The organism is Kitasatospora sp. NPDC051705 (assembly GCF_044453265.1).
Lineage (GTDB): Bacteria > Actinomycetota > Actinomycetes > Streptomycetales > Streptomycetaceae > Kitasatospora.
In genome coordinates this window covers 1-113,136 of sequence record NZ_JBITCO010000026.1, presented here as the reverse complement: position 1 = coordinate 113,136, position 113,136 = coordinate 1, and the positions used below count along the sequence as shown (strand labels likewise).

89 protein-coding genes, 2 tRNA genes, 1 rRNA gene and 1 pseudogene are annotated in these 113,136 nt (G+C 74.6%); 41 read left to right on the top strand and 52 right to left on the bottom strand.

Annotated features, from left to right (window positions below; genetic code table 11):
* Nucleotides 1-77, top strand: a 5S ribosomal RNA gene (rrf, locus tag ACIA8Q_RS27185); the annotation flags it as partial.
* Between the two features lie 79 nt (nt 78-156).
* Here rrf and ACIA8Q_RS27180 read toward each other — a convergent pair.
* Both ACIA8Q_RS27180 and ACIA8Q_RS27175 read right to left on the bottom strand, forming a co-directional pair.
* Nucleotides 157-609, bottom strand: a complete 453-nt coding sequence (locus tag ACIA8Q_RS27180; RefSeq protein WP_360223222.1) for a GNAT family N-acetyltransferase — start codon at nt 607-609, stop codon at nt 157-159.
* 90 nt (nt 610-699) lie between these two features.
* Entirely contained in the window at nt 700-1,491 is a 792-nt protein-coding gene (locus tag ACIA8Q_RS27175; RefSeq protein ID WP_360223219.1) for a VOC family protein, read from the bottom strand.
* A 199-nt stretch (nt 1,492-1,690) separates the two neighbouring features.
* Here ACIA8Q_RS27175 and ACIA8Q_RS27170 point away from each other — a divergent pair, with 199 nt between their 5' ends.
* The 3 genes from ACIA8Q_RS27170 (at nt 1,691) to ACIA8Q_RS27160 (ending at nt 6,669) form a co-directional block, all read left to right on the top strand.
* Nucleotides 1,691-3,925, top strand: coding sequence for an ATP-dependent RecD-like DNA helicase (locus tag ACIA8Q_RS27170; protein WP_387906065.1), 2,235 nt, complete (start codon nt 1,691-1,693; stop codon nt 3,923-3,925).
* Between the two features lie 225 nt (nt 3,926-4,150).
* Nucleotides 4,151-5,440 carry a citrate synthase gene (locus ACIA8Q_RS27165; RefSeq protein ID WP_360223213.1) on the top strand — a complete coding sequence of 430 codons (1,290 nt, stop codon included), beginning with the start codon at nt 4,151-4,153 and terminating at the stop codon, nt 5,438-5,440.
* Between the two features lie 509 nt (nt 5,441-5,949).
* Nucleotides 5,950-6,669 carry an SDR family oxidoreductase gene (locus ACIA8Q_RS27160; protein ID WP_360223210.1) on the top strand — a complete coding sequence of 240 codons (720 nt, stop codon included), beginning with the start codon at nt 5,950-5,952 and terminating at the stop codon, nt 6,667-6,669.
* A gap of 63 nt (nt 6,670-6,732) precedes the next feature.
* Here ACIA8Q_RS27160 and ACIA8Q_RS27155 read toward each other — a convergent pair whose 3' ends face one another.
* Together ACIA8Q_RS27155 and ACIA8Q_RS27150 are read right to left on the bottom strand one after the other, a co-directional pair.
* Nucleotides 6,733-9,015: a heavy metal translocating P-type ATPase gene (locus tag ACIA8Q_RS27155; protein WP_396317808.1), complete on the bottom strand. Its 2,283-nt coding sequence runs from the start codon at nt 9,013-9,015 to the stop codon at nt 6,733-6,735.
* A gap of 81 nt (nt 9,016-9,096) precedes the next feature.
* Entirely contained in the window at nt 9,097-9,315 is a 219-nt protein-coding gene (locus ACIA8Q_RS27150) for a heavy-metal-associated domain-containing protein (protein WP_360217051.1), read from the bottom strand.
* A gap of 97 nt (nt 9,316-9,412) precedes the next feature.
* On the opposite strand from ACIA8Q_RS27150, the gene ACIA8Q_RS27145 reads away from it, so the two are divergent.
* Nucleotides 9,413-10,618 carry a PP2C family protein-serine/threonine phosphatase gene (locus ACIA8Q_RS27145; RefSeq protein ID WP_363364982.1) on the top strand — a complete coding sequence of 402 codons (1,206 nt, stop codon included), beginning with the start codon at nt 9,413-9,415 and terminating at the stop codon, nt 10,616-10,618.
* A 121-nt stretch (nt 10,619-10,739) separates the two neighbouring features.
* On the opposite strand, the gene dhaL is transcribed toward ACIA8Q_RS27145, so the two are convergent.
* Both dhaL and dhaK read right to left on the bottom strand, forming a co-directional pair.
* On the bottom strand, nt 10,740-11,459 hold the full coding sequence (gene dhaL, locus ACIA8Q_RS27140; RefSeq protein ID WP_396317807.1) for a dihydroxyacetone kinase subunit DhaL: 720 nt from the start codon (nt 11,457-11,459) through the stop codon (nt 10,740-10,742).
* A 14-nt stretch (nt 11,460-11,473) separates the two neighbouring features.
* Complete coding sequence (dhaK, locus tag ACIA8Q_RS27135; protein ID WP_360217042.1) at nt 11,474-12,469, bottom strand: dihydroxyacetone kinase subunit DhaK; 996 nt, start codon at nt 12,467-12,469, stop codon at nt 11,474-11,476.
* Nucleotides 12,470-12,636: 167 nt separating this feature from the next.
* Between dhaK and dhaM the strand changes: the two genes are divergently transcribed.
* On the top strand, nt 12,637-13,029 hold the full coding sequence (dhaM, locus tag ACIA8Q_RS27130; protein WP_360217039.1) for a dihydroxyacetone kinase phosphoryl donor subunit DhaM: 393 nt from the start codon (nt 12,637-12,639) through the stop codon (nt 13,027-13,029).
* 72 nt (nt 13,030-13,101) lie between these two features.
* On the opposite strand, the gene ACIA8Q_RS27125 is transcribed toward dhaM, so the two are convergent.
* Nucleotides 13,102-14,814, bottom strand: coding sequence for a bifunctional 3'-5' exonuclease/DNA polymerase (locus ACIA8Q_RS27125; protein ID WP_360217036.1), 1,713 nt, complete (start codon nt 14,812-14,814; stop codon nt 13,102-13,104).
* Nucleotides 14,815-14,967: 153 nt separating this feature from the next.
* Between ACIA8Q_RS27125 and ACIA8Q_RS27120 the strand changes: the two genes are divergently transcribed.
* The gene (locus ACIA8Q_RS27120) at nt 14,968-16,992 is read left to right on the top strand and encodes a M3 family metallopeptidase (RefSeq protein WP_360217033.1); all 2,025 of its coding nucleotides are present in this window, start codon (nt 14,968-14,970) and stop codon (nt 16,990-16,992) included.
* A 27-nt stretch (nt 16,993-17,019) separates the two neighbouring features.
* Here the strand turns inward: ACIA8Q_RS27120 and ACIA8Q_RS27115 are convergent, their stop codons facing one another.
* Complete coding sequence (locus ACIA8Q_RS27115; protein ID WP_360217030.1) at nt 17,020-18,495, bottom strand: cellulase family glycosylhydrolase; 1,476 nt, start codon at nt 18,493-18,495, stop codon at nt 17,020-17,022.
* 118 nt (nt 18,496-18,613) lie between these two features.
* A complete protein-coding gene (locus tag ACIA8Q_RS27110) occupies nt 18,614-19,249 on the bottom strand; it encodes a TetR family transcriptional regulator (RefSeq protein ID WP_360217027.1) in 636 nt (211 codons plus the stop codon).
* Between the two features lie 125 nt (nt 19,250-19,374).
* Here ACIA8Q_RS27110 and ACIA8Q_RS27105 point away from each other — a divergent pair, with 125 nt between their 5' ends.
* The gene (locus tag ACIA8Q_RS27105; RefSeq protein ID WP_360217024.1) at nt 19,375-20,601 is read left to right on the top strand and encodes an acyl-CoA dehydrogenase family protein; all 1,227 of its coding nucleotides are present in this window, start codon (nt 19,375-19,377) and stop codon (nt 20,599-20,601) included.
* Nucleotides 20,602-20,647: 46 nt separating this feature from the next.
* Here ACIA8Q_RS27105 and ACIA8Q_RS27100 read toward each other — a convergent pair whose 3' ends face one another.
* The 3 genes from ACIA8Q_RS27100 to ACIA8Q_RS27090 form a co-directional block, all read right to left on the bottom strand.
* A complete protein-coding gene (locus ACIA8Q_RS27100; RefSeq protein WP_360217021.1) occupies nt 20,648-21,247 on the bottom strand; it encodes a hypothetical protein in 600 nt (199 codons plus the stop codon).
* A gap of 133 nt (nt 21,248-21,380) precedes the next feature.
* Nucleotides 21,381-22,190 carry an enoyl-CoA hydratase/isomerase family protein gene (locus ACIA8Q_RS27095; RefSeq protein ID WP_360217018.1) on the bottom strand — a complete coding sequence of 270 codons (810 nt, stop codon included), beginning with the start codon at nt 22,188-22,190 and terminating at the stop codon, nt 21,381-21,383.
* 35 nt (nt 22,191-22,225) lie between these two features.
* Nucleotides 22,226-22,915 (bottom strand): helix-turn-helix domain-containing protein, encoded by a 690-nt coding sequence (locus ACIA8Q_RS27090; protein WP_360217015.1) that lies wholly within the window; start codon nt 22,913-22,915, stop codon nt 22,226-22,228.
* Nucleotides 22,916-23,177: 262 nt separating this feature from the next.
* On the opposite strand from ACIA8Q_RS27090, the gene ACIA8Q_RS27085 reads away from it, so the two are divergent.
* A complete protein-coding gene (locus ACIA8Q_RS27085; RefSeq protein ID WP_360217060.1) occupies nt 23,178-24,662 on the top strand; it encodes an MFS transporter in 1,485 nt (494 codons plus the stop codon).
* Between the two features lie 172 nt (nt 24,663-24,834).
* Here ACIA8Q_RS27085 and ACIA8Q_RS27080 read toward each other — a convergent pair whose 3' ends face one another.
* The gene (locus ACIA8Q_RS27080; RefSeq protein WP_360217012.1) at nt 24,835-25,383 is read right to left on the bottom strand and encodes a GNAT family protein; all 549 of its coding nucleotides are present in this window, start codon (nt 25,381-25,383) and stop codon (nt 24,835-24,837) included.
* A gap of 75 nt (nt 25,384-25,458) precedes the next feature.
* Here ACIA8Q_RS27080 and ACIA8Q_RS27075 point away from each other — a divergent pair, with 75 nt between their 5' ends.
* A complete protein-coding gene (locus tag ACIA8Q_RS27075; protein ID WP_360217009.1) occupies nt 25,459-26,094 on the top strand; it encodes a TetR/AcrR family transcriptional regulator in 636 nt (211 codons plus the stop codon).
* 307 nt (nt 26,095-26,401) lie between these two features.
* Here ACIA8Q_RS27075 and ACIA8Q_RS27070 read toward each other — a convergent pair.
* Nucleotides 26,402-26,477: transfer RNA gene (locus ACIA8Q_RS27070), tRNA-Arg, on the bottom strand.
* A 634-nt stretch (nt 26,478-27,111) separates the two neighbouring features.
* On the opposite strand from ACIA8Q_RS27070, the gene ACIA8Q_RS27065 reads away from it, so the two are divergent.
* The 5 genes from ACIA8Q_RS27065 to ACIA8Q_RS27045 all read left to right on the top strand — a co-directional run bounded on the left by ACIA8Q_RS27065 (nt 27,112) and on the right by ACIA8Q_RS27045 (nt 32,710).
* Entirely contained in the window at nt 27,112-27,696 is a 585-nt protein-coding gene (locus tag ACIA8Q_RS27065) for a single-stranded DNA-binding protein (RefSeq protein ID WP_360217006.1), read from the top strand.
* A gap of 354 nt (nt 27,697-28,050) precedes the next feature.
* Nucleotides 28,051-29,526: a Cys-Gln thioester bond-forming surface protein gene (locus ACIA8Q_RS27060; protein ID WP_360217003.1), complete on the top strand. Its 1,476-nt coding sequence runs from the start codon at nt 28,051-28,053 to the stop codon at nt 29,524-29,526.
* Nucleotides 29,527-29,742: 216 nt separating this feature from the next.
* Nucleotides 29,743-31,407: an energy-dependent translational throttle protein EttA gene (gene ettA, locus ACIA8Q_RS27055; RefSeq protein WP_078881697.1), complete on the top strand. Its 1,665-nt coding sequence runs from the start codon at nt 29,743-29,745 to the stop codon at nt 31,405-31,407.
* A 112-nt stretch (nt 31,408-31,519) separates the two neighbouring features.
* Nucleotides 31,520-31,984: a thioesterase family protein gene (locus ACIA8Q_RS27050; protein WP_360217000.1), complete on the top strand. Its 465-nt coding sequence runs from the start codon at nt 31,520-31,522 to the stop codon at nt 31,982-31,984.
* 33 nt (nt 31,985-32,017) lie between these two features.
* Nucleotides 32,018-32,710, top strand: a complete 693-nt coding sequence (locus ACIA8Q_RS27045) for a hypothetical protein (protein WP_360216997.1) — start codon at nt 32,018-32,020, stop codon at nt 32,708-32,710.
* A gap of 73 nt (nt 32,711-32,783) precedes the next feature.
* Here ACIA8Q_RS27045 and ACIA8Q_RS27040 read toward each other — a convergent pair whose 3' ends face one another.
* The 10 genes from ACIA8Q_RS27040 to ACIA8Q_RS26995 form a co-directional block, all read right to left on the bottom strand.
* Nucleotides 32,784-33,233: a globin gene (locus tag ACIA8Q_RS27040; RefSeq protein WP_360216994.1), complete on the bottom strand. Its 450-nt coding sequence runs from the start codon at nt 33,231-33,233 to the stop codon at nt 32,784-32,786.
* A gap of 42 nt (nt 33,234-33,275) precedes the next feature.
* Nucleotides 33,276-34,424, bottom strand: a complete 1,149-nt coding sequence (locus ACIA8Q_RS27035) for an ABC transporter permease (protein ID WP_360216991.1) — start codon at nt 34,422-34,424, stop codon at nt 33,276-33,278.
* The gene (locus ACIA8Q_RS27030; RefSeq protein ID WP_360216988.1) at nt 34,421-35,338 is read right to left on the bottom strand and encodes an ABC transporter ATP-binding protein; all 918 of its coding nucleotides are present in this window, start codon (nt 35,336-35,338) and stop codon (nt 34,421-34,423) included. The genes ACIA8Q_RS27035 and ACIA8Q_RS27030 overlap by 4 nt, the downstream gene beginning before the upstream one ends.
* 135 nt (nt 35,339-35,473) lie before the next feature.
* On the bottom strand, nt 35,474-36,709 hold the full coding sequence (locus ACIA8Q_RS27025; protein WP_360216985.1) for an FHA domain-containing protein: 1,236 nt from the start codon (nt 36,707-36,709) through the stop codon (nt 35,474-35,476).
* Between the two features lie 73 nt (nt 36,710-36,782).
* Nucleotides 36,783-38,138, bottom strand: a complete 1,356-nt coding sequence (locus ACIA8Q_RS27020) for a VWA domain-containing protein (RefSeq protein WP_360216983.1) — start codon at nt 38,136-38,138, stop codon at nt 36,783-36,785.
* A 201-nt stretch (nt 38,139-38,339) separates the two neighbouring features.
* Nucleotides 38,340-39,668, bottom strand: a complete 1,329-nt coding sequence (locus ACIA8Q_RS27015; RefSeq protein WP_396317806.1) for a protein phosphatase 2C domain-containing protein — start codon at nt 39,666-39,668, stop codon at nt 38,340-38,342.
* A 3-nt stretch (nt 39,669-39,671) separates the two neighbouring features.
* Nucleotides 39,672-42,200 (bottom strand): tetratricopeptide repeat protein, encoded by a 2,529-nt coding sequence (locus ACIA8Q_RS27010; RefSeq protein WP_396317805.1) that lies wholly within the window; start codon nt 42,198-42,200, stop codon nt 39,672-39,674.
* A gap of 5 nt (nt 42,201-42,205) precedes the next feature.
* Nucleotides 42,206-43,561: a hypothetical protein gene (locus ACIA8Q_RS27005; protein WP_396317804.1), complete on the bottom strand. Its 1,356-nt coding sequence runs from the start codon at nt 43,559-43,561 to the stop codon at nt 42,206-42,208.
* 180 nt (nt 43,562-43,741) lie between these two features.
* Nucleotides 43,742-44,692: a glutamate ABC transporter substrate-binding protein gene (locus tag ACIA8Q_RS27000; RefSeq protein WP_360216972.1), complete on the bottom strand. Its 951-nt coding sequence runs from the start codon at nt 44,690-44,692 to the stop codon at nt 43,742-43,744.
* A 14-nt stretch (nt 44,693-44,706) separates the two neighbouring features.
* The gene (locus ACIA8Q_RS26995) at nt 44,707-45,957 is read right to left on the bottom strand and encodes a hypothetical protein (RefSeq protein ID WP_360216969.1); all 1,251 of its coding nucleotides are present in this window, start codon (nt 45,955-45,957) and stop codon (nt 44,707-44,709) included.
* Between the two features lie 492 nt (nt 45,958-46,449).
* Here ACIA8Q_RS26995 and ACIA8Q_RS26990 point away from each other — a divergent pair, with 492 nt between their 5' ends.
* Nucleotides 46,450-47,025 carry a nucleosidase gene (locus tag ACIA8Q_RS26990; protein ID WP_360216966.1) on the top strand — a complete coding sequence of 192 codons (576 nt, stop codon included), beginning with the start codon at nt 46,450-46,452 and terminating at the stop codon, nt 47,023-47,025.
* 376 nt (nt 47,026-47,401) lie between these two features.
* Here the strand turns inward: ACIA8Q_RS26990 and ACIA8Q_RS26985 are convergent, their stop codons facing one another.
* Nucleotides 47,402-47,974: an NADPH-dependent FMN reductase gene (locus ACIA8Q_RS26985; RefSeq protein WP_360216963.1), complete on the bottom strand. Its 573-nt coding sequence runs from the start codon at nt 47,972-47,974 to the stop codon at nt 47,402-47,404.
* 183 nt (nt 47,975-48,157) lie between these two features.
* Here ACIA8Q_RS26985 and ACIA8Q_RS26980 point away from each other — a divergent pair, with 183 nt between their 5' ends.
* From ACIA8Q_RS26980 to ACIA8Q_RS26970, 3 genes are all read left to right on the top strand, one after another.
* Nucleotides 48,158-49,051 carry a pirin family protein gene (locus tag ACIA8Q_RS26980; RefSeq protein WP_396317803.1) on the top strand — a complete coding sequence of 298 codons (894 nt, stop codon included), beginning with the start codon at nt 48,158-48,160 and terminating at the stop codon, nt 49,049-49,051.
* The gene (locus ACIA8Q_RS26975; protein WP_396317802.1) at nt 49,048-50,295 is read left to right on the top strand and encodes an MFS transporter; all 1,248 of its coding nucleotides are present in this window, start codon (nt 49,048-49,050) and stop codon (nt 50,293-50,295) included. Before ACIA8Q_RS26980 ends, ACIA8Q_RS26975 begins: the two co-directional genes overlap by 4 nt.
* A gap of 154 nt (nt 50,296-50,449) precedes the next feature.
* Nucleotides 50,450-51,124 (top strand): TetR/AcrR family transcriptional regulator, encoded by a 675-nt coding sequence (locus tag ACIA8Q_RS26970; protein ID WP_360216955.1) that lies wholly within the window; start codon nt 50,450-50,452, stop codon nt 51,122-51,124.
* On the opposite strand, the gene ACIA8Q_RS26965 is transcribed toward ACIA8Q_RS26970, so the two are convergent.
* Both ACIA8Q_RS26965 and ACIA8Q_RS26960 read right to left on the bottom strand, forming a co-directional pair.
* The gene (locus tag ACIA8Q_RS26965; RefSeq protein WP_396317801.1) at nt 51,075-52,691 is read right to left on the bottom strand and encodes an amino acid permease; all 1,617 of its coding nucleotides are present in this window, start codon (nt 52,689-52,691) and stop codon (nt 51,075-51,077) included. The genes ACIA8Q_RS26970 and ACIA8Q_RS26965 overlap by 50 nt on opposite strands.
* Nucleotides 52,692-52,877: 186 nt before the next feature.
* Nucleotides 52,878-53,795, bottom strand: a complete 918-nt coding sequence (locus ACIA8Q_RS26960; protein WP_360216949.1) for a sigma-70 family RNA polymerase sigma factor — start codon at nt 53,793-53,795, stop codon at nt 52,878-52,880.
* Nucleotides 53,796-53,993: 198 nt separating this feature from the next.
* On the opposite strand from ACIA8Q_RS26960, the gene ACIA8Q_RS26955 reads away from it, so the two are divergent.
* Both ACIA8Q_RS26955 and ACIA8Q_RS26950 read left to right on the top strand, forming a co-directional pair.
* The gene (locus ACIA8Q_RS26955) at nt 53,994-54,758 is read left to right on the top strand and encodes an SDR family oxidoreductase (protein WP_396317810.1); all 765 of its coding nucleotides are present in this window, start codon (nt 53,994-53,996) and stop codon (nt 54,756-54,758) included.
* Nucleotides 54,759-54,788: 30 nt separating this feature from the next.
* Nucleotides 54,789-55,322 carry a hypothetical protein gene (locus ACIA8Q_RS26950; RefSeq protein ID WP_396317800.1) on the top strand — a complete coding sequence of 178 codons (534 nt, stop codon included), beginning with the start codon at nt 54,789-54,791 and terminating at the stop codon, nt 55,320-55,322.
* A gap of 121 nt (nt 55,323-55,443) precedes the next feature.
* Here ACIA8Q_RS26950 and ACIA8Q_RS26945 read toward each other — a convergent pair whose 3' ends face one another.
* The gene (locus ACIA8Q_RS26945; RefSeq protein ID WP_387906010.1) at nt 55,444-56,040 is read right to left on the bottom strand and encodes a cysteine hydrolase family protein; all 597 of its coding nucleotides are present in this window, start codon (nt 56,038-56,040) and stop codon (nt 55,444-55,446) included.
* 71 nt (nt 56,041-56,111) lie between these two features.
* Here ACIA8Q_RS26945 and ACIA8Q_RS26940 point away from each other — a divergent pair, with 71 nt between their 5' ends.
* Nucleotides 56,112-57,080, top strand: a complete 969-nt coding sequence (locus ACIA8Q_RS26940; RefSeq protein WP_396317799.1) for a GlxA family transcriptional regulator — start codon at nt 56,112-56,114, stop codon at nt 57,078-57,080.
* Between the two features lie 80 nt (nt 57,081-57,160).
* Here ACIA8Q_RS26940 and ACIA8Q_RS26935 read toward each other — a convergent pair whose 3' ends face one another.
* From ACIA8Q_RS26935 to ACIA8Q_RS26920, 4 genes are all read right to left on the bottom strand, one after another.
* Entirely contained in the window at nt 57,161-57,601 is a 441-nt protein-coding gene (locus ACIA8Q_RS26935) for a DoxX family protein (protein WP_396317798.1), read from the bottom strand.
* A 193-nt stretch (nt 57,602-57,794) separates the two neighbouring features.
* Nucleotides 57,795-58,331, bottom strand: a complete 537-nt coding sequence (locus ACIA8Q_RS26930) for a hypothetical protein (protein ID WP_396317797.1) — start codon at nt 58,329-58,331, stop codon at nt 57,795-57,797.
* 37 nt (nt 58,332-58,368) lie between these two features.
* Entirely contained in the window at nt 58,369-58,941 is a 573-nt protein-coding gene (locus tag ACIA8Q_RS26925) for a hypothetical protein (RefSeq protein WP_396317796.1), read from the bottom strand.
* A gap of 15 nt (nt 58,942-58,956) precedes the next feature.
* Nucleotides 58,957-59,451, bottom strand: a complete 495-nt coding sequence (locus tag ACIA8Q_RS26920) for an ATP-binding protein (protein WP_396317795.1) — start codon at nt 59,449-59,451, stop codon at nt 58,957-58,959.
* A gap of 205 nt (nt 59,452-59,656) precedes the next feature.
* On the opposite strand from ACIA8Q_RS26920, the gene ACIA8Q_RS26915 reads away from it, so the two are divergent.
* The 5 genes from ACIA8Q_RS26915 to ACIA8Q_RS26895 all read left to right on the top strand — a co-directional run bounded on the left by ACIA8Q_RS26915 (nt 59,657) and on the right by ACIA8Q_RS26895 (nt 63,986).
* A complete protein-coding gene (locus ACIA8Q_RS26915) occupies nt 59,657-60,562 on the top strand; it encodes a helix-turn-helix domain-containing protein (protein WP_396317794.1) in 906 nt (301 codons plus the stop codon).
* A complete protein-coding gene (locus ACIA8Q_RS26910; protein WP_396317809.1) occupies nt 60,516-60,662 on the top strand; it encodes a DUF397 domain-containing protein in 147 nt (48 codons plus the stop codon). Before ACIA8Q_RS26915 ends, ACIA8Q_RS26910 begins: the two co-directional genes overlap by 47 nt.
* A 191-nt stretch (nt 60,663-60,853) precedes the next feature.
* Nucleotides 60,854-60,937 (top strand) — tRNA-Leu (locus ACIA8Q_RS26905).
* 155 nt (nt 60,938-61,092) lie between these two features.
* Nucleotides 61,093-63,288, top strand: a complete 2,196-nt coding sequence (locus ACIA8Q_RS26900) for a serine/threonine-protein kinase (RefSeq protein ID WP_396317793.1) — start codon at nt 61,093-61,095, stop codon at nt 63,286-63,288.
* Between the two features lie 155 nt (nt 63,289-63,443).
* Nucleotides 63,444-63,986, top strand: coding sequence for a hypothetical protein (locus ACIA8Q_RS26895; RefSeq protein WP_396317792.1), 543 nt, complete (start codon nt 63,444-63,446; stop codon nt 63,984-63,986).
* A gap of 102 nt (nt 63,987-64,088) precedes the next feature.
* On the opposite strand, the gene ACIA8Q_RS26890 is transcribed toward ACIA8Q_RS26895, so the two are convergent.
* Nucleotides 64,089-64,826 (bottom strand): ArsR/SmtB family transcription factor, encoded by a 738-nt coding sequence (locus ACIA8Q_RS26890; protein ID WP_396317791.1) that lies wholly within the window; start codon nt 64,824-64,826, stop codon nt 64,089-64,091.
* Nucleotides 64,827-64,924: 98 nt separating this feature from the next.
* Here ACIA8Q_RS26890 and ACIA8Q_RS26885 point away from each other — a divergent pair, with 98 nt between their 5' ends.
* The 4 genes and pseudogenes from ACIA8Q_RS26885 (at nt 64,925) to ACIA8Q_RS26870 (ending at nt 68,037) form a co-directional block, all read left to right on the top strand.
* A complete protein-coding gene (locus ACIA8Q_RS26885; RefSeq protein ID WP_396317790.1) occupies nt 64,925-65,485 on the top strand; it encodes a GNAT family N-acetyltransferase in 561 nt (186 codons plus the stop codon).
* Between the two features lie 238 nt (nt 65,486-65,723).
* Nucleotides 65,724-65,867: pseudogene (locus tag ACIA8Q_RS26880) on the top strand (IS5/IS1182 family transposase); the annotation flags it as partial.
* Nucleotides 65,868-66,379: 512 nt separating this feature from the next.
* Nucleotides 66,380-66,742, top strand: a complete 363-nt coding sequence (locus ACIA8Q_RS26875; RefSeq protein ID WP_360215927.1) for a YciI family protein — start codon at nt 66,380-66,382, stop codon at nt 66,740-66,742.
* Nucleotides 66,739-68,037, top strand: coding sequence for an RNA polymerase sigma factor (locus tag ACIA8Q_RS26870; protein ID WP_396317789.1), 1,299 nt, complete (start codon nt 66,739-66,741; stop codon nt 68,035-68,037). Before ACIA8Q_RS26875 ends, ACIA8Q_RS26870 begins: the two co-directional genes overlap by 4 nt.
* Before the next feature lie 568 nt (nt 68,038-68,605).
* Here the strand turns inward: ACIA8Q_RS26870 and ACIA8Q_RS26865 are convergent.
* Nucleotides 68,606-69,217 carry a TetR/AcrR family transcriptional regulator gene (locus tag ACIA8Q_RS26865; protein WP_396317788.1) on the bottom strand — a complete coding sequence of 204 codons (612 nt, stop codon included), beginning with the start codon at nt 69,215-69,217 and terminating at the stop codon, nt 68,606-68,608.
* Between the two features lie 97 nt (nt 69,218-69,314).
* Between ACIA8Q_RS26865 and ACIA8Q_RS26860 the strand changes: the two genes are divergently transcribed.
* The 5 genes from ACIA8Q_RS26860 (at nt 69,315) to ACIA8Q_RS26840 (ending at nt 75,839) form a co-directional block, all read left to right on the top strand.
* Entirely contained in the window at nt 69,315-70,136 is an 822-nt protein-coding gene (locus ACIA8Q_RS26860) for an SDR family oxidoreductase (RefSeq protein ID WP_396317787.1), read from the top strand.
* 942 nt (nt 70,137-71,078) lie between these two features.
* Nucleotides 71,079-72,140 (top strand): alpha/beta hydrolase, encoded by a 1,062-nt coding sequence (locus ACIA8Q_RS26855; protein ID WP_396317786.1) that lies wholly within the window; start codon nt 71,079-71,081, stop codon nt 72,138-72,140.
* Between the two features lie 273 nt (nt 72,141-72,413).
* Entirely contained in the window at nt 72,414-73,415 is a 1,002-nt protein-coding gene (locus ACIA8Q_RS26850; RefSeq protein WP_360215909.1) for a diiron oxygenase, read from the top strand.
* 70 nt (nt 73,416-73,485) lie between these two features.
* Complete coding sequence (locus tag ACIA8Q_RS26845) at nt 73,486-75,237, top strand: FAD-dependent oxidoreductase (RefSeq protein WP_360215906.1); 1,752 nt, start codon at nt 73,486-73,488, stop codon at nt 75,235-75,237.
* Nucleotides 75,238-75,650: 413 nt separating this feature from the next.
* Complete coding sequence (locus tag ACIA8Q_RS26840; RefSeq protein ID WP_360215903.1) at nt 75,651-75,839, top strand: hypothetical protein; 189 nt, start codon at nt 75,651-75,653, stop codon at nt 75,837-75,839.
* A 19-nt stretch (nt 75,840-75,858) separates the two neighbouring features.
* On the opposite strand, the gene ACIA8Q_RS26835 is transcribed toward ACIA8Q_RS26840, so the two are convergent.
* The 7 genes from ACIA8Q_RS26835 to ACIA8Q_RS26805 all read right to left on the bottom strand — a co-directional run bounded on the left by ACIA8Q_RS26835 (nt 75,859) and on the right by ACIA8Q_RS26805 (nt 89,614).
* Entirely contained in the window at nt 75,859-76,896 is a 1,038-nt protein-coding gene (locus ACIA8Q_RS26835; RefSeq protein WP_360215900.1) for a Rieske 2Fe-2S domain-containing protein, read from the bottom strand.
* Nucleotides 76,897-76,944: 48 nt separating this feature from the next.
* Nucleotides 76,945-77,898: a methyltransferase domain-containing protein gene (locus ACIA8Q_RS26830; protein ID WP_360215897.1), complete on the bottom strand. Its 954-nt coding sequence runs from the start codon at nt 77,896-77,898 to the stop codon at nt 76,945-76,947.
* Between the two features lie 1,040 nt (nt 77,899-78,938).
* A complete protein-coding gene (locus tag ACIA8Q_RS26825; RefSeq protein ID WP_396317785.1) occupies nt 78,939-83,948 on the bottom strand; it encodes a DNA repair ATPase in 5,010 nt (1,669 codons plus the stop codon).
* 182 nt (nt 83,949-84,130) lie between these two features.
* On the bottom strand, nt 84,131-86,149 hold the full coding sequence (locus tag ACIA8Q_RS26820; protein ID WP_396317784.1) for a flotillin family protein: 2,019 nt from the start codon (nt 86,147-86,149) through the stop codon (nt 84,131-84,133).
* A 199-nt stretch (nt 86,150-86,348) separates the two neighbouring features.
* A complete protein-coding gene (locus tag ACIA8Q_RS26815; protein WP_360215888.1) occupies nt 86,349-87,176 on the bottom strand; it encodes a hypothetical protein in 828 nt (275 codons plus the stop codon).
* A gap of 252 nt (nt 87,177-87,428) precedes the next feature.
* Nucleotides 87,429-88,544 carry a helix-turn-helix domain-containing protein gene (locus ACIA8Q_RS26810; protein ID WP_360215885.1) on the bottom strand — a complete coding sequence of 372 codons (1,116 nt, stop codon included), beginning with the start codon at nt 88,542-88,544 and terminating at the stop codon, nt 87,429-87,431.
* Between the two features lie 311 nt (nt 88,545-88,855).
* The gene (locus tag ACIA8Q_RS26805; protein ID WP_360215882.1) at nt 88,856-89,614 is read right to left on the bottom strand and encodes a GntR family transcriptional regulator; all 759 of its coding nucleotides are present in this window, start codon (nt 89,612-89,614) and stop codon (nt 88,856-88,858) included.
* Between the two features lie 172 nt (nt 89,615-89,786).
* Here ACIA8Q_RS26805 and ACIA8Q_RS26800 point away from each other — a divergent pair, with 172 nt between their 5' ends.
* Both ACIA8Q_RS26800 and ACIA8Q_RS26795 read left to right on the top strand, forming a co-directional pair.
* A complete protein-coding gene (locus ACIA8Q_RS26800) occupies nt 89,787-90,545 on the top strand; it encodes a tyrosine-protein phosphatase (RefSeq protein ID WP_360215879.1) in 759 nt (252 codons plus the stop codon).
* 257 nt (nt 90,546-90,802) lie between these two features.
* Nucleotides 90,803-91,366: a DUF4291 domain-containing protein gene (locus ACIA8Q_RS26795; RefSeq protein WP_360215876.1), complete on the top strand. Its 564-nt coding sequence runs from the start codon at nt 90,803-90,805 to the stop codon at nt 91,364-91,366.
* Nucleotides 91,367-91,426: 60 nt separating this feature from the next.
* On the opposite strand, the gene ACIA8Q_RS26790 is transcribed toward ACIA8Q_RS26795, so the two are convergent.
* The 9 genes from ACIA8Q_RS26790 to ACIA8Q_RS26750 form a co-directional block, all read right to left on the bottom strand.
* Nucleotides 91,427-92,623, bottom strand: coding sequence for an MFS transporter (locus ACIA8Q_RS26790; RefSeq protein WP_360215873.1), 1,197 nt, complete (start codon nt 92,621-92,623; stop codon nt 91,427-91,429).
* 230 nt (nt 92,624-92,853) lie between these two features.
* The gene (locus ACIA8Q_RS26785) at nt 92,854-93,432 is read right to left on the bottom strand and encodes a hypothetical protein (RefSeq protein WP_360215870.1); all 579 of its coding nucleotides are present in this window, start codon (nt 93,430-93,432) and stop codon (nt 92,854-92,856) included.
* Nucleotides 93,433-93,626: 194 nt separating this feature from the next.
* On the bottom strand, nt 93,627-94,655 hold the full coding sequence (locus ACIA8Q_RS26780) for an N-acetylglucosamine kinase (protein WP_396317783.1): 1,029 nt from the start codon (nt 94,653-94,655) through the stop codon (nt 93,627-93,629).
* 142 nt (nt 94,656-94,797) lie between these two features.
* Nucleotides 94,798-96,099 (bottom strand): 6-phospho-beta-glucosidase, encoded by a 1,302-nt coding sequence (locus ACIA8Q_RS26775; protein WP_387905949.1) that lies wholly within the window; start codon nt 96,097-96,099, stop codon nt 94,798-94,800.
* Nucleotides 96,099-97,010, bottom strand: a complete 912-nt coding sequence (locus ACIA8Q_RS26770; protein WP_360215862.1) for a carbohydrate ABC transporter permease — start codon at nt 97,008-97,010, stop codon at nt 96,099-96,101. Before ACIA8Q_RS26770 ends, ACIA8Q_RS26775 begins: the two co-directional genes overlap by 1 nt.
* A gap of 71 nt (nt 97,011-97,081) precedes the next feature.
* Nucleotides 97,082-98,080 carry a sugar ABC transporter permease gene (locus ACIA8Q_RS26765; RefSeq protein WP_360215859.1) on the bottom strand — a complete coding sequence of 333 codons (999 nt, stop codon included), beginning with the start codon at nt 98,078-98,080 and terminating at the stop codon, nt 97,082-97,084.
* A 22-nt stretch (nt 98,081-98,102) separates the two neighbouring features.
* Complete coding sequence (locus ACIA8Q_RS26760) at nt 98,103-99,458, bottom strand: ABC transporter substrate-binding protein (protein ID WP_396317782.1); 1,356 nt, start codon at nt 99,456-99,458, stop codon at nt 98,103-98,105.
* A gap of 154 nt (nt 99,459-99,612) precedes the next feature.
* Complete coding sequence (locus tag ACIA8Q_RS26755) at nt 99,613-100,803, bottom strand: ROK family transcriptional regulator (RefSeq protein ID WP_360215853.1); 1,191 nt, start codon at nt 100,801-100,803, stop codon at nt 99,613-99,615.
* Between the two features lie 259 nt (nt 100,804-101,062).
* Entirely contained in the window at nt 101,063-102,244 is a 1,182-nt protein-coding gene (locus ACIA8Q_RS26750; protein ID WP_360215850.1) for a mechanosensitive ion channel family protein, read from the bottom strand.
* A gap of 436 nt (nt 102,245-102,680) precedes the next feature.
* Between ACIA8Q_RS26750 and ACIA8Q_RS26745 the strand changes: the two genes are divergently transcribed.
* Entirely contained in the window at nt 102,681-103,325 is a 645-nt protein-coding gene (locus ACIA8Q_RS26745) for an HNH endonuclease (RefSeq protein WP_360215847.1), read from the top strand.
* Nucleotides 103,326-103,456: 131 nt separating this feature from the next.
* Here the strand turns inward: ACIA8Q_RS26745 and ACIA8Q_RS26740 are convergent, their stop codons facing one another.
* Nucleotides 103,457-107,446, bottom strand: a complete 3,990-nt coding sequence (locus ACIA8Q_RS26740) for a beta-N-acetylglucosaminidase domain-containing protein (RefSeq protein WP_396317781.1) — start codon at nt 107,444-107,446, stop codon at nt 103,457-103,459.
* A 290-nt stretch (nt 107,447-107,736) separates the two neighbouring features.
* On the opposite strand from ACIA8Q_RS26740, the gene malQ reads away from it, so the two are divergent.
* Nucleotides 107,737-109,821, top strand: a complete 2,085-nt coding sequence (malQ, locus tag ACIA8Q_RS26735; RefSeq protein ID WP_360215936.1) for a 4-alpha-glucanotransferase — start codon at nt 107,737-107,739, stop codon at nt 109,819-109,821.
* Between the two features lie 279 nt (nt 109,822-110,100).
* Complete coding sequence (locus tag ACIA8Q_RS26730; protein ID WP_360215841.1) at nt 110,101-110,274, top strand: hypothetical protein; 174 nt, start codon at nt 110,101-110,103, stop codon at nt 110,272-110,274.
* A gap of 88 nt (nt 110,275-110,362) precedes the next feature.
* Here the strand turns inward: ACIA8Q_RS26730 and pepN are convergent, their stop codons facing one another.
* Complete coding sequence (gene pepN / locus ACIA8Q_RS26725; protein WP_360215838.1) at nt 110,363-112,942, bottom strand: aminopeptidase N; 2,580 nt, start codon at nt 112,940-112,942, stop codon at nt 110,363-110,365.
* Between the last annotated feature and the right edge of the window lie 194 nt (nt 112,943-113,136).

Below are 113,136 nucleotides of genomic sequence, written 5' to 3'. Positions count from 1 at the left end.
CGAACCCGGAAGCTAAGCCTCACAGCGCCGATGGTACTGCAGGGGGGACCCTGTGGGAGAGTAGGACGCCGCCGAACAATTCTTCGAGAAAACCCCCGCCGGGCACCCGGCGGGGGTTTTCTGCTTTTCCGATGCTTTTCCGCGTCCCCGGGGCGCTCAGAGCGGCAGCTTGAAGCCGACGTGGGAGGCTGTGAAGCCGAGCCGTTCGTAGAAGCGGTGGGCGTCGGTGCGGGTGGCGTCGGAGGTGAGCTGGACGAGGTCGGCGCCGAGGTCGCGGGAGCGGTCGACGGCCCAGCGGATGAGGTCGGTGCCGAGGCCGCTGCCCCGCTCGTCGGCGTGGATGCGGACGCCCTCGATGATCGCGCGGGTGGAGCCCTTGCGGGAGAGGCCGGGGACCAGGGTCAGCTGGAGCGTGCCGACCGTGCGGCCGGCGCGTTCGGCGACGACCAGGTGCTGGTGCGGGTCGCCGTCGATGCGGGCGAGGGCGGCACGGTACGGGGTGAGGTCGTCGGGGCTCTCGCGGGTGGCGCCCAGGGGGTCGTCGGCGAGCATCGCCACCACCGCCGGCAGGTCGTCTTCGGTGGCCCGGCGGATCGTCAGATCGGTCATGACCAGAGGATAGGCCGCCCCCTCACCCGCACCCCCGGCCGGTAGCCCCCGCAGGACCCCCTCAGGGCCCTTCTCGGGGGTGATCTGCCGTCACTCCCCGGGCTTCGCGGTGGTGATGACGGCGAAGGCGGCTCCGTGCGGGTCGTCCAGCTGGGCGAGGCGGCCGACGCCGTGGACGTCGGACGCGGGGATCCGCACGGTGGCGCCGAGGGTGCCGGCGATGGCGAGGCTGGCGTCGACGTTGGGGACCTCGAAGTAGGGGAGCCAGTGGGAGGCGGTGCCGGCGGCGGTCCGCGCGGGGTCGAGTTGCACGATGCCGCCGTGGGCGTCCTCGGTGCCGCCGCCGGCCGGGGTGAGGACGGTGTAGACGAGGCCCTCGACCGGGACGTCCTGTTCCTGCCAGCCGAAGACGGCGCGGTAGAAGGCCTTGGCGCGTTCGGCGTCGACGCTGTGGCACTCGGTCCAGCAGAGGCTGCCCTCGTCGTCGACGGCCTCCAGGCCCCGGGTGTCGTGCGGCTGCCAGACCGAGAACTCGGCGCCGGTCGGGTCGGCGTAGCCGGCCATCCGGCCCGCGGTGAAGACGTCGAAGGGGGCGAACCGGACGCGGCCGCCGGCCTGTTCGACGAGTTCGGTGGTGCGGTCGGCGTCGGGGGTGGCGAAGTAGACCGTCCAGCCGGGCTGGTCGCTCTCCTCGGTGAGCGGGCCGAGCGCGGCGACCGTGCGGCCGTCGAGCCGGAAGAAGCCGTAGCCGCCGGCCTCGGGGCCGCCCGAGTCGAAGGTCCAGCCGAACAGGGCGGTGTAGAAGTCGACGGAGGCCCCGGTGTCGGGGCTGCCGAGGTCGAGCCAGTCGGGGGAGCCGGGGCGGAAGGCGGTGTTGAGCATGGCGGCACTGCTCCTCGGACGGGCCCGTGCGGGTGCGGGCGCGGTCGGCGCTCCCCCCGCCCCTCCCAGCCTGGCACCTGCGCGGGGGCGCTGCACGGCAGGGCCGCGGGGGCCGTCCGGCGCGGATTCGGGGGTGTCCGGGGCGGGCGGTACGGTGCGTAGCGGAAAGGTCCACCCGTACCGGTCGAAGGGGGTCCCGGTGGCCAGGCAGGCGCAGTCGGGGCAGGAGGTGCCGCGCCAGCTCGCACAGGTCGAGGGCGTGCTGGAGCGGATCACGTACGCCAACGAGGAGACCGGTTACACGGTGGCCCGGGTGGACACCGGCCGGGGGGCGAACGACCTGCTGACGGTGGTCGGGGCGCTGCTGGGGGCGCAGGTCGGCGAGTCGTTGCGGTTGCACGGGCGGTGGGGTTCGCACCCGCAGTACGGGCGGCAGTTCACGGTGGAGAACTACACCACGGTGCTGCCGGCGACGGTGCAGGGCATCCGGCGGTACCTGGGCTCGGGGCTGATCAAGGGGATCGGGCCGCGGTTCGCGGAGCGGATCGTGGAGCGGTTCGGGGTGGACACCCTGGAGGTCATCGAGAACGAGCCGGGGCGGCTGATCGAGGTGCCCGGGCTGGGCCCGAAGCGGACGAAGAAGATCGCGGCGGCCTGGGAGGAGCAGAAGGCCATCAAGGAGGTGATGGTCTTCCTGCAGGGGGTGGGGGTGTCGACCTCGCTGGCGGTGCGGATCTACAAGCAGTACGGCGACGCCTCGATCGGGGTGGTGCGCAACGAGCCGTACCGGCTGGCGTCGGACGTGTGGGGGATCGGGTTCCTGACGGCGGACCGGATCGCCCAGGCGGTGGGGATCCCGCACGACAGTCCGGAGCGGGTGAAGGCCGGGCTGCAGTACGCGCTGTCGCAGAGCAGCGACCAGGGGCACTGCTACCTGCCCGAGGAGCGTCTGATCGCGGACGGCGTGAAGCTGCTGCAGGTGGACGTCGGGCTGGTGATCGAGTGCCTGGCGGAGCTGGTGGCGGCGGAGGGGGTGGTGCGGGAGTCGGTGCCGGGGGACGCGGGCGAGCCGATCACCGCGGTGTACCTGGTGCCGTTCCACCGGGCGGAGATCTCGCTGGCCAACCAGTTGCTGCGGCTGCTGCGTTCGGACGCCGACCGGATGCCGTGGTTCGGTGCGGTGGACTGGCCGGTGGCGCTGGAGTGGCTGGCGAAGCGGACCGGGGCGGACCTCGCTCCGGAGCAGGAGCAGGCGGTGCGGCTGGCGCTGACCGAGAAGGTCGCGGTGCTGACGGGGGGTCCGGGCTGCGGCAAGTCGTTCACGGTGAAGTCGATCGTGGCGCTGGCGCTGGCGAAGCGGGCGAAGGTGGTGCTCGCGGCGCCGACGGGGCGCGCGGCGAAGCGGCTGGCGGAGCTGACCGGGGCGGAGGCCTCGACGGTGCACCGGCTGCTGGAGCTCAAGCCGGGCGGGGACGCCGCCTACGACCGGGACCGCCCGCTGGACGCGGACCTGGTGGTGGTGGACGAGGCCTCGATGCTGGACCTGATCCTGGCGAACAAGCTGGTCAAGGCGGTGCCGCCGGGTGCGCACCTGCTGTTCGTGGGGGACGTGGACCAGCTGCCGTCGGTGGGGGCCGGCGAGGTGCTGCGGGACCTGCTGGCGCAGGACGGCCCGATCCCGTCGGTGCGGCTGACCAGGATCTTCCGGCAGGCGCAGCAGTCGGGGGTGGTGACCAACGCGCACCGGATCAACGAGGGGAAGCCGCCGTTGACGGACGGTCTGGCGGACTTCTTCCTGTTCGTGGAGGAGGACGCGGAGCGGGCGGCCGGTCTGACGGTGGACGTGGTGGCGCGCCGGATCCCGCAGCGGTTCGGCTTCGACCCGCGCCGGGACGTCCAGGTGCTGGCGCCGATGCACCGGGGGCCGGCCGGGGCGGGGAACCTGAACACCCTGCTGCAGGCGGCGGTGACGCCGGCCCGGGAGGGGCTGGCGGAACGGCGTTTCGGCGGGCGGACGTTCCGGGTGGGGGACAAGGTCACCCAGATCCGCAACAACTACGACAAGGGGCGGAACGGCGTCTTCAACGGCACAGTGGGAGTGGTGACCGCCCTCAGCGCGGACGACCAGCGGCTGACGGTGCTGACCGACGAGGATGAGGAGGTGGGCTACGACTTCGACGAACTGGACGAGCTGGCCCACGCGTACGCGGTGACGATCCACCGCTCGCAGGGCAGCGAGTACCCGGTCGTGGTGATTCCGGTCACTATGTCCGCTTGGACGATGCTCCAGCGAAATCTGCTCTACACCGCCGTGACCAGGGCGCGGAAACTGGTGGTACTGGTCGGGTCACGGAAAGCGATCGCGCAGGCCGTGCGGGCCGTCAGTGCAGGTCGGCGGCATGCCGCGCTCGATCATCGGCTGGCAACTGGATGATTATCCAACGGGATGGTTGCCTCTAATGTTCTCTTGACGTGAAGAGATTTACGGCAGAGCCTAGGGTGGTGCCGATCTTGTCCGGTTCGTACCGGCTGCGGCGGCAGGTTTTGTAGGGGCGGGCCCTTTCGGGCCACCCCGGGTGCGCGGCTGTCCTCCAGATGGGGGATGGTGGAGACAGTCAGGGCACCTTGGAAGAGGATTCATTTCGTCGGTGAGGAAGACGTGAGCGACAACTCGGTAGTACTGCGGTACCAGGACGGCGAGTACGAGTACCCCGTCGTCGAGAGCACTGCGGGCAACGCCGGCTTCGACATCTCGAAGCTGCTCCCGCAGACCGGCCTGGTCACCCTGGACAACGGCTTCGGTAACACCGCCGCGTACAAGTCCGCGATCACCTTCGTGGACGGCGACAACGGCATCCTGCGGTACCGCGGCTACCCGATCGAGCAGCTCGCAGCACAGGGCGGCTTCATCGAGACCGCGTACCTCCTGATCAACGGTGAGCTCCCCAACGCCGGCCAGCTGGCGGACTTCAACCGCGAGATCACCCAGCACACCCTGCTGCACGAGGACGTCAAGCGCTTCTTCCAGGGCTTCCCGCGGGACGCCCACCCGATGGCCATGCTGTCCTCGGTCGTCGGCGCGCTGTCCACGTTCTACCCGGAGAGCCACAACCCGTTCGACGCGGACCAGCGCCACCTGTCGACCGTCCGCCTGCTCGCCAAGCTGCCGACGATCGCCGCGTACGCGTACAAGAAGGCGATGGGCCAGCCCTTCGTCTACCCGCGCAACGACCTGAGCTACGTCGAGAACTTCCTGCGGATGACCTTCGCGGTGCCCGCCGAGGACTACGAGCTCAACCCGGTCATCGTCAACGCCCTGGACAAGCTGCTCATCCTGCACGCGGACCACGAGCAGAACTGCTCGACCTCCACCGTGCGCCTGGTCGGCTCCAGCCACGCCAACCTGTTCGCCTCCATCTCGGCCGGCATCTCCGCCCTGTGGGGCCCGCTGCACGGCGGCGCCAACCAGGCCGTGCTGGAGATGCTGGAGAGCATCCAGAAGGACGGCGGCGACGTCGACGCCTTCATCACGAAGGTCAAGAACCGCGAGGCCGGCGTCAAGCTGATGGGCTTCGGCCACCGCGTCTACAAGGCCTTCGACCCGCGCGCCGCGCAGGTCAAGCTGCTCGCGCACGAGGTCCTCGCCCAGCTCGGCAAGAACGACGAGCTGCTGGAGATCGCGCTCAAGCTGGAGGAGCACGCCCTCAAGGACGACTTCTTCGTCTCGCGCAAGCTCTACCCGAACGTGGACTTCTACACCGGCCTGATCTACCGCGCCATGGGCTTCCCGACCAGCATGTTCACCGTGCTGTTCGCCCTCGGCCGGCTGCCGGGCTGGATCGCCCACTGGCACGAGATGATCAACGACCCGACCAGCCGGATCGGCCGCCCGCGCCAGATCTACACGGGCACCGAGATCCGCGACTACGTCGCCCTCGGCGAGCGCTGACGCAGAACCGGAAGGGCCCGGCCGCACCGTGGTGCGGCCGGGCCCTTCGGCGTCCCCGTGGGGACGGAACCGTACGGCGCACGACTCCGGGGCCGGGCCGTGACCGGGGACGGCCGCTCAAAGCGTCCCTGGCCCGTCACAACCCCGGCGCCGTGCGCGAGGTCGTCATGGTCGACGACCGTCCCGGGGCCCGCCGGAGCCCCGTCGGCGGCAGCCGGTGGCGGTGCGGGGACGCGTTGCCGTTCGTAGCGTCTCCACCCACCGGAAAACTGCCGCACTACCAACCTAAGACGTATCAGGGTGCGAGAAGTTACGCCCGGGGGGTGTGAGCTGCCTCTCGCCACGCTCCGTGTGCGCCTCGTGTCCGGCCCATACCACACGATCCCGCGCGGGCTACGTCACCCTCCCCGCAGTCACGGCAACCGAGCGTGATAGGAATCGTGGCATTCCGGTACGGACCGCCCCGCACCCTCGCAGCGTGGCGGCGGAACTGGGGAGGGAGTGCGCAGATGGCCAGGAACGTGGTTGTCACCGGCGGTGGCACGGGAATCGGGTACGAGGTCGCGCGGCGGTTCGCCGAGGCGGGCGATCGGGTCGTGATCGTGGGCCGCCGCCGCGAGGTGCTCGAGGCGGCCGCGGCCGACCTCGGGACGAACGTCACCCCCCTGGTGTGCGACCTCGCCGACCCCGACGCCGTCGAGGCCGTGCTGGGCGACCTGCCCGAGCGGATCGACGTCCTGGTCAACAACGCCGGGAGCCGGGAGACCGTGATCGGCGGCGGGCCGCACGCCCTGCTGGCGCGCTGGCGCGGCGACTTCGAGCGCAACGTGCTGACCGTGGTGCTGCTCACCGAGTCGCTCCGCGACCGGCTCACCCCCGGCGCCGGCCGGGTCGTCACCATCAGCTCCATCGCCGCGCTGCGCGGGGCCGGTTCGTACGGCGCGGCGAAGGCCTCGCTGCACGCCTGGAACCACTTCCTGGCCGCCCAGCTGGGCACCTCGGGCATCACCGCCAACATCGTCGCGCCGGGGACGGTGGCCGGCACCGAGTTCTTCGGCCCCCGGCTGGACGAGGCGGAGGTCTCCCGCCGGGCGGCCCGCACCCTGCTCGGTCGGATCGGCGAGACCGGCGAGGTCGCCGGGGCGGTGTACTTCCTGGCCTCGCCCGAGGCCGGCTTCATCACCGGCGAGATCCTGCACTGCAACGGCGGCGAGCTGCTCGGCCGCTAGGACGTTGCCGCGGGAGGGGTCCGGACCGGGCGGTCCGGGCCCCTCCGGCGTGCGGCGGGTGCGTCAGGACGGCCGGAAGCGGCGCAGCCGCAGGCTGTTGGTGACCACGAAGACCGAGGAGAAGGCCATCGCGGCCCCGGCGATCACGGGGTTGAGCAGTCCGGCCGCGGCCAGCGGGATCGCCGCGACGTTGTAGCCGAACGCCCAGCACAGGTTGCCCCTGATGGTGCCGAGCGTGCGGCGGGAGAGCCGGATCGCGTCGGCGGCGGCCCGCAGGTCCCCGCGGACGAGGGTGAGGTCGCCGGCCTCGATGGCGGCGTCGGTGCCGGTGCCCATGGCCAGGCCGAGGTCGGCCTGGGCGAGTGCGGCCGCGTCGTTGACACCGTCGCCGACCACGGCGACGACCCGGCCCTCGGCCTGAAGCCGACGGACGGTGGCGAGCTTCTCCTCCGGCATGACCTCGGCGATGACGTGTTCCGGGGCGATGCCGACCTCGGCGGCGACGGCCTCGGCGGCCGCGCGGTTGTCCCCGGTCAGCAGCACCGGCGTCAGGCCCAGGGCGCGCAGCCGGGCGATCGCCTCGGCACTGGTCGGCCGGACGGCGTCGGCGACCTCCAGCACGGCCCGCGCCGCGCCGTCCCAGCCCACCACGACGGCGGTGCGGCCGGCCGCCTCGGCCGCGGCCCTGGCCCGCTCCAGGGCCGGCGGCAGCGGTGCCGTCCCCGCCCGCCCGGCCGTCACCGGGCGGCCCTCGACGACACCCCGCACGCCCCGGCCGGGTGTGCTGCGGAAGTCCTGGACGGGCGGCAGGCCGCCGGTGCGCTCGGCCGCGGCGGTGGCGATGGCGCGGGCGACGGGGTGTTCGGAGGCGTGTTCCAGGGCGCCGGCCAGGCGCAGGGCCTCGGCCTCGGTGACGCCCTCGGCGGTGTGCACGGCGAGCAGGGTCATCCGTCCGGTGGTGACGGTGCCGGTCTTGTCCAGGACGACGGTGTCGACCTTGCGGGTGTTCTCCAGCACCTCGGGGCCCTTGATCAGGATGCCGAGCTGGGCGCCGCGGCCGGTGCCGACCATGAGCGCGGTCGGGGTGGCCAGGCCGAGGGCGCACGGGCAGGCGATGATCAGCACCGCGACGGCCGCGGTGAAGGCCGCGGTGGGGCTGTCGGTGGCCAGCAGCCGGCCGACCAGGGTGGCCAGCGCGATCAGGATGACGACCGGGACGAAGACGGCGGAGATGCGGTCGGCGAGGCGCTGGGCGGCGGCCTTGCCGTTCTGCGCGTCCTCGACCAGCCGGGCCATCCGGGTGAGCTGGGTGTCGGCGCCGACCCTGGTGGCCTCGACGACCAGTCGGCCGCCCGCGTTGACGGTCGCACCGGTGACCGCGTCGCCGACGGAGACCTCCACGGGCACCGACTCACCGGTCAGCATCGAGGCGTCGACGGCGGAGCCGCCCTCGACCACCGTGCCGTCGGTGGCGACCTTCTCTCCGGGGCGCACCACGAACCGGTCGCCCACCGCGAGCTCCGCGACCGGGATCCGCACCTCCTGCCCGGCCCGCAGGACGGCCACGTCCTTGGCCCCCAGGTCGAGCAGGGCGTGCAGGGCGGCTCCCGCCCGGCGCTTGGCGCGGGCCTCCAGGTGGCGGCCGAGCAGGATGAGCACGGTGACGGCGGCGGCCGTCTCCAGGTAGAGGGTGGAGGAGGCGTCGGCCCCGCCGATCGGGGTCGAGAAGTCGTGGTGCATCCCGGGCCGGCCGGCGTGGCCCCAGAACAGCGCCCAGAACGACCAGCCGAAGGCGGCCAGGGTGCCGAGGGAGACCAGGGTGTCCATCGTCGCCGCGCCGTGCTTGAGGTTGGTCCAGGCGGCGCGGTGGAACGGCAGGCCGCCGTGCACCACGACCGGGCCGGTGAGCGCGAAGGCCAGCCACTGCCAGTTGGTGAACTGCAGGGCCGGGACCATCGAGAGCAGCACGACCGGGAGGCTGAGGACGGCGCTGGTCAGCAGCCGGTCGAGCAGGGGGTCGGCGGGCTGTTCCGGCGCGGGGCGGTCGGCCGTGGCGGCGGGGGTCGGCCCGGGCTCGGCGGGGGCCGGCGGCGGCGGGAGCTCGGCGGTGTAGCCGGTGCGTTCGACGGTGGTGATCAGGTCCTCGAGGGAGACCCCGGGGCCGTAGTCCACCCGGGCCCTCTCGGTGGCGAAGTTGACGGTGGCCTCGACGCCGTCGAGCCGGTTGAGCTTCTTCTCGATCCGGGCCGCGCAGGAGGCGCAGGTCATCCCGCCGATCGACAGTTCGACGCGCTCGCGCGCCCCGGTGCCGGCTGCGCCCTGTATGCCGGGGGCGGCGGCGGTCATGCTCCCACCTCGATCATGCGGATCAGCTCCTTGGAAGGGTGTGCGGCGGGGTCCGCTGCCCGGGCCCCGCCGCACCGGGGGTCAGACGCTGCGGCCGACCAGTTCGTAACCGGCCTCGTCGACCGCGGTGCGGACCTGCTCGTCGTCCAACGGCGCGAGGGAGGAGACCGTCACGGTGCCGGCCTTGGCGTCGGCGGCGACCCCGGTGACGCCGTCCAGGGCGGTGAGTTCCTGGCTGATCGCGTTCTCGCAGTGGCCGCAGCTCATGCCGGTCACGGTGTAGGTGGTGGTGCTGGACATCCGGGCCTCCGGGGGTGCGCTGACCCGGGCGTCGGCCCGGGCTCTGACTCTGGCGACCACCGTACCCCTCAGGGGTATTTCGCGGAGGGGTGGGGCGGTGGGCGTGCTGATCGTCCCTTATGTTCGATATGTGTTCCCGATCCGCCGCGCCCAGTCGCCCTCGGCCCCCACGGCCGCCGCACTGCCACCGGGCCGTCGGCGCGGCGCCCTGCTGGCCACCGACCTCCAGGACGTGCCGTTCTGGCGGCGGGCCTCGCCCGCGCTGCTCGCCGTCCTGCTGGTCGGGCTCGCCGACCTGCTCTCCGGCAAGGACCGCTACCTCGCCCCGCTGATGACCGTCGTCCCGGCCGTCGCCGCACTCACCCTCAGACCGGGCGAACTGCTCGCGGTCTGCGCACTCGGACTGGTGGCCGTCTTCGGACTCAGCCACTACGACGAGGTCGACAACATCAACGACGCGCGCTTCCTCTACGGGGCGATGGTCAGCTACGTGGTGCTCACCGTCTTCTCCGCCTGGGTCGCGAAGATCCGGATGCGGCGCGCCGCGGCCTTCGCGGCCGTCAGCTCCGTCGCCGAGGCCGCCCAGCGGGCGCTGCTGCAGCTGCCCGGGCCGGTCGTCGGGCCGCTGCGGCTGGCCGTCCGGTACGTCTCGGCGGCCGACGCCTCGCGCATCGGCGGGGACCTCTACTCGGTGCTGGAGACCCCGCACGGCACCCGGGTCGCGGTCGGCGACGTCCGGGGCAAGGGCCTCGCCGCGGTGCAGACCGCGGCCGTGGTGCTGGGCGCCTTCCGCGAGGCCGCGTACGACGAGTCCGGCCTGCGGGGCGTCGCCGCCCGGATCGAGGCCAGCGTCGAGCGGCACGTGCCGGACGGGGAGTTCACCACCGCGCTGTTCGCGGAGTTCCGCACGCCCGGGGTGATGGAGCTGCTGCAGTACGGTCACGTCCCGCCCATCCGGGTCGACGGGGACGGGCGGGCGCACGTGCTGGACGCCCCGGACCCGTGGGTGCCGCTCGGCCTCGGCCGGCTGGCCGCGGGGGAGCCGGCCAGCTGGGGACAGCCCTTCGGGACCGCGGACGTCCTGGTGCTCTGCACGGACGGGGTGGTCGAGGCGCGGCACCGCGAGGACGGGGCGTTCTACCCGCTGGCGGAGCGGGTCGGGCCGCTGGTGCGGGGTGCCTGCGGCTCGGCCGGGGAGCTGGAGGCGGCGGTCGGGCGGGTGTACGCGGACCTGCTGGCGCACACCGGCGGGGACCTGCGGGACGACGCCCTGCTGCTGTTGATCGCTCGGACGGACGGCTGACGCCGGGGGCCCGGCGTTCCGGACGCGCCCGGGCTGGGCCTCGCGGTCGGGTCTTCGCGGGCTGGGCCTCGCGGTCGGGGCCGAGCCTGGAGGGCCCGGCCCCGGAGGCCCGTCGGGGCCCTCAGCCGGCGCTGACGGCGGCGAGGGCCCGGAACAGCAGGGCGGTGGAGGTGGCGCCCGGGTCCTGGTGGCCGATGCTGCGCTCGCCCAGGTAGGAGGCGCGGCCCTTGCGGGCCCGCAACGGAACGGTGTCGCGGGCGCCCTGTTCGGCGGCGACCGCGGCGGCCTCGGCGGCCTCGGGGAGGGCGGCGCCGGCCGCGGCCGCGGCGCGGAACGCGGCGACCGCCGGGGTGTAGGCGTCCACGATGGTCTTGTCCCCGGGGTCGGCCTTGCCGAGCGCGCGGACGGCGTCCAGTCCGGCGGCCAGCGCCTCGGCCACGTCCGCCGGGCCGGCCGGCCCGGGCAGGGCGGCGCCGACGGCCCGGAGGGCCTTGCCGTAGAGCGGGCCGGAGGCACCGCCGACCTTGGAGATCAGCGTGCTGCCGGTCTTCGTGAGGACGGCGCCGGGGCCGGCCGGCGCGAGGCCGTCGAGGGCGGTCACGGCGGCGGCGAAGCCCCGCCGGAGGTTGCTGCCGTGGTCGCCGTCGCCGATCGCGGAGTCCAGCTCGGTGAGCCGGGCCTGCTCCTCCTCGACGGCCGCGGCGGCGGCGCGGATCCAGGCCTCGGCCAGCCGGGCGTCGAGGAGCCGGGTGCCGGGCGCCTCGGTGTCCGGCAGCGGTGCTTCCGGCGGTGCTGCGTGCGGAGCGTCCGGTGCGGGGGACGGCGGGTCGATGGCGGCCATGCCTGCTCCTCCGGTCAGGCCCGCTTGAGGGCGGGGGTGTCGACGGGCGCGTCCCACAGCTCCAGCAGCTGCCGGTCCGCCTTGGTGAGGGTGAGCGAGAAGCCGGCCATGTCCAGGCTGGTGACGTAGTTGCCGACCAGGCTGCGGGCCACCGTGATGCCCTGCTCGGCGAGCCGGGCGGCGACCTCGCCGTAGGTGATGTACAGCTCCAGCAGCGGGGTGCCGCCGAGGCCGTTGAGCAGGGCGATCACCTCGTCCCCCGGTGCCAGGTGGTGGTCGGCGAGGATGGTGTCGACCACCTCGGCGGCCAGCTCGCGGACCGGGCGGAGCCGTTCGCGGCGGCGGCCGGGCTCGCCGTGGATGCCGACGCCGACCTCGATCTCGTCCTCGGGCAGGTCGAACCCGGGCTTGCCGGCCGCCGGGACGGTCGCCGCGGTGAGCGCGACGGCGAAGGAGCGGGAGGCGGCGTTGACCCGCTGGCCCAGGGCGGCCACCTCGTCGAGCGGGGCGCCCCGCTCGGCCAGCGCGCCCGCGGTCTTCTCGACCAGCACGGTGGCCCCGGTGCCGCGGCGCCCGGCCGTCCAGGTGGAGTCCTCGACCGCGACGTCGTCGTCGACCAGGACGGTGCGGACCTCCAGACCCTCCTCGGCGGCGAGTTCGGCGGCCAGCTCGAAGTTCATCACGTCGCCGGTGTAGTTCTTCACGACGAGGACCACGCCGCCGCCGTTCTCCACCGCCTTCGCCGCGGCCAGCACCTGGTCCGGGACGGGGGAGGTGAAGACCTCGCCGGGGCAGGCCGCGTCCAGCATGCCGGGGCCGACGAAGCCGCCGTGCAGCGGCTCGTGGCCGGAGCCCCCGCCGGAGACCAGCGCGACCTTGGGGCCGGCCGGGCGGGCGGCCCGGGTGATCACCCGGTTGACGAGGTCCACCGCCAGCTCGGGGTGCGCCGCGGCGACTCCGGCCAGTGCGTCCTCCAGGACGCTCTCCGGGGTGTTGATCAGCTTCTTCAACGCTCTTCGCTCCCTTGGGCGTGTCCGACAGGACGCTTCGACGGGCCGTGTGCGGCGGACGCTGCTGCCCCGACGCTACGCCAGACGGGGGTGCCCGGCACGGGGTGCGACACGCAGGGTGTCGGTCACCCTCCCGGAGCAGCGGGATCCGCCGTAAGGTCGCGGGCATGAGCGGAAACGTGGGCGTCGTCCTGGTCTCGCACAGCCCCCGGCTGGCCGCCGGGCTGCGCGAGCTGCTCGCCGAACTCGCCCCGGAGGGCGTGCGCGTGGCGGTCGCGGCCGGGACGGAGGACGGCGGCCTGGGCACCAGCTACGACCTGATCGCGCGGGCCGTCGTCGAGGCCGACGGCGGGGCGGGCGTGGTCGTGCTGCCGGACCTCGGCAGTTCGGTGCTGACCGCCGTCACCGTGCTGGAGGACGAACCGCGCCCGGGGGTGCGCCTGGTGGACGCGCCGTTCGTGGAGGGCGCGGTGGCGGCCGTCGTCACCGCCTCGACCGGCGCGGCGCTGTCCGAGGTGGTCGCGGCGGCGGAGGACGCGCGGGCCTTCCGGAAGCTGTAGCGGCCCGCCACGGGGTGGCGGCCGCCACCCCGCGGGGTGCGGTGGCCGCCCACCGGAGGCACCGGCCCGCCGCTACTTGGCGTCGGCGTAGCAGTCCACCACCGCGGTGGTGAGCGGGAACCGCACCGGGGTGTCGCCGAAGACGAGCCGACGGGCCTCGTCGGCGGCCTCGGTGACGGCGGAGACGACCTCGTCGGCGAGGTTGGCCGGGGTGTGCACGATCACCTCGTCGTGCTGGAAGAACACCAGGTGCGGCTGGTCGGCCGGGCCGGTCGCGGGCAGGTCGTGGAGCCGGCGGCGCAGCGCCGCGAGCAGGGCGAGCGCCCAGTCGGCGGCGCTGGCCTGGATGACGAAGTTGCGGGTGAAGCGGCCGCGGGCGCGGGCCGTCCGGCCGCCGGCCTCGCCGGCCGTGTCGGCCTCGGTGAGGTCGAGGAAGGCGGCCGAGGCGGGCGGGCAGACCCGGCCGAGCCGGGAGGCGACCACGCCGCCGTCCTCGCCGGTGCGGGCGGCGGCCTCGACGTAGCCCATCGCGGCGGGGTAGCGGCGGCGCAGGGTGTTCAGCAGCGGGCCGATGTCGCCGCTGGTCTGGCCGTACATGGCACCGAGCAGGCCGAGTTTGGCCTTGTCGCGGTCGCCCTGGAAGGCGTTGGCGGCGAGTGCCTCGTACAGGTCGCCGCCGGCCGCGGTGCGGGCCAGCCCGGCGTCCCGGGAGAGGGCGGCGAGGACCCGGGGCTCCAGTTGGGCGGCGTCGGCGACGACCAGCAGCCAGCCGGGGTCGGCGACGACGGCGCGCCGCAGGATGCGCGGGATCTGCAGGGCGCCGCCGCCGCGGCTGGCCCAGCGCCCGGAGACCACGCCGCCGACCACGTACTCGGGCCGGAAGCGGCCGCCGCGGGCCCAGGTGTCCTGCCAGGCCCAGCCGTGCGCGGCGTGGATCCGGGACAGCTCCTTGTACCGGATCAGCAGCGCGGCGGCCGGGTGGTCGACGCCCTTGAGCTCCCAGGAGCGGGTGGAGCCGAGCTGGACGCCCTGGTCGGCGAAGGCGCGCAGCACCTGGGTGTGCGAGTCGGGGTTGAACGGGCGCCCGCCGAGGGCCTGTTGGAGCCGGGCGCCGAGGTCGGCGAGCAGTTTCGGCTGGGTGCCCGGGACGGCCGGGCGGGGGCCGAGCAGTTCGGTGAGCAGCCGGTCGTGGACGTCGCCGCGCCAGGGCAGCCCGTCGTGGGCCATCTCGGCGGCCACCAGCGCGCCGGCCGACTCGGCGGCGACCAGCAGCCGGAACCGCTGCCGGGCGGCCGGGTCGGCGATCGCGGCGAGCCGGCGCTGCTGCTCCGCGTGGACGGCCACCACGGCGGCCAGTGGGTCGGCGCCGGGCGGCAGTTGCAGCCGGTCGGGGGCGAACAGGGTGTCCTGGCCGCCGTCGGACTCGGCGGAGCCGGGCTCGGGCAGGTCGTCCGGGACGGGCAGGCCGCGCAGCCGGGACCAGGCGGCGCCGAGCGAGCGGGGCGCGCCGAACCGGCCCTCGTGGCCGAGCAGCAGCGCCTCGGTGAGCCGCAGGTCGTGGCAGCGGGCGAGGCGAGACTCCAGCCGCGGCAGCAGCGGGGCGTAGGCGGCGTCGGTGGCGGCCCAGACCCACCGCGGGTGCCCGTCGGCCTCGCGGTCGGCGACGGCGGCGGCGAGGTCGGGGACGGCCTCGGGCGGGCCGAGCGGGGCGCCGGAGTCGTCGAGCGGCTGGAGTCGGCCGCCGGGGCCGTGCGGATCGGGGGCGAGGGCGGTCCTGGGTGCCACGGGGGTCTCCTCTCCGGCGCGCTGGTCGGGCGTGCGGGTACGGGCACGGGTGTGCGGGTCTACGGGTGCGCGACCTCGACGTTAACGGGTGGGTCGGACAACCGGGGCCGGGCCGCATAGGCAGGGTGGGTGACACGGCGTAGGGTCGGCGAAATGACCGTGAACCCGTTCTTCGAGGCCAGCACCCTGGTCTACGAGCTGCCGCCCTTCGCCGAGATCCGCGAGGAGCACTACCTGCCCGCCTACCGGCGGGGGATGGCCGAGCAGTTGGCAGAGATCGCCGCGATCACCGCCGATCCGCAGCCGCCGACCTTCGACAACACGCTGGTCGCGCTGGAGCGCTCCGGGGACGTGCTGCGCCGGGTGGACGCCGTGTTCCGCAACCAGTCGGCCTCCGACACCACCGACCTGGTCGACGCGGTGGACGCCGAGGTCAGCCCGCTGCTGGCCGCCCACCACGACGCGATCCACCTGGACCGGGCGCTGTTCGCCCGGATCGAGGAGCTGTACGGGCGCCGCGCCGAGCTGGGCCTGGACCCGGAGTCGCTGCGGCTGCTGGAGCGCCGGCACACCCGCTTCGTCCGCTCCGGCGCCCGGCTGGGCGGGGCCGAGCAGGACCGGCTGCGCGAGCTGAACGCCGAACTGGCCGCGCTCGCAACGACGTTCCAGCAGAACGTGAACGCGGCGACCAGGGCCGCCGCGCTGGTGGTGGACTCCGCCGAGGAGCTGGACGGGCTGTCCGCGGACGCGGTCGCCGCCGCCGCGGAGAACGCCCGGGTGCTGGGCCACGAGGGCCGTTTCGTGCTGAGCCTGAAGAACACCTCGGGTCAGCCCGAACTGGCCGTGCTCACGGACCGCTCGGTGCGCGAGCGGCTGCTGGCAGCCTCGGTCGGCCGGGGCGTCGAGGCGAACGGGCCGCTGGCGATCCGGATGTCCGCGCTGCGCGCCGAGCGGGCCGCGCTGCTGGGCCACCCGAGCCACGCCGCGTACGTGGTCGAGGACGAGACGGCGGGCACGGTGGAGGCGGTCTCCGGGCTGCTGGCCCGGCTGGTGGAGCCGGCGGTGGCCAACGCGCGCCGGGAGGCCGCCGAGCTGGCCAAGGTGGCGGCCGCGGACGGCGTCGAGGAGATCGCCGCGCACGACTGGGCGTACTACTCGGAGAAGGTCCGGCAGGGCGCCTACCAGGTGGACGCGGCGGCGCTGCGCCCCTACTTCGAGCTGGAGCGGGTGCTGCGGGACGGCGTGTTCCACGCGGCGCGGCTGGCGTACGGGCTGACCTTCACCGAGCGGTCGGACCTGACGGCGCACCACCCCGAGGCCCGGGTCTTCGAGGTGTTCGAGGAGGACGGCGCCCCGCTGGGCCTGTTCATCGGCGACTTCCACGCCCGGGCGTCCAAGCGCGGCGGCGCCTGGATGGACGACCTGGTGGCGCAGGCCGGCCTGACCGGCCGGCGCCCGGTGGTGCTCAACAACCTGAACATCCCGAGCCCGGCGCCGGGCGAGCCGGTGCTGCTGAGCTGGGACGAGGTGCGCACGCTCTTCCACGAGTTCGGCCACGCCCTGCACGGGCTGTTCTCGGACGTGCGCTACCCGCTGTTCTCGGGCACCTCGGTGCCCCGGGACTTCGTCGAGTTCCCCTCGCAGGTCAACGAGATGTGGATGGTCCGGCCGGAGGTGCTGGCCGCCTACGCGCGCCACCACGAGACCGGGGAGCCGCTGCCGGCCGAGCTGGTCGAGCGGATGGCGGCCGCCGAGGGCTTCGGTCAGGGCTTCCGGACGGTGGAGTACCTGGCGGCGACCCTGCTGGACTGGGCCTGGCACACCGTGCCGCAGGGCGTGGAGATCGCGGACGCCGAGGAGTTCGAGGCACGGGTGCTGGCCGAGGCCGGCATCGCGGTGCCGGCGATCCCGCCGCGCTACCGGACGGCGTACTTCCAGCACATCTTCTCCAGCGGCTACAGCGCCGGCTACTACGCCTACATCTGGTCCGAGGTGCTGGACGCCGACACCGTGCAGTGGTTCGAGGACAACGGCCGCCCGGTGCGCGAGAGCGGCGAGCTGTTCCGCCGCGAGCTGCTGGCGCGCGGCTTCAGCCGGGACCCGCTGGAGTCCTTCCGCGCGGTGGTCGGCCGGGCGCCGGAGACCGGCCCGCTGCTGGCCCGGCGGGGCCTGGCCTGACCGCCGGCCGGACGGCCCCGGTGGCGGTCAGCGCGGTGTGACCGTCACCGTCACCGGGGTGCCCGGGGAGGCGTGCGGCAGGCGGACCCGGACGGTGCCGGCCCGCCCGCCGGCCGGCTGCTCGACCTCGACGCGGGCGCCGGCGGGGGTGGCGGTGACGGCGGCGCCGTGCGGGAACGCCGCCGGGGGGAGCACGAGTTCGCTGCTGGTGCGGCTGCCGTCGGCGCGCCAGCGCAGGGTGCCGCCGGTGGTGCGCACGTCGGTGCCGGCGACGGCGGCCGGGTAGGGGCCGAAGGCGGGCTCGTCGCCGGGGGCGGGGCGGCCGGCCGGGTCGAGCGCGCAGTAGCCGCCGGTGCCGCGGCACCAGTACCACATGGTCCAGCCCTCGGCGAAGCCGTCCATGGCGGCGACCTGCCGGCGGACCAGCTCGGTGTTTCCGGGCCGGCGGGAGTCCGGCGGGCCCCACTCGCCGACCAGGACGGGCAGGCGGTGGGCGGCGGGGTAGTCGGTGATCGCCGCGGTGTAGCGCTCGACGAAGCCGCCGGACGGGTCCCAGTCGGCGCCGGACTCGACCGCGGTGTCGTAGAAGTGCGGTGCGTAGCCGAGCCTGGGCGGGCCGGGGCGCGGGTCGTCGAAGCCGGGCAGGCGGGTGGGCACGCCCTGGCCGACCAGGACGGTCGGTTCGACGAACAGCCAGGCACGGGTGTCGACCCGGCGGACGGCGGTGATCAGGCGGCGGTACATGTCGGCGAGCCGTCCCTGTTCGAGGGCGGCGGAGGCGGCGGCGAGCACCGCCGGATCGGTCGGGTCGCCGTCCACCGGGCCGAACGGCTCGTTGAACAGGTCGTAGCCCAGCAGCGAGCGGTGGCCGCGCAGTTCACGGGCGAGCCGGGTGTAGAAGTCGGCCTGCCAGGCGCGCAGGTCGGGGTCGTCGTAGAGGTGCCGGAAGGCGGCCTGGACGGCGGGCTGGAAGTAGCCGGCGAACCAGTCGTCGGGGTCGGGGGTGAAGGGCAGTCCGTCGTCCCGGGTGGCCCAGACCGGGATGCCGCGGTCGCCGCCGCCGAACTTCGGCCCGTAGACGTCCTGGTGGAAGTCGACCAGGGCGAGCAGCCCGTACCGGTCGGCCCAGCCGAGGAGCCGGTCCAGGCGGCGCAGCTCGCCCGGGTCGAGGCGGCCGCGGGTGGGCTCCAACCGCGTCCAGGAGACCGCGACCCGGATCAGCGTGAAGCCCTGGGCGGCGACGTCGCGCACGTCGGCCTCGGTGGCCTCGGCGTACTTGTCCAGGTTGAAGCCGCGCAGCTGGAGCCGGCGGCCCCGGGAGTCGGTGAGCGAGGTGCGGCCGTCGGGGCCGGTCGCCGTCCCGACGGGGTGGCGCGCCGGCGTGCCGAGGGACGGGCCGCCGAGGGACCGGTCGCCGAGGGCCGGGGTGGCGTGGGCCGGGGTGGTGGTGAGGACGGCGGTGGCGGCGAGCAGCAGGGCGGCGGCGGTGCGGCGCAGGCGCATCGGGGACCTCGCACGGCGGGGGGGCTGGGGGCCCGATGATGCCCGGGGCGGCGCGCGCCGCACAAGGGTCGTGCGCGCATCGGTCGTGCCGCGGAAGGGGCTTGCGCGGTGCGGGAGTTCAGTCGGTGTCCGGCGCGGCCGGCTCGGCGGGGGCGGCCGGCAGGACGGCGGTGGGCAGGTCGGCGGCGGCGGCGAGGCGGCCCCAGAGCAGGTCGGCGAGGGCCTGCACCATGCGGGTGCGGCTGCAGGGCCTGGTCTCCAGCCACCAGTCGCCGGCGGCCAGCACCATGCCGGTGATGCCGCGCCCCCAGGCCTCGGCGAGCAGGTCGCGGTCGGCGCCGAGGTCGACCTGGTTCTGCACGGCGCGGGTGATCTCCTCGGCGATCTGCCGCAGCGCGGGGGCGAGGGCGTTGCCGGCGCCGCTCGGGTCGCCGGGTTCGGGGTGGGTGAGCAGCCGGTAGACCTGCGGGCGGGCCTCGATGCCGGCCAGGTAGGTGTCCAGGACGTGTTCGACGCGGTCGCGGCGTTCGAGCGGTTCGGCGAGGGCGGCCCGGACGGCGGCGAGCAGTCCGCCGGTGTGGCGTTCGGTCAGGGCCCGGATCAGGCCGTTCCGGTCGCCGAAGTGGCGGTAGAGGATCGGCTTGGTGATGCCGGCCTCGGCGGCGATGGCGTTCATGCTGGCGCTCGGCCCCTCGCGCTGGACGACCCGGTCGGCGGCGTTGAGCAGTTGCTCGCGGCGGGGCTCTCGGGACATGCGCTGCTCCTCGGGTTGGGGTCGGCCTGGGCGTTGACACCGGTTACCAATCAGTAGCAGACTCCGACGATGTTACCCCAGGTAACACCCCGGTCGGCCGCACCCCTTCTTCGGAGGCAAGCACCATGAGCAGCACGTTCTCACTGGACCCGGGCGCGGACCAGCTCGCCGTACGCGACTGGCTGCACGGCTTCGCCGCCGACGTCATCCGACCCGCCGCGGCCGAGTGGGACGAGCGCGAGGAGACCCCCTGGCCGGTCATCCAGGAGGCCGCCAAGCTGGGCATCTACTCCCTGGACTTCTACGCCCAGCAGTACTTCGACCCCTCCGGCGTCGGCATCCCGATCGCCATGGAGGAGCTCTTCTGGGGCGACGCCGGCATCGGGCTCTCCATCGTCGGCACCACCCTCGCCGCCGTCGCGGTGCTCGCGAACGGCACCGACGAGCAGATCGGCACCTGGACCCCGCAGATGTTCGGCACCCCGGACGACCTCAAGGTCGCCGCGTTCTGCTCCTCCGAGCCGGACGCCGGCTCGGACGTCTCGGCGCTGCGCACCCGGGCGGTGTACGACGAGGCCAAGGACGAGTGGGTGCTGAACGGCACCAAGACCTGGGCCACCAACGGCGGGATCGCCGCCGTCCACGTGGTGGTCGCCACCGTCGACCCGGCGCTCGGCGCCAAGGGGCAGGCCTCCTTCGTCGTCCCGCCGGGCACCCCGGGACTGAGCCAGGGCCAGAAGTTCAAGAAGCACGGCATCCGCGCCTCGCACACCGCCGAGGTCGTGCTGGACGGCGTCCGGGTGCCGGGCGGCTGCCTGCTCGGCGGCAAGGAGAAGCTGGACGAGCGGCTGGCCCGGGCCCGCGAGGGCGTCAAGCGCTCCGGCGCCCGGGGCAATGCGGCGATGGCCACCTTCGAGGCCTCCCGCCCGGCCGTCGGCGCGCAGGCGATCGGCATCGCCCGGGCCGCGTACGAGGTGGCGCTGGACTACGCGAGGACCCGCGAGCAGTTCGGCCGCCCGATCATCGACAACCAGGGCGTGGCCTTCCAGCTCGCCGACATGAGGACCCGCATCGACGCCGCCCGCATGCTGGTGTGGCGGGCCTCCTGGATGGCGGCGACCAACCAGCCGTTCACCGCGGCGGAGGGCTCGATGTCCAAGCTGTACGCGGGCGAGACGGCCAAGTGGGTCACCGCGCAGGCGATGCAGATCCTCGGCGGCAACGGCTTCACCCGGGAGTACCCGGTGGAGCGGATGCACCGGGACAGCGCGATCTACTCGATCTTCGAGGGGACCAGCGAGATCCAGCGCCTGGTCATCGCCCGGGCGATCTCCGGGATGCCGATCCGCTGATCCCGGCGGACGGGGTGGGCGCGCCCCGGGGAGTGTCAGACAAGCCCTAGCGGGCGGCCCAGAAGGTGAGCCCCGCGGTGAGCGCGCCGACCACCGCGCCGACGATCGTCTGCGCGGTGGTGTGGTCCCGCAGCACCACCCGGGACCACCCGATCAGCACCACCAGCGGGTAGAGCAGCAGCCACAGCGGGCCGAGTCCGATCCCGAGGCAGACCACCGCGCCGCTGGCGACCGCGGTGTGCACGGAGACCTTCCACCAGACGGTGATCACCAGGATCGGGACCAGCGAGGCGAACATCGCCAGCACCACCGCGGTCAGGTCGGCCGGGGCGTCCAGCCACAGCATCACCGCGAAGCTGGTCAGCACCGAGCCCATGATGAACGGGATGACGGTCAGCCGGCGCTGCCGGTGGCCGACGTGGCGGTCCTCCAGGGTGCCCCTGCGGATGCCGCGCCGGATGAACATCGTCGGGATGACGGCCGCGAACAGCGCCGCGAAGGCCGCCCAGGCGAGGCCCGTCCAGCCGTGGCGGACGCCGCCGAGCAGCGGGAGCATCGCGATGATCACGTTCTTCGGCTCGACGCCGTCCGTGATCCGGCGGGCCCACACCGTGCGGCTGGCGGGGGCGGTCATGGCCTCGGTCATGGGGGTGCGGCTCCGGGCGGTGGCGGGGGCTGGTCGACGGCACGGGGCCGGTCGGACGATCGTACGGGGCCCGGGCGCCGCGCTCCCGGACCGCCCCCGGCCTCCCCGGACCCCCGGGGCGGGCACGGCCCCCTCAGAAGCGGGGCGGACGGCCCTCCAGGAACGCGGCGAGCCCCTCGTGCACGTCGGAGGCCTCCCGGGAGCGGCGCTCCCACGGTGCCAGGGCCTGCGCCGCCTGCTCCGGCGGGACGGCCAGCGCGGCCTTGACGGCGCCGATGGTCTGCGGCGAGCGGCGGGTCAGCAGCCGGGCGAACGCCAGCGCGTTCTCGTCCAACTGGTCGGCCGGCAGCACCCGGTCGGCCAGACCGATCACCGCGGTGCGCGGGCCCTGCACCAACTCGCCGGAGAACAGCAGGTACTTGGCCCGGGAGGGGCCGACCAGCCGGGCCAGCCGCAGGGTCGGCACCGCCGGGTAGACCACCCCGAGCTTGGCCGGGGTGATGCCCATCCGGGCGTCGTCCGCGACGAACCGCAGGTCGCAGGCGACGGCCAGCTGGCAGCCGCCGCCGACGCAGGCGCCGTGCACCACCGCGATCGTCGGGTGCGGGAAGGCGGCCAGCGCCTCCTCGGCGGCGACGTTGACCGCGTGGTACCGGTCGGCGCTGTCCGGGTCGCCGTAGACCCCGGCGAGCTCGTCGATGTCCGCGCCGGCGCTGAACGTCCCGTCCGCGCCGGTGACCAGCAGGACGCGCACGCCCGGCTGCCCGGCGATCCGGGCCAGCACGTCGGGCAGCGCCTGCCAGATGGCCAGTGTGACGGCGTTGCGGCGGTGCGGTCGGGCGAACTCCAGCACGGCGACGCCGTCCTCACCGACGTGGGCGCGCAGGCCGTCGACGTGCGTGGGCAGCGGGGTGCGGTCCCGGGTGAGCAGCGGCTGGTCCATGCGTACCTCCGGAGGGTCGTGGTGCGCACACCCTCTCAGGGCGCCGCCGTGCAGTAGCCGCCGAGGCCCCGTTCGACCAGCGCGTAGGCGCGGCGGGCCCGGTCGAGGGCGGCGGGCAGGGCGTCCGCGGCGCGCGCGCCGGTCAGCATCAGCCGCTGGTTCGCGGTGGTCAGCGTCAGCCTGGTGGCGATCAGCTGGGCCGCGGCGATCTGCGCGGTCAGCTCGTCGTGGGCCGGGTCCTGGGCGAGCAGTTCGGCGGTGAGCAGGTCCCGCGCCTGGTGGGAGAAGACGGCCGTGGCGCGCATCGCGAGCGCCGGGGTGCGGTGGATCAGCCGGACCACGTCCAGCACCACCTGGTCGTCGTTGAGGCCGGTGGCGGGGTCGAGCTGCTCGAGCGCGGCCAGGTACTGGTCGCGCAGCGCCACCACGGCGGAGCTGCCCGGGGCGCGTTCGCGCACCACCCGGGCGGGCTCGTCCAGGTGCTGCTCCATGGGGGCCATGACCAGGTCTTCCTTGGTCGGGAAGTAGTTGAAGACGGTCATCTTGGAGACGTCGGAGGCGGCCGCGATCTCGGCCACCGAGACCTGGTCGAAGTCCCGGGCGGCGAACAGCCCGACGGCGGTGCGCCAGATCCGGATGCCGGTCTGGATCTTCTTGCGCTCGCGCAGCGGGAGCGTGTCGAGGTCCTGGTCGGAGCCGAGGCCGAAGTCGGTGCGTGTCGCCATGGCATGACTGTACCAGGATCAAAGATGTTCCGGGATGAAAATTGTGTTCGGATGAAGAATTGACCCGGTATAAAAATGCTGCCATGGTGAGGGCACGCCGCCGGCCGCACCGGTCCGGCCGGAACTCCACCGACCCAGGGGGGCTCGAACCATGGCGCGCACCGCCGCACCGACACCGGAACCGACCGCACCGACCCCGACGGCACAGGCCGCACAGGCCGCGACGGCACAGGCCGCACCGACCGCCGCGCCACCGGCCCTGATGACCCCGGCCCGGCGGAACCTGGGCATGCTCATCTGCCTGGTCACGATCGTGCTGGCCGTCCTCGACATGAACATCGTGTCCGCGGCCACCGTGCCGATCGTCCGGGACCTCGACCCCGTCCACGGCGTCGACCGACTGCCCTGGCTGGTCAGCTCCTTCGCCCTGGCCGCGACCGCCCTCCTGCCGCTCTACGGCAAGCTCTGCGACCTGTACGGCGCCAAGCGCGTGCTGCTCGGGGCCGTCGGCACCTTCCTGCTCGGCTCGGCGCTGTGCGGCGCCGCGCAGTCGATGACCGAGCTGATCGCGTTCCGGGCCCTCCAGGGCGTCGGCGGCGGTGGACTGATGAGCGTCACCATGGTGGTCATCGCCCACCTCAAGGACCCGGCCGAGCGCTCCGCCGGCAAGGGCGGTGCGATGGGAGGGATCGTCGGGGGGCTCGGGATGGCGGTCGGCCCGCTGGTCGGCGCGCTGTTCACCGACCACCTCGGCTGGCGCTGGGTCTTCTACGTCAACCTGCCGCTCGGCCTGCTCGTCCTGGTCGGCGCCGCCCTGGTCATCAAGCTGCCGCCGGCGGCCGGGCGCCGCGGCCTGGACTTCGCCGGAGCGGCCCTCGCCGCCGCCTTCGCCACCGGGCTGCTGCTGGTCACCGAGTGGGGCGGCAAGGACTACGCCTGGACGTCCCCGCAGATCCTCGGCCTGGCCGCCGCCACCCTGGCCGCGCTCGGCCTCTTCCTGTGGCGCCAGGCCACCGCGGCCGAGCCGGTGCTGCCGCTGTCGCTGTTCCGGATCCCCGAGGTGCGGCTCGGCTTCGCCATCCAGGGACTGCTCGGGATGGGCATGACCGGCTCCATCGTCTACGTGATGCTCTACCTGCAGATCGCCCGCGGCATCGCGCCGACCTCCGCCAGCCTGTACCTGATCCCGATGGCGGCCGGGATGACCGCGGTCGGCGTGCTGGTCGGCCGGCTGGCCGCCCGCGGCCACGCGCACCGCACCTTCCTGGTGGTCGGCGGCGGCTGCGCGACGCTCGCCCTGGCGCTGCTCGGCCTCAGCGGGCCGGCCACCGGCCTGTGGGCGGTGTGCGCCGAACTCGCGCTGCTGGGCTGCGGCCTGGGCCAGCTGGTCGGCCAGCTGATCACGGTCGTGCAGGAGGCCGCGCCCCGGCACCAGCTCGGCGTCGCGACCACCGGGATCCGCTTCTTCCAGACGCTCGGCAGTGCGCTCGGCGCGGCGCTGTTCGGCACCGTGCTGGCCCGGGCCTTCGCGGCGGGCGAGCCCGGCCGGCCGCTCGGTTCGCTCCGGACGCTCACCGGTGCGGCCCGCGAGCACGCGCTGCGCAGCTTCACGGACGCCGTCGACGTGGTGTTCCTGTCGGCGGGCGGGGTGATGGCGCTGGTCCTGGTGCTCGCGCTGCGGCTGCCGGCGGCCGAGCCGGAGCCGGTCGGGGCGGCGGAGGCGGCGGAGCAGGCCCTGGCGGCCTGAGCGCGCCGGTCGGGGTGCGCCGGACGGGGTGCGGTGAGCCGGGGGGAGGGGCGGTGCCGGGGCCCGGTGGACGAGGAGTCCACCGGGCCCCGCCGCGTTCGGGGCCGGGCCGGGCCCGCGCCCGGGCGGCGGTCCACTCCGTGGCCGGACGGGCCGGGGCCCGCCGCCGGTCTCAGGCCCGGGCCGCCCACTCCGAGGCCAGCAGCGACCAGATCTCCATGTCGCGGCGGACACCCCGGTACAGCGACTGCTCGCGCAGCACGCCGTCCAGCGTCATGCCGAGCCGCTGGGCGGCGGCCCGGCTGCGGGTGTTGTCCGTGCTGGTCCACCACTCGGCGCGGTGCAGGCCGCGGGTGACGAAGGCGTAGTCGAGCAGCCGGCGGACGGCGGCGGTGACCAGGCCGTGCCCCTCGCCGGCGGGCTCGGTCCAGACGCCGATCTCGCAGTTGCCGGTCTCGGTGTCGAAGGCCACGAACATCACGCCGCCGACCAGCGTGCCGTCCAGCCAGATGCCGTAGATCCGGCCGTGGTCGGCGGCTTGCTGGTCGGCGTAGCGCTGCAGGGTGGCGCGGGCGGAGGCCGGGTCGGTGGAGCGGGTGGCCCACGGGATCCACGGGTCGGTGTGGGCCCGCGCGCGGTCGACGTGGGTCAGGAACTCGGCCGCCTGCCACGGCTCCAGCGGGCGCAGTTCGGCGTTCTCGGCGAGCGGTACGGCAAACATGGGCGGGCCTTTCACGGGATGCGCGGTGTGCTGGGAACGATACATAACAAACGTTTGGTATGTACGATGGCCGGCATGACGCCCGCCCGTGGAGACCACGACGCCCGCCGCCTGGAGGTCTCCGAGGGGGTGTGGCGGGTGCTCTCCACGCGCGGCTTCGAAGGCCTGACCCTGCGCGCGGTGGCCGCCGAACTGGGCGCCTCCACCGGCTTGTTGACGCACTACTTCCCGAACAAGCGGGCCCTGCTGAGCCACGCCCTGGAGGAGCTCGACCGGCGTTCCGGCTCCCGGCCCCGGCGCACCGCCCCCGTCGACGGCACCCCGCCGCCGCCCGCCGGCCTGCCCCGGCTGCGGGCCGCCCTGCTGGACGTCCTGCCGCTGGACGCGGCGGCCGCGGCCGGCAACCGGATCTGGGTCGGCTCCTGGGACGTCGCGCTGGCCGATCCGGAGCTCGCTGCGGCGCACGCCGGCCGCTACGCCCGCTCGCGGGAGGCCCTCGCGGTGCACGTGGTGGACGCCCAGCGGCGCGGGGAGCTCCCGGCGGGCTCCGACGCCGTCGCCGTGGCGACCGCCGCGCAGGCCTTCGTGCTCGGACTGGTGGTGCAGGCGCTGTTCGCCCCGGGGGAGTTCCCGGCCGAGCGGCAGACCGCCCTGCTGGACGCCTACCTGGCCGGGCTGGCCGGCCCGGCCGCGGGTGGCACCGGGGGCTGAGGGGGCGTCGGGGGTCGAGGACACCGGTCCGGGCGCGCGGGCGGCCGGGATCCGTCCGCCGCGAGAGCCTCCGGGAGAGCCCCCGGCGACGCTCTCCGGGTGCGGTCCGGGCGCGGTCCGGCGGTGCCGGAAATGCACCCCGACGCGCTTTTTCGGAGCGGCCATGACACGCATGGTCACGACATATGCGCGGTGGGTGGTCGGAAATCGGCGGTGGACGCGCGGATTTCCCGCCGGGCGCCGGCCGGGCAATGCCGCGGCCGGCAATGCGGGCGCCGGCCCGGCGGCCTGCGGGAATGGCAGGGCGTGGTGCCCCCAGCAGGATTCGAACCTGCGACCTACCGCTTAGAAGGCGGGTGCTCTATCCGCTGAGCTATGGGGGCGGGACGGACCGTGCCCGGGTGGGCGGGACCGTGGCCGGGTTCGGGCGACGTGCGCCGGGGCGCGCGGGTCCGGCCCCGTGCCTGAGGGTGGGGGTGGGGGTTGGGTGGGTCCTCGCCCTGCCGGGGACAGGATAAGGGTGCCCAGTTCCTCGGCCGGGTGTGACGACACCGCCGTTGGTGTGTCGGTTCGGTGGAGCGGTCCGATAATCGCAGGTGAAGCCCGTGTGTGCAGCGGTCTGGCAGACTTCCGCGCCGGACGTTGTGCAGTCGTTACGGGGCTGCCGCCCCACCCGTTATGGATTTGACACGGAGAATGTGCCGCCTCCGGTGCGGGTGGGGGCCGACATTCGGCTTCCTCCGGTCGGATGACGTGCGCGGACGGTCGGGCGCGGGGCGTTCCGGAGGCCGCGGGTGGGGGCGGCGAGCAGCCGGTTTGTTGTCATGGCCGCGATGAGTCGGGGGCGAAGCGCTGCCGAAAGGCCGAAATTCACCCCTGCGGGTGACATCAGTTTTCCACAGGCGCGAGTTGTCCACAGGATTTCGGAACTCCCTCGCGGAGATTTCCCTCCTGGCGCACTCTCAAAGCGCGCCGGTCGATTCCGTACGGTGCATCGGCGAGAACGGAGAGTGTGCCGTGAGCGAGGCGTACGTGACGGTGACGGGCAATGTCGCGACGGAGGTGAGCTACGGCGAAACGGGCGCCGGGGTGCCGATGGCGAACTTCCGGCTGGGCTGCACCGAGCGCCGCTACGACCGGGAGCGCGCGTGCTGGGTCGACGGCGAGACGCAGTGGCTGACGGTGACGGCCTGGCGGGCGCTGGCGGTGAACCTGATCGGCTCGCTGGCCAAGGGGGATCCGGTGCTGGTGAGCGGCCGGTTGAGGGTCCGCGAGTGGGGGGAGGGGGAGGCGCGGCGGACCAGGGCGGAGATCGACGCCCGATCGGTCGGACACGACCTCACCCGCGGTACCTCGGCGTTCCGTTGGGCCTCGGGTGCGCGCGGGCAGCCCCCGGCCGGTGCGGAGCCGGCCGGGGCGGCGGTCCGGGGAGGGGGCGTGCCGGGGTGGATCGCGGACGCACTGGAGGCGCGGAAGGCCTCGGTGGCGGCCCCGGCGCCGGGCCCGCCGGATTCGGCACCCCCTGTGCGGGCAGTGACGGGAACGCAGGTGCTGGTGTCCGAGGGGGAGCCGGAGGGTGGCGGTCAGGGGTCGCCGATCTGACCGGTCGGCGACCTGGACTGTCGACAAATATGTTGATCGAGACTGTTGTTGCGCCCGTACGCGCAATCTCGTCCGGATAACAGAAAGTGGCGAAGAGATTCTGGCTGATCGTCAGCTTGTGTGGAAACTGGGAGGGTTGATAACGATACAGATACGGAATCGTCCTGATTTCGCATGGGGGTTTCGGGGCCTGCGGGGCTCAATAGGATTCGTCTGGTTCATACCCGCAGCGGGCGCCACAGGGGGCGCCCCGCGGCAGGCAAGTCGGCGGGCTGCCGATCGGTGCGGCCCGGCCCGGAGGGATCCCAGATGTTCCAGAGGCAGACGCGGAGTCTCCCCCGCATAACCACTGTCATGCTCGCGACCAGCCTTGCGCTGGGTGGAGGCCTGTTCGCAGCCGGTACGGCGGCCGCGGCCGACACCCCGGGGTCGGGCGTGACCGCGGTGGTGCAGAACACCATGCTCGGCGAGAAGATCGACGTCGAGGGCGAGGGCACCGTCGACGGCGGCCTGTTCACGCTCAAGACCGCCGACGGTGAGCTGCAGACCTACTGCATCGACTTCGGCTTCCCGGTGGACATCTCCAAGAAGATCAAGTACCAGGAGTCGGACTGGGCCTCCAGCTCGCTCGGTGACAAGAACAAGGTCGAGGCGGCCGCCAAGATCCGCTGGATCCTGGAGAACTCCTACCCGCAGGTCAAGGACCTCGGGGCGCTCGCCAAGGCCGCCGGCGCGGGCAACCTGAGCCCGGAGGACGCCGCCGCGGGCACCCAGGCCGCGATCTGGAAGTTCTCGGACAACAAGAACGCCGTCCCGCGCAGCGCCGACGCCAAGAAGCTCCGCGACTACCTGACCGGTGCCGCCAACAAGGGCATCGCCGCCGAGCCCAAGCCCTCGCTGACCCTCAGCCCGGACTCGGTGTCCGGCAAGTCCGGCGCGAAGCTCGGCCCGTTCACCCTCAACTCCAGCGCCTCCGAGGTGAAGCTGGCCGTCAGCGGCGACTCCGCCGACAAGGTCAAGCTGCTGGACAAGGACAACAAGCCGGTCGGCGCCACCGTGACCGGCCCGATCGCCAAGGACACCCAGCTGTTCCTGGACGTGCCGGCCGGCACCCCGGACGGCTCGGTGACCGTGAACGCCAGCGCCTCCACCGTGGTGCCCAGCGGCCGCGTCTTCCTCAGCAAGGGGTACACCCGCGAGGAGCACAGCCAGACCATGATCCTGGCCGGCTCCAGCAAGCTCAACGTCGCCGACGCGGCCAAGGCCACCTGGAAGCAGGGCAAGGGCGCGCTGGTCGACAGCACCGCCAAGGTCGAGTGCGCCAACAACGGCGTGCGCGTCTCCGTCTCCAACGGTGGTGACGAGGCCGGCACCGTCACGGTCGGCAAGCAGCAGCTGACCGTCCAGCCGGGCAAGACCGAGAGCGTTCTCGTCCCGGTCGCCGAGAAGACGGCCTACAACATCACCGTCTCCGGCCCGAACGGCTACAGCCGCCAGTTCCAGGGCGTCCTGGACTGCAAGACCGGCACCGGCCCGACCCCGACCTCGGGTCCGTCGACCCCGGGCACCTCGGCCACGCCGACCACCCCGGGCACCACCGGCACCCCGAGCCCGGCCGGCACCCCGTCCGCCAGCGCCAGCACCCCGGCCGCCGGCCACCCGTCCCCCGCCTCCACCAGCCCGGCCCCGGGCACCGGTGGCCTGGCCCAGACCGGTGCCAATGACTCGACCCCGATCCTCGCCGCCGTCGCCGGTGGCCTGGTCGTGGCCGGTGGCGCCGCGGTCTTCGTCCTGCGCCGCCGCGGCCGCCACGGTCGCAACACCGCCTGACCCGCTCCGCGGGCCCGGAGGCACTGACCTCCTGAGGCCCTGAGGCGACACCCGGCCCGGCTCCCCGCACCCGCTGCGGGGGGCCGGGCCTTCGCCGTCACGGGCCCGATCCGGATACCCCGGTGGGGTCACCCGGCCGTTCGGGCCTCCCGGCCGGGTGCGGCACAATGGAACGCTGCAAGCCGAATACTCCCGACGACGCCGGAGCGATCTCACGTGGCGGAATACATCTACACGATGCGCAAGGTGCGCAAGGCTCACGGAGACAAGGTCATCCTTGACGACGTGACGCTCAGCTTCCTCCCCGGAGCGAAGATCGGCGTCGTGGGCCCCAACGGCGCCGGTAAGTCCACGGTGCTGAAGATGATGGCCGGCCTGGAGCAGCCCTCCAACGGCGACGCCTTCCTCTCGCCCGGCTTCACCGTCGGCATGCTCCTCCAGGAGCCGCCGCTGGACGAGTCCAAGACCGTCCTGGAGAACGTCGAGGACGGCGTCAAGGAGATCAAGGGGAAGCTCAACCGCTTCAACGAGATCGCCGAGCTGATGGCCACCGACTACTCGGACGCGCTGCTCGACGAGATGGGCAAGCTCCAGGAGGACCTGGACCACGCCGAGGCCTGGGACCTGGACGCCCAGCTGGAGCAGGCCATGGACGCCCTGGGCTGCCCGCCCGGCGACTGGCCGGTCACCAAGCTCTCCGGTGGCGAGAAGCGCCGCGTCGCGCTCTGCAAGCTGCTGCTGGAGGCGCCCGACCTGCTGCTGCTCGACGAGCCCACCAACCACCTGGACGCCGAGTCGGTGAACTGGCTGGAGCAGCACCTGGAGAAGTACAAGGGCACCGTCGTCGCCGTCACCCACGACCGGTACTTCCTGGACAACGTCGCCGAGTGGATCCTCGAGCTCGACCGCGGCCGCGCCTACCCGTACGAGGGCAACTACTCCACCTACCTGGAGACGAAGCAGTCGCGTCTCAAGGTCGAGGGGCAGAAGGACGCCAAGCGCGCCAAGCGCCTCAAGGAGGAGCTGGAGTGGGTCCGCTCCAACGCCAAGGGCCGCCAGGCGAAGTCCAAGGCCCGTCTGGCCCGCTACGAGGAGATGGCGGCCGAGGCGGACAAGATGCGGAAGCTGGACTTCGAGGAGATCCAGATCCCGCCGGGCCCGCGTCTGGGCAGCGTCGTCATCGAGGTCGAGAACCTCAACAAGGCCTTCGGTGAGAAGGTCCTGATCGACGACCTCAGCTTCACCCTGCCGCGCAACGGCATCGTCGGCATCATCGGCCCGAACGGCGCCGGCAAGACCACGCTGTTCAAGATGCTGCAGGACCTGGAGACCCCGGACTCCGGCAAGGTCAAGGTCGGCGAGACGGTCAAGATCAGCTACGTCGACCAGTCGCGCGCCAACATCGACCCGAAGAAGACCCTCTGGGAGGTCGTCTCCGACGGTCTGGACTGGATCAACGTCGGCCAGGTCGAGATGCCGTCCCGCGCCTACGTGTCGGCCTTCGGCTTCAAGGGCCCGGACCAGCAGAAGCCGGCCGGCGTGCTGTCCGGTGGTGAGCGCAACCGCCTGAACCTGGCGCTCACCCTCAAGCAGGGCGGCAACCTGCTGCTCCTCGACGAGCCCACCAACGACCTGGACGTCGAGACGCTCTCCTCGCTGGAGAACGCGCTGCTGGAGTTCCCCGGCTGCGCCGTGGTCATCTCCCACGACCGCTGGTTCCTGGACCGGGTGGCCACCCACATCCTCGCCTACGAGGGCGAGAGCAAGTGGTTCTGGTTCGAGGGCAACTTCGAGTCGTACGAGAAGAACAAGATCGAGCGGCTCGGCGCCGACGCCGCCCGCCCGCACCGGGCCACGTACAAGAAGCTGACCCGCGGCTGACACCCAGCCGTCACGGCGGTCCGGCAGACTGCCCCGCGAGGGGCGGTCCGCCGGACCGCGGCCCCGCCGCCGCCACCCGGCGGCGGGCGACCGGACGTCGAGGAGAACACCTGTGGCCCGCCACATCTACGCCTGCCCGCTGCGCTGGTCCGACATGGACGCCTTCGGACACGTCAACAACGTGGTCTTCCTGCGCTACCTGGAGGAGGCCCGGATCGACTTCATGTTCACCCAGGCCGCCGAGGCCGGCGCCGGGGAGTTCGCGGGCGGCTCGGTGGTGGCCCGCCACGAGATCGACTACAAGCGTCCGCTGGTGCACCGGCCGGAGCCGGTCACCGTGGAGACCAGGGTGACCCACATCGGCGGCGCCTCGCTGACGGTGTCCTACGAGATCAAGGACGTCGCCGCGGACGGCACCGAGACGGTGTACGTCCGGGCCTCCACGGTGGTCGTCCCCTACGACCTGGCCGAGGGCCGGCCGCGCCGGATCTCGCCCGTGGAGCGGGCGTTCCTGTCGCGCTTCATGGACGAACCCGCTCTGGACGAGAAGGCGGGCGTGGCCGCGGCCGCCGCCTGAGCACCGACCCCTACCGATTCGAGCTGACCAGCGTTGACCATCACCGCCCGTCTCGCCCTCACCGATGCCGGCGGGGCCGCCGACCTCGCCGCCTTCCTGCAGCGGCTGCTGCGCTTCGACCGGGCGGCCGCCGTCCGGTTGCAGGCCGTGGCCCCGGCCGCGGAGGACGGGGTGCTGGCGGTGTTCGGGCGGCTGCCGCTGGGCGGTTCGGGCGCGCTCGCGATCCGCACCTCCCGGCTGACCGGGCTGGGCGAGCCGGTCGACCTGACCGTCTCGGCCGGCCGGCTGCTGGACGGCGTGGACGACGGGGCGGGCACCGTCGCGCTGCCGGCGCCGGTGACCGGCCCGGCCTGGGCGGGGCTGTTGCCGCCGCGCACCGGCTGGCGCCCGGTCGGGTCGCCGCCGGCCGCCGAGGTGTACCCCGAACTGATGGCCGGGGTGCGGGAGTTCCGCGAGCGCAGTGAGGCCGTCCCGGAGCACCACCGCAGCCGTGCGGTGCTGGACGCGCTGGCCGACGAGATCTGGTCGCGCCCGGTCGGCGCGCTGCCGGAGCTGCCGCTGCGCGCGGTGCACGCGGCGCACGTGATCGGCTTCCTGAAGCCCGGTTCGCCGCTCACCGTGCACCGGGCGGGCGGCTGGCTGCGGTTGAGCGCGCCGGCCGGCTCGGTGGCGGTGCGGACGGCGGCCGCGCCCGGCGCGGGCCTGGGGCTGAGCCCGCTCCGCTAGGGCTCGTCCGACAAGCCCCAGCCGCGCGGGGCCGCCGCTGCGGCGCGGGCCGGAAGGGCCGGATCCGGCCGGATCAGCCCGGGGTGTTGATCATCGAGGCGGCGGCGTAGGTGAGGTAGTCCCAGAGCTGCTGCTCGTCCTCGGCCGGCAGGGCCAGCTCGTCCACCCCGGCCCGCATGTGCTTCAACCAGGCGTCGTGCGCGGCGCGGTCGACCTTGAACGGCACGTGCCGCATCCGCAGCCGCGGGTGGCCGCGCTGCTCGCCGTAGGTGCGGGGGCCGCCCCAGTACTGCATCAGGAAGAGGGTCAGTCGCTCCTCGGCCGGGCCGAGGTCCTCCTCGGGGTACATCGGCCGGAGCAACTCGTCCTCGGCGACGCCCTGGTAGAACCGGTGGACCAGCCGCCGGAAGGTCGGCTCTCCGCCGACCCGCTCGAAGAAGGTCTCCTCGCTCAACGTGCCTCGCCCGATCTCTGTCACCCGACCATGGTCGCAGACGCCGGCGGGGCCGTACACCGGGACCATCGGCGTACGACCCCGTGCGGCGGGCTCATCCGGACGCGGTGGCTACGCGTCCTCCCACTTGAACAGCTTCCAGGCGACGCCGGTCAGCACCGCCGCGAAGGCCAGCAGCCCGCCCATGGTGGGCAGGGCGTCCATGACGCCGCCGCCGCGGGTGAGCACCGACTGGGCGGAGGTGACCAGGTAGTGCAGCGGCATCACCTTGGAGATGGTCTGCAGCCAGCCCGGCGCGCCGTCCAGCGGGAAGAACGAGCCGGACAGGAAGGACATCGGCAGGACGATGACCTGGGAGATGCCGTTGGCGGCCTCCTCGGTCTTGGCGACCGAACCGGCCAGCAGCCCGATCGACATGAAGGCGAGGGTCGCGCAGGCCACCAGCGGGATGACCAGCCACCAGTCACCGGTGAGCTTGAGCCCGAAGAAGCCCGTGGCGACCACCAGGAAGACGGCGCTCTGCAGGAGCGCCGTCAGCAGCGAGACCACGATCCGGGAGCTGACGACGGTGCCGGCGCTGATCGGGGCCAGCCGCAGGCGGCGCAGCACCTTGGTCTTGCGCCAGTTGACCAGGGTCAGGGCGGCGCCGAAGACCGCGCCGGTGGCGACGGCCCAGCCGAGCAGGCCGGGGGTGAGGAACTGGATCGGCTTGAGCGACTTGTCCTCGACCTGCTGGGCGTCCAGCACGTAGGCCGGGGGCTTTCCGGTGGCGGCCTGGTTGGCGCTCTGGACCACGGAGTCGAGGATGCCCCGGAGGGCGCCGGCCCGGACGGCGTCGGCGGCGCTGTACCGCAGCTCGACCCTGCCGTCGGGCCCCTGCTCGATCATCGCGTCGAAGTCGCCCTTGCGGACCTTCTCCAGGGTGCCGGCCTCGTCGTCGGTCCGGGTGATGGTGAGGACCGCGTTCAGCCCGGTGCGGGCGTCGCCCTGCATCGAGTCGAACAGCTGGACCGCCCCGACCTGCGCGACCTTGGCGTGCGGGCTGCCGGTGCCCTTGCTGACGGTGCCGAAGAAGACCAGGAACACCAGCGGGAAGAGCAGGATGAAGAAGGTCGCGGTGCGGTCGCGCTTCATGCCGAGCAGCATGGCGCGGGACAGGCTCCAGAACGCGCTGACGCGCTCCCGGCCGGCGCCCGCCTCGCCGGTCGGACCGCCGCGCTGGGCGGGCACCTTGGTGCCGGTGGACGTGCTGGCGGTCATGCCCGGTACTCCCGTCCGGTCAGCTGGAGGAAGACGTCCTCCAGGGTGGCGCCGCGCACCTCGAGGCCGCGCAGCGCGTTCTGCTCGGCCAGGACGCTCAGGACCGGGGCCGGGAGGCGGGTGGAGACGGCCAGCGTGACGGTGTCGTCGTCCAGGGCGGCGATCTCGGCGCCGGCCGCGGTGAGCAGTTCGCGGGCCCGGTCGGCGGTGAGCTGGCCGGAGGCGACGCTGATCCGGACGGTGTCGTCGATCTCGCGGATCAGCGCGGCGGGGGCGCCGGTGTGCAGGATCTTCCCGTGGTCCATGATCGAGACCCGGTCGCAGAGGACCTCGGCCTCGTCCAGGTAGTGGGTGGTCAGCACGACCGTGCGGCCCTCGGAGTTGATGTCCCGCAGGAGGTCCCAGAGGTTGCGCCGGGCCTGCGGGTCGAGGCCGGTGGTGGGCTCGTCCAGGAAGACGAGCTCCGGGTCGTGGGCCAGGGCGCAGGCGATCGACAGGCGCTGGGCCTGGCCGCCCGACATCTTCTCGGTGAGGGTCTCCGCCTTGTCGGCCAGACCGACCCGCTCCAGCATCGCGTCGGCCCGTCGGGGGCCGACCCCGTAGAACGAGGCGAAGGTGCGGATGGTCTCCCGGGCCGTCAGTTTCCGGAAGAAGGCGGAGGCCTGGAACTGCACGCCGATGCGCGGCAGCAGTTGCGGGTTGCGCGGCCAGGGTGCCATCCCCAGCAGCTCGACCCGGCCCTCGTCCGGTTCGCGGACTCCTTCCAGGATCTCCATGGTGGTGGTCTTCCCGGCGCCGTTGGGCCCCAGGATCCCGTAGAACTCGCCGGCCTCGACGGTGAGGGACACCCCGTCGACGGCCTGCACATCCCCGTACCGCTGACGGATTCCGTCGGCGGATATAGCTGCAGTCATGTGCCCAGAGCGTAGGGGCATCCGGTGGGGCTGTGCAGGCGTGGCGCAAGCGATTTGAAGATCATTTTGCCGAGGCCGGGAAACGCGTCGGGCCGGACGGACGCGGTGGTCCGTCCGGCCCGGTCGGGCCCGGCGTCAGGCGCGGTGCACCGTGATGGTCGTCCAGGCGCCGACGTGGATCCGGTCGCCGTCGTTGAGCGGGACGGCGGTGTGCGGGGTGATCGGCTCCGCACCGCCGTTCACGGTGGTGCCGTTGGTGGAGTCCTGGTCCACCAGCACCCAGCTGCCGTCCGCCTGTTCGGCCAGCAGCGCGTGCTGGTGCGAGGCGCCCGGGTCCTCCGGCGGCACCGACAGGTCGATCTCCGGGACCGTCCCGCGGTGCTGGCTGCGCCGGCCGATCCGCAGCTGGCCGCGGCCGGTCAGCGGGACGCGGCGCTCCGGGCAGTACGGGGGGAAGAACAGGCCGGCCGCCTCGGGACCGCTGCGGGCCATCATGTCGGTGAAGTAGTCGCGGTCGGCCGAGACCACCGCGATCCAGTTGGCTCGGACCGGCTCCGCCGGGGCGGCCTCCGGCTGGGGCTGCGGCGGGGCGAGGTGGAACGAGGTGCGGAAGTCCCCGCCGGCCTGCCCGTTCTGGCCGGGCGGCTGGGCGTAGACCGGGCCGGAGTCCTCGCGGGCCGGGGCCTCGGGGAACGCGCCCTCGGGCGGCGGGTAGCCGTAGGTGTGCGCGGGCACGGGGGCCTGCGGCTGCTGCGGCTGGAGCTGCTGCGGGAGGGGCGCCGGCTGCGGCTGGCCGTGCTGCGGTGCGCCGTGCTGGGGCTGGGCGTGCTGGGGGACCCCGGGCTGAGGGACACCGTGCTGGGGCTGGCCGTGCTGTGGTGCGCCGTGCTGGGGCTGGGCGTGCTGGGGCGCGCCCGGCTGCGGGGCGCCGCCGTACGCCGCCGGGATGTTCAGCGGCGGGGGCTGGGCCGGGCCCGGCGCGGGGACGCCGGCCGCCGGGGGCTGGCGGCGCGAGGGCGTGGAGAGCTCGTAGTCGTACCCGCACTCCTCGCAGAACCGCCCGGTCTGCGGGCTGCGGCAGATCGGGCAGACCACCAGGCCCTCGGTGAGGTCCGGGAAGCCCTGCGCGGGCGGCGGCGGGTAGGCGCCGGGCTGCGGGTGGGCCCCCGGCGGTGCGGGCGGGGGCGGCAGCGGGGCGCCGTAGGGCGTCCCGCCGTGCTCCGGGTGCCCGGCGGGTGCTCCGGGCGCGGGGTGGGCCCCGTGCGCCCCCGGATGGGCCCCGGGCGCCGGGGCGGGCGGAGTCATCGGAAAGCCGCAGAAGTCGCACCAGTCCTCGGCCTGCGACTCATGGCCCCTCGGGCAGATCGGCATCAGTTCCCCCTCACATCGAGCCGGCTTGGGGCGGCGTCGCACCGGGTCGTCGGCCCGGTCACGTCTTCAGCGGTCACTTCTTCACACGCACCGTCTTGGTCGACCGGGTCTCAAGGGTCATCGAGTCGGCCTCGCTCACGTTCTTACGGAACCGAACGGTACCCTCCTTCGGGTCGACCACGTCGACCACCTTCTGCAGCAGTTTGTAGGTGCCGTCGTTCCCGGTCGCGTGCGCGATCCGGACGGCGGCGCCCAGCTTGGCGGTCGCGGTGTCGACGTCCCCGGCCCGGTGGGCCTCCAGGCCCTCCTGGATGGAGGAGGCGAGCTCGGCCTGCCCGGTGTAGTGGGCGACCTGCGGGCTGATCCGGGTGGAGGAGGCCAGGTCGTCCGTCCAGACCGCCTTGACGAGCCCCTGCGAGAGCACCTCGGGGGTGCCGCCGCCGACCTGCGGGGGCAGCACCAGGCTGATCCGCGCGGCGAGCATCTCGTTGCCGACCGAGGCGGCCGGGACCTCGACGCAGACGTGGTAGTCGCGGCTCTCGTCGCCCCAGGAGCCGGTGGGGTAGTCGCCGGCCCGGGGGCCGGCCTCGGCGCGCCGGGCGGTGAGGTCCTCGACGCTGGGGGCGACCTGCTTGACGAACCTGACGGTGGCGTTGGCCGGGGTCCAGATCCGCAGCGCGACGTCGGCGACCTGCTTGCCCATGGCGCCGGCCATCATCGAGCGGAAGTCCTCGGCCAGGCCGGACGGTTCGGCGACGATGTCGACGGTGCCCAGCAGCGCGGAGGAGATCTTGCGCAGCTCGTCGATCCGCCAGTCGGTGCCGACGCCGCGGCAGTCGGCGGTGAAGTGGCCGCCGACCCGCTCGATGGTGCGCTCCAGGTCGGCCGCGGACTCGTGCTCGTTGTTGCCGTCGGTGAGCAGGACGGCGTGCCGGATGGTGATGTCGCGGCGGGTCAGGAAGAGCTGGTCGGCCTTGGCGAGCCAGCTGCCCATGGCGGTGCCGCCGGCCGCGGTGAGGCGGCGCAGGGCCTCCTTGGCGCGGCCCCGGGTGTCGGCGGAGGCGGTCGCGAGGGTGCCGTCGCCCGGGTAGATGTCGCGGGCCTCGTGGGTGCCGGCGACCACCGCGAAGGCGGTGCCGTCGCGCAGCGCGTCGATGGCGGCGGCGGTGGCCTCCCGGGCCCCGTTGATCTTGGTCTTGGGGTAGTCCATCGAGCCCGAGCAGTCGACCAGGATCACCACGGCCGCGGCGGCGTCGGCGCCCTGCTGGGCCGCGTCCGAGAGGCCGAGCGGGCGGCCGCCGGAGGTGCCGCCGCCGGTCGCGGTGACGGTGACGATGGCGTTGACCTCGCGGGCGCCGTCGGCGAGGTACTCGTTCTGGAAGATGTCCACGTCGAACCTGGGCAGGTTCGGCTTCGCCAGTGTTGCCATGGGCCGGTGGCTCCCGTCAGGTGGTCGGTGCAGGTCGGTGCAGGTCGGTGCAGGTCCGTGCGGCTTGGTGCGCCTTGGTGCGGGGCGGTGCAGTGCGGGGCGGTGCAGTGCAGTGCGGGGCGGTGCGGACCGGTCCGTGCGGTCGGCCGCAGCGGGCCCGCCCCCGGTGGGGCGGGCCCGCTGCGGCGACGCGGCGTTCCGTCAGGCCGTCGGCGGGTGCGGCGGCTGGGGCGGGACGGCCGGGGCCGCCGGGGCGGCGGGTGCGGCCGGGGGGACCGCCGGGGGTGCGGGCGGGGGGACCGCCGGGGGTGCGGGCGGGGTCGGCGGCAGCGGGGCGGCGGGGGAGCCGATCACCGGGAGGTCGGGCAGGGTCGGATCGTGGTCCTCCTCGTCCTCGCCGGCCGGGGCGCCCCGCGGGACGACCACGGGCAGGTCGAGGGCGGTGGCCGTCCGCTCGTCCTCGTCGTCGCCGACCGCGCGGGCCGGCGGGTCGATCGGCAGGACGGCGACGGTGATGTTGTCGTGGCCGCCGGCGGCGACCGCGAACTTCACCAGGGTCTGGGCCGCCGCGAGGGGTTCGGTGCGGGCGTCCGGCCGGACGTAGTACGCCAGGTCGGTGGCGGCCTCGGCGTAGTTCCACAGGCCGTCGGTGCAGATCAGCAGCACCCCGGGGACGTGCGGGGTGAAGTCGAGGGTGTGCGGGACGACCTCCTCGGCGTCCGCGCCGAGCCAGCCGGTGATGGCGTGGGCGCGCGGATCGGCGTAGGCCTCGGCCTCGCCCATCAGCCCGGCCTCGACCATCCGGGCCGCCCAGGAGTCGTCCTGGGTGAGCCGGAACGGCTCGGCGGCGGCGCGGTCGTCCGGGATCCAGTAGGCCCGGGTGTCGCCGACCCAGCCGATGGTGATCCGGCCGCCGGACGCTATCGCGCTGACGTAGGTGCAGGCCGGCGCGTTGAGGTCGGGCCGGGCGGGCCCGGCGCCGTCCGCGGCGAGGTCGGCGACGGCCCGGGCGGCGTCGGCGATGGCCTGGCGCATCGCGGCGGTGGGTTCGCGGCCGGCCTCCAGGGAGGTCAGCAGCGATTCGGAGGCGGCGTCGACGGCGGTCTCGGAGGCCTCGTCGGGGCGGTCGGAGGAGGACACGCCGTCGCACACCACGGCGACCACGACGGGCTCGCCGCCGGGCAGCGACGTCGCGGCGACGGTGAAGGAGTCCTCGTTGCGGTGGTGGCGCACGCCGCGGTCGCTGACCCCGGCGACGCCGCCCAGCGACTTCTCCATGTGGTCGCGCGGGCGCGGCTGGGCCCGGCCGCAGGCCTCGCAGTAGCCGTCGGGGGTGACCTGCGGCCTGCCGCAGTGCGCGCAGCCCGGCCCGTGCTGCGGCGGGACGGTCTCGCCCGGGGCGGCGGTCCAGCTCGCGGGCAGTGCGCCCGGGGCGGGCCGGCCGTCCCGGCCGGCCCCGCAGGCGCCGCAGAAGGCGTCCTCCGGCTCCATCGGCTCGGAACAGCTCGGGCACACGGTCTGCTGTGGCATCGGCTACACCCACGTCCTGGGGCGGGCGCGGTTGGCCCGCTCCACCATCTCGATCCTGGTCTCGGTCCGGTCGGCCAACCGGGCGAGTACCCGGTATGACTGTTCCAGGGCGAACCGCAGTTCCCGCTCCACCGCGGGACGTCCGAGCACCGTGGGGGCGCCGGCCTGGGCGGCACCGGTCGAGCCCGCGGTGACCCAGCCGAGGGCCGCCCCGAACAGTTCGACGGAGAGCTCCTCGCGGCGCCGGTCGTCCAGCCGCAGCGCGGTGAGCTGCGCGGAGCTGGCGCCGAGGTCGGTGGCCAGCGGGTCGGTGGCGGGCCGTTCGCGCAGGCGGGCGCGGACGGCGGCGATCCGGGCGGCGGTGTACTGGCTGGAGGTGGCGGGGACGGACTCCAGGGCCCGGACGGCGCCGGGGCGGTCGTCCTCGGCCAGGCGGACCCGGGCGAGCCCGAACGCGGCGCTCAGGTAGGCCTGGTCGGTGGTCCACACCAGCCGGTAGAACTCGGCCGCGTCGCCGCCGTCGCCGAGCAGTTCGGCGCAGACGGCCAGGGCCAGCTTGGGTGCGGCCTCGCCGGGGAAGGCGTCGTACACCGCGTCGAAGGCCTCCGCGGCGGCCCGTAGGTCCGCGGGGTTCCCGCGCGTGCCGTCGCCGTCCCCGTCGACCGAGGCGACGAGGGCGACCAGCCCGCGGTACCAGACCACCCGCCAGTCGTCGGGGTGGTCGTTCTCCAGGGCGCCGAGTGCGGCGGTGGCCTCGCGGTGGCGGCCGAGTTCGAGCTGGGCGCGCAGTTCGCGCAGTCGGCTCTCGACGGAGAAGGCGGGCGCGCCGGCCAGGGCGGTGAGCGCCTCCTCGGGGTCGGTGGCCAGGAGGGTGGCGAGGAAGCCGGCGTTGGGGTCGTCCGGGTCGACCCGGGGGACGGGCAGGGCGAGGGCGGCGGCGGCCGGGTCGAGGGCGGTCACCAGGAGTTGCCCGGCCTGCTCGGTGGGCATCACCAGTTCGGTGTCGACGACGCGCAGTTCGGGCCCGAAGAGGGTGGACTGGGCCGGTCGGGGGCGCTCGTCCTGGAGGGCCAGGATCTCGCGCAGCACGCCGGTGAGCTGGTCGGCCATCTCCTCGGCGGAGGAGAACCGGCGGGCCGGGTCCGGGTCGGTGGCGCGGACCAGGAAGCGGTAGTAGGACTCGTAGCGGGCGAAGACCTCGACGTCCTCGGGGCCGGGCAGGGTGTCGCGGAACCGCCCGGTGTAGCCCTGGAAGTCGAAGGTGAGCACCGCGAGGGTGCGGGCGACGGTGTAGAGGTCGGAGGCGGGGGAGGGGCCGTCGGTGGCGATCTCCGGGGCCTGGTAGCCGACGGTGCCGTAGATCGGGCCCTCGTCGTCGAAGCGGCGGACGGCGCCCATGTCGATGATCTTCAGCGTGTCGCCGCTCTGGATCACGTTGTCGATCTTGAAGTCGCAGTAGACCAGGCCCCGGCCGTGCAGGTAGCCGAGCGCCGGCAGCGCCTCCAGGGCGTACGCGATCGCCTGCTCGACGGGCAGCGGCTCGCGCCGGTCGTCCGCGGTGCGGCGGTCGTTGGCGATGTCCTTGAGCGACTTGCCGCCGACGTACTCCATCACGATGTAGCCGTCGGTGGAGCCGGTGCGCAGGTCCGGGTGCTCGGCGAAGTTGATGATCCGGACGATGTTCGGGTGGTCCACCTCGGCCAGGAAGCGCCGCTCGGCGACGGCCGCGGCCAGCGCGTCCTCGTCCCCGGTGTCCAGCAGGCCCTTCAGCACCACCCACTTGTCGTTGACCCGCCGGTCCACCGCCAGGTAGATCCAGCCGAGCCCGCCGTGCGCCAGGCAGCCCACCACCTCGTACTGCCCGCCGACCAGGTCCCCCCGGCGCAGCTTGGGCGTGAACGAGTACGGGGTGCCGCACTTGGTGCAGAAGCCGTCCGGCCGGCCCGGCCGGCCGCCCTTCTCCCGGCCCACCGGGGACTCGCACTTGGAGCAGAACCGCTTGCGCTCCGGCACCTGCGGGTTCTCCAGCACCGCCTGCGACGGGTCGGCCGTCTCCACCGTCGGCACGGTGACCAGGCCGGCGCCCAGCCGGTTGCGGGTGCCGGCGCTGCCGCTGGCGCGGGTGCTGCGCACCGAGACCGAGCGGCTGCTGCCGGTGCGGGTCGAGCGGTGCGAGCGGGAGCGGCCGGACATCGAACGGGCCGATCCGGTGCGGGAGGAGACCGAGCGGACCGAGCCGCTGCGCCCCGAGTCGGCGGAGACCCGGGCGGAGGGCAGGTGGGGCCGGGTGGCGCCGGTGTCGCCGGCGGGCGGGGTCAGGCCGCACTCGTCGCAGTAGCCGTCGGCGTCGATGCCGCCGGGGCAGTCCCGCGGGCAGGGCGAGCCGGGGCCGGCCACGGCCGGGGCGGCCGGGGCCGCCACCGGGGGCAGGGTGCCGCCGCCCGCCGGGGCGAGCCCGCACTCGTCGCAGTAGCCGTCCTCGTCGATCCTGCCGTCGCCGGAGCACTCCGGCCGTACGCACGTCCCGCCCATCAACCTCAGCCCCCCTGTACCTGTCCGTCGACCGGCGTCGGGCCGGCCGTCTCCGGTGCGGCCCCGGCCTGTGCCGGCCGCAGCGACTGCTGGAAGCGGGCCACCGCGGCGGCCGCCGCCCGCAGGTCGCAGGGCGCGCTCCAGAGCAGCCAGCGCGCCTTCTCGTAGTGCTCGATCACTTCCGGGTCCTCGGAGACCCGCAGCCGGGCCGCCATCGCCTTGTAGGCGTCCAGCCGGCCGCGCAGTTCGGCGCGGACGGCCAGCGGCTGGGTCACCTCGGTGAGCGCCTGCCGGGCGCGGCCGAGCTCCTTGGCCGCGGCGTCCTCCAGCGCGTCCAGCAGCGGCGCCAGCCGGCCCCACTGCCCGGCCTGGCGCAGCTCCAGGGCCGTCACGATCCGTTCGCGCAGGGCCGAGGCCGGGCCGGGCACCGCCGGGACGTCGCTGGCGGCGATCTTCGCCAGCACCTCGCCGCGCGCCCGGCGGGCCTCGGCCAGGGTCGCGTCGGCCCGCTGGAGGAGGTCTCCGACGCCCTGCAGGCGCTCCTCGGCGTCGTCGCGCAGCCGCAGCAGGTCCTCCAGCTCCAGCCGCACGCCGTCCAGGGCCCGGCCGGCCCGGTCGAAGCGCTCGGTGTCCACCACTCCGGCGGGCGTGGCGAAGGCGGTGCCCTCCGGCACGGTGCCGCGCTGGGCGGGCACCCGGGCCGGGCGCCACAGCGCCAGCGGGTCGCCGCGGACCTCGGTGCGCAGCGCGGTGAGGTCGGCCTCCAGCCCGGCGAGGTCGTCGCCCAGCGGGTGGCCGCCGGCCCGCACGCCGAGCGAGGCGGCGAGCGTGCGCACCCGGTGGAGTTCGGCCAGCAGCAGGTCGATCCGGGCCGGCAGCGCCGACCAGACCGCGTCGGCGGCGCTGACCACCTCCAGCACGGTGGCGTACCAGGAGTTCATCCGGGCCATCAGCGCGTCCAGGCTGATCCGCTCGACCAGGCGGGCGGGCGCGCCGAGCAGTTGCGGGCCGTCGGGCAGCGCGCCGCCCGGGACGGTCACCGCGTCGCCGGTCAACAGCTCGCTCAGCTCGGCGAGTTCGGGCGCACCGGGCTTGGCCTTGCGGGCCCGCACGGCGCGCGCCGAGGCCAGCGCCTCCGAGTAGCGGTCGAACAGCGCCCAGAGCAGCGGCAGGCCCTTCCCGGCGACGGACCACTGCTCCAGGGTGCGCCCGGCCAGGTCGGCGCCGTCGAGCAGCCGCAGGCCCGGATGGTCCTGCAGGGCGAGCAGCGCGGACTCGACCGCGTCGCGCTCCGCGCCGAGGCGCGCCAGCACGCGGTCCACCTCCTCCCGGCTCAGTACCGGGCCAGCCGATGCAGCCACCGCGGTGTCCTTCCTTCCTCGCGTGCGATCCCGACCCGCGATCCCACGACAGCCCCCGTACCCACCGGCGGTCTCCCCGCGGTGATCGTCCCGAACCCTAGCCGGTGGCCCCGCGGCGGGTGCGGGCGCGGGGCGTCAAGGCGGTGTCAACGCCCCGCGCTCCGCGCGCCTGCGCGCCGGTCAGTGCGCCACCGGCCAGTAGTGGTCGGCGTCGTTGACCATGTAGGGCTTGAGCCAGCGGTCGTACGAGCTGCGCCAGGCGCCGCTCGCGTAGTAGTCGGCCAGCACCTGGTTGACCCGGGCGGTCAGGTCGGGGCTGGTCTTGAGCATCGCGACGCCGATCACCTCGGGCTGCGCCTCGCCGTCCACGATCCGCACGGTCTGGTCCTGGGCGGCCTGGCCGGCCGCCAGGCCGTCGTCGGTCATGGTGGCGTCGACCTTGCCGAGCTGCATCAGGACCAGGCAGTCCAGCTGGTTCTCGACGGTGACGACCTGCCTGGCGGTCTTCTTGCCGTCCAGGACGTTCCAGGCCGTCGAGCCCTTGGCGGCGCAGACCGTCCGGTCCTTGACCGCGTCGTCGACGTTCTTCGCCGGGGAGGCCTTCGGCACCAGCACCCGCTGGGTGATGCTGAAGTACGGCTTGGAGAAGGCGACGTCCTCCATCCGCTTGCAGTTGATCGTCATGGTGCGGACGATCAGGTCGACCCGCCCCTTCTGGACGGCGTCGACCCGGTCCGCGGTCGCCACCGGCTTGAGCACCACCTTGTCGGCGTCGCCCATGACGGCGGTGCCGATCGCCCGCGCGAGGTCGATGTCGAAGCCCTCGATCTGGCCGGTGTTCGGGTTGCGGGCGCCCCAGCGGTAGCTGTTCTGGTCCACACCGATGACCAGGCTGCGCCGGGCCTTGATCGCCTTCACCGCCGGGCCGTCCTCGGTGCTCGGCGGCACGCTCTTGTACACGTCGCAGTCGGCCTGGTCCTGCGTTGTCCGCTGGTCCTGCCGCACGGTCTGCGGCGCGCCGGCGGCGACGGGCGCGGCGCCGGACGGGCCGCCCCCGCCGAGCACGGCCGCACCGGCGGCGAGCAGCGCCAGCACGGCGGCCGGCCGGCCCGTTCGGGTCCTCTTGCGCATCTGTCGTCCCCCCTCTACCGGTACTCGGCCAGTCGTCGGCCCAGGCCCCGCAGCGCGGCGGCCGCGGCGACCAGGCCCAGCACCGCGACGGCGACGGCCGTGGTGCGCAGGTCCCCGTCGACGCCCTTCGCGGACGCCAGGAACCGCTCCTGCTCGGCGTCGGCCGCCTTGGCGAGCGCCTGGTCGGTGCCGTTGAAGGCGGCGTCGGCGGTGGTGGTGGCGCCGACGGCCGAGACGGTCGCGTCCAGGGCGCCCTGGTAGTCGGCCCGGTCGACCTCCGCCTTCCGCGCGGAGGTGTGCCGCTCGTCCCAGACGGCGTACTGCGCGCGGGCGTCGGCGACCAGCGACCGGGCCTGCGGCGGCGCCAGCCGGAAGGCCTCCGGCAGCGTGCCGACCAGCTGGTCCACCGGGGTGTCGGCGGGCGCACTGGCGGACAGGTGCTGGGTGGTCTTGAGCCACTGGTCGGTGTACCTGGTGGTGGAGCCGCGGGCGACGAAGTTCAGGTTCTCGGCGAGCCGGGCGGTCAGCACGTCCACCCGGGCGGCGTTGAGCGCGCGCAGCGGGGTCGCGCCCTCGCGGTCGCTCTGCTTGAGCGCCGCGCTGGCGGTCAGGCCGGTGACGGTGAGCCAGAGCGCGCCGGCCAGGACGGCGGCGGTGGCGCCGAGCAGGCCGGGGTTGAAGACCCGGTTGGTGCGGCGGAACAGCGTCAGCTGCACCCAGACCAGGGCGGCGAGGGTGAGCAGCGCCAGGACGTACGCCCCCCACGGCACCGCCTTGGCCTCGGCGTAGTCGGCGGCCAGTTCGCCGTTCTCGATGGTGGTCAGTTCGGCGGCGGCCGGCAGCAGCTGGGTCTGCATCTGCTCGGAGGCGTACCGCAGGTAGGCGCCGCCGAGCGGGAAGCCCTGCCGGTTGTTCGTCCGGGCGCTCTCCACCAGGCCGGAGTAGAGCGGGAGTTGTTGGTTGATCCGGGCGAGCGAGCCCTGTGCGGGGGAGGTCGCGGTGGTCCGGGCGGCGGCGTCGGCGATCAGCTTGGCGGCCGTGGCGAGGTCCTGCTCGTAGCGGTCCCGGACGGCCTTCGGCTCGGCGCCGGCCAGCAGGAAGCCGGTGGCCGCGGTGGTGTCGGCGTCGGCCAGCGAGCGGTGGATGTCGGCGGCGGCCTGGCTCAGCGGCTGGCTGTAGGAGACCACCCGCTGGGCGGCCTGCGCCCGGGTCTCCAGCTGCCAGGCCGTCAGCGCGCCGAAGGCCACCGTCAGCGCGGCGAGCACCGCGCCGGCCAGTCGCAGCCGGCCCGGGGCCGTCCGGGCGGCCCGCGCGAGCCGCCCCCGCAGCCCGCGCGGTGCGGGTGGGCCCGCGGCGGGGCGGCGCGCGGGCGCACCGCCGGGTCTGGACGCCGTGGCGCCCGGTGGACCGTTCGGCCGTGTCCGGACCGCGGCGCCCGGTGCGCCGGTACCTCCTGGTGTCGCCACCCGCCTCACCCTCCCCTGGGGCCGGCCCGTCATCCGGGCGCGGCCGATGCCAGCAGTATGGCCGTGACTCCCCCCGGCCACACCCGACTTGCGCCGATCTTGAGTTTCCGGTGCACGGTTCGAGGCTTCGCCGCGGTGCCGCCCCGGGCGCCTCGGCGGCCGCGCGGGGCGGGCGGCGTACCGTCCGACGCCGGACGCACCCCGTGCGGTTCCCCGGGCGGTCCGGAGCGCCGGGGTCCGCCCGGGTGCGCGCTCCCGCTGCGGGCCGGACGCTCTCCGTACGATGGGCGCATGCGCCTGCTTGGAACGATCTCGCCCGACCGCCCGCTGCTCGTCGTCGCCGTCCGCGAGGAGGCCGCCCACCTGGACGGCCGGCTGCCCGTCCTGCTCACCGGCATCGGGAAGATCAACGCCACCTCGGCGCTGGCCACCGTCCTCGCGCAGGGCGAGCGGCCGTCCGAGGTGGTCAACCTGGGCACCGCCGGCGCGCTGCGCCCCGGTTGGGAGGGCACCCACCACGTGGTCCAGGTGATCCAGCACGACCTCGACACCCCCGCCCTGTACGAGCTCACCGGGCGCACCTACGGCGCCCCGCTGGTGGTGGGCCGGGGCCAGGGGCCGGTGCTGGCCACCGGCGACCTCTTCGTCTCCGACCCGGCGGCCCGCGCCCGGCTGGCCGAGCACGCCGACCTGGTCGACATGGAGGGTTACGCCGTCGCGGTGGTCGCCCACCGTGCCGGGCTGCCGGTGCGCCTGGTCAAGCACGTCAGTGACGAGGCCGGCGAGGGCGCGGCGCACAGCTGGCGCGAGTCCGTCGACGTCTGCGCCCGCCACCTCGCCGACTGGGTCGCCGCGCAGGGCTGGTGACGTTCCAGCCGGTGACGTTCCAGCGGTGACGTTCCACCGGTGCGGAATCCGCGGTGGCGCGGTGACCGGTGACACCGCGCCGCCCCGGCCGCCCGACCGGACCGGTGCGGGAGGCGTGACGAAGCCCGCCGAGCGCTTGCTCGGCGGGCTTCGTGCCGCGTGGGGGCGGTGGGTTTCGGGGTGCGGGTGCAGGTCGTGGACGCGGGTGCGGGTGCGGGTGCGGGTGCCGGGCCGGGGCAGGCCGGGGCGGGGCGCAGGGCCGGGCCGGGGCGAGCCGGGGCGGGGCGGGTCCTCGGAGCCGGGGCAGGCCGGGGCGGGCGCGGGGCCGGGCCGGGGCGAGCCGGGGCGGGGTGCCGGAGGGGCCGGGGGAGGGGCGTCAGGCGCGGGCGGCGTCGATCTTGTCCTGCAGGGCGGTCAGCAGGTCCTTGAGGATGCCGATGGTGCCCTCGTCGACGAGGGTGCCCTCGCCGTCGAAGCGCTCGTGGGAGCGGAAGGCGACGAGTTCGGGCTTGGCCACCACGTCGCTGTCGGTGCAGAGGAAGACCTGGCGCAGCGCCAGCTGGGCGCGGACGGAGCCGAAGCTGCCCGGCGCGGCGCCCATGATCGCGGTGGGCTTGTGGCGCAGCGGGACGCCCTCGGTCCGGCTCCAGTCGGTGCTCAGCCAGTCCAGGGCGTTCTTGAGGACGCCGGGGACGGAGTAGTTGAACTCCGGGGTGGCGACGAGCAGGCCGTCCGCGGCGGAGACCGCCCGGCGCAGCTCCTCGACGACGGCCGGGCGCAGGCCGGGGTGGTCCAGGTCGTAGTCGTACGGGGGTATCTCGCGCAGGCCGTCGTAGATCTCGATCTCCATGCCGGCCGGGTCGAACGCCTGGGCGGCGCGCAGGAGTGCGGTGTTGTGCGAGTCGGCGCGCAGCGAGCCGGAGAGGGCGAAGACCTTGGACGCGGTCATGGCGGTGCTCCTTGCGGGTGGATGTGGGTGGTGGCACGGACGGCCGGCCGGACCGCCCGGTGCGGGGCGGGAGTCGGGCCGGCGGTCGTTCCGACGCCGAGAAATCTAAACGGTTCAGTTCAGTACGTCAACCAGACGGTTCAGTCTTGACTCTGAACTGAATCGTGTAGTTCAGTCTTGGGCATGACGACGACTCAGCTCGCCGCGGCCCAGGCCGCCCCCGTCCGCTCGACCACCACCGTCATCGATCCCGTGCACACCTTCGAGGGCGCCGGCTTCCCCGTCCGCCGCCCGTTCCCGGTGGCCGAGCTCCCGATGCTGGACCCGTTCCTGATGGTCGACCAGACCGGCCCGCTGCTGCTCGCCCCCGGCGAGGCCAAGGGCGCCCCCGCCCACCCGCACCGCGGCTTCGAGGCGGTCTCCTACCTCATCGAGGGCTCGATGGACTGGGCGGACTCGACCGGCCGGCGCGGCACCAGCGTCGCTGGCGAGGTCGAGTGGCTCACCGCCGGCGCCGGCATCGTGCACTCCAACGAGCCGACCGCCGACCTGCTCGCCCGCGGCGGCCGCCAGCACATGCTCCAGATCTGGGTGAACCTGCCCGCCCGGCTGAAGGACCTCCCGGCCCGCAGCCAGAACCAGGGGCCCGACACCATCCCGGTGGTGCGCACCGGGGACGGCAGCGCGGTCAAGGTGATCGCGGGCCGCAGCCACGGCGTGGCCGGGCCGTTCGAGACCCACCTGCCGGTCCTGCTCGCGCACGCCGTGCTGCCCGCGGGCGGGCAGGTCGAGTTCACCGTGCCGGCGGGCCACAACGCCGCCGTCTACGTGCTCTCCGGCGCCGTCGAACTGCCCGACGCGCCGCTGGCGGACGGTCAGCTCGCGGTGCTGGCGCACGACGGCGAGCGGATCGCCGTCGCCGCGCCGGGCGGCCCGGCCGAGGTGCTGGTCCTGGCCGGCGAGCCGATCGGCGAGCCGGTGGCCCGCGGCGGCCCGTTCGTGATGAACACCGCGGCCGAGCTCCGGCAGGCCCAAATCGACTTCTCGAACGGCAAGTTCGGGAGGATCCCGGAATGAGCCCGGGAGTGCTGGACACGGCGGCCGGGGCGGGCGCGCCCCCGGCGGAGCCGTCGGCGGGCAGCGCCGGCCGGGGCGTACGGGGGTCGCTCCGGACCGGCCTGCTGCTCGCGGCGGTCGCCGCACCCGGGGCCGCTGGGCTCTCCAGTCCGAGCCTCGTCCTGCCCGCCGTCGCGCGCGAACTGCACACCGGCCTCGACTCCGCGTCCTGGCTGATGAGCGGCTACGGCCTCGGCATGATGCTCGGCACCCCGCTGCTCACCGGCACCGCCGGTCGGCGCGGCCCGCGGGCGCTGCTGCTCGCCTCCGCGGCGGCGCTGCTGCTCGGCGTGCTGGTCACGCTGGCCGCCGGGGCGGAGCTCGGCCCGCTGGTCGCGGGGCGCGCACTGCAGGCGGTCGGCGCGGCCGGGTTCAACGTGGCCGCCTTCCAGCTGGCCGCGCGCCGGCCGGACGGGCGGGCCTCCGGGCTCGTCGCGATCGGCAGCGCGGCGGGCGGCACCGCCGGGCTGTTCATCGGTGCGGCGGTGGCGGCCGGGCTGGGCTGGCGGGCCTGCCTGGTGCTCCCGGTGCTGACCCTGGCGGTGCTGCCGGCCGCGCTGCGCGCGTGCGCCGGGGCGGTGGCGGACCGGGTGGCGGATCCGGCGCCGGCCCCGGGGTCGCGGGGCGGTGCCACAGCGGCCGACGGGCCCGCGGGTCGCGGCTTCCTCGGCCTGGACGCCCTGGCGGTGCCGCGCTTCCGGGCCGTCGCCGGCGTGATGCTCGTCCTGGCGACCGTCAACTTCGGCCTGGTCTACGGCGCCCCGCGCCGGGCCGCCGCGCTGACCGGCTGGAGCGCCGTCCAGACCGGGGCCGTCGGCTCGCTCGCCACCCTGACCGGCGCACTGCTCTCCTGGTCGCTGGTGCGCGCCGCGCCCCGGCTGGGCCTGCGGCGCACCGCCGGCCTGCTGCTCGGCGGCTCGTTCGCCGCGCTCGCCCTCGCCGCGTCCAGCCCCTGGGCGCCGCTGGTGCTGCTGGGTGCGGGCGCCAGCGCCTGCGTCAACGCGGGCGGCCAGGGCGTCCTGACCGGCGCCGCGGCCGAGGCCGTCGCGCCGTCCCGGCGGCCGGAGGCGATCGGGCTGTTCAACCTGGTGTTCCTGCTCGGCGCGGCGCTCGGCCCGCAGCTGGCGGCACTCGCCCCGCGCCTGGCGGAGTTCGGCGAGCGGATCGCCGGGCTGGGCCCGCACTTCGCCTCACTGGTGCACTGACCGGCCGCGGCGCCGGCCGCGGGCGGGTGCGTCGGCGAGGCGGAACGCGCTCCGTCGGCACCCCGCCGGGCCCCGCCGCGCGATCCGACCGAACGGTTCAGTTTCCTATACTGGCCCGTACCGTCTCCCCCCGAGCACCCCGAGGAGAACCCCGATGGCCGCCGACAACCCCGGGCCGATCGACGAGTTCGGCATCCCGATCATCCCGAGCCCGGTCGACGCCGCCCAGCGCAAGCGGCAGGCGATCATCGACGCGGCCCTGGTCGAGTTCCTGAAGGAGGGCTACTCCGCGGCCTCGATGGACGCCATCACCGCGCGCTCCGGCGTCTCCAAGGCGACCATCTACAAGCACTTCGGCAACAAGGAGCGGCTCTTCCTCGCGGTGATCGGCGGCATACTGCCGACCACCTACGAGGACCTCAAGCCGTGGAACTCCACCATCGCCGAGGCCGACGACCTGCGCTCCGCGCTGATCACGCTCACCCTCGACTGGACCCGCATCCTGCTGCGCCCCGACATCATGTCGCTGCGCCGGCTGGTGATCGGCGAGATCGACCGCTTCCCGCAGCTGGGCCAGCTCTGGTACCGGGTCAGCTACGACATGAACAACGGCCCGCTGATCGAGGCCTTCGCCGAACTGGACCGCCGCGGCGTGCTCGCCGTGGAGGATCCGGTGCTGGCCGTGCAGCAGCTGGTCGCCTGCACGGTGGGCGTGCCGCAGCTGGTGCGGACGTTCCGCCCGGAGGCCGACCTGGACGAGGCCGGGATGCACCGGATGATCAGCTCCGGGGTCGACCTGTTCCTGGCCCGCTACGCCCGGGAGCGGTGACCGCGGCGACGGCGGAGGTCCGGGCGTCCTGAGCGGCGGCCGTGCCGGCCTCCGGACGGGCGTCCTGAGCGGCGGCCGGCCCAGTCTCCGGAAGGGCGTCCGCAGCGGCGCCCGGCCCGCGACGGCGCCGCCGCAGCCCGGCCACCAGCAGCAGCACCGCCGTCCACGCGCCCGTGCACAGCACCTGGCTGCGGCTGCCCGGGTCCACCAGCATGAACACCAGCACCCCGGCCATCGCCGCCAGCGCCAGGTATCCCAGGTACGGGAAGCCCCGCATCGGGGCCGCCGGCCCGGGCCCGCCCCGCTCGGGCCCGCGTCCCTGTTCGGGTTCGCGTCCCTGCTCGGGCCCGCCGGGGCGCTGCCGCCGGCCGTGCAGCCGCAGGTGGGAGGCGGCGATCAGGATCCAGACCACCAGGATCGCCGTCCCGATCGAGTTCAGCAGGAACGGGAAGACGGTCCGCGGCCACAGCAGGCTGAGCACCACCGAGGCGAAGCCGAACGCGGCCGAGGCGAGCACGGCGCGGCCGGTGCCGGTCGGGGCACCGCCGCCACCGGAGACGCCGTCCGGGGCACCGCCCGGGGCACCGCCGGGGGCGGCCGCCCGGCCGCGGCCGGTCAGCAGGCGCGGGGCGTCGCCGCGGGCGGCGAGGGCGTGCAGCATCCGCGAGGAGCCGTAGATGTTGGCGTTCATCGCGGACAGCAGGGCCACCAGCACCACGGCGTTCATCAGCTGCGCCGCGCCCGGCACCCCGATCCGGCCGATCGCCGCCGCGTACGGACCGGCCGCGACCGCCGGGTCGTCCCAGGGCACCACGGCGACGATCACCGCCATCGAGCCGACGTAGAACAGCGCCACCCGCCACAGCACCGTGCGCACCGCCCGGCGCACCGCGGCCGCCGGATCCGCGCACTCGGCGGCGGCGATCGTCACCGTCTCCAGCCCGCCGTACGCGAACACCGCCGCGATCGTGCCCACCGCGACCCCGTGCCAGCCGTGCGGCAGCAGGCCGCCGTGGGCGCTCAGGTGCTCCGCGGCCGGGGCCCGGCCGGTGAGCACGGCGGCGGCGCCGAGCAGGATGAACGCGCAGATCGAGGCCGCCTTCACACCGGCGAACCAGAACTCCAGCTCTCCGAAGTGCCGCACGCCCGCCAGGTTCGTCCCGGTGAACAGCGCCATGAACGCCGCCACCCACACCCAGGCCGGCACCTGGGGCAGCCATCCCGCCACGATCCGGGACGCCCCGATCGCCTCCGCGGCCACGCTCACCACCAGCAGCGCCCAGTACATCCAGCCGGCCAGCAGCCCGGCCCACGGCCCCCAGGCGCGGGTGGCGTGCGCGGAGAACGACCCGGAGCCGGGGTGGGCGGCGGACATCTCGCCGAGCATCCGCATGACCAGGACGGTGAGCACCCCGGCCACGACGTACGACACCACGATCCCGGGCCCCGCCGCGGCGATGCCGACGCCGGAGCCGACGAACAGCCCGGCTCCGATCGCCCCGCCCAGCGCGATCATGGCGATGTGACGCTGTCTCAGCCCACGACTGACCGACCGGTCCTCGGACATCACGGCTCCCCCCGTTGTGATCCAACCGGGGGAGATCCTGGCCCGGACCGCCCGTCGTGATCAAGTCCTCCGGCCGGTCCGACCGAGGTGTGGACACCCGCCGACCGCGGCCCGGGGCGGCCGGCGGCCGGGGAGAGCCCCCGCCGCCGGCCGCGTCGCGCCCCCTCGGCCCCGGAAGCGCGCCCCTCAGCCCCGGAAGGCCGTGACGTCCAGCAGCGCCAGCCGGTCCGGGTCGGTGAGCACGTCGATCGCGGCGATCGCGCCGTCCACCACGGTGAACGCCATGACGGAGATCGTCCGGCCGCCGTCGTCGATCACCACCGCGCCCGCGACGCCGTTGACCAGCGCGGGACGCGCGAACGGCGACAGCGTGCCCCACAGGACGGCCTGCCCCGCCACCTCGGCCGCACCCGAGAGCACCACCGTCTGCCGGACCCGCACGCCCGCACCGCCGTCCGAGCGCAGCACCACGTCCGGATCGAGCACGGCCAGCAGCGCGTTCAGGTCACCGTTGCGGGCGGCGGCGTAGAACGCGTCCACCGCGACCCGCTGCCGGCCCAGGTCGGGATCGGGCGCCGGCGCCTGCCCCTGCACCCGGCGGCGGGCCCGGCTGGCCAGCTGGCGGGTCGCGGCCGAGGTCCGCTCGATCAGCGGGGCGATCTCCTCGAACGGCACCGAGAACATGTCGTGCAGGACGAAGGCGACCCGCTCGGCGGGGGACAGCGACTCCATCACCACCATCAGCGCCAGCCCGACCGAGTCCGCGAGCATCACCTCCTGCTCCGGGTCGACCACGCCCTCGCGCCGCAGCAGCGGGTCCGGGATCCGCACCTGGTCGGAGCCGCCGGGTTCCAGCGGCTCCTCACGGCGGTGCGCCCGCTCGCGCAGCAGGTTCAGGCACACCCGGGACACGACGGTGGTCAGCCAGCCGGCGAGGTTCGCGACGTCCCCGGTGTCGGTGCGGTCGTACCGCAGCCAGGTCTCCTGGACGGCGTCCTCGGCCTCGCTGATCGAGCCGAGCATCCGGTACGCCACGGCCCGCAGTCTGGGCCGGTGGGCCTCGAAGAGCCCGGCCGGATCCTGTGCGGAAGATTTTCCGTCCACCCGTGTCACATTCCTTCGTCGCCGTGGGTCAGTACAGCAGGAGCCACCAAACAACGGCTGCGGCGCGGAGATCAACTCCCCGCCCGGGACGAATCGGAGACGATCGTGACGAAGAACCCCAACGCGGGCACCCCGGCGAACGGCACCCCGGCGAACGGCACCCCGGCGAACGGGACCCCCGCGAACGGCACCCCCGTCCTGGTGACCGGTGGCACCGGCACCCTCGGCCGCCAGGTCGTGCCGCTGCTGCGCGCGGCCGGTCGGGAGGTCCGGGTCCTCAGTCGGCACGACCGCGAGCCCGCCGACGGCGTGACGTACGTGCGCTGCGACCTGCTCGGTGATCCGGCCGCCGCCGCGGCCGGCCTGGACGAGGCGCTGGCCGGCGTGCACACCGTGCTGCACCTGGCCGGCGGCCCCAAGGGCGACGACGCCGCCACCCGCGTCCTGGTCGAGGCCGCCCGGCGGGCCGGGGTGGGGCACCTGGTGTACATCTCGGTGATCGCCGCCGACCGGATCCCGCTCGGCTACTTCCGGGCCAAGCACGCGGCCGAGGAGGCGGTGGCCGGTTCGGGCCTGCCGTACACCGTCCTGCGGGCGGCGCAGTTCCACGACCTGGCGTTCACCGTGGTCGAGAAGATGGCGAAGCTGCCGCTCGTCCCGGCCCCCGGCGGCGTCCGGTGGCAGCCCGTGGACGTCCGGGAGGTCGCGGCCCGGCTGGTCGAGCTGGCACTGGACGCGCCCGCCGGGATGGTCCCCGACCTGGCCGGTCCGACGGTGTACGAGATGGGCGAGCTGTCCCGCGGCTACCTGGAGGCGCAGGGCCGCAGCCGCCGCCACCTGCGTCTGCGGGTGCCGGGCAGGCTCGGCCGCGCCTACCGCGCCGGGGACAACCTCACCCTGGCCGGGGCCGAACTCGGCCACCGCACCTGGGAGGCGTACCTGGCCGAGCGGCTGGCCGCCTGAGTGTCGCCGCCGGCCCGTAGGGTGGCCGCCATGCCGACCACCACCCCGCTGCTCGACGCCATCCGAGCCGACCAGGCCGCCCTCGACTACCTGCTCTGGCCGGGCGACTTCGACCTCCGGCACTACCCGCACGTCGAGGAGGTCGTGCTCGCCTCGGGCGAGGCCCTGGAGCCGGTGGGCAAGGACGGCGCGGGCGGCACCTTCTTCCTCTGCGGCGAGGGCGGCGAGGAACGCCCCGTGCTGTACGCCGACTCCGAGGGCGGTGCCGCGCTGCTGGCCGTCGGCCTGCCGGAGCTGGTCCGGCTGCTGCTGGCCGTGCCGTGGTGGCGGGACTGCCCGCGGCTGGCCGCGGAGGAGAGCGCGGAGGCCGCCGAGGAGTACCTGGAGGACGAGCCCGGCCTGCTCGCCGACCGGGACGCGGCAGCAGCCGCCCTCGGTCTCGAAGTCCCCTCGGAGGCGGCGGCGTTGGCCCGGCTGCGGGAGGTGGCGACCGGCCTGGGGAGCGGGTACGTCCTGCTCAACGCCGAGGAGGGCACCGCCTACGCGCCGCTGTTCCGGGCCTGAGGCCTCCTGGTCGCTCCGGTCCTGAGCCCGCCCGGTCTCCGGGGATCGTGCGCCCCGGACCCTGCGCCCGTGGGGCCGTGCGCCCGAGGATCGTGCGCCCGGGGGACCGTGCGCCCCGGTGTCAGGCCTTGGCCGCGGTGAGGACGGCCTCCGTGGTCACCACCTTGGCGAAGCGCATCGCGTGCAGCACCGTCGCCGTGGCGCGGGCGAGTTCGGCGGCGGGGACGGTCGTGCCGTCGGGCCCGGTCAGGTCGAAGGCGTGCATGGCGTCGGTGGGGAAGACCGCGTCGTAGCCGAGGTTGCCGGCCATCCGGGCGGTGGTCTCGCAGCACACGTTGGTGATGATCCCGGTGACCACCACCTGGCGGGCGCCGCGCTCCTGCAGCCAGGCGTGCAGGTCGGGGGTGCCGTAGAAGGCGCTGTTCACGGTCTTGGTGACGTGCAGTGCGGGCGTGACCTCCGCGACGAAGTCCTTCAGCTCGTAGCCGGGCGTCCCCGGTGCCAGCGGTCCGGAGGAGGAGCCGTGCTGCACCGTGACGATCGGACGGCCGGTGGCCTGCCAGGCGGCGATGAGGTCGGCGATCCGCTGCTCGGCCTGCGGGTTGTCGCGCGGGCCCCAGGAGGCCTCGTCCTCGAAGCCCTTCTGGACGTCGATCAGGAGCAGGACGGCGTCGGGGTCGAGGGCGAGCGGGGCGTCGAAGGCGTCGGTGTTCGTCATGCGTCCATCGTGCGGTCCGGTGCCGGGGGCCGGTGAGGGGAGCGGATGCCATCCATCGATAGATTCCTGCCATGCGAACGGTGGGTTGCCTGATCTTCGACGGGGTGCGGGCCTTCGACTACGCGGTGATCGGGGAGGTGTGGGCCAACCGGTCCGCCCGGCCCGGCCTCCCGGCCTTCGACCTGCGCGTCTGCGGCCCGGACGGCGCCCGGGTGCGGCTCGGCGGAGGGCTCGAACGGGTCCCGGACGCCGGCCTGGCGGCGCTGGCGGACTGCGACCTGGTCGTCGTCCCCGGCATCGAGGACCCGGCCGCGACCCGCGACCCCGCCGTGCACGCCGCCCTGCGGGCCGTCCGCGCCGCCGGCATCCCGATCGCCTCGCTGTGCGCGGGCGCCTTCGTGCTCGCCGAGGCCGGACTGCTGGACGGCCGGGAGGCTACCACCCACTGGGCCCACGCTCCCGAACTCGCCCGCCGCCACCCGGGGGTGACCGTCCGCCCCGAGGTGCTCTTCACGGGCGGCGACGGCCTCTGGACCTCCGCGGGCGTCGCGGCGGGCATCGACCTCTGCCTGCACCTGGTCCGCGCCGCGCACGGCCAGCGGGCCGCCGCCACGATCGCCCGCACCATGGTCACCGCGCCCTTCCGGGCCGGCGGCCAGGCGCAGTTCATCCCCACGCCCGTCCCCGACGAGCCCGCCGACGACCCGCTCGCCCGGGCCCGCGCCGAGGTCCTCGCCGCCCTGGACACTCCGTGGACGGTCCGCCGGATGGCCGCCACGGCCCTGATGTCCGAACGCACCTTCGCGCGCCGTTTCACCGCCGCCACCGGCACCACCCCGCTGCGCTGGCTGCTCGACCAGCGCGTCCTCACGGCCCAGCGCCTGCTGGAGGAGACCGACCTGCCCGTGGACACCGTCGCCACCCGCTGCGGCTTCGGCTCCGCGGTCTCCCTGCGCCCGGTCTTCACGGCCCGGGTCGGCGTCGCCCCGCGCGACTACCGGCGGGCCTTCCGCGGGCGGGAGGAGGGGCGGGAGGACTGACCGGCGGCCGCCCCGGACCCGTTCGACGTCGGGGTGCCCCGGCCGGGGCCTCCCGGGCCGGTGCGGGACGCCCCGGCCGGTCAGCGCCGGCGGCCGAGCAGCGCGGCGGTCTCGGCGCGCCGGTTCCAGGCGATCACGGCCAGCGGCACCATGAACAGGAACGGGGTCCCGGCGTTCTCGCCGTGCATCGCGGTGAGCTGGGTGACGAACGCGCAGGCCAGGAAGAGGATCAGCGCGCTCGCGGCCGGCCCGGCGAGCCGGCGCAGCAGCAGGCCGACGGCTCCGGCCAGCTCCACCAGCCCGGTCAGGTACATGAACCAGTGGCCCGCGCCGATGGCGTCGAAGACGGTCGTGGCGGCGGGCAACGCGAGCAGCTTGGGCAGCGCGCTGGCCAGGGCGAAGAAGAGCGCGAGCAGGATCCGCAGCGTCCAGACCGTCCGGACCACGGCCTTGCCGGGCCGGGTGGGGGTCGCGGTGGCAGCGGCAGTGGCAGTGGTGGTCGCGGTGGCGGTGTTGGACATCTCAGGTCTCCCCGGTCGGCTGGCGTGAGCTTTCTCAGGTTTGACCGCCGCCACCGCCCGAACTCATCGGTCCCGGAGAAAAAACTTCTGCCGCCGAAGAGGAGCGGGGTGGCGGCCCTCAGCGCCGCCACCCCGATGGGTTCTCGGCACCCGGGTGGTGGTTCGTTGAGCCAAACCCCACCTTGGGGTGAACTCAGAACGCCGCCGGACGTCGGAGGACGAGGTCGGTGACGGCCTTCCAGTGCTCGACCGGCGCCGTGACGATCACGTAGCCCTGCTGGCCGGGGAGTCGGGGGACCAGGGCGCTCAGGCAGCCCAGGCTGTGCTGGATCTCGACGGGGACGGCCTCGCCGTCGAGCCGGACCAGCCCGGGCGTGGGCGGCGCGTCGATCGGGGCCGGGCCGACGCTCGGGTCGAGGCGGTCGGAGTTGCCGAGGAAGTTCGAGAGCTGGCTCTCCGGGGTCGTGGAGGACTTCACCCGGTGGTGCTCCGGGACGGGCCGGGAGGTCTGCACGATCGCCACGAGCTCGCGGCCCAGGTGGTAGTTCAGGTCGAGGTGGCAGAGGTGGCCGTCGCTGCTCTGGCGCCCCAGGAGGGCGAACCACCCGGGCGGCGGGTCACGGAGGACGGCGATCCGCCCACCCCACTCCTCGGCCGTCTGGCGGTCGGTGGGGACGTGGCGGTCGTGACGGTCGTGCGGGCGGTCGCTGCGGACCACGGATTCCCCCAACGGTCGGGTGGTGCACGGGCGTTCGCCCAGTAGACCATCACCCGGCGGGAGTGGCGGTGGCGGCGGCCCGCGCGCGTTCCCGGCAGCGGGCCAGGGCGGGCCCGACCCGCGGGTCCGGGGCGTCGGCGGCCCGGAGCAGCTCCCCGGCGGTGACGAGGGAGGCCCAGTAGTGGGCGGGGTCGCCGGTGGAGGGGTGGGGATCGGTGGCCGCGAGGGAGAGGTAGGCGGCCGCCAGGTTCCCGGTGACGAACCAGCGGGCCAGCCCGTGCTGGTGGCCCGCGCGGATCCCGCCCAGCGCGTCGATCGCGGCGAGGAAGAGGTCGACGACGGCCCGGCCGCGCGGGTCCAGCGGCTTGGGGACGTCGAACACGCCCAGGGCTTCGAGCAGTTCACCGGTGTCCGCCTCGCCACCAGGGCGGGCGCCGGCGAGCAGGGCGTCGAAGCAGTCGTCGAGGCGGCGGTTCACCTCGACGGCCGGGATGTCGAGGGCGGAGCAGACCGCGCGGGCGGAGCGCAACGGCTCCCGGGTGCGGCGGGCCAGCTCGGCGTAGGCCTCGGCGGGCGTGGCGCCGGCGTCGAGCAGATGGCGGGCGGTGGCGGCGAGTCGCATGGTGGTGGGGGGCTTTCAGACGGCGAGGGCGGTGAGGGCGGTGTCGGCGGCGGTGACGGCGAGCGGGAGGGTCGGGGCGATCAGCGCCCAGACGAACTTGCCGACCCCGCCCGCGCGGGGACAGCACCCCCAGCGCTCCGCGAGCTGCTCGACGAGGAAGAGGCCGCGCCCGCGCTCGTCGTCGAGGACGGGGGAGTGGAGCGAAGGCCGTCCGCCGCCCGCGTCGTGGACCTCCAGGCGGAGGAGGCCGTTGACGAGGGCGAAACGCACCTCGATCAGCCGGTCGGCCGGGGCACCGGAGTGCTGGACGGCGTTGGCGAAGAGTTCGCCGAGGAGGAGCTCGGCGACGTCGGCGTAGCGGTCGCCGGCGGGCAGCGCCGAGAGGTAGGCGCGCAGCAACTGCCGGGCCACCGGCGCCGAGCCGGCACGGGAGTCCAGCCGGGCGGCGAAGGTCCGGGGGCGGTGGTGGTGGCGGGGGCCGGCGTCGGGGTGGGGGCACGTTGTGGGCATGGCGAGGCACCTCGGGGGCGGAGGGGAGCGGGAGGGGAGCGCGCAATCACGCTATGCATGCAGATTGCTGCACTGAGGTCTCAATCATCGCGTTGCCGGAGTTACGGTGGCGACCAAATCAACGTGTGGAGACCGCTGGCACCTGAGGGGGAAACGCGTGGCACATCGGCGCCTTGAGACCGCACCGACGTCCAGCCCGGCAGAGATGTTCGGCGAAGCCCTCCGCTATGCGCGCGAACGGGCGGGCTATACGCAGGAGGAGCTCGGCGTATTCCTGAACTTCCACCGCACGGTGATCACACGCTTCGAGGGCGGCAAGCGGCCGATGGACCGGGACACCGTCGGAAGGGCCGACGAAGTGCTCTCCATGGGAGGCCTGCTGGTCCGACTCTGGGAGCGAGTGGACTGGCAAGCGGACATCGAGCGCCCGGACTGGTTCGAAACGTTCATGGAGTTGGAGGAGGAGGCCGCGGCGGTCCGGGTGCTTCAATACGCCCGGGTCAACGGCCTGCTGCAGTGCGAGGCGTACCTTCGAGCGATGTTCGCCACCGGAAACGCGCGCAACAATCCCAAGCTGTTCGCCGAGCGAGTTGCGACCCGGATGGGGCGGCAGGGCCGCTTCCTGGCTCCCGATGGTCCAACGTTGCTGGTGGTTCTTGACGAGGGCGCCATCCGTTCGGTCGTGGGCGGCCCAGGTGTGATGAGACAGCAGATGGAACACCTGCTCGCAGTGACCGAGCGGTCGAACATCTTCCTCCAGGTGGCGCCGTTCGACTGTCCCGCGCCGGCGTCGCCGTCCGCCTCCATGGTCCTACTGCTGATGCCGGACGGGAAGGAGTGGGTCTACTCCGAGAGTCTGTATCGCGGGCATTTCAGTGACGTGCCGTCAATTGTCGAGGGTTCTCGCCGAGACTTCGACCTCGTGCGCGCAGGTGTACTCTCGCTGGGGGAATCTCGTGCCCTGATCGCCGATGCGATGGAGGAGTACCGCTTTGCAGAACGCCGATCTCAGGAAGGCTGCTTGGCGCAAGAGCAGCTACAGCGCGGGCGACGCGGGAGAGTGCATCGAGGTAGCCCCCGGATCCCTCCCCGGCGCCGTCCCGGTCCGTGACTCCAAGGACCCGCACGGTCCGGTCCTCACCTTCCCCGCCGCCTCCTGGCAGGCCTTCGTCGCCGCGGTCCGCGCGGGGCACCTCCCGATCGAGGGCTGACGCCGAACCCACCACACCGTCGGGGGCAGGGCATCCACGGATGCCCTGCCCCCGACGCCGTTTCCGCCGGCCGCCTCGCCGGTGGGGGAGGCGGCCCCGCCCGCCGATCGCCAGGTCCGGGCCCTGCCCGTTGCCCGGGGGTGGTCGGAAGCACCCCTCCGGATGGGCTATGGTTAACCCATCACCCAGATGCGCGGGTGGCGGAATAGGCAGACGCGCTGGATTCAGGTTCCAGTGCCCGAAAGGGCGTGGGGGTTCAACTCCCCCCTCGCGCACACAGTGAACGGCCGGTCGACCCAACAGTCGACCGGCCGCTCTGTTTTCCGGGGGCGGGTACCGGGCAGGCCGCACGGGGGCCCGACTAGGCTGGGCCGGTCGCGCGGCCGGTCGGCCGTGCACGCCTTGGGGGAGGGTGCGGCAGGTGACCTTGGTGGAGAACGATCCGCGGGAGATCGGCGGCTACCTCCTGGAGGGCCGGCTCGGTGCGGGCGGGATGGGCGTGGTCTACCGCGCCCGGTCGGTGTCCGGGCGCCAGGTGGCCGTGAAGGTGATCCGGCCCGAGCTGGCCGCGGACGCCGAGTTCCGGGCCCGGTTCCGGCAGGAGGTCACGGCCGCGCGCAAGGTCAGCGGCGCGTTCACCGCACCCGTGCTCGACGCGGACCCCGACGCCCCGGCGCCCTGGCTGGTCACGCTCTTCGTCCCCGGCCCGTCCCTGGGCGAACGGGTCTCCGCCGAGGGCCCGATGTCCCCGCCCGAGGTGCGCCGGCTGGCGGCCGGGCTGGCCGAGGCGCTGCGGGAGATCCACCGGGTCGGGCTGGTGCACCGCGACCTCAAGCCCGGGAACGTCCTGCTCGCCGAGGACGGCCCGCGCGTCATCGACTTCGGCATCGCCCGTTCGGCCGGCGAGACCCAGCTGACCAGCACCGGCGTCGCCGTCGGGACCCCGCCGTTCATGGCGCCCGAGCAGTTCCGCAGCGGCGCGGCGACGGCGGCCACGGACGTGTTCGCGCTCGGTTCGGTGCTGGCGTTCGCGGCCACCGGGCGCGGCCCGTTCGGCGCGGACTCCTCGCACGCGGTGGGCTTCCGGGTGGTGTACGAGGAGCCGGACCTCGCCGGGGCTGCGGCGGAGCTGCGCCCGCTGATCCTCGCCTGCCTGGCGAAGGACCCGGAGCAGAGGCCCACCGTGGACGGGCTGTTGGCACTCGTCGCGGCGGGGGCGCGGGAACGGACGGTCCAGCTGCGGACGGGGCCGGTGGCCCCGGCCCCGGCCCCGGCATCGGCCTCGGCGCTCGCTCCGGCCCCACCGCTCCCGCCGCCTGCTCCGCCCACGCCGACCGCCCAGGCGACGGTGGTCCCCGGCCCGGTGGTGCCCGGCGGGGCTGCCCACCCGTCGTCCTCTCCGGCGGCGGTTGTCGTCGCGCCGCGCCCCGGCCGTCGCAAGGCCCTGCTGATCGGCTCGGCGCTGGCCGCCGTGGTCGTCGCCACCGCGGGCACGCTGGGCTTCCTCGCCTGGCAGGCCCAGCGGGCGGACGACGGCAGGAGCGGCGCCGCTGCGACCGGCGGCGCCACGAGCGGTGACGTCAAGACCGGTGACGTCAAGCCGAGCAGCGCCCCGTCCGGCGCCGGTGCCGCTGCCGGTGGCCTCGCCTGCGGCCCGGCCGGCAAGGCCACGATCGGATCGGACGGGCTGGAGGGCCCCCTCGTCCAGCAGTGGGTCACCGACTTCGGCAAGGCCTGCCCCACCGACCAGCTGACCGTCGACAAGTCCACCGGCGGCACCGCCGCGGACCGGTTCACCAACGGCGGCCTCGACGCCGCCACCGTGGACGTCGCGATGACCGACGGTCAGAAGGCCGCGTACGGGCGGCACTGCGAGGGCGGCCGGATCGCGCAGCTCCCCGTCACCGTGCTCCCCGTCGCAGTGGTCTACAACGTGCCCGGTGCGGCCGACCTCGTCCTCGACGCCCCGACGCTCGCCAAGATCTTCCGGGGCCGGATCCAGACCTGGAACGACCCGGCGATCAGGGCGCTCAACCCCGGTGCGACGCTGCCGAACTCGCCCATCGCCGTGCGGGCCCCGTCCGAGGCCTCGTGGGCCACCTTCGTCCTCACCCAGTACCTCGCCCAGGCGGCGCCCGCCGACTGGCCGTACGAACCGGGCACCACCTGGGCGTCCGAGCTGCCGGCCACGCCCGGCACGAGCGCGTCCGGCGTGCCCGGGGCCGTCGCCGGCACCCAGTGGTCGATCGGATTCGTCCCGCTGCGGGACGCCGGCACCCTCCGGAAGGCCCAGGTCCGCAGCGGCGACGGCGGCGACTTCGTGGCGGCCCCCACCGCCCTGAGCGTCAACGCGGCGGCCGCGGCGGGCACGATCGAGAGCGACGGCACCAGGCTCTCCGTCAAGCTCGACCACCGGAAGCCCGTCAAGTACGGCTACCCGGTGGTCGGCTTCGGCTACCTCGACTTCTGCGAGCGCGGCGGCGGTGCGGGCATCGTGGCGAGCTTCGCCTCCTACGCCGTCAGCGGCCCGGCCCAGGCCACGGGCGAGGGCCTCACGTACGGCACGCTGCCCCCGGCCATGGCCCAGCAGGTACAGGCCACCCTCCTCGGCCTCCACTCCCCGTAGCAGCCGCGGCGGAGCCCGACCCGTGGCCGCGATCGACGACCTCACCCACCTCGTCCCGCGGCCGCCGCAACCCTCCGGGCGGGTGCGGATCCGCCGCATCCGTGATTCGGGCGACTCGCCCTTCCAGAAGAGGAGTTGACCGTGGAGGCAGAAACGTGACGACGGCGATGCACACTTCAGGATTCCGAACCCGTCTGCTGCTCGCCGGAGTCGCGCTCGCGCTCGCTCCGGCCTGCACCTCCGGCCAGCCCGGCCGGGGCGCGGAGTCCCCTCCGGCCTCCTCCTCAGCCTCGGCCGAGGTCAGGCAGGACGTCGCGCCCCTGCACCGCCGCTTCCCCGAGCTGGGCGAGCTGTCCGCGGCCAAGTGGGTGGGGACCGTCCTGGGCGCGGGCTCGGGGGCGGACGCGCGGCTGGACGTGCCGGGGCCGAGCGACGTGGGTCTGGGCGGGGTGGCCCGGGTCGAGCCGGCGGCCCTCGCGTCGATCACCGCGAGCGGGACGTGGCAGGAGGGCGCCATCGCCTGCCCCGTGCCGGGGCCCCTGGCCACCGAAGTGGGCAGCGGCTCCACGTGGTTGCACAGCGAGGCCTTCGACCGAACGGTGACCCGCGACCAGTACCCGGGGAGCTTCTACTTCGAGCGCAGGAGCAGCCGCGTCTACTTCTGCACCGTGAACCCCACCCCCCGCTCACCCGAGTGACCCCGCCCGCCCGGCGCCCCCATCCGTCATTCGTCGCCCTCCGGTGAAGCGGCGGCGCCCAGGAGATCGGGGCGCGATCGCTCGGCTCAGGGCTGTCCCGTTCTAGATGGGGAGCCGGCCCTCGGGGACGTGGAAACGGTCGCGGAATGCCTGGTGGCCGGGTTCTGTCAGTGCCAGAGCGCGGCCCGTGCCGATTCTGGTGACCCAGCCCGCGTCCAGGGCGTGGGAGCAGATCGCGGCTCCGACGGCGCCGCCGAGGTGGGGGCGGCGCTCGGTCCAGTCCAGGCACGAGCGCACCGGCGGGCGCCGGGTGGCGGTGGGTAGTGCGATGCCGTGCTCGGCGAGGCGGGCCGCTCCTGTCGGGGTGAGGCGTGGTTCCGGTTCCCAGGTGATCAGGCCGTCCGCGACCATGGCGTCCGTGACGGCCAGGCCGAGGGTGCCGGCGAGGTGGTCGTAGCAGAGTCTGGCGCGGGCCAGGGCGCGGGCCCGGCCGGTGGCGCCCAGTGACGTGGGGCGGGTGGGGCGGCGCGGGGCGAGTTCGGCCAGGCTCTCGATCAGTGCCGCCGTCTTGGGGCCCGCGAGCCGCAGATAGCGGTGGCGGCCGTGCCGTTCCTCGGCCAGGAGACCGCCGTTCACCAGCAGATTCAGGTGCTCGGTGGCCGTCGAGGGCGCCACCCCGGCGTGCCGGGCCAGCTCGCGCGCCGTCCAGGCCCGGCCGTCCAGCAGGGCCAGGCAGATGTCGGCGCGGGTGTCCTCCGCGAGCAACCGCGCCACCGCGGCGAGGTCGATGCCGACATCGTCGTGTGCCTTGTCCGACCTGCCCGCTCTGTGAGCCGCCATGCCGCAAGTATTCCGGAGCGTCGGTTCGGCCGGAACCGAACCGACGGCGTTCTACGCTCCCCGTCCCGTACCGCCCTCCGAAGGAGCACGAACACCCGATGGAGCGATTCACAAAGCAGTACCTGCGGCGCTGCACGGTGCCCGGTGCCCACGCCGCCAGTCCGCTGGCCCCGGTCGCGGATGCCGCTCTCGCCATGGCCCGCACGCCCTCGCACGCACCGGATCTGCCGAGCAAGCTCGCGCTGGAACTCGTCCTCACCGATGCGCCCCGCCCCGGTGACACGGCGGTGATCTCGAACGCCCTGGACCGTTTCAACATCGACATCACCGGAATCGACGACCGTCGTCCCCTGGCCGTCCTGGTCCGGGCCCCGGGCACCCGCCGCGTCCTCGGCGGCCTGACCGGCCGGACCTCCCTCGGCCTGTTGTTCATCGACCTCTTCCACCTGCCGCCCGAGCTGCGTGGCTCGGGTCTGGGCAGCGAGATCCTGCGTCGGGCCGAGGAGGAGGGGCGGGCGCGGGGCTGCCGGGCTGCCGTCCTGTACACCATCAGCTTCCAGGCGCCCGCGTTCTATGAGCGCAACGGCTGGCGCCGCATGGGGGAAGTACCGTGCGTGCCGGCCGGCACCAGTCGCGTCTTCATGACCAAGGAGCTCTGAGCCCCTCATGCCGCCGGGGGCGCGGTGAACTCATGACCGGCCGAGAGCCGGTTCGCGGCCCACCCCGGGGAGCTCATGCTCGGAGTCCGGCAGGAGTGGGATCCGGCAACCGGGCGCGTGGCACGTGAGCTGGACTTCCCCTCGGGCAGCGTCCGCTGCGAGAGCTGGAGCGGTGACCTCCGCGTCCTGGCCGTGGACAGACCGCGAGCCCGACCACGCCAATGCCCATGATCTTGGAGTGGCTGGTGTGATCACGGCGTCAGAGCCGTCCTGGATATCCCCGTTCACCGGGCTGGGCCCGCGCGACTTCCACAAGCTGATCACGATGCTCCGCCGTGAGGGCGCCGACACGGTACGCCGCGGCCGCCCGTGGAGCCGGCCACAAGCAGGTCCGTGCCCGCGTCGAGCACGTGACGGCGTCCACCATGCCATGCTCGGCATCGCCCGCCTGCACAACCTCCTCCAGGCCGCATAGGCGGAGCCCACCCAGAGGCGGATCACCCCGCCCCGATCCACTAGAGATCAATTACGGGACACCCCTTAGGGGGCTGGACATTCGCATACGCGCGGAACGCGGCATTCAAGGTCCGGAAATGCCGGACGGATGTGAGTGGTGCGCCGTTCGACGGTCGGGGGCGGCCCGTCGACCGTACTCGACGGGCCGCGCCACCCCTCTGCAGAGTTGCGCGGCAGCCACGCCCTTTTCGACTCTGGCCTGAAGGCGAAGCGGTGGGCGGGGCGGCGTGCAGGGGTGGTGGGGGGCGGGTGTCGGGGCGGCGGCTGGAAAGATCTTCGGGAGGAGTCGCCGACCGATGTCGAGGACCCGCCCGCGGCTCCGACCGGAGGGTGACGGCGCGCCGACGGGGCGCGCGGGACACGGATGGAGACACCGCCATGAAGTACCTCGCGATGATCTACGGCAACCAGGCCAAGTGGGAGTCCTTCCCGGCCGAGGAGTGGCCGGAGGCGATCGCCCGGCAGGAGGCGTACAACGCCAAGTACCGGGAGACCGGCGAACTGCTCGGCGCCTACGGGCTGGCCGACGCGGCCGCCGCCCAGCTGGTCCGGCGGGCGGAGGGCGTGCCCGCCGTCACCGACGGGCCGTACCTGGAGACCAAGGAGTACATGGCGAGCTTCTACCTGCTGGACTGCGAGAGCCTGGAGCGAGCCCAGCAGATCGCCGCCGACATGCCGTTCGCGGACACCGACCCGGTGGAGCTGTGGCCGATCCTGCACGAGTCCCCGGGGAACGAGTGAGCCCGACCGGCCGCGACGCCGAGGACCTGCTGCGCGAGCTGGCGCCGCAGGTCCTCGGCGTGCTCGTCCGGCGCCACGGGGCGTTCGACGCCTGCGAGGACGCCGTCCAGGAGGCGCTGTTCGCCGCCGCTCTGCAGTGGCCCGCGGACGGGGTGCCCGACAACCCGCGGGGCTGGCTGCTGACCGTGGCCACCCGCAGACTGGTCGACCAGGTGCGCAGCGACTCGGCGCGCCGACGGAGGGAGGAGGCGCTCGCGCTCGCCACCCCGCAGTCGGCGCTGCTCGCGCCCCCGGCGGACGACGACGCCGTCCAGCAGGACGACTCGCTCGCCCTCCTGTTCCTCTGCTGCCACCCGGTGCTCTCCGCACCGAGCCGGATAGCGCTGACGCTGCGCGCCGTCGGCGGCCTCACCACCGCGCAGGTCGCCGCCGCCTTCCTGGTGCCCGAGGCGACGATGGCGCAGCGGATCAGCCGGGCGAAGCAGGGGATCAGGGCGGCCGGTGGCGACCTGCCGCCCGGGTCGGGGTCGGGGACGGGGATTGGGGCGGGTTCGGGGGGGGGGGCGGACGGCGAGCGGCTGGGCGAGGTCCGGCACGTGCTGTACCTGATCTTCAACGAGGGCTACACGGCGAGCGGCGGCGAGGAGCTGACCGCGCCGCCGCTCGCCGCCGAGGCGATCCGGCTGACCAGGCTGCTGCTGCGCCTGGTGCCCGACGACGCCGAGACGGCCGGACTGCTGGCCCTGATGCTGCTCACCGACGCCCGTCGCGGCGCCCGTACCGGGCCGTGCGGCGAGCTGGTCCCGCTCGCGGAGCAGGACCGCGACCGGTGGGACGGCGAACTCATCTCCGAGGGGCTGGAGTTGATCTCCTCGACGCTGCCGCGCGGCCGGCCCGGGCCGTACCAGGTGCAGGCCGCGATCGCCGCCGTGCACACCGAGGCCGCGAGCGCCGACGCCACCGACTGGCCGCAGATCCTCGCCCTCTACGACCTGCTGCTGCGCTTCGACGCCAACCCTGTCGTCGCGCTCAACCGGGCGGTGGCGGTGGCGATGGTCCACGGACTGGCCGCCGGTCTGGACCTGCTCGCGGAGCTGGCGGCCGACAAGCGGCTGACCAGGCACCACCGGCTGCTCGCCGTCCGCGCCCACCTGTCGGAGCTGCGCGGCGACGATCCGGCGGCCGCCGCGCAGGCGTACCGGGAGGCCGCCTCCCGTACGGCGAGCGGCCCCGAACGCCGGTACCTCCTCGGGCGGGCGCAGCGGTTGGCGGGCGCGGGGCCTGACGGGCGGTGATGCGGGTCGGGGCGCCTGCGGCCTGTCGCGGTGCGGTCGGGCAGGGTATCGCTATTGGGTGCGCGGGGCGCGTGGTGTCGCGGGGGCGGTGTCCGGCTGCCCTGCCGGGACTGGGGCGGCGACGGCGTACCCGTCGTACTGCTGCGCGGCTGGCCGGGGGGACGTGTCGCGGGCCGCGTACACGGCCGACGCAGGCCGGGCTGCTCGGGGGCCGGCGTGCAGGAGCGGATCGGTGAGTCGCTGGACTCCTGGCTGCTGCCATTCCCCTCGCCGGAGTCGGCGGCGGACTTCGTCGGCGGCGGGCCGGCGAGGGAGGGCTGGGCGGCGGGCCTGGAACGGGCGCGCCGACGGCTGGTCGCCGCGCTTCGAGCGGCACGTGCTCGTCGCCTCGCCGGCGGAGTGCGCCCGGCGCTCGTCCGGGACGAGTGGGAACGCATCGACTGCTCGACGCTGGTGGTGCTCGCGCAGTCCGGAATCATCCCCGCACCGGACGTCGAGGGCGAAGGTCGAGTCGCCGACGCGGCTGGTGGGTGCGTACCGGGCCACGCCGGTAGGCGCCGGGGAGGGCTCAGTCGCCGACGGAGTCGAGCCAGGCGAGTAGCCGGTCGCCCTCGCGGGTCATCAGGTCAGGGTCGCGCAGGGCGTTGGCGAGCAGGGACATGCCCTGGTAGCCGGCGACGAGGGTGACGGCGTGGCCGTCCGGGTCCGGGACGCCGAGTTCGCGGAACTGCCCGGCCGCCCAGTCCAGTAGACGGCGGATGACCTGCGCGGCGGCCCGGTCGAGGCCGCCGGAGGGCTCCGGGTCGCGCTTGTCCAGCTCGACGGCGAGGGTGCCGGTGGGGCAGCCGTAGCGGGCGGCGGTCTCGCGCTGGGCGACCCAGGCGTCGACGAGGCCCTTGAGCCGGGCGCGGGGGTCGGGGATCCGGTCGAGGTCGTCGGTGAGGGTCGTGACGTGGGCGGTGTGCTCGGCGAGAGCGGCCTCGACCAGGTCGTCCTTGGTCTTGAAGTAGTAGTACACGTTGCCGACCGGGACGCCGGCGGCCTGGGCGATGTCGGCGATGGCGGTGCGCTCGACGCCCTTCTCGTGCAGCACCCGGGCGGCGGCGGCCGTGAGGCGGCGGCGTTTGGCGGCCGCGGCGGCGGCTCGGGAGGAGCCCTTCGATGCTAGTGAGTCAGTCACCCAACTCACTATAGACAGCGCTCCCCGTGGCGCGCTACGGTCGGGACCGCAACAGAACTGAGTCAGCCAACTAACTCATGAATGTGGGGGAACCGTCATGATCGTTGTCACCGGAGCCACCGGAAACGTCGGCCGCGCCCTGGTGCGGTACCTGCTGGCGGCGGGCGAGCAGGTCACGGCCGTCTCGCGCCACGCCCCGAAGGTCGCCCTTCCGCCCGGCGTCCGACACCACGCCGCCGACCTCGCCGACCCGTCGGCCGTGCGGCCCGCGCTGGACGGCGCCGACGCGCTGTTCCTGCTGGTCGCCGGCCCCGACCCGGACGGACTGCTCAAGCAGGCCGCCGACGCCGGCGTCCGCAGGGTCGTCCTCCTCTCCTCGCAGGGCGTCGGCACCCGGCCGGATGCCTACGGTCACCCCGCGGCCTTCGAGTCGGCGCTCGCCGCGAGCGGACTGGAGTGGACGGTGCTGCGCGCCGGCGGCCTGGCCTCGAACGCCCTCGCCTGGGTCGAGCCGATCCGCAACCACCTGGTCGCCGCCGCGCCCTTCGGGGACGTCGGCCTCCCGTTCGTCGACCCCGACGACGTGGCGGCGGTCGCGGCCGTGGTGCTGCGGGAGGACGGGCACCACGGCGCCACGTACGTGCTCACCGGGCCGGCGCCCGTCACCCCGCGCGAGCGGGCTTCGGCCATCGGCGAGGCGATCGGCGAGACCGTCGACTTCCGGGAGCAGACCCCGGACGAGGCCCGGGCGCAACTGGCGGCCGTGATGCCGCTGCCCGTCGTCGAGGGCACCCTGGCCATCCTCGGTGCGCCCACCCCGGAGGAGCGGCGGCCCAGCTCCGACGTCGAACGCCTCCTCGGCCGCCCGGCCGGCTCCTTCGCCGCCTGGGCCCGGCGCAACGCGACGGCGTTCCGCTGAGGGAGGAGGGCGGGCCGGCGATGACACCGGCCCGGCGCTGGCCCGGTGTTGGCCTGATGCTGCTCCGGTCCGACCTCACCTCACCCTGGCCGGACGGCGGCAGGCGCCCACTCTGCGCAGGAAGTCGACCAGGTCGACTTCCTGCGCAGGGAGGCGACGGGCGGAGCCGAGGAACTGGCGCGGAGAGAAATATGTAGGCCGGTCTACTGATTTCATTGCTCATCGCGGCTTGCATGCCCCGTGCCGCGCCGCAGGAAGTCGATCAGGCCGACTTCTGGCGCGGGAATGGTGCGTGCAGCGAGAGAAATATGTGGGTCGGTCTACCTATTTCTGTTGTCCGGCCCGATGTCCTGCCACATTTCACCCCCCTGCCTCTGGAGCGAGAAGTCGGCCCGGCCGACTTCTGGCGCGGTCGGCGGCCCTTGGCGGGAGCGAATATGTCGGTCGGTCTACTGATTTCAGGCCTCCGCCCCGGCGTCCATGCTTGCGTGTGCTTGCGTGTCGTCGCAGGAAGTCGGCCTGGCCGACTTTTGGCTCGGGGGCGGAGGCTTGTGAGTGCCGGGCATGAATATGTAGGTCGGTCTACTGATTTTTCTCCCGCACCACGCACGGGCGTGGTGCGGCCCTGCATGCCTGCACGGGAAGTCGGACCGGTCGACTTCCTGTGCAGCCGCCCTGAGGGCTACCCGGCGGCGACTGAAACGGGGGTGCCCGCCTGCCTCGGCCGGTCGGGCGCGGACGACCGGGGCAGCAGGGGCAGCAGGGGCGACAGGGTCGGCCGGACCGCACGCCAGATCGCTCGCCGGACCCGCCCGCCGGATCGAGGAGCGGCACAGGGAGCGTCGAGGAGGCTTCCAACGCCGCTGGGTCGGCCCCATCATGGGCTCCCGGTCAGGGTCCCCGGTCGAGGGGCTCCGGGAGCGGCCCCAGGAGGCAGAAGCGATGACGATTCCACCCCCCGTCCGGATCCAGTCCGCCGTCGTCCGGGCCGCGTACGCGCTGCCGGAGCGGCTGCGGCGGGCGATCGCAGGCCCGCCGGTGGTGCGGGACGGGCAGACGCTGGCGCTGGACGCGCAGCTGATACTCAAGCTGCAGCGGATGTCGAAGGCCGCCCTGGTGATGCCCGGCGGCGTCGGGCCCTCGCGAACCGCCATGGAGCACGCGCGCCACCTGGTGGGCGGTGCCACGATCGAGCCGGTGGCCGTCCGGAGCATCGGGATCCCGCAGGAACAGGGCGAGTTGGCGGCCACGCTGTACACGCCCGGCGGTCTGGCGGCCGGTTCGGGCCTGCTGGTGTACCTGCACGGTGGCGGGTGGGTGGTCGGAAGCCGGGCGAGCCACGACCACGTCGCGCGGTTCCTGGCGCAGCGGGCGCGGGTGCGGGTGCTGTCGGTGGAGTACCGGCTGGCGCCCGAGCAGGTGTTCCCGGCGGCGGTGGACGACGCGCTGGCCGCGTTCGACTACGCGTACGCGAAGGCGGCCGACCTGGGCGCGGACCCGGAGCGGATCGCGATCGGCGGGGACAGCGCGGGCGGGAACCTGGCGGCCGTCACCGCGCAGTCGGCGGTGCGCCGCGGCGGTCCGGCGCCGGTGTTCCAGCTCCTGCTGTACCCGGCCGTCGACGCCTCGGTGCGGCGGCCCTCGCGCGAACTCTTCGGTGACGGCTTCTTCCTGACCGACGCGGACATGGACTGGTTCCTGGACCAGTACGCGCCCGAGCCCGCGGACCGCACCGATCCGCGCCTGTCGCCGCTGCTCGCCGCGGACCTGGGTGACCTCGCCGGCCTGCCGCCCGCGTACGTCGGCACGGCGGGCTTCGACCCGCTGCGGGACGAGGGGGAGGCGTACGCGGAGGCGCTGCGGGCGGCGGGGGTGGCGGTGCGGCTGAGCCGTCAGCCGGACCTCATCCACGGGTACGCCAACTACATCGGCGTCGGCCACCGGTTCCGCGAGGCGACGGCCGAGGCGGCGGAGGCGCTGAGGAAGGCGTTGGGTGCCGGGTAGTGCGTGCGCGCCCGGATCCGGCGCCCGGATGTGACGCCCGGATCCGGCGCCCGGATGTGACACCCGGACGGGGCTCGTCGGAGGTTTCGGCGGGCCCCGTCCGGCGTTTCGGCTGCCTGTCGTGCCAGGGCGCTCGTCGGTGGCCGCGCGCCCGCAGGGGCGTGCACCTGTCGGGTGCTGCGCAGGGGGTTCTCGGGAACGGGCTCTTATTGTACTGTCCGTCTAATAAGCGGGTGAGCGGGCACCCGCAGGAGCAGGCCCCTGGAGGCAGCCATGGCTCTCACCGACGCGACGACCGGAGCGACCACGGGCGGGACCACCGGAGCAACGGCCGGTGCGTCGGTCGACGCGACGACCGGGGCGCCCGTCGGTCGTCCCGACCGCTCGCACGCGCACACCGCGGCCGACGACGACGTCTCGAAGCGGCTGCTGGAGTCCGCCGCCACCCTCTCCTACGACCCCTCGACCGAGATCGACTGGGACGCGCCCCTCCCGGACGAGCACTACGGCCTCAACCCGGAGTGGAGCACCCTCTACGGCACCAGGTTGTGGGACGAGATGACCGAGCAGCAGCGGGTCACCCTCACCCGGCACGAGGTCTGCTCGATCATGAACACCGGGATCTGGTTCGAGATGATCCTCCAGCAGATGGTGCTGCGCGACCAGTACCTCAAGAACCCGGCCAGTGCCGAGTTCCAGTTCGCCCTCACCGAGATCGCCGACGAGTGCCGGCACTCGATCATGTTCGCCCGCGCCTGCGAGAAGATGGGCGTCCCCGCCTACCGGCCCAACAAGCTGATCGCCCAGGCCGGGCGTGCCTTCAAGGCGCTCGCGAAGGGCGAACTCGCCTACGGGGGAATCCTGGTGGCGGAGGAGGTGCTCGACGTCATGCAGCGCGACTGGATGCGCGGCGAGAACGTCCTGGAGATCGTCCGCGGCACCTCCCGGATCCACGTGGTCGAGGAGTCACGGCACATGAAGTTCGCCCGGCAGGAGATTCGCGAACGCATGCGCCACGCCGGCCCCGGCCGCCGGCGCGCCTCGGCCACCGGGATCGCCGTCGGCGCGTACGTCATCGTCAGCAGCATGGTCCACCCCGGCGTCTACCGGGCCGCCGGGCTCGACGTCGAACGGGCGCTCGCCGAGGCGCGGGCCAACGAACACCGCAAGGCGATGATGCGCACCAGCTCCCGCCACCTGATGGCCTTCCTCGCGGAGACCGGCCTGATCACCGCCCGGTCGGCCGCCATCTACCGCCGGGTGAACATGCTCTGACGTTCCGTCAGTCCGTCGACCCGGGCGCCCGCCCACCCCACCACCGCGCAGCGAGGACCCCACCCGCGCCATGGCCTACGCGATCACCCAGACCTGCTGCAACGACGCCTCCTGCGTCTCCGTCTGCCCGGTCAACTGCATCCACCCGACCCCGGACGAACCGGAGTTCGGCACCACCGACATGCTGTTCATCGACCCCGCCGCGTGCATCGACTGCGGTGCCTGCGCGGACGCCTGCCCGGTCGACGCGGTGTTCCCCGTCGACCGGCTGCGCGGCCCCGACACCGTGTTCGGCGACCTCAACCGGGACTGGTACCGCGACCACCCCAGCGACCACGCCTGGGGCGCGCCGACCTTCCCGCGCAGTCTCCCCGACGGCCTCGGCACCCTGCGCGTCGCCATCGTCGGCACCGGGCCCTCCGCCGGCTACACCGCGCAGGAGCTGCTGCGCAGCACCGGCGCCGAGATCACCATGATCGACCGGCTGCCCGTCACCGGCGGCCTGCTGCGCCACGGCGTCGCGCCCGACCACCAGTCCACCAAGCGGATCGCGGAGAGCTTCGCCAGCGTCTTCCACGACCCCAGGCTGCGGATGCACCTCAACGTGGAGGTCGGCACGGACCTCACCCACGAGGAACTCGCCGCCCACCACCACGCCGTCGTCTACGCGGTCGGCGCGGCCGCCGACCGGCGGCTCGGCATCCCCGGCGAGGACCTGCCCGGAAGCCTGCCCGCGACCACCTTCGTCGGCTGGTACAACGCCGAGCCGACGGTGCCGGCCGACGCCGTGGACCTGACCGCCGAACGGGCCGTGGTCGTCGGCAACGGGAACGTCGCCGTCGACATCGCCCGCATCCTGCTCACCGACCCGGACCGGCTCGCCGCCACCGACATCGCCGACCACGCCCTCGCCGCGCTGCGCCGCAGCCGGGTGCGGGAGGTCGTGCTGCTCGCCCGGCGCGGGCCCGGACAGGCCGCGTGGACCAGGGCGGAGTTCCTCGCGCTGCGGCGCCTGCCGGGCGTCGAGGTGGTGGTCGAGGACCACCCGGAGGTGCGGGCGGCGATCGAGACGGCGGCGCCGGACTCGCAGGCCGCACTGCTGGCCGGGCTGCCGCTGGTGCCGTTCGACGGAGGCGACGCACCGCGGCCGGGGCGCCGGATCGTGCTGCGCTTCCTGTCCGCGCCGACCGCCCTGAGCGGGGCGGCGGAGGCGGACGGGTCGGTCGCAGCGGTACGGCCCGGAGGTGCCGGCGCTTCCGGGGCGGTCGGTGTGGTCGGTGCTGCCGGGGCGGTCGGGCGCGGGCGGGTCGAGGCCGTGAGTGTCGTCCGGACCACCATGGCGGCCGGCGACCGGGCCGAGCCCACCGGGGAGACGGATGTCCTCCGGGCCGGACTGGTCGTGCGGTCCATCGGTCACCGGGGCGTGCCGGTGCCGGGCCTGCCCTTCGACGAGCGGACGGCGACCGTCGCGCACCAGGGCGGCCGGGTCGTCGACCCGGCGACGGGGCGGCCCGTGCCGGGGACGTACGTGGTCGGTTGGGCCAAGCGCGGACCGTCCGGCGGGATCGGCGCCAACCGGGCCTGCGCCCGCGAGACCGTGGACGCGCTCCTCGACGACGCCGCGGCCCGGGTGCTGGCCGCCCCGGCGGGGACCCGCAAGGACCTCGACCGCCTCGTCCACCGCCGCCGCCCCGACGCCGTCGGCCTCAGGGAGCTGCGCGCGGTGGACCGTGCGGAACGCGCCCGGGGAGAAGCCGAGGGCCGCCCCCGGGTGAAGCTCGCCACCGTCCCGGACCTCCTGGCAGCCTCTCGCCGGAAGTAGGCGAGCCCGGGCGGGTGGGGCGGCCTCAACGAATATGTAGGCCGGTCTACAGATTCATTGCTCATGGGGTAGAGGGCTGAGCCCGTGCGTCGCACGGTGGGCGCGAGAAGTCGGACCGGCCGACTTCTCGCGCTCTTGCCTGCGACCGGGCGGGATGAAAGCGAATATGTCGGTCGGTCTACATAGTCACTGTTGCTGGGTCGAAGATGGGCCAGAGCGCGTAGGAAGTCGGCTGGGTCGACTTCCTACGCCAGCGCGGCTGCGGGCCCATTCCTGTAGACCGGTCTACATAATTCCCCCCCCGCGTAGCAATTTGGGCCCGTGGCGGGGTTGATGCCGGGGCCGTGGGGTTGACACCGCCGTGTCCCGGTGTGGGTGGGGTGCGTTGGGTGGGTGTGAGTGGTTTTGGGGTGATGCCGGCGTCTCGACGGGAGCCGGTCGAAGAAACGTTCCTGCAGGACGCTGAGAGCTCGCTGCAGTTCGAGCCGGACGCGCCCATCTATGCCGAACTGGCACGGGCGTGGCGGGCCGAGGGGCGGACGGTCCCCGGGTTGCCGGATCCGGTGTGGGAGGCGCTCGCCGAGCCGGGCGGGTACGGGTGACCGGCAGCAGGAGCGGCCCTCAGCCTGAGCGCTCTGCTTCCGGGTCGGCTTCCGGGGCGAGATCCGGGTAGAACTGCCGGGCCCAACGACGGAACAGCCCGATAGACCGTTCCCCGGGGACGAGCCGCGGCTGTGCCAGGTACCGCTTGTGGGCCAGGACCGGCCGGTCCTGCTTGATGATCCGTACGGAGGCCTGCAGCGCCACCCAGGAGGCCAGTCGGTCGGCAGCCCCGGAGACCAGACCGGAGAACGGGCCGGAGGCCCCACCGGTGAGGTCGACCGTGCCCGCCGTGCCACCGGTGGAGCCGGTCGCGACCGCGAACCGCACCCTGGTCCGCCAGGGCCCGACCGGCGTCGGCAGCACCCACACCCGCAACGTGGCCCCCAGCTCCGGCAGTTCGGCGACCAGCCGCATCATCCCGAGCCCCGCCAGCGTCACCGGCTGGTCCAGGGCGACCGCCCCCAGCCCGGGGAACCGGGTGGTGGTGCGCTGGTGGACGGTGAACAGCGGTCCGTCGACCTCGGGCGGCGCCGTCTCCCGGGTGTCCAGCCCGTGCAGCACGGCGACGTGCCGGAAGTCCACGCTGTTCTCCATCACCTCCTGCGGGTGGGAGAGCACTTCGCCGCTCCACCACGCGCGCGGCCGCACCCCCACCGGCGGCGGCAGCTGCCAGGTGGGCGGCCCGTCGTCGGGTCCGCTCCAGACGAACAGTGCGCCGTCGCGTTCGCACAGGTGGCGTCCGGTCAGTCCGGCCCGCAGCAGGGCGCCGTCCGGCGCGCCGGTGCAGGAGCCGTCCAGGCCGAAGGCGAAGCCGTGGAACGGGCAGACCAGTTCCTCGCCGCGGACGGTTCCGCCCGCCCCGAAGTGCGCGCCCAGGTGCGGGCAGTGCGGCCCGATCGCGCGCACCACGCCCCGCCCGGTCCGGTACAGCACCACGTCCTCGCCCATCAGCCGGGCCGTGCGCACCCGCCCGGGCGGCAGGTCCCGTACGCGGCCGACGCAGAACCAGCCGCTCGGGTACGGCAGCGGGGCGGGGCGGTCGGCGCGCTGGGCCATCGGTCACCTCTTCGGCTCGGGTCCTGCCGGGCACGTCTCCCGGGCCGGCTACCCCGCGGGATCCGGGCCGACCACTGGTCCGGCCGGTACGGCCCGCGGCCCGGTGGCCGGGCGGGCGGCCGGTTTGACGGCGGTGTGCACGTACCAGGCGATGTACTCCCGGACCGCGTACATCTCCACCGTGGAGCGGAGGTTGAGCCAGCGCGCCGGATCGCCCACCCGACGCAGCACCGCCCACGGCAGGCGGAAGTACGCGTACACCGCCTCCGAGGTGGGCTCGTAGTACGGCGTCGCGTCCAGCGCCTCCTCGACCTCGAAGCCGGCGTCGGCGAGCAGCTGCGGCATGTTGCGGGCGTGGTAGATCTTCGCGCCGGGGAACACCATGGCGTCCAGGTACGGTTCGAGCACCGAGCGGGCCTGCGGGGTGAGTTCGTCCAGCGGAACGGTGCTCATCGGGCCGAGCAGCACCAGCCGCCCGCCCGGGCGCAGCACCCGGTGGAACTCGGCCAGCGCGCGCGGCGGGTCGTAGGAGTGGACGAGCGTCTCCATCGAGTACGCGCCGTCGAAGGTGTCGTCCTCGAAGGGGAGTCGGTGGTAGTCGCCCCAGGAGAACGACGGCGGAGCAGCGGCCCTGGCTCCGGCCCTGGCCCCGGCTCCGCCCCCGCCCGCGGCCCGGGCGCTGAGCCGGCGGGCCTCGGCGAGGTGGATGTCGAGGACGTCGACGCCGGTCACGGCGAGCCCGAACCGGTCCGCCATGGCCCGTGCCACCACCCCCGCCCCGCACCCGGCGTCGAGCACCGAGGCGCCGGCCGGCAGTGCCAGCTTGCGGCCGAGCACGTCCTCCAGCTGCCGCTGGGCCCGCCACAGCCGCCACTTCGACTGCCCCGGTTCCGTCCACCCCCAGTGGCGGGCGTTCCTGGCCACCCGGGTGTAGAAGAGCCGGCTGCCGGTGCGCCCGTAGACCCGGCGCAGCCCGGTGAGATCGAGTTCCTGAGCGCCCATGCGGTCAAGCTAGCCGCGGGCCGCGGTTCCATCCGGTCGCGCCACGCGCGGAGGGCTCGCGGGGCGCGATAGTGCGGTCGTAGGACCAGCTGATCACGAGACTGGTCTGTTCGGCCCGGGGTGAGACCCGCGGGCGCCGCAACCTCCCTGGCCGCGCGGCCTTGAACCGCCACGAACCGGCAACGAACCGGCCATGAACCAGCCGTGAACCGGCCATGAACGACAACCACGTGCCGCTCGGCGCCCGGCCGGGTCTCTCGCCGGCGGCGGACACCCGAGCGGCTCCCGACCGCCACATCACCAAGGCGCGCCACGTCGTGGCGATCGACGGTCGCCGGGTCGCGCCGATCGAGGCGACCGAACTGATGGCGCTCGCCGACATGCCCGATGCGGCGGTCGTGTCGGGGAGCCGGCGGGGCCACCGGTCGGAGAGCGCGGGGAACCGGGACTTCGCGGCCACACTCCGACTGCGGCCCGAGGAGGCCGGCGTGGTCGGGCCGCCCGTCGTCCTCGGGGTGGAGAGCCTCCGCCGGGCGCCGGGCCGCCGCGGCGGCGAGGGCCGACTCGGCCTCGCGGGAGTCCAGTGCATCGACGGATTCCAGCGGCTGGTCCCGATCGCCCACCTCGCCCGCGAGCTGCCGCCGGAGGTGCCGGCCCGGGCGGTCCTCCGGGTCGCCATCGTCGCCGGGGAAGATCGCGACCGGATCCGCGAACTGTGTGACGAAGCCGCCCATCGCCTCGACCCTCTCGTACCCCGGGACGACCTCGCGCGGTGTCCGCGCCTCCTCGTCGTGCGGGAGGAGTCCCGGAAGGAGGGCGGCTACTTCGATCCGCGGCGGGGCATCCTGGCCGGACCGCACCCGGTCGGGTGGACGGACCTCATCCACGACCGGCTGCCGGCGGAGACCGACCGGATCGCGCACCTGCTGATCGCCTCCTACGAGCGCCTGCGCGGGTCGAACCACATGTTCGAGTCGGCGGCACCCGAGCGCGACCTGTGGCCGGAGCTGGCGGACGCCGTCCTGGGTCGGTCGTCGCCGTCACTGCTGCCAGGGGCGCCGCAGCTCCTCCCAACGGGCCGCCTGGGGCTCGGTGAGCCGGCCGCGGAGGGCGGCGAGTTTGAGGAGCTGGGCCTCGGCGTCGGCGCCGAGGGGCTGGGCCTCGGCGCGGTAGTGGTCGGTGAGCAGGGCGTCGAGTTCGGGGCGGGTGAGGGCCGGGTCGAGGCGCTGGGCGAGTCCGGTCATGGTGCGGTAGGAGCCCTGCAGGAGGAACGGCGGCTCGGTGCGGGTGCGGTCGTCCTGGGCGGCGGAGGCGAGGTAGGCGCGGTTGACGTCGAGGACGGTGGCGCGCAGGTGGAGCAGGCCGGCGAGGGTGGCGGTCATCCGTTCGACCTCGGCGGCGGGCCAGGAGCCGGTGAGGGTGCCGGGGGAGGCGCCGGGGGTGCCGGCCGCGCGGGCGAGCAGGGTGTCGAGGTCGGCGCGGTCGGCGGTGGCGAGCGGGGCGAGGTGGGGGTTGGCGGGGAGGGCGTTCTCGACGAAGCTGAGGGCGAAGAGGTCGTCGCGCCCGGCGATGACGTCGCCGAGGTTCCAGACGTCGGCGCGGTTGGCGAGCATGTCGGGCAGTCGGAAGAGCCGGCCGGACTCGGTGTACGGGTTGGCGGCCATGACGACGGCGAAGCGCTTGCCGCGCAGGTCCCACTCGCGGGCCTCGCCGTCCCAGACGCCGTCGATCCTGCGCTGGGCGTCGCAGAGCGGGATGAAGCGCTGCAGGAACTCGGGCGAGGTGTGCTGGACGTCGTCGACGTAGAGCAGCACGTTGCTGCCCGCGTGGAGGGCGAAGTTGAGCTTCTCGAGCTCGCGCCGGGAGGTGGCGTCGGGGGCCTCGGCGGGGTCGAGGGAGGTGACCCGGTGGCCGAGTGCGGGGCCGCTGACGGTGACCAGCAGCAGGCCGAGCCGTTCGGCGAGGTACTCGACGAGGGTGGTCTTGCCGTAGCCGGGCGGGGAGACCAGGAGGAGCAGGCCGCTGCGGTCGACGGGGCCCCCGGTCGCGGTGCCGAGCTGCTTGGCGAGGTTGTCGCCGACCAGCGGCAGGTAGACCTCGTCGATGAGCCGGTTGCGGACGAAGCCGTCGAGCGGGGCCGGGCGGTACTGGTCGAGCCGTAGCCGGGCGTGCTCGGTGGCGAGCAGATCGCCGCGCAGGCGTTGGTAGGCGCGGTACCCGGGGGCGTCGTCCCGCTCGAACTCGGCCACCCGGGCGAGGAGTTCGTCGAGACGGAGGTCGAGGGCGCCGGCGCTGACGCGGGGGTGGTCGCCGAGGAGTCCGGTGGGCCGGGCGGTGACGGCGCCGTCGGCGGGGCGGCGCGGCAGGTCGGGGCAGAGGAGGACGGCGGTGGCCTCGGCGAGGTCGGCCGGGTCGGCGTCGGCGCTGCCGGAATCCAGCCAGGCCCGGGCGAGTTGGCGACGGGCGGGGAGGAGCTCGGGCTCGTCGGGGAGGGCGGCGAGGGCCTCGGTGAGGCCGGCCGACTCGGCTGCGGCGCGGAACTTGTCGAGCAGGGCGGACGCCCCGGGCGATAGCGCGAACGCCGGTTCTGCGGAGGCGAGTTCGGCCACCAGATAGGGGCCGGCACCGGCTGGGTCGCCAGCGCCGCCCGCGGGCTGGCCGCCGGGGCGGGCCCCGGGCAGCACCTCGGCCGCGAAGTCGGCTACGGCGGAGTCGAGTTCGGCGGCGAGCGCGTCCAGGGCCGGGACGGCGCCGAAGGCCTGGCGGGCGAGGCCGAGCGACCGGGCCCGCGTGTGCCACACCAGTCGCTGCCGCTGGTCGGCTCCGTGCGCCCAGTACAGCTGCGCGGCTGCCCGGGCGGCCGCCGGGTGGCGCAACAGGCCCGCCTCGGCGTGGAGTTCCAGCAGGGTGCGCAGCAGCAGCGCCGCGTCGTGGTCGTGCACGCCGCGCTGGTAGCCCTCGTCGGGCCGCCGTTCGACGGCGCGGCGGACCACCTCCAGCAGGTCGCCCTCCGCCCGGAGCGCGTCCAGCCCGTTCGGCCCGCCCGACCCGCCCAGGCCCTTCGGCCCGTCGAGCCCGCCCAACACGCCCGACCCGCCCGACCCGCCCGACCCGTCCAGCGCACCAGGGCCGCCGAGCCCGCCCGCCCCACCGGCCCCACCCGCCTCGGCCGCCAGCAGCAGGCTCGCGGCGAGGTACTCGGCCCGGTAGAGCGCGGGCGTCTCGGAGGGCAGCGGCCGGTCCCAGTACCGCTCGGTGGCGGCGAAGGCGGGGTCGGTGACGGGGGAGCGGTAGTCGGTGCCGGTGAGGGTGAAGGCGGGGCGGCCGCGCCAGGGGACGAGGGTGAGTTCGGGTCGGTGGGTGGTGACGGCGAACAGGTGGCGGCCCAGCCGCAGGGTGCCGGGGCCGTCGCCGGCGAGTTCGGCCCGGTCGCGCAGCGCGCGGTGGGCGCGGCTGCGGGCGGCGCGCAGCCGTCCGGTCAGCTCCTCGGCCCGGACGCGGTCGCCGAGCGCGGTCAACTGGGCGGCGAGGTAGCGGAGTTTGACGGCGGTCGGATCGGCGGCGAGGGCCGCGTCGATCTCGGCGGGAGCGTCCAGGGCGGACAGCCGGCGGTGCAGGGTGTCGAGGACGCGCTCGGCGGAGGCGGCGAGCCGGTCGGCGCGGCGGGCCCGTTCGTCGAGCAGGTGCTGGCGGCGGGCGGTGAGGGCGTCGTGGACGGCGGTGCGCCGCTCGGTGAGCTGTTCGCCCAGGGCGGGGTCGGCGTCGGCGAAGCGGGTCTCCAGCTGCTCGATCCGCAGCAGGAGCCGGCCGAGCTGGTCGTCGCAGTCCTCGGGGGTGTCGGCGGCGGCGAGCGCGGCGGTGGTGGCCTGGGCGAGCAGGGCGGTTTCGGCGGCGAACTCGGCGGCGGCCTCGCGGGTGCGCAGTTCGCGGCGGCGGACGGTGAGGGTGGCGCGGGCGCGGTTGAGCAGGCCGAGGACGTCGGCGAGCCGGTCGAGGATGGCGGTGCGGGTGGTGGCGTCGGCCAGGTCGAGGGTGCCGACGAGTTCCGAGACGGTCTGCAGCGTCTCGCCCTGTTCCGTGAGCCGCGCGGCCAGCGGGTCGGCCTCGGCGGCGGTGGCGATGACGGCGCACCGGTCGGCGAGTTCGTCGGCGCGCCGCCGGTGCGGGGCGAAGGCGTCGGGTTCGGCGAGCCGGTCGACGGCGCGGGCGGCGGCTTCGGCCAGGCCTTCGGCGAGGTGGGCGGCGAGCGCGTCGATCCGGTCGGGGTCGGTGCGGGGCTGGTCGCGCAGGGCCTCGACCCGGCCCTGGGCACGGCGCAGCCCGGCGAGCCGGTCGACCCATTCGGTGGCGTCGGCGAGGGTCTCGCCGCGGGCGGTGCGCAGCAGGCCCTCGACGTGTTCGGCGCACTCGTCGGTCTGCCGGGCGGCGTGCGCGGTGAGTTCGGCGACGGCCTCGTACTCGGCGATGACCTGCCGGGCGGTGTCGCGGATCTCGGCGAGCGGCGCGGCGAGGTCGCCGAGGCCGGGCTGGCCGAGCCAGTGGTGCCGGTCGGCGGTGCGGGTGCAGGCGGCGAGGACGGCCTGGTGCCCGGCGGGGGTGTCGGCGCCGGCGGCGGCCAGCCGGGCCAGCGAGAGGCAGTCGGCGAGGCCGCGGACGAGGTCGGCGTTGCCGATGCGGGCGAGCGGCCCGGTGCCGGGCGGCTGGGCGGCGGCGTACTGCTCGCTGGTGAACGGGGTCTGCCACAGCTGGACGGGGTGCAGCCGGGTGGGGCCGCCCTCGGCCGGTCGCAGCGCGATCAGGGTGCCGTCGGGGAGCAGCGCGTACCCCTGGCAGGGCAGGGGGGCGGCGGTGTCCTGGCGGACGCTGTTGTACGGCTGGAGCAGGGTGCGGCCGTCGGCGGGGGAGCGGAACTCGTACAGCACGTCCTCGCCGTTGGGCGAGACGAGGGTGCGTTCGTAGGCCAGGCCGTCGACGGGCTGGTCGAAGGTGCGGACGGTGCCGTCGGCGAGGTGGTGGCCGCCGGGGAAGGCGACGCCCTGGTCGGCGGGCAGCCGCAGGCAGGCCTGGCCGAGCGCGTCGATGCGGGTGATCCGGCCGGTGGGCAGGTGGCAGACGAGGTGCCGGACGGTGTGCTCCTGGTAGGGGCGCACGCGCACCAGCAGCAGGGGGCCGAGCCGGGTGTGGGCGATCTGCGCGTCGGCGAGGGTCTGCAGGGTCTCCGTGAGCGGCTCGTGGTGCAGGTCCCGGCCGTCGGGGGTGCCGAGGGTCAGCCGGCCGCCGTCGACGCCGATCCGCAGATCGCCGCCGAGGTCGGCGCGGGGCGGGCTGCCGGGGGCGCCGGGCAGCTGGTCGTCGCGGGTGAGGGCGGTCCAGGCGAGCTGTTGTCCGTCGGCGGGGGTGTGGTCGCGTTCGCCGCGGCCGTCCTGGTAGACGGGCCAGCCGTGGTCGGCGAGCTGCCAGCGCAGGGCCCGGACGTCGCTCGCGGCGGGGCCGGTGCGGAAGACGGCGAGCAGCCGGCCGCCGACCGGGCGGAGCCGTTCCAGCCGGGCGTCGCGGAAGTAGCGGCGCAGGTCGGCGAGGTCCTGGCGCAGGCGCGGGTCGTCCAGCAGGGTGCCCTCGACGCGGGCGGGGGTGAGGTCGGGGTGGTGGAGGCTGAGGACGTCGGCGAGGCCGCCGGCCGTGCCGCCCGGCCCAACGGTGCCCGCGGGGCTCTCCGCGTCGGACGGCGATGCGGCGGAAACCGGGGACCCGGGGGACGCCGGGGAGCCGGGGGACGCCGGGGAGCCGGGCGCAGGGTCGGGGGAGCCGCCGCCCGGCCGGGTGCCGAGCAGCAGCAGCCCGCCGGTGGCGGTGAGGTCCTGCGGGAGGCGCTCCCGCTCGGTGGTGAGGCGGCCGGTGCCGGTGAGCCGGAGCAGGCCGCCGCCGAACTCCGCCACCCGGCGGGCGTTCAACGCCTGGGCCCGGTCGGCGAGTTCGGCGGCAGACCGGGCGAGCCGGCCGCGCAGGACCTCGTAGGTGCCGGCGTCCGGCCGGGCGTCGAGGGGGTCCACGTCAGTTCCTCGGTCTCGTGCGTCGCGATGGTGCGGTACGTGCGGTGCGTGCGGGTGCGGGTGCGGGTGCGGGTGCCGCGCGAAGCGGTGCTGGTGCTGGTGCTGGTGCCGGTGCCGGTGCCGGCGCGGGTGGGGTGCGGTGCGGCCGTCCGTCGCCGGCCGCACCCCCCCGCACCGGTGGTTCACCTGCTGCCGTTGACCGCCGCCAGCGACCCGACCGGGGTCTCGGCGAGGCCGAGCTTCTGAGCGGTGGACAGCAGCTGGCGCAGCTGTCCGGCCTGCTCGCCGCCGCCCGAGCCGATCATGCGCATCAGCAGCGCGGACACCGTCAGGTTCTGCACGTCCGCGGTGGAGACCGAGGAGAGCACCCTGGTCAGGTCCTCGGTGAAGCTGGCGCTGCCGTCCAGCCAGGGGGCGGCGAGCGCCTGGGCGGTCTGCGAGTGGCCGACGAAGGCGTCGACGCTCTTGGCGGCCGTCACCGACTGCACCAGGCGGTCGAAGAACACCCCGTCCCCGCCCACGATGTCGATCTTGGCCTTCTCGAGGCCGGCCGCGACCAGCGCCGCCTGGGCCTCGGCGATCTGCCGCTGGGCGTCGAGCCCGGCCAGCCGGACGTCCTTCTCGGCCGCGAGCCGCAGCCGGTACTCCTCGTGCCCGCGCGAGGCCTCGTCGAGCTTGGCCATCGCCGCGGCCTTCTCGGTCAGGCCCTCGGCCTCCGCCTTCAGCCTGGCGCCGACCTCCAGGGCGGCGGCCTTCGCCTTCTCGGTCTGGACGACGGCCTCGGCGCGGCCGACCTTCTCCACCGCGGCGGCCTCCTGCTCGCGCACCTGCACCTGGGCCAGACCCTCGGCGGCGGCCTCCGCCCGGATGCCCTCGGCCATCCGGATCTTGGCGGTCGCGTCCAGTTCGGCGGCCTGCTGACGGGCCTCGGCCATCACCAGGGCCTCGCGGGCCTTGTGCGAGGCGGCCTGCTCGGCGGCCTCGGCGGCCTTGATGTCCTTGACGAGCCGCTCCTGCGCCTCCGCCTCGGCCTGGATGACCACGGCCTTGCGCACGCGCTCCGCCTCCTCGGTGGCGCGCAGCGTCTTGACGGCCTCCTCCTGCTCGGCGACGGTCCGCTCCACCGCGACCCGCTCGCGGACCACGTCGGCGACCTCCCGCCGGCGGGACTCGACCTCCTTCTGCTTGGCCATCGAGGCGAGTTCGGTCTCCCGGTCGCGGCCGATGACCTCCAGCAGGCGGTCCTTCTCGATCCGCTCGTTCTCCACGGCGATCACCCGCTCGCGGTTCTTCTGCGCCACCGCGACCTCGCGGGCCTGGTTCTCCCGCTGCACGCCGAGCAGCTCCTCGGTGCGCAGGAACGCGGTCTGGGCGTTCAGCCGCTCCTCCTCCTGCACCCGGGCGATCACCGCGTCCTCCTTGGCCCGCAGCGTCTCGATCTCGCGGCGCTGGCGGATCTCGGCGTCGGCCTGGCGGCGTTCGAGTTCCAGGACGGTCTCCCGGGCGTCCACGTTCTGCCGGGTGATCTCCTTCTCCTCGGTGCGCTGGTACTCGTTGGTGCGCACGTGCTCGATCGCGGTCAGCTCGGTGATCTTGCGGATGCCCTGGGCGTCCAGGATGTTGTCGGCGTCCAGCTGGCTCATCGGGGTCTGCTCGAGGTGGTCGATGGCCGCGTCCTCGAGGGTGTAGCCGTTGAGGTCGGTGCCGATGACCGCGATGATCTGGTCCCGGAACTCGTGCCGGTGGGTGTAGAGGTCGGTGAAGTCCAGTTGCTTGCCGACGGTCTTCAGGGCCTCGGCGAACTTGGCGGCGAAGAAGTCCTGGATGGCGGCCGGGTCGCTCGCCCGGACGGTGCCGATCGACTGCGCGACCTTGACGACGTCCTCGACGGTCTTGTTGACGCGCACGAAGAACGAGATCCGGATGTCGGCCCGGATGTTGTCCCGGCAGATCAGCCCGTCCCGGCCGGCCCGGTGGATCTCGACCGTCTTGGCGGTGATGTCCATCAGTTCGGCCTTGTGCAGGATCGGCAGGACGATCGCGCCGGTGAACGTGACGTCCACCTTCTTCGTCCGGGAGACGATCAGTGCCTTGCCCTGCTCGACCTTCTGGAACAGGCGTCCCACGAACAGCAGCAGGGCGAGCACGATGAGCAGGACGACGGCGACGAGAACGCCGAAACCCACGGCGATGGTGTCCATCACGGAGTCCTTTGACGAGATGGTGCGAAGGTGAGAGGTGGTCGGTGGGGCGGTGTGGTCGGGCGGTGCGGGTGGTGGGAGGCGCCGGCCGGAACGGCACGGGGGCACGGGCGGTCCGGGGGCGGCCGGTCCGGGGGGGGGCGGTGCACCGGCCCTCCTGCCCGCCCGCGCAGGCCGGGAGCCCGGGAGCCCGGGAGCTCTACCCGTCGGGGAGGTCCGGGTCGAACGGCGCCACCAGGAAGTGCTCGCCGTCGGTGTCGTAGTCGAAGATCAGCGCGGTGCGGCCGGCCGTCAGCCCGGGCTCGTCGCCGAGCGTCCGGACCTGGACGGTCGCGGTGGAGCCGTCCCAGGCGGTCACCTCGGCCTGTCCGAAGCCGGTCGTCACCCGGCCGGTCCGGACCACGCAGACGCGGCCGACGAAGTCCCCCCGGGTCACCGGGCGGTCCTCGGGGAACAGCCGGGACAGCGGCCGGACGAGCAGCCGCGTGCCCGCCCACGAGGCGACCAGCGCCACGGCGAACACGCCGCCGCGGGCCGGCGCCCCCGAGGTGAGGACGGTGCCGGCGAGGCTGACGAACCAGGCGAGCGCGACCAGCAGCGAGACCGCCACCGTCACCGGCACCCCGCCGAGGCCCAGCGCGCCCAGCACACCCCCGTGGTGATGGGCGCCGCGACCCTCGCCGTCGTGTCCGCCCCGCTCGCCGGAGCCCCCGTTCCCCCCGTGCGCCGCGCTCCCCCCGGGCGCGGCACGCCCCCCGTTCCCCCCGTGGGCCGCGTGCCCCCCGCCACCGTGCCCGCCATGACCGGCCCCGAGGTGCCCGCCATGACCGGCCCCGAGGTGGTGACCGGCCCCCAGGTGGTGTCCGGCGTCGAGGTGTCCGCTGCCGTGCCCCGCGTGCGGGGCGTGGAAGCCCAGCCCGCCGAGCAGCATCAGCAGCCAGTAGCCGACGACCACCACCAGCGCGAAGCTGAACAGCGCCGTCGGGAAGGCCAGCGCGGCCGCGAAGAAGTCCCCCGTCCCGGCCACGCCCCCCACCTCTCCGACGGCGCCGCACCTCGGCGCCACGGAGATCGTGACAGCGGACGGGCCGTCCGCACATTGCCAGGACCCGGCAATCTTTACGGCCTGTTGACACCCTGGAACGAGCGTTCCGCCCGCCACCGGAACGGCCCGGCAACAGGACGGCTGCAGAACCGCGACAGCGACCCGGTCCCGCCGCCCCGCGCCGCGGACGCCCCCGAGGCCCGCCGGCCCCGCGTTCCCGCCGTGCCGCCCCCGCTACAGCGGCTCCTCCGGCCAGTTGAGAAGCCGGGCCCCCATCGCCGCCGTCTCCAGGGTGAAGCGCTGCAGCGCGTCCGACGGGTCGTACCCGGTGAGCGCCTTGATCCGTTCCAGCCGGTAGCCGAGCGTGCGCACGCTCAGTCCCAGCCGGCGGGCCGCCTCCGCGTTCACGTACGCCGCCTCCGCCTGCACCGCGATGGTCTCCAGCAGCGGACGGGCGCCGCCCCGTGCCTCGCTCAGCGGGCCCAGCACGCTGCGCACCAGGTCGGCCATCGCGGCCCGGTCGCGCATCAGCACTGGGAACACCAGCAGTTCCTCGGCCTTCAGTTGGCGTGCCGGGAGGTCCAGCCGGCTCGCGTAGTCCAGTGCGTCCAGGGCCTCCTCGTAGCTGCGCAGGACCCCGCTCGCCCCCGAGTGCCGGCGCCCGGTCGCCACCCGCAGCACCGGGCGGTAGCCGGGGCCGGGGCGCAGCGTCAGGTCCGCGAACGCCTCCAGCACGGCCCGCTCGGAGTCCGGGGCGATGCACACCAGCCGGCCGTCCTTGCTGGCCAGCAGGACGTCCCGTTCGCCGAACCGCCCCACCAGTTCCCGTTCCACCCGGTTGACGAGCGGGTGGACGTCGGCGAACGGCTGGTCGCCCACCGCGACGGCCACCGTGTAGGCGCCCGCGAGCCGCAGCCCGAACCGCTCCGCGCGCTCGGCCAGCAGGCCGAGGTCCGCCCGGCCGTACAGCAGGTCGTCGATGAACTCCCGCCGGGCCGCCTCCTCCTGGCGGACCGCCATGCGCTGTGCGCGCTCGTGCCCCTCGCCGAGTGCGGCGAGCGCGGCGTCGGCGGCGGTCAGCACGGCGTCGCCCATCCGCCGCAGCTCGCCGACGGCGCTCGCGGCGGTGATGCCCGGCAGCGTCTGCCAGGCCCGCCGGGTGGCCGACAGGCAGTGCGAGACCAGCTCGCGCAGCCCGTACCCGGCCTCGGCGCTGTGCTCGCCCAGTGCGCGCAGGCGGTCCAACTCGTCGCGGCGCAGCAGTCTCCCGGTGCGGGAGACGTCGGCCAGCAGTGTGAGGTACACCTCGGCCAGTTCGGCCGGTACGTCGTGCGCCATCCCTTCGGACATCGCCGTGCTTCGCCCCCCGTGACACCTGATGATCCGGCATGATCCGGCGCGGAACCCTAGCAGGATCCATACGGCCCGAACCGTTGCGGGGTGGGCTCCCGGTCTGCTGCCGCCGGAGCCGCGGCCAGGGCCGACGGACGTGCCGGAGAGCGGACGCGCCGCCGTTCCCGACCCCGCCGTTCCCGCGGACCCCGCCACCCCGAACCCGTCGCTCCCGCGGACCCCGCCACCCCGACCCCGCCGTTCCCGCGGACCCCGCCGCCCCGACCCCCGCTCGGGGCCCCGCCTCACCGCTCCCGCCACCGCCTCCGTCAGGGCTCGCGGAAGTGCAGCACGAAACGGGCGCTGCTGCCGTCGATCCGCCGCCGTACGTAGAGCGCCGGCGCGCCGTCCGGGGTGCAGCTGACGCCCTCGCGGACCAGCAGGGCGGTGCCCGGCGGGACGCCCAGCAGCTCGGCGTCGGTGAGGTCCGCGCCGACCGCCCCGAAGGCCCGCCAGTCGTACTCCAGCTTCACCCCGGCGGCCCGGGCGAGGTCCAGCACGAGGTTCCCGGGCCGTCCGGGGCGCACCAGGTCGGCCGGGAGCGGGCCGAACGGCACCCAGTAGCTGCACGCGGCGCGGGGCCGCCCGCCGAGGCGGATGACGGTGTCCACCCGGGACAGTTCGGCAGTGCCGCGCCCCAGCTGCCGGGCTGCCTCCTCGTCCTCCGCCGAGCCGGCCACCGGCGGGGCGCCCAGCACGAACTCGCCGTCGCCGCCCGGCGCGTCGGGCAGCGCGGTGTGCACGCTGCCCAGGTCGAACCGCTGGCTGCGCGGGTCGACCGCGATCGACACGCGGACGGCGGGCGGGCGGACGAAGGTGCCCACGCCCCGCCGGATCTCCACCACGGCGGCGCGCTCCAGCTCCGCGACCGCCTGCCGGACGGTCAGCCGGTTCACCCCGAACTCGGTGCTCAGCTCGGGCTCGCTCGGCAGCCGGGCGCCGGCCGGGTAGGTGCCGGCGTCGATCCGCTCCTGGAGGCGCCGGGCCAGCCGGCGGTAGAGCGGGGTATCGGGAGGGTTCGTCGCCATACGCCCGATCCTACGAAGCCTCCCTCCGTTCGACGGGACTCGTGCGCGGGAGTGGGATGGAGGGGTGTCGCGGTCCGCGTCGGCTTGCCCGGCACCCCGGGGAGGGGCTAGACATCTAGACGTCTAGATGTCCTGCTCTTCCCTCGTCCGGCTCCACCCGAAAGGCCCGCGCATGTCCCTGGTCAACTTCCGCGACCCCGCCGTCCTCAGCGACCCCGACGGCCGGCGGATCCGCCCCGGGGTGCTGTTCCGCTCCGCGCAGCCCTTCCCGGCCGCCGACGAGGCCACCGTCGCCCAGCTGCGCGGCTGCGACATCCGCACCGTCGTCGACCTGCGCGACACCCGCGAGACCGACCCCGCCGACTGGGCCGCCGCCGAGGCCGCCGGGATAGCCGTCGTCGCCGCCCCGGTGAACCCCGCCACCGACGGCCTCACCGAGCGGATGCGCACCATGGCCACCGCCGCCGACCTCGGCGACTGGTACGTGCTCCTCGCCGAGTCCGCCCCCGGGGCCGTCGCCGCCGCCGTCGAGGCCGCCGCCCGCCCGGGCGCCGTCCTGCTCCACTGCGCCGCCGGCAAGGACCGCACCGGCCTGCTGACCGCCCTGCTGCTGGACCTCCTCGGCGTGCCCGCCGAGCGGATCGTGGCCGACTACGCCCGCACCGCCGACGCCCTCCCGCAGATCTTCGCCGGCCTCGCCGAACGCCACCGCACCGCGCTCAACGACCGGAAGGCCCGCGTCACCGACTCGGCCGGCCGTGAACTCGCCATCCCCGCACCGCTGCTGGAGGCCCCGGCCGAGGCGATGGCCGTCTTCCTCGACCGCGTCCGCACCCGTCACGGGGGCGCCGAAGCCTTCCTCCCCGCCTGCGGCGTGCCCACCGCCACCCTCGCCGCCTTCCGGGCCAAGGCGGCCGTCGTGACCGTCTGACGACGCCGGCCCGGGGCCGGGGACGCCGCACGGCGCTGCCCCCGTCCCGGGCCTGCGCCCGACCCTGGCCCTGCCCCGGCGTACGTTCGGGCCCTTCCTTGCCCGGCCTGCGCCCCCGTCCGCGGCCCGGACCCCGCCGCCGCGAAGGGACCCCCGACGCCGGCCCCGGCGCCCCGGCGGCAAATCCCGTTGCGGCGGCGCCCGCCCCGCTGGCAGCCTGCGATCCACCCGCACGGGGGCGAGGGGGACAGGAACCGATGACCGCGCTGCGCGAGATCCGCGCCGACTTCGACGACCGGACGATCGTGCTGTACCAGGCGTACGCGCCCGCCGTCGCCGAACCGGCGCTGGCTGCCGGGCGCTTCGTACCGCCGTTCTCCTTCGGGCGGATGACCTGGATCAAGCCGTCGTTCCGCTGGCTGATGCACCGCAGCAACTGGGCGCAGAAGCCGGGCCAGACCCGGGTGCTGGCCGTCCGGATCACCCGCGAGGGCTGGGAGGAGGCGCTCGCCCGGGCGGTGCCGACCACCGCGGACCCGGCCGGACTCGGGCGCGCCGAGGTGCACGTGCAGTGGGATCCGGAGCGGACGCTGCGCGGGGCCGCTCTCAACCACTACAGCATCCAGGTGGGCGTCGGCCGCTCGCTGATCCGCACCTTCGCCGAGGAGTGGGTCACCGGCATCACCGACCTCACGCCACGGGTGCACCGGATCGCCGCGCTGGTCCGCACCGGGCAGTCGGCGAGGGCCCAGCGCCTGCTGCCGCCCGAGCGGCCGTACCCGGCACCCGCCGCGCTCGCCGCCCGCATCGGCCTCGGCTGACGGCGTACGGCGTACGGCGTACGGCGGACGTCTGACGGCTGACGTCCGGCCACCCGATCGTCAGCAGTCCGGCCCGCTCGGCCTGGCCTCGCCGCCCCGCCCGCCGGCCCCGGGCAGCACCGCCACCGCGAGCAGCGGGAACACCGCCGCCAGCCCGTACGCCCAGCCGTACCCCGCGGCCCCGATCAGCGCGCCGGCCGTCGGCGCCACCCCGGCCGCGACGGCGTTCTGCACGGTGGTGTGCACCCCGAGCGCCCGGCCCGCCCAGGCGCCGCCCGCGTACTCGGCGACGGCGGTGAAGGACAGTCCGTTGGTCGAGACCGTCAGCACCCCGGCGGCCATCAGCGCCGCCGTGGCGGCCGCCGAGTGCGCGAGCGCCCCGGTGGCGAGTGCGGCCAGGACGGCCGCCGCGGTGAGCGCCAGCCGCCGCATCGGGCCGGTGCGGCTGCCGGCCAGGTCGGACCACCGCCCGGCCGCGAGCCGTGCGCCCGCCCCGGCCACCTGCACGCCGGCCAGCAGCGGACCGGCCGTCGACGGGGACCAGCCGCGTTCGTCGACCAGGAAGACCAGGGCGAAGACCGACACGGTGAACTGAGGCACCACCAGCAGCGTGGCCGCCCCGTGCAGCCTCCACAGGACCGGGGTGCGGTACGGATTGGCCGCCCGGCCGCCGGCGCCCGGTCCGGGCCGTGCGGGATCGCGGACCACCGCCGCGACCAGCAGCGCCGAGGCCGTGCTCAGCGCCCCGAGGACCGCGAGCGCCGTGGCCCGTCCGTGCGCGGCCAGCGGCGGCAGCAGCAGGGCGGCCAGCGCGACGCCCAGCGGCAGCGAGGTCTGCCGCAGGCCCATCGCGAGGCCGCGCTGCCGGGCCGGGAACCAGCCGAGGATCAGCCGCCCGCTCGACGCGTGGGCGGAGGCCCCGGCCGCGCCCGCCAGCAGGAAGCACGCGCCGAGGGCGACCGTCCCGTGCACCGTCGTCGCGGCCAGCAGCACCAGCCCGCCGAGGCCGAGGCCGGAGGCCAGGACCCACCGCTCGCCCCACCGGTCCGCGGCCGCGCCCCAGGCGGTGAGCGTCAGGACCAGCCCGGCGGTCGGGCAGGCGGCCAGCAGCCCGGCCTGCGACAGGGAGAGGCCCTCGTCGCGCAGGGCGGGGATCAGGTAGGGCAGGCCGAACTGGAACGCGCAGCCGGAGATCATCGCGACCATGCCGACGGCGAGCACGATCCACCGCTGCCGGCCGTCCTGGTCGTCTCCCATGCGTCGCAGCTCATCAGAGGGACGGGCGATCCGGCAGGTGTGTCTACCAGTTGGACGGGGCGGCGGACCGGCCCGCCGGCGACCACCCCGCTCCGCCCGTCACGCCGACCGCTCGCCGAGCCGCCGTGGCGGCTCCACACCGCCCCGTCAGGGCTGCCGCACCAGGACCGCGACGCAGACCGCGACGCAGACCGCGCGCCGCTGCCGTACCGAGACCGCACGCCGCCCCGTCACGGTTGCTCCGCGATCTCCCCGATCCGCATGATCCGGCCGTGCGAGTCCAGCACCACGTCGTACGCGTTCCCGTAGCAGCCCTCGGTGCTCCCCGGGTCCCGCTCGCCCAGGCACTCCTCCAGGTGGCCGAGCACCTCCTCCAGCCGCACCGGCTTCGTCGGGTCGACGTTCGGCCGGTCCACCAGGCTGGCCTCGACCCCCGCCGACGCGAAGCCGTAGCGGGCCGGTTCGCCGGAGGCCTCGTAGCGGGCCTCGTCGCAGAGGTAGCGCGCGGGCTGGGCGACGACCTCCGTGCCCTCCACGGCGACGACCACCAGGACGGTGTGGCCCGGGCGTTCGGTCGGGGTCGGGGTGGCGCACTCGACGACCGGCGCGGGGGAGGTGTCCATGGTGGGCTCGGGGCCGCCGAGGTCCCCGTCTTGGTCGTCCTCGTCGTCGTACGCGCCGTCCGCGACGGCGGCGGCCGAGGCGGCGGCCACGGTGGGCGCCGAGTCGGCGGGGGTGCAGGCGGAGAGGGTCGCGGCTGCAGCGGAACAGGTCAACAGGGCGGCGAGGAGGGTTCGGTGCACGGCCATGGCACTAGTGTCTCCGAGCGGCGGGCGGACGTCGTCACCCAGGTCTCACGCCCGGTGCACGGGGCGTGGTTCCCGCCCCCGCCGGACGTGCGGATCCGGCGGGGGCGGGGGTCTCAGGGGGTGGGGGTCTCGGGAGACGGGCGCCTCAGGAGGCGGGGAGGCGGCCACCGCCCCGGGCCGGCCCGCGGCCGGCCTCAGCGCACCGGCTCGGCCACCGGCCGCGGCACCTCGTACGCCTCGCGCACCCGGGCCTGCGCCCCGGCCCCGGCCCCGAGGTGGTCGAGCCCCAGCAGCGCGGCGCCCAGCACCGGCGGTGCGACGACGACCCGCGGACGGGCCAGCGGGGCCGCCCGCGCCAGCCGGGCCGTCAGGTTGTCCAGCAGCAGCGGCTGCCGGGAGGCGAGCACTCCGCCGCCGAGGACCACCGGGGCCGGGCTGTCGAGCAGGTCGAGCCGCCCGAGCGCCACCACGGCCAGCCGGACGATCTCGTCGGCCTGCCGGTCGATCAGCTCCAGCGCGACGGCGTCCCCGTCCCGGGCGACCGCGAACAGCACCCGGACGATCTCGTGCAGCCGGTCGGGCGGCAGCTGGCCGAGGTGGACGGCCTCGGCCACGGCGCCGGCGCTGGGCAGCCCGAAGTGCGCGGCGATGGCGGGGGCGAGCGCGGTGGGCCCGCCGCGCCCGTCCTCGGCGCGCACGGCGTGCCACATGCTGGTGGCGGCGAGGCCGGAGCCGCCGCCCCAGTCGCCGGTGAGCTCGCCGAGGGCGGGGAAGCGGGCGGTGCGGCCGTCGGGCAGCAGGCCGACGCAGTTGATGCCGGCGCCGCAGACCACGGCGACGCCGCGCGGGCCGTCGGTGCCGGCCCGCAGCAGGCCGAAGGTGTCGTTGACGACGGTGTTGCTGGCGCCCCAGGGGTGGGCCTCCAGCGCCCTGCGCAGGCCCTCCTCCTCGACCGGCAGGTCGGCGTTGGCGAGGCAGGCGCTGACGTGGCTGGTGAGGACGCCGTTCCAGGACGGGTGGCCGGCCGCGGCGGCGGCCTCCCGCACGAGCGGGGCGAGGCCCGCGACGGCTGCGGCGCCGCCGATCCGCTGGGGTGCGAAGCCGCCGCCGCGGGCGGTGCCGCGGACGGTGCCGTCGAGCCCGATCAGGGCGACATCGGTCTTCGAGTTGCCGGCGTCGATGGCGAGGACGCCGGGCAGGAGTGGTTCGGGCTGGTGGGTCATCAGGTCCCCGCGGCTCGTACGTGGCCCGGCCGTGGTCGTCGGCCGGGGGTGCCCGGCCGTGTACCGGCCGGGGTGGTCGGTCTCCTCGCACCGGCCCGGCCCGCGACACCCTCGTCTCGCGGGCCGGGCCGTCTCCGGGGCGTCAGGCCCAGGCGAGGTGCTCGCGGTTGTGGGCGAGCAGCCGATCGGTGAGCCGGTCGGCGAGTTCGATCTGGCCGACCAGCGGGTGGGCGAGCAGGGCGTCGAAGACCCGGTCGCGGCCGCCGTGCAGGGCGGCGTCGAGGGCGAGGTGCTCGTAGGCGGTGACGGCGGCGACGAGGCCGGCGTAGAGCGGTTCGAGCGGGCGCTGGGGCAGCGGGCGGACGCCGTCGGGGCCGACCTCGGCGGGCACCTCGACGACGGCGTCGTCGGGCAGGAACGGCAGCACGCCGTCGTTGCGGGTGTTGACGACCTGGACGGACGTCCCGCCGTCGGTGCCCAGCAGGGCGGCGATGAGCTGCACGGCGGCCTCGGAGTAGAAGGCGCCGCCGCGCTGGCCGAGCAGCTCGGGCTTGGTGTCGAGGGCCGGGTCGGCGTACATCTCCAGCAGCCGGCGCTCGATCTCGGCGACCTGGGCGGCCCGCGAGCCCTGGGCCCGCAGTTCCTCGACGACCGCGTCGTGCTGGTAGAAGTACCGCAGGTAGTACGAGGGGACGACGCCGAGGCGTTCCACCAGGGGCTGCGGCAGGTGGAGGTCCGCGGCGATCTCCTTGCCGAAGCCGCGGAGCAGTTCGGGCAGCACCTCGCGCCCGCCGGCCGCGCCCGGCGCGTCGAGCAGGGTGACCCCGCGCTCCCAGGTCAGGTGGTTGAGCCCGACGTGGTCCAGCCGGATCAGCTCCGGGGCGACGCCCAGGTGCGCCGCGAACTTGCGCTGGAAGCCGATGGCGACGTTGCACAGGCCGACGGCCTTGTGGCCTGCGCCCTGCAGGGCGCGGGTGACGATGCCGACGGGGTTGGTGAAGTCGACGATCCAGGCGTCCGGGTTGGTCCGGCGGACCTCCTCGGCGATGTCCAGGACGACCGGGACGGTGCGCAGGGCCTTGGCGAGCCCGCCCGCGCCGGTGGTCTCCTGCCCGACGCAGCCGCACTCCAGCGGCCAGGTCTCGTCCCGGTCGCGGGCGGCCTGGCCGCCGACGCGCAGCTGCAGCAGCACCGCGTCGGCGTCGGCGACGCCCGTCCCGACGTCGGTGGTGGTGGTGACGGTGGCCCGGTGGCCCTCCTTGGCGAAGATCCGCCGGGCGAGGCCGCCGATGAGCTCCAGCCGTTCGGCGGCCGGGTCGATCAGGACGAGTTCGCCGATCGGGAGGGTGTCGCGCAGCCGGGCGAAGCCGTCGATCAGCTCCGGGGTGTACGTCGAACCGCCGCCGACGATGGCCAGCTTGAGCGCGGACTTGCGTGCGGACATCAGCCCTTGACCCCTGTCAGTGTCACGCCTTCGATGAAGGCCTTCTGTGCGAAGAAGAAGAGGACGATCACCGGCGCCATCACCAGCAGGGTGGCGGCCATGGTGAGGTTCCAGTTGGTGTGGTGGGCGCCCTTGAAGGACTCCAGGCCGTAGGAGAGGGTCCAGGCGTCGTGGTTGTTGCTGGCGTAGATCTGCGGGCCGAAGTAGTCGTTCCAGCAGTAGAAGAACTGGAACAGCGCGACGGCGGCGATGGCCGGTCTGGCCATCGGCAGGACGACCCTGAGCAGGGTGCGCAGGTCGCCGCAGCCGTCGATCCGGGCGGCCTCGATGTACTCCTTGGGGATGGTCAGCAGGAACTGGCGCAGCAGGAAGATCGAGAAGGCGTCGCCGAAGGCCATCGGGATGACCAGCGGCCAGAGCGAGCCGCCGAGGCCGAGCTGCTTGGCCCAGAACAGGTACATCGGGATGACGGTGACCTGCGGCGGGAGCATCATCATGGCGATGACGGCCATCAGGGCGAGGTTGCGGCCGCGGAAGCGGAACTTGGCGAGCGCGTAGGCGACCGGCAGGCTGGAGACGACGGTCAGCAGGGTGCCGAGGCCGGCGTAGAGCAGGGTGTTGCGCCACCAGGTGAGGAAGCCGGGCGTCTCCCAGACCTTGCCGTAGTTGCCCCACTCCCAGGAGGTGGGCCAGTAGTCGGTGGTGAGCGCCTGCTGGTCGGTCATCACCGAGGTGAGGAAGGCGAAGACGAACGGCAGCAGGAAGAACAGGGCGGCGGCGATGGCCAGGGAGTGCACGGCGACCCAGTTGAGCAGGGCGCGGCGCCGGGCGGCCCGGGCGGCGGCCGTGCCGGGGGCGCGGGGGGTGCCGGCCGGGGAGGGCGCCTGGGTGAGCGTGGAGCTGAGAGTCATGATCGGGTCCTCACTGGTCCGCCGGGTCCGTCGATTGCTGCCGGCGAGCGCTGGGGCTTGTCTGACGATCCCTAGTCATCGCTCGCCGTGAAGCCGGAGTTGCGGCGGAGCAGGACCGAGGTGACGGCCATCGAGATGGCGAACAGCACCAGGGCGACGACGCACGCCGCGCCGTAGTTGAAGCGCTGGAAGCCGAGGTTGTAGACCATCTGCGGCAGGGTCCAGGTGGAGCCCTGCGGGAACCCGGGTTCGAACTGCTGGCCCGAGTTGCCCGCGATGCCGCCGGCGACCTTCCCGGCGACGATCGCCTGGGTGTAGTACTGCATGGTCTGGATGACGCCGGTGACCACCGCGAACATGATGATCGGGGAGATGTTCGGCAGCGTGACGTACCGGAACCGCTGGACGGGGCCGGCACCGTCCAGTTCGGCCGCCTCGTACTGCTCCCTGGGGACGTCGAGCAGGGAGGCCATGAAGATGACCATCAGGTCGCCGATGCCCCACATGGCGAGCATGGTGAGCGCGGGCTTGGACCAGTTCGGGTCGGCGAACCACCCGGGCTGCGGCAGCCCCAGCTCCCCGAGGAAGTGGTTGACCGGGCCGGTGCCGGGGTTGAGCAGGAAGGCGAAGGCGACGGTGGCGGCCACCGGCGGTGCCAGGTAGGGCAGGTAGAAGGCGGTGCGGAAGAAGCCGACACCGGTCTTGACCTTGGTGATCAGCAGTCCGATGCCGAGGCCGAAGGCGACCCGCAGGCCCACCATGACGACGACCAGCCACAGGGTGTTGCGCAGGCCCTGCCAGAACGCCGGGAGGTCGTTGAAGACGTAGTCCCAGTTCTGCAGGCCGTTCGGGGTGGGGGCGCCGAAGCCGTTGTACTTGGTGAAGGAGAAGTAGACGGTGGAGATCAGCGGGTAGAGGAAGAAGACCGCGAAGCCGATCAGCCAGGGGGAGAGGAAGGCGAGGGTGCGGGCCGCCTCCCGGCGGCGCTTCCGGCGCAGCAGGTGCTGCGTGGAGGGCGCCGCCGGGTCGGTGGGGCCGGTGCCCTTGCGGGTGCCGAGCGCGAGTGACATGGGAGCTCCGTGGGCGGTGCTGCTACTTGGCCTGGGCGATGGCCGAGTCGATCTCCTTGGCGGTGGCGGCCAGGCCGGCCTGGAGGTCGGCCTGCTTGCCGGACTCGTGGGCGTACCCGAGGTTCTGCAGGGAGACGATGTAGCCGCCGCCGTTGACGCTCGCCGGGGTGGTGCCCGAGCCGGGGTTCTTGGCGATGTCCAGGAAGGTCTTGAAGTTCGGGTCGCTGATCAGCTTCGGCGAGTTGAGCGCGTCGAAGGTGCTCGGCACGTTGTGGATGGCGTTGGCGAAGTTGACGACCGCGTCGGTGTCGGTGGTCAGGTACTTGACCAGCTCCCAGGCGGCGGCCTGCTTCTTGCTGCCGCTGGCGATGCCGATGATGGTGCCGGTCTGGTAGCCGCGGCCGTAGGTGGCGGCCTGGTCGTCCGGGACGGGGAACGGCGCGGTGGCCCAGTCGAAGTCGGGCTTGTTCTCGGCGAGCGAGGCGGTGCGCCACTCGCCGTCGATGGCCATCGCGACCTGGCCGGTGTGGAAGGGGTTCTTGGCGCTGAACTCCTCGCCGAAGGCGGAGCGGTACTTCTCCAGCTTGTCGTAGCCGCCGAGCTTGTCGACCAGGCCCTTCTGCCAGGTGAGCATCGCGCCGACCTTGGGGTCGGAGGCGATGTTGGACTTGCCCGCGGCGTCGAAGTACGTCGGGCCGTACTGGCCGAGGAAGTGCTCGGTGGTGGACTCGTAGCCGTGGTAGAGCGGCATGAACCCGAGCTGCTTGTAGCCGTCGCCGTCGGCGACGGTCAGCTTGGCGGCCGCGTCGGCGAACTCGCTGAAGGTCTTCGGCGGAGCGGTGATGCCGGCGGCGGCGAAGGCCTTCTTGTTGTAGTAGAGGCCGAAGGCGTCGCCGAGCAGCGGCAGGGAGCACTGGTTGCCCTGGAACTGCGTGTAGTCGAGCATCGCGGCCGGGAAGGTCTTGGCGGCGTCGATGCCGCTCTTGGCCAGGAGGGGCTTGAGGTCGGCGAAGGCCTTGGTCGAACAGAACATGCCGACGTTGTTGGTGGTGAAGGAGGAGACCACGTCGGGCGCGTCGTCGCCGCCGGCCCGCAGGGCCTGGTTGACCTTGTCGTCGGCGATGTTGCCGACGGCCTTGACGTGGATGTTGGGGTGGGCCTTCTCGAAGGCGGCGATGTTGTCGTTGATCGCCTTCACCTCGTTGTCCTGGCTCCAGCCGTGCCAGAAGGTGATGGTGACGTCCTTGCCGCTGGCCGAGTCGTCGTTGCCGCCCGCGTCGTTGCTGCCGGTGCAGGCGGTGGCGAGCAGGGCCAGGACGGCACCGCCGGTGACGGCGGCGAGCGTGCGGCGGCCTCTGCGGGAGGTGGTGGGGTGCACTTCGAGGTCCTCCTGGGGGTGCGCGGGCAGGCGTCATTGCCTCTGGTCCCGCGTTCGGGGGTTGGGGAGAGGTGGGTGCAGGGGGGCGTTCGGGGGGCAACGGGTGCGCAGGCGTCGGTGGGTGGGCGTCCGGGGGCGGCGTCGGTGGGCGGTGTCAGTGGGTGGTGAAGACCGCCTCGCGGGCGTCGGCCAGAGCGCGTTGCAGCGCGCCGAGCAGGACGGGCGAGTCGGGCAGGGCGCTGCTGCGGACTTCGGGCCGGGCGATGGAGAGCCGGGCGAGCTCGTCCTCGACGAGCGCGCGCAGGCGTTCCCCGCCCGCGCTGGGCACCGCGCCGGAGAGGACCACCAGCTGGGGGTCGACGACGGCGACGATGACGGTCAGCCCGACGGCGAGCCGGCCGGCCAGCTCGGTGAGGAACGCGTCGCCGGCGCCCGGGGTCTCCAGGGCCTTGGCGATCGACTCCTCGGCGGTGGGTGCGCCGAGTCCGTGCTCGCGGGCGAGGGCGCGGACGGCGGGTGCGCCGACCAGGGCCTGGAACCCGCCGAACTTGCGGCGGCGCGCGTCCCACTCGACCGGTGAGCCGGGCACCGGCATGTAGCCGACCTCCCCGGCGCCGCCGGTGAATCCGCGGTGCAGCCGGCCGGCGATGACGATCGCGGCGCCGGTGCCCGCGCCGGCCCAGAGCAGGACGAAGTCCTCGGAGCCCCGGGCCGCGCCGGAGGCCTGTTCGGCGACGGCGGCGAGGTTCACGTCGTTCTCGATCGACACCGGCGCGCCGATCGCCGCGGAGAGCTCCTCGACCAGGTGCGGCGAGTGCCAGCCGGGCAGGTGGGAGGCGTAGCGCAGCTTGCCGGTGACGGGGTCGGGGGCGCCGCCGACGCCGATCGCGGCGGTGCGCAGGCAGTCCTCGGGGAGCCCGGCGGCCCGGACGGCGGCGGCGACGGCGGCGGCCACGGTGGCGACGGTCTCGGCGGCGGGCACGCCCTTGGTGGGCACGGTGTGCTCGGCGAGCGTGGTGCCGGTGATGTCGGCGACGGCGACCCGGATCCCGCTGTTGGTGACGTCGACGCCGGCGACGTGCGCGGCGGCCGGGTTCACCTGGTACAGCTGCGCGTTGGGGCCGGGGCCGCCGGCGGTGGTGCCGACCGGCAGGACCAGCCCGGCGGCCTCCAGCCGGGCCAGCAGCTGGGAGGCGGTGGGCTTGGAGAGGCCGGTCAGGGTGCCGATCTGGGTGCGGGAGAGCGGGCCGTTCGCCAGCAGCAGTTCGAGGGCGGCGCGGTCGTTGATGGCGCGCAGCAGGCTGGGGGTGCCGGCGAGGGGGGCCTTGGCCGTGGTCTTGGTCACCCGCGAATCCTCCTCTTCCGGCTGGTCGGGCGCGCTCCCGGGTGGCTCCCGCGGGGGCTTCGCGCGAACTGTTAGGAAACTTTCCAGTCGCTTGGGAAGGACCGTACGGTTCCCGTCAGCGGGGTGTCAATGGCCCGCGGGCCGGAGGATGCCGAAGCGTTACCGGACAGCACGGAGCCCCGCCCCACCGCCGGGGAACGCGTGCGGTGGAACGGGGCTCGGGGCTCCGGTCCGGCCGTCGGAGGCCGGGGGCGTGCCGCTAGTCGCCGGACTTCGGCATCGGTATCGCCTCGGCCGCCTTGAACCGGGCCGAGTTCGGATCGCTGAGCGCCGACGGCGGGGCCGGCTCGGAGGCCGGCGCGATCACCACACCGGTGGCCGGGGGTACTGCGGCGGCGGCCGCTGCGGCCGCTGCGGCCGCCGTCGGGGTCTCCTCCTTGACCTTGATCCCGGCCTGGTCGAAGGCGGTCTTGAGGCGCTGGCGCAGCGCCCGGGAGACCACCGACGACTTGCCCGGCGCCGTGCGGGCCTCGATCCGGACCATCACCGAGTCCGCCGCGACCGACTCCAGGCCGAGGATCGACACCGGCGCCCAGATCAGCTCGTCGTACGGAGCCTCCTTGGACAGCGACTCGGCGGCCTCCCGGATCAGGTCCTCGACCCGCAGCAGGTCCTCCTTGTACCCGACCTGGACGTCCACCGAGGCCGTCGACCAGCCCTGGCTCATGTTGGCGATCCGCTTGACCTCGCCGTTGCGGATGTACCAGATCTCGCCGTTCGCGCCGCGCAGCTTGGTCACCCGCAGGCCGACCTCCAGGACCGTGCCGGTGGCCACCCCGGTGTCGATCTCGTCGCCGACGCCGTACTGGTCCTCCATGATCATGAAGACCCCGGAGAGGAAGTCCGTCACCAGGTTGCGCGCGCCGAAACCGATCGCCACACCGGCCACACCGGCGCTCGCCAGCAGCGGGGCCAGGTTCACGCCCAGCGCGGACAGCACCATCAGCGCGGCCGTGCCCAGGATCGTGAACGAGGCCACGCTGCGCAGCACCGAGCCGATCGCCTCCGAGCGCTGCTGGCGCCGCTCCGGGTTCACCACCCCGGTGTTCGCCAGCAGCCCGCCGAGCCGGCTCTCCTCCTGGTGCTCGTGGGAGCGCGCCATCCTGGCTATCAACTGGGTGATCAGCTTGCGCACCACGGCCCGCAGCACCAGGGCCAGCAGCACGATGAAGACGATCCGCACCCCGCCGGCCAGCCAGCCCTGCCAGTGCGTGTCGAACCAGCTGGCGGCCTGCTTGGTGGTGTCGCTGACCTCCTGCGCGCTGGTCGGGATTCTCAGGTCCAGCTGCGGCAGCTGCGGCGCGGTCGGGCTGGGGGCCGGCGTCGGGGTGGTGAGCGTCGAGGACGCGTCGGCGGGGCCGGTGGCGCCGGAGCGGAACACGTGCGGGACCTTCCTGCAGGGGGCGTGGCGGGCCCGCGCCGCGGCACGCGGCCCGCGGACCGTCCGGCTTAGCCTAGCCGCCACCGGGCACCCGCCCCGACACGCCGGAGGGCGTACCGGACGGCCCGGACGCCCCGTCAACGCCCCGGTGCGCTCCCCCGGCCGCCGGGGCCCGGGGCTGCTCCGACCGGCCGAGTCGTCCTCCGGGAGGGCTCCCGGGGGCACCCCGGCGGCACCCGGGTGCAACCCGACCCTCCCCAGGGCATACCGGCTATGACAGAGACCACACCCGCAGTTCCGGTCAGGTCCGTTACACAGGAGTGGTGGCGCCGTACGAAGGCGTAAGGCGACACTGGGGGAGATCACACACCAGTTGTGCGATCCAACCGCTCGTCCCGGCGCGAGCCACGCGCCGCAGGCGTCCAAGGAGGCATCCGTGCCGCATGTCCTGGTCCTCAACGCGTCCTACGAGCCACTCGGCGTCGTATCGATGCGCCGCGCACTCATCCTGGTCCTCAACCACAAGGCGGTCAGCCTGGAGGACACGGGAGTCACTCTGCACAGCGCCACCAGCGCCCTCCCGGCGCCGTCCGTCGTCCGTCTGACCCGTTTCGTCCGGGTCCCGTTCTGCGGGCCCGTCCCGCTCACCCGCCGGGCGCTGTTCGCCCGCGACCACGGCCGCTGCGTCTACTGCGGGGCCGCCGCCACCAGCGTCGACCACGTCATCCCGCGCAGCCGGGGCGGCCAGCACCGGTGGGACAACGTGGTGGCGGCCTGCCGCCGCTGCAACCACACCAAGGCCGACCGCCACCTCACCGAACTCGGCTGGCGGATGAAACGCCAGCCCGCCCCGCCCAGCGGACTCGCCTGGCGGATCATCGGCACGGGCATCAAGGACCCGCGCTGGCGGCCCTACCTGGAGCCGTACGGCGGAGCCGACCAACTGCGCGCCCCGCAGTGGGGCGAGTACGAACACCTCGACCATACCGAGCCCGGCCACACCGTCCCGCTCGGCCGGGCGCACGCCGCCCACCCCGCCCCGGTCCGCCGCGGCGAGCAGCCCGAGCCGCTCTCCGCCTGATCCCGTTCCACAAGGGCTTGCCCGTCACACCGTCGGTACGCCTCATGGGCCGCCGCGCCCCCCACCGGGGAGCGCGGCGGCCCGCCGCGTTGCGGGCGGCCGGGCGCGGTGCCGGGCGGAGGGGCCCGACCCTACGGCTTCGGCGCCGTCGTACCGCTCGGGGTGGCCGCCGGCGGTGCGGCCGGGGCGCTGGGGGTCGTCGTCGGGGTCGGGGTCGGCGCGGGGGTGGCCGGGGTGCCGCCCGGCTGGACCGGCGGTGTGACCGGCGGCTGCGGCTGCCCGGGCGTGGTGACGGCGTACAGCTCGACGCCCCACAGCGAGTAGCCGTACTTGGTGGCCCGCGAGACGCCCTGCATGCGCACGAACCGGGCGCCGGGCGCGTCGAACCGCACGGTCTCGTCGCCGCCCTTGCCGTTGTCCACCGTCGCCGCGTCCGTCCAGGTGCTGCCGTCCGCCGAGACCTGGATCTTGTACGAGGAGGCGTACGCGGACTGCCAGTGCAGCACCGCCGCGCCCAGCCTGGTCGCCTGCGGCAGCTCCAGCTGCACCCAGGCGTCGTCCTTGGCCGGCGAGGACCAGCGGGTCTTCGGGTCGCCGTCGACGACCGACGCGACCGGGAAGTCCGCCGTCTCGTCGCCCGAGGAGGTGGCCTTGGCGCCGCGCGCCAGGTCGGCACCGCCGGTGGGCGGCACCACGTGCACCTGGAGCACCTGCTTGACGGTGGTCGTGCCGGCCACGAACTGCACCGGCACCTGGTACGTCCCGGACGGCGTGCCCGGGGCGGCGCTGACCAGCAGCGGCACGCCCACCCGGCCGCCGCGGGGCACGGTGACCCCGCCCGCGGGGGCCACGGTGAGGCCCTTGGCGGCGGCCGGCACCTCGGTGCGCAGCTCGCCGCTGGTGCCCTCGGGCCGGCCGGCCTCGACGGTGGCCCGGGCCTGGGCGGGGGCGGCCGCGCCGGTCACCACGTCCACGGACGGGTCGGTCAGGCTGAGCCGGGCCGCCGGGACGTCGGCGTACCAGGGGATGACCTGGTTGACGACCGGCGGGTCGCCGCCCGGCTTCCAGGTGAGCCGGAACGCGTCGGCGAGCTGCCCGCCGGCCTGCAGCTCGTTGTAGCCGGGCTGCACGGTGCCGATGTCGGCCCAGGTGCCGTCCTGGCGGCGCACCGCGACGGTGGCGGTGGCGTGCACGTTCGGGTCGGTGAGCACGGTGAGCCGGTCGAGCGGCCGGGCCGAGCCCAGTTCGACGGTGAGCGGCTCGTCCTGCGCGGTCGGTGCCTTGGCCGCGCGGTACGCGGTGTCCGGGTTGCCGTCCAGGACGGCGGCCGCGGAGGAACCGGGCAGCGCGGCGGGGCCGCCGGTCACGCTGGTGGGCGCGTCCTCGGGCGCGGTGACGGTGAACTCGCGGACGGCGACGGCGGTCTTCTGCGCCGCGGTGGCGCGCAGCCGCACGGCCCGGACGACGGCGCCGGCCGGCAGCTGGGCGCTGACGGTCTTCTGGTTCCGGACGACGGCGAGCTGCTTCCAGCCGCCCTCGCCGGTGGAGTACTCCAGCACGCCGTCGCGGATGTAGTCGTCGACGGCGGTCCGGCCGTCCTGCCCGCTGCCCCAGGAGCCCATCAGCACGGTGACGCTGCCGACCGGGCGGCCGCCGCCCAGGTCGACGCCGACCGCGTCGCCGGGCTGCGGGGGAGCGGAGCTCCAGTAGAAGGTGTCGGCCACGCCGTCGGTCATCAGCGCGGGCAGGTGGTCGTGCGCGGTGCCCATGGTGCTGGTGGGGGTGACCCCGCCGCCGACCACGCCGGCCCAGTTGTCGGCGGCCCGGACGGCCCGGTCCAGGAACGGGTCGAGCACGCCCGCACCGATCGTCGCCGGGCTCTGCGCGAGCAGTTCGCGCCGCTGGTTGAGCTGGACCCGGGCCTTCCAGGCGGCGGCCCCGTCGCCGCCGCGCTGGGCCAGCAGCATGTCCAGGGCGGCCTGTCCGGCCAGCCCGTAGTCGTGCAGCGGGGCGAGCCAGGGCGCGGCCTCGGCGGCCAGCTGGGCGGTGGCCTCGGTGCCGGAGAGGGTCTGCTGGGCGGTGGCCATCGCGGTGAAGGCGTCCCGCACCGGCGCGGCGGCCTCTATCAGCTTGGCGAGGTCGGGGGCGGCGCCCGAGGTGGGCTCGGCGGCGGCCCAGAACCGGTCGAGCAGCGGCGTCAGGTAGCCGGACTCCTGCTTGGACAGCGGCGAGGAGGAGCTGTTGCCGGCCAGCGCGGTGACGGCGGACAGCGCCGTCCCGACGGGCGTGGCGCTGGTGCCGTTCGGCCCGGCCAGCGAGCGCACCGCGGCCTGCCAGGACTCCTCCGGCTTGTACCCGGTCGGGTTCCAGGCGAAGTCCCCGGCGGTGGCGAGGGCTATCCGGGAGGCGACGGGCTGCTGCATCGCGCCGGTCAGCATCACCGCGGAGCGGGTGGCCACCTCCGGCTCGCGGCCGGTGTAGGCGCCGAGGAAGAGCCGGTCCGGGTTGGCGTCGTTGACCGGGTAGTTGTCCATGGTGACCAGCGGGTGGCCGTACAGGTCGCCGGTCTCGGCGGCCTGGGCGCCGGTGATCTTCTCCGGGATGACGCCGACGCCGCTCCACGCCACCTGCACGCCGCCCGGCAGCGCCGCGGCCAGCGCCTTGCGGTACGGCGTGGCGCCCTGCTTGTGGTACTCGGTGGGCACCACGGACAGCGGGGCCAGCCCCGGGTTCCGCGCGATCAGCCGGTCGTTCACCTTGGCCACCAGGGCGGCCTGGGCCTTGGCGGCCGCGGCCGGCCCGGTGCCGTAGGCGGAGCGGTCGTCGTCGCAGTGCCACTCGTCGTAGCTGACGTCCAGGAACTGCAGCTGGAAGGCGGTGAAGCCGAGCTTGCGCAGCCCGTCCAGCTTGGCGACCAGCGCGTCGACGTCCTTGCCGGAGCTGAAGCAGAGCGACTGCCCCGGGTCGATGGCGTAGCCGAGGGTGACGTGGTTCTGGCGGGCCCGGAAGCCCAGTTCGCGCAGCTCGTCGGCGCGGGCGGCGGGGTAGGGGTCGCGCCAGCGGGAGAGCCGGAACGGGTCGTCGCCGGGCGCGTAGAGGTAGAAGTTCTGCTTGGAGCGGCCGAGGAAGTCGACCTGGTCGAGGCGCTGCTGGGCCGTCCACGGGCTGCCGTAGAAGGCTTCCGCGGTGCCGCGCACCGGCGCGCCGGTCGGCCAGTCCCGCAGCGTGATCCCGGGCAGGCCGAGCCCGGCGGCGCCGGCCGCCTGCCCCTGCCCGGCCGGGACGGCGGCGAGCAGCTGGCGCAGGCTCTGCGCCGCGTAGAAGGTGCCGGTGGCGTCGGCGCCGGCGAGCACGACCACGCCGTAGGTGCCGCCGCCCTGGGCGGGCAGCTGACCGGCCGACAGCACGTAGCCGCCGGTGGGCATCCCCGTGGTCGAGGGCACGGCGGTGCCGGCCGCGGCGGCCAGGTCGTGCAGCACCCCGTCCACCGCGCCGTCGGCGTCCTCGGCGGCGCCGCCGACGTACACCACCAGCGATCCGGCGGCCGGCGTGCCGGCGTCGGCCTGCGAGGTCACGGTCGTCGCGCCGGCGACGCCCAGCACCTCCCGGACGGCGTCGACGGCGCCGCGGTCCGCCTTGGGCGCGGTCACCAGCGCCACCGTGTCGGGGACGGCGACGGCCTTGCCGGCCACCGTCTGCTCCTGCGGGCGAGGGAACACCTGCGGGTTCGTCATGCTCCCCAGCGGGGTCTGCGGCGCGGTGCTGACCACGTCCGGCCCCGGCACCGCCGCGTACGCCGCCGACGGCACCGGCCCGGCGAGCATCCCGCCGAACACCGCCGCGGCCGCGACCCCCGCCGCGATCTGCATGGTCCGGCGCCCCGGCCGGCCCGCCGCGCGCCCGGCCCGTTCGGCCCGCACCGAGGCCAGCAGCGGCTCGGTGCCCTTGAGGTCGGCGATCAGCCGGTCCGCGGTCTTCGGGGCCAGTTGACGGCACGTCCGGGCCGTGGCCCGCCGCGCGGCCAGGGCCGCCGGGTGGTGGAGCACCTCGCGCAGTGCCGGGGCCTGCTCCAACTGCTGCCGCAGCCGCCGCCCGGCCGCAACGGAAACTCGGGCTTGCACAGGAGCCTCCTCGCCAGGCCTGGACCACGTCGCCGCAACCCCACCAGCTGGCCAACCCGGTGTCAACGTCGCCGACGGCTATGACGGGTTTGTCCTGATTGGAGAATTCGGTGAAGCCCTCGCGCGCACCTCGTGCCGGTCGCCCGTTCCGCCTCCCCACTCGTGTCGCACAGGGTGGTCGGGGCGTCACGCGGGTAGGACTGTGGTCGTCCTGACCAGGCGTTGCCGAGACATCGCAGGAGCCGCGAGTGGCCGCTTATCTCGACCGTGACGGAGCCGACGGGCTGAAGGTGCCGGCGCAGGACGCGCCCCCACCACCGGCCGAACTGGTGGCACTGGCGCAGGCGTACGGGGTGGACACCCGGCACCCGGGGCCGGGCGGGTTGACCGTGGGGGCGCGGACGCTGGTCGCGGTGCTGGCGGCCCTGGGGGTGGCGGCCGGCACTCCGGAGCAGGTCCACGAGGCGCTGGAGCGTCACCGCACCGCCCAGCGGGCCCGGTTGCTGCCGCCGTGCGTCGTGGTGCGGGCCGGCCGGCGCACCGCCCTGGACGTGCCCGCCGACGCCCGGCTGCACGTCGAACTGGAGGACGGCGGCGTCTGGGAACTGCCGCGCGGACACGCGCACTGGCTGCCCGCCGACCTCCCGCTCGGGCGGCATACCCTGAAGGCCCGGACGGGCAAGGGCGAGGCCGAGGCCGCGCTGATCGTCGCCCCCGAACGGCTGCCCGCGCTCCCCGGCCGCGGCTGGGGCTTCCTCGCCCAGCTGTACTCCGTCCTCTCCGACCGCTCCTGGGGCATGGGCGACCTCGGCGACCTCGCCGAACTCGCCCAGTGGGCGGGCGCCGGCCTCGGCGCCGCCTTCGTCCAGATCAACCCGCTGCACCAGGCCCTGCCCACCGCCCCCGCCGACCCCTCGCCCTACCGGCCCTCCTCCCGCCGCTTCGCCGACCCGGTGCACCTGCGCGTCGAGGCGCTCCCCGAGTACGGGTACCTGACGGCCGGCCAGCGCGCCGAGGCGGAGGAGCTCGGCCGCCGCGCCGCCCGGCTGCGCGACGAGGTGCTGGTGCACGACGGCCTGATCGACCGGGACGCCGTCTGGGCGCTCAAGCGCGAGGCCCTCGAACTGCTGCACGAGGTGCCGCGCGGGGCCGGCCGCCAGGCCGCCTACGAGGCGTACCAGCGCCGCGAGGGCGAGTGGCTGCGCCGGCACGCGCTGTGGAACGCGCTCGCCGAGGAGCACGGCGCCGACTGGCACGGCTGGCCGAAGGGGCTGCGGCACCCGGACGGCCCGCAGGTCGAGCGGGCCGCCAAGGAGCTGGCCGAGCGCGTCGAGTTCCACCGCTGGCTCGCCTGGCAGGTCGACCAGCAGCTCGACACCGCCCAGCGGGCCGCACGGCAGGCCGGCATGCCGGTGGGCCTGATCCACGACCTGGCCGTCGGCGTCCACCCGGACGGCGCCGACGCCTGGGCGCTCCAGGACGTGCTGGCCGGCGGCATCTCGGTCGGCGCCCCGCCGGACGCCTTCAACGCCCACGGCCAGGACTGGGGCCTGCCGCCCTGGCGCCCGGACGCGCTGGCCGCCGCCGGCTACGCCCCGTACGCGGAACTGCTGCGCGCCGCGGCCCGGCACGCCGGGGCGATCCGGATCGACCACGTGATGGGCCTGTTCCGGCTCTGGTGGGTGCCGGACGGGCACCCGCCGACCGAGGGCGCCTACGTCCGCTACGACGCGGAGGCGATGCTCGGGGTGCTGGCCCTGGAGGCGCACCGGGCCGGGACGGCGGTGATCGGCGAGGACCTCGGCACGGTGGAGCCGGGCGTGCGCGAGGAGCTCGCGTCGCGCGGGATCCTCGGCACGTCGGTGCTCTGGTTCGAACGGGACTGGCAGGCGGCCGGCGAGGTCCTCGCCCCGGACCGCTGGCGCCCCGGCTGCCTGGCCACCCTCACCACCCACGACCTGCCGAGCACCGCGGCCCGGCTCTCCGGCGAGCACGTCGAGCTGCGCCACCGGCTCGGCCTGCTGGCCCGCCCGCTCGGCGAGGAACAGCAGGAGGCGGCCGCCGAGCTGGCGGACTGGCGCGCGGTGCTGACCGGCCGGGGGCTGCTCGCACCGGGCGAGCCGCTGTCGATGCCGGCGCTGTACCGCTTCCTGCGCGCCACCCCGGCGGAGCTGATCGGGGTCTGGCTGCCGGACCTCGTCGGCGACCCGCGCCCGCAGAACCTGCCCGGCACCTGGGACCAGTACCCGAACTGGCGCCTGCCGGTCGCGGACGGCGCGGGCGGCCCGGTCACCCTCGACCGCCTGGCCGCCACCCCCGCCGCCCGCCTGCTCGCCCACCTGCTGGCCCCGCCCAGCCCCCACCCCACCGTCTGACCCCCCGCGCCCCCGGGCCCCACCCCGGGGCCGCCCCACCCCCACCCGCCCCGCGCACCCCCCGCCCCCCGGAGGGCCGACCTCGTCGAACCTGGTCCTCTCCGGTGCCCCCCTCCCCGCCGCCCGCAGGGCCACCCCCGCCGTCAGCCGCCCCCGCGCACCCCCACCCCCCGGAGGGCCGACCCCGACGCGCGGAGGCGCATAAGCGGCGGGTAAGTTGGAAACGTGGACAAGAGGAACGCTTTGCGAGCCGGCGCGGTCTCCGCAACGGTCACGCTCATGATGCTGCTGTCGTCGCCCGCCATGGCCTACACCCGGGACGACGGTGACGACCCGGGTGCCGGCCTGAGCATCGGCCAGACCATCGGTCTGTACGTGCTGCTCCCGATCGCCGCCTTCGTGATCATCGCCGCGCTCGCCGGCATGCCGTACGGCAAGGCCAAGAAGAAGTAACCCACCGCGTCCACCAGGACCGCACGACGCCCGAGGGGGCGCCGGACACCGTCCGGCGCCCCCTCGGGCGTTCCTGTGCGTCCGCGGATCAGCGCCCGCCGGCCGCCGTGTCGACGGCCTGCGCCTTGAGCGCGCGCTCGATCCCGGCCCGGGCCTCGACGACCTGGCGCCGCAGGGCGGGCGCCGGCTCGGCCGAGGCCAGCCACGCGTCGGTCGCGTCCAGGGTGTCCTGGGTGACCTGCAGCGCCGGGTAGAGCCCGCCGATGATCCGCTGCGAGATCTCGTGACTGCGGGTCTCCCAGACCTCCTTGACGGCCGCGAAGTACTTGGCCGCGTACGGGGCGACCAGTTCGCGCTGGTCGGCCTGGTGGAAGCCGGCGATGACGGCCTCCTGCACGTAGTTGGTGAGGGTGTCCGACTCGACGACGGCGGCCCAGGCCTCGGCCTTGGCCTCGGCGGTGGGACGGGCGGCGCGGCAGGTGGCGGCGTGCTCCTGGCCGGCCGCGGTGTTGTCGCGCTCCAGCTCCTCCGCGATCCGGGCCTCGTCGGCGAGCCCGGTGGCGGCGAGCCGGGTGAGCAGGGTCCACCGCAGCTCGGTGTCGACGGCCAGGCCCTTGATCTCGACGGTGCCGTCCAGGAGGCCGGTGAGCAGGGCGAGCTGCCCCTCGGTGCGGGCGACGGAGGCGAGGGTGCGGGCCCAGGCGAGCTGGTGGTCGCTGCCGGGCTCGGCGGCGCGCAGGTGCTCCTCGGCGGCGGCGGCCCAGCGGGCGGTGCCCTCCTCGCGCCACTGCGGGTCGGCGTACGCGTCGAGGGCGAGCTTGACCTGCCGCTGCACGGACTGCACGACGCCGATGTCGCTCTCCCGGCCGATGCCGGAGAGGGCGAGCGCGAGGTAGTCGCGGGCGGCGAGCTCGCCGTCGCGGGTCATGTCCCAGGCGGAGGCCCAGCACAGCGCGCGCGGCAGGGAGTCGGTGAAGCCGCCGAGGTGCTCCGTGACGACGGCGAGGGAGTCCTCGTCGAGCCGGATCTTGGCGTAGGAGAGGTCGTCGTCGTTCAGCAGGACGACGGCCGGGCGGTGCCGCCCGACGAGCTCGGGCACCTCGGTGCGCGGGCCGTCGACGTCGAGCTCGACGCGGTCGGTGCGCACCAGCGCACCGTCGGCGAGCTCGTACAGGCCGATGGCGATGCGGTGCGGCCGCAGCACGGCCTCGCCCTTGGCACCGGCGGGCAGCGCGGGCGCCTCCTGGAGGACGGCGAAGGACTCGATCTCGCCGTCGGTGTTCAGCGTGATCGAGGGCCGCAGCACGTTGATGCCGGCGGTCTCCAGCCAGGCCGCGGACCAGGTCCGCAGGTCGCGGCCGCTGGCCTCCTCGAGGGCGCCGAGCAGGTCGGGGAGGCGGGTGTTGCCCCAGGCGTGGCGCTTGAAGTACGCCTGGACGCCCTGGAAGAAGGCGTCCTGGCCGACGTAGGCGACCAGCTGCTTGAGCACCGAGGCGCCCTTGGCGTAGGTGATGCCGTCGAAGTTGACCTGGACGTCCTCCAGGTCGTTGATGTCGGCCATGATCGGGTGGGTGGACGGCAGCTGGTCCTGCCGGTACGCCCAGGTCTTCATCTGGTTGGCGAAGGTGGTCCAGGAGTGCGGCCACTGGGAGCCGGGCGCCTCGGCCTGGCAGACGGCCTCGGCGTAGGTGGCGAAGGACTCGTTGAGCCAGAGGTCGTTCCACCACTCCATGGTGACGAGGTTGCCGAACCACATGTGGGCGAGCTCGTGCAGGATCGTCGCGGCGCGGGCCTCGTACGCGGCGTCGGTCACCTTGGACCGGAACACGTACTGGTCGCGGAAGGTGACGGCGCCCGCGTTCTCCATCGCGCCGGCGTTGAACTCCGGGACGAAGAGCTGGTCGTACTTCGCGAACGGGTAGGGGAAGTCGAACTTCTCCTGGAAGTAGTCGAAGCCCTGGCGGGTGACCGCGAAGATGGCGTCGGCGTCGAGGAACTCGCGCAGCGACGGGCGGCAGTAGACGCCGAGCGGCACCTTCTGGTCGCCGTTCTCGTAGCTGTCGAAGACGCCGACGTACGGGCCCGCGATCAGCGCGGTGATGTAGCTGGAGATGCGGCCGGTGGGCTCGAAGCTCCAGACCCGGGTGTCGCCGTCGCCGACCGGGGTGGGGGTGGGCGAGTTGGAGACCACGACCCAGCCGGCGGGGGCGGTCACGGTGAAGGTGAACGCGGCCTTCAGGTCGGGCTGCTCGAAGTTGGCGAAGACGCGGCGGGCGTCCGGCACCTCGAACTGGGTGTACAGGTAGGTCTCGCCGTCGACCGGGTCGACGAACCGGTGCAGGCCCTCGCCGGTGTTGGTGTAGGCGCAGGTGGCGACGACGCGCAGCTCGTTCTCGGCCGCCAGGTCGGGCAGCGGGATCCGGCTGTCGGCGAAGCTCGCCGGATCGAGCTGCGCGCCGTTGAGGGTGATCTCCTCGACGCCGGGGGCGACGAGGTCGATGAACGTGTCCGCGCCGGGGGTCGTGGCGGAGAACCGGACCACGGTGGTGGACCGGAAGGTGCCTCCTTCGCGGGCCGAGCTCAGGTCGAGCTCGATGTCGTACGCGTCCACGTGGAGGAGGTCGGCCCGGGTGCGGGCCTCCTCGCGGGTCAGGTTGGTGCCGGGCACTCGCTGCACTCCTTCGTCAGGCTGATGGTGCGAATCCTCCCACGGCCCGGCGGGCGGGCCCCCGGAAAAGCGCGAGCGGGGGGGGGGCGGGGGGGGCGGGCCCGCCCCCCCCCCCCCCGGGGCCCCCGGGGGCGCCCCCCCCGGGGGCCCGGCCCCCGGGGGGGGGGGGCCGCGCCCCGGGGGCCGCGCGCCGG

Bases quoted from the DNA above. Each gene is read 5' to 3' on its own strand.
- ACIA8Q_RS27180 (WP_360223222.1), bottom strand. From the start codon at position 609: ATGACCGATCTGACGATCCGCCGGGCCACCGAAGACGACCTGCCGGCG.
- ACIA8Q_RS27175 (WP_360223219.1), bottom strand. From the start codon at position 1,491: ATGCTCAACACCGCCTTCCGCCCCGGCTCCCCCGACTGGCTCGACCTC.
- ACIA8Q_RS27160 (WP_360223210.1), top strand. From the start codon at position 5,950: ATGGCCAGGAACGTGGTTGTCACCGGCGGTGGCACGGGAATCGGGTAC.
- ACIA8Q_RS27155 (WP_396317808.1), bottom strand. From the start codon at position 9,015: ATGACCGCCGCCGCCCCCGGCATACAGGGCGCAGCCGGCACCGGGGCG.
- ACIA8Q_RS27150 (WP_360217051.1), bottom strand. From the start codon at position 9,315: ATGTCCAGCACCACCACCTACACCGTGACCGGCATGAGCTGCGGCCAC.
- dhaL (WP_396317807.1), bottom strand. From the start codon at position 11,459: ATGGCCGCCATCGACCCGCCGTCCCCCGCACCGGACGCTCCGCACGCA.
- dhaM (WP_360217039.1), top strand. From the start codon at position 12,637: ATGAGCGGAAACGTGGGCGTCGTCCTGGTCTCGCACAGCCCCCGGCTG.
- ACIA8Q_RS27120 (WP_360217033.1), top strand. From the start codon at position 14,968: ATGACCGTGAACCCGTTCTTCGAGGCCAGCACCCTGGTCTACGAGCTG.
- ACIA8Q_RS27115 (WP_360217030.1), bottom strand. From the start codon at position 18,495: ATGCGCCTGCGCCGCACCGCCGCCGCCCTGCTGCTCGCCGCCACCGCC.
- ACIA8Q_RS27110 (WP_360217027.1), bottom strand. From the start codon at position 19,249: ATGTCCCGAGAGCCCCGCCGCGAGCAACTGCTCAACGCCGCCGACCGG.
- ACIA8Q_RS27105 (WP_360217024.1), top strand. From the start codon at position 19,375: ATGAGCAGCACGTTCTCACTGGACCCGGGCGCGGACCAGCTCGCCGTA.
- ACIA8Q_RS27100 (WP_360217021.1), bottom strand. From the start codon at position 21,247: ATGACCGAGGCCATGACCGCCCCCGCCAGCCGCACGGTGTGGGCCCGC.
- ACIA8Q_RS27095 (WP_360217018.1), bottom strand. From the start codon at position 22,190: ATGGACCAGCCGCTGCTCACCCGGGACCGCACCCCGCTGCCCACGCAC.
- ACIA8Q_RS27090 (WP_360217015.1), bottom strand. From the start codon at position 22,915: ATGGCGACACGCACCGACTTCGGCCTCGGCTCCGACCAGGACCTCGAC.
- ACIA8Q_RS27085 (WP_360217060.1), top strand. From the start codon at position 23,178: ATGACCCCGGCCCGGCGGAACCTGGGCATGCTCATCTGCCTGGTCACG.
- ACIA8Q_RS27080 (WP_360217012.1), bottom strand. From the start codon at position 25,383: ATGTTTGCCGTACCGCTCGCCGAGAACGCCGAACTGCGCCCGCTGGAG.
- ACIA8Q_RS27075 (WP_360217009.1), top strand. From the start codon at position 25,459: ATGACGCCCGCCCGTGGAGACCACGACGCCCGCCGCCTGGAGGTCTCC.
- ACIA8Q_RS27060 (WP_360217003.1), top strand. From the start codon at position 28,051: ATGCTCGCGACCAGCCTTGCGCTGGGTGGAGGCCTGTTCGCAGCCGGT.
- ACIA8Q_RS27040 (WP_360216994.1), bottom strand. From the start codon at position 33,233: ATGGTCCCGGTGTACGGCCCCGCCGGCGTCTGCGACCATGGTCGGGTG.
- ACIA8Q_RS27035 (WP_360216991.1), bottom strand. From the start codon at position 34,424: ATGACCGCCAGCACGTCCACCGGCACCAAGGTGCCCGCCCAGCGCGGC.
- ACIA8Q_RS27030 (WP_360216988.1), bottom strand. From the start codon at position 35,338: ATGACTGCAGCTATATCCGCCGACGGAATCCGTCAGCGGTACGGGGAT.
- ACIA8Q_RS27025 (WP_360216985.1), bottom strand. From the start codon at position 36,709: ATGCCGATCTGCCCGAGGGGCCATGAGTCGCAGGCCGAGGACTGGTGC.
- ACIA8Q_RS27020 (WP_360216983.1), bottom strand. From the start codon at position 38,138: ATGGCAACACTGGCGAAGCCGAACCTGCCCAGGTTCGACGTGGACATC.
- ACIA8Q_RS27015 (WP_396317806.1), bottom strand. From the start codon at position 39,668: ATGCCACAGCAGACCGTGTGCCCGAGCTGTTCCGAGCCGATGGAGCCG.
- ACIA8Q_RS27010 (WP_396317805.1), bottom strand. From the start codon at position 42,200: ATGGGCGGGACGTGCGTACGGCCGGAGTGCTCCGGCGACGGCAGGATC.
- ACIA8Q_RS27000 (WP_360216972.1), bottom strand. From the start codon at position 44,692: ATGCGCAAGAGGACCCGAACGGGCCGGCCGGCCGCCGTGCTGGCGCTG.
- ACIA8Q_RS26990 (WP_360216966.1), top strand. From the start codon at position 46,450: ATGCGCCTGCTTGGAACGATCTCGCCCGACCGCCCGCTGCTCGTCGTC.
- ACIA8Q_RS26985 (WP_360216963.1), bottom strand. From the start codon at position 47,974: ATGACCGCGTCCAAGGTCTTCGCCCTCTCCGGCTCGCTGCGCGCCGAC.
- ACIA8Q_RS26980 (WP_396317803.1), top strand. From the start codon at position 48,158: ATGACGACGACTCAGCTCGCCGCGGCCCAGGCCGCCCCCGTCCGCTCG.
- ACIA8Q_RS26975 (WP_396317802.1), top strand. From the start codon at position 49,048: ATGAGCCCGGGAGTGCTGGACACGGCGGCCGGGGCGGGCGCGCCCCCG.
- ACIA8Q_RS26970 (WP_360216955.1), top strand. From the start codon at position 50,450: ATGGCCGCCGACAACCCCGGGCCGATCGACGAGTTCGGCATCCCGATC.
- ACIA8Q_RS26965 (WP_396317801.1), bottom strand. From the start codon at position 52,691: ATGTCCGAGGACCGGTCGGTCAGTCGTGGGCTGAGACAGCGTCACATC.
- ACIA8Q_RS26950 (WP_396317800.1), top strand. From the start codon at position 54,789: ATGCCGACCACCACCCCGCTGCTCGACGCCATCCGAGCCGACCAGGCC.
- ACIA8Q_RS26945 (WP_387906010.1), bottom strand. From the start codon at position 56,040: ATGACGAACACCGACGCCTTCGACGCCCCGCTCGCCCTCGACCCCGAC.
- ACIA8Q_RS26940 (WP_396317799.1), top strand. From the start codon at position 56,112: ATGCGAACGGTGGGTTGCCTGATCTTCGACGGGGTGCGGGCCTTCGAC.
- ACIA8Q_RS26935 (WP_396317798.1), bottom strand. From the start codon at position 57,601: ATGTCCAACACCGCCACCGCGACCACCACTGCCACTGCCGCTGCCACC.
- ACIA8Q_RS26925 (WP_396317796.1), bottom strand. From the start codon at position 58,941: ATGCGACTCGCCGCCACCGCCCGCCATCTGCTCGACGCCGGCGCCACG.
- ACIA8Q_RS26920 (WP_396317795.1), bottom strand. From the start codon at position 59,451: ATGCCCACAACGTGCCCCCACCCCGACGCCGGCCCCCGCCACCACCAC.
- ACIA8Q_RS26915 (WP_396317794.1), top strand. From the start codon at position 59,657: ATGTTCGGCGAAGCCCTCCGCTATGCGCGCGAACGGGCGGGCTATACG.
- ACIA8Q_RS26890 (WP_396317791.1), bottom strand. From the start codon at position 64,826: ATGGCGGCTCACAGAGCGGGCAGGTCGGACAAGGCACACGACGATGTC.
- ACIA8Q_RS26885 (WP_396317790.1), top strand. From the start codon at position 64,925: ATGGAGCGATTCACAAAGCAGTACCTGCGGCGCTGCACGGTGCCCGGT.
- ACIA8Q_RS26875 (WP_360215927.1), top strand. From the start codon at position 66,380: ATGAAGTACCTCGCGATGATCTACGGCAACCAGGCCAAGTGGGAGTCC.
- ACIA8Q_RS26860 (WP_396317787.1), top strand. From the start codon at position 69,315: ATGATCGTTGTCACCGGAGCCACCGGAAACGTCGGCCGCGCCCTGGTG.
- ACIA8Q_RS26855 (WP_396317786.1), top strand. From the start codon at position 71,079: ATGACGATTCCACCCCCCGTCCGGATCCAGTCCGCCGTCGTCCGGGCC.
- ACIA8Q_RS26850 (WP_360215909.1), top strand. From the start codon at position 72,414: ATGGCTCTCACCGACGCGACGACCGGAGCGACCACGGGCGGGACCACC.
- ACIA8Q_RS26845 (WP_360215906.1), top strand. From the start codon at position 73,486: ATGGCCTACGCGATCACCCAGACCTGCTGCAACGACGCCTCCTGCGTC.
- ACIA8Q_RS26840 (WP_360215903.1), top strand. From the start codon at position 75,651: ATGCCGGCGTCTCGACGGGAGCCGGTCGAAGAAACGTTCCTGCAGGAC.
- ACIA8Q_RS26835 (WP_360215900.1), bottom strand. From the start codon at position 76,896: ATGGCCCAGCGCGCCGACCGCCCCGCCCCGCTGCCGTACCCGAGCGGC.
- ACIA8Q_RS26830 (WP_360215897.1), bottom strand. From the start codon at position 77,898: ATGGGCGCTCAGGAACTCGATCTCACCGGGCTGCGCCGGGTCTACGGG.
- ACIA8Q_RS26820 (WP_396317784.1), bottom strand. From the start codon at position 86,149: ATGGACACCATCGCCGTGGGTTTCGGCGTTCTCGTCGCCGTCGTCCTG.
- ACIA8Q_RS26810 (WP_360215885.1), bottom strand. From the start codon at position 88,544: ATGTCCGAAGGGATGGCGCACGACGTACCGGCCGAACTGGCCGAGGTG.
- ACIA8Q_RS26805 (WP_360215882.1), bottom strand. From the start codon at position 89,614: ATGGCGACGAACCCTCCCGATACCCCGCTCTACCGCCGGCTGGCCCGG.
- ACIA8Q_RS26800 (WP_360215879.1), top strand. From the start codon at position 89,787: ATGTCCCTGGTCAACTTCCGCGACCCCGCCGTCCTCAGCGACCCCGAC.
- ACIA8Q_RS26795 (WP_360215876.1), top strand. From the start codon at position 90,803: ATGACCGCGCTGCGCGAGATCCGCGCCGACTTCGACGACCGGACGATC.
- ACIA8Q_RS26790 (WP_360215873.1), bottom strand. From the start codon at position 92,623: ATGGGAGACGACCAGGACGGCCGGCAGCGGTGGATCGTGCTCGCCGTC.
- ACIA8Q_RS26785 (WP_360215870.1), bottom strand. From the start codon at position 93,432: ATGGCCGTGCACCGAACCCTCCTCGCCGCCCTGTTGACCTGTTCCGCT.
- ACIA8Q_RS26780 (WP_396317783.1), bottom strand. From the start codon at position 94,655: ATGACCCACCAGCCCGAACCACTCCTGCCCGGCGTCCTCGCCATCGAC.
- ACIA8Q_RS26775 (WP_387905949.1), bottom strand. From the start codon at position 96,099: ATGTCCGCACGCAAGTCCGCGCTCAAGCTGGCCATCGTCGGCGGCGGT.
- ACIA8Q_RS26770 (WP_360215862.1), bottom strand. From the start codon at position 97,010: ATGACTCTCAGCTCCACGCTCACCCAGGCGCCCTCCCCGGCCGGCACC.
- ACIA8Q_RS26765 (WP_360215859.1), bottom strand. From the start codon at position 98,080: ATGTCACTCGCGCTCGGCACCCGCAAGGGCACCGGCCCCACCGACCCG.
- ACIA8Q_RS26730 (WP_360215841.1), top strand. From the start codon at position 110,101: ATGATGCTGCTGTCGTCGCCCGCCATGGCCTACACCCGGGACGACGGT.